Below are 113880 nucleotides of genomic sequence, written 5' to 3' on the forward strand. Positions count from 1 at the left end.
GCCGCGGTTGAAATCCGCGGTTTCCGGAATGCCGGCTTCTCTGGCCGCCTGCTGGAAGGCATCGAGCACCGCCCAGCGCACACGCGCTTTCTCGATGCGCCATTCGCCGCCGGCACCATGCATCTCGTCTTCGCCGCGATAAAAGTCCTCCGACTTGCGGAAGTGGGGCAGAACATCGTCCCAGCCCCAGCCGCTGCAGCCCATCTGCCGCCAGAGGTCGTAATCGCGCGCCTGGCCGCGCATGTAGATCATGCCGTTGATCGACGAACAGCCGCCGAGCACCTTGCCGCGCGGATAGCTCAGCGCCCGGCCGTTCAATCCCGCTTCCGGCGCCGTGGTGAAGCACCAGTCGGTACGCGGATTGTTGATGCAATAGAGATAACCAACCGGAATATGGATCCAGTGATAGTTGTCGCTGCCGCCGGCTTCGAGCAGCAGCACCCGGCTCCGGCCATCGGCAGACAGCCGGTTGGCGAGCACGCAGCCGGCGCTGCCTGCCCCGATGATGATGTAGTCGTAACGATCCATGCCCCGCACGAGACTCCAGATGCTTGCCGCTTCCCCCTCCCCGCAGCACGGGGAGAGGAAGAGTCGCAGCGCCGCCGCCCGTCTCTTTTCCCGGAAAAGAGGGTTCCTTCCGGGGAGAGAGGTCCGCCCGTTCAGCGGCGATAGACGAAGCCCAGTTTCCGCCCCAGCCGCGAGGCGTAGAATTCGCCGATGATGCCGCGCCGGAAGATCAGCACGCAGACCATGAAGACGATGCCGGTGATGATCGTCACCGGGAATTCCGAGGTGGCGAGGTAATTTTCCAGCACCACCACCAGCCCGGCGCCGAAGAGCGGGCCGATCAGCGTGCCGATGCCGCCGAGCAGCGTCATCAGGATCACCTCGCCCGACATCTGCCAGGCGACATCGGTCAGCGTCGCGAACTGGAAGACGATCGATTTCACCGCGCCCGCGAGCCCTGCAAGCGCCGCCGACATGACGAAGGCGCCGAGCTTGTAGCGCGCCACCGAATAACCGAGCGAGATCGCCCGTTGTTCGTTCTCGCGGATCGATTTCAGGATCATGCCGAAGGGCGAATTGATAAAGCGCCAAATGATCAGGATGCCGACGAGAAAGACAGCCAGCACGAAATAATACATGTTGGTCGAGCTGTTCAGATCGATGAAGCCGAAGAGGTGGCCGCGCGGCACCGACTGGATGCCGTCCTCGCCTTCGGTGAACTCCGCCTGCAGGCAGAAGAAGAAGAACATCTGCGACAGCGCCAGTGTGATCATCGCGAAATAGATGCCCTGGCGACGGATGGCGAAGAAGCCCATGACGAGGCCGAGAAAGGCTGCCCCCGCCACGCCAATCAGGATGCCGAGCTCCGGCGGCAGGCCCCATGCCTTCACCGTATAGGCGGTGAAATAGGCAGCACCGCCGAAGAAGGTGGCGTGGCCGAAGGACAGCAGGCCGGTATAACCGAGCAGCAGATTGAAGGCGCAGGCAAAGAGCGCGAAGCAGAGCAGCTTCATCAGGAAGATCGGATAGAAAAAGAACGGCGCCAGCAGCAGGAGCAGCAGTCCCGCAAGCAGGAAACCCGCCTGCACCGAAAGGGCGGTCCGGCTTTTTTCCGTTTGGATGGTTTCGGTCATGTCAGCCATGTCAGGCATCCCGTCCGAAGAGGCCCGCGGGCCTGATGAGAAGCACGATCGCCATAATGACGAATATCACGATGTTGGAAGCCTCGGCATAAAAGACCTTGGTCAGGCCTTCGGCGATGCCGAGCATATAACCGGTGATGATCGCGCCCATGATCGATCCCATGCCGCCGACGACGACGACGGCGAAGACGACGATGATCATGTTCGAGCCCATCAGCGGCGAGACCTGGTAGATCGGCGCCGCCAGCACGCCGGCAAAGGCGGCGAGACCGGCGCCGAGCGCGTAAGTGAGCGTCAAGAGCACCGGCACGTTGACGCCGAAGACCTGCACCAGTACGGCATTTTCGGTGGCGGCACGAAGATAGGCGCCGAGCTTGGTCTTCTCGATCAGCAGCCAGGTGCCGAGGCAGACGACGAGCGAGGCGACCACCACCCAGCCGCGATAGATCGGCAGGAACATGAAGCCGAGGTTGGCCGCGCCGGCAAGGGCGGTGGGCGCCTTATAAGGCTGGCCGGAGGAGCCATAGAGATAACGGAAGGTGCCCTCGACCGCCAGCGCCAGCCCAAAGGTGAAGAGCAGGCCGTAAAGCGGATCGAGATCGTAGAGCCGGCGCAGGAACAGCCGCTCGATGATAGCGCCGGCAAGGCCGACGATAACCGGCGCCAGGATCAGCGATGGCCAGTAGCCGATGCCGGCATAGGTCAGCAGCAGATAGGCGACGAAGGCGCCGAGCATATATTGCGCGCCATGGGCGAAGTTGATCACCCTGAGCAGGCCGAAGATGATGGCGAGGCCGAGGCTGAGCAGCGCATAGAACGAGCCGTTGATCAGGCCGACCAGCAGCTGGCTGAGCAGCGAGTTTAGGGGAATGTCGAAGATCATCGTCATCTGGTCACACTCCCAGAACCTTGTGCAGCGTATCCATGCGCTGCGGCAGTTCACCAATCGGGAATTCCGACACCATCTGCCCATGATCCATCAGATAGAAGCGATCGGCAATACGGCTGGCGAAACGGAAATTCTGCTCGACGAGCAGGATCGTCATGCCGCGCTCCTTCAACGTCTTCAGCACCTCGCCGATACGCTGGACGATAACGGGGGCAAGCCCTTCCGTCGGTTCGTCGAGAATGAGCAGCCTGACGCCGGTGCGGAGGATTCGGGCGATCGCCAGCATCTGCTGCTCGCCGCCTGACAGTTTGGTGCCCGGGCTGCCGCGGCGCTCGTAGAGATTGGGGAAAAGTTCGTAGATCTCGTCGAGCGTCATGCCGCCCTCTGCCACGACAGGCGGCAGCAGCAGGTTTTCAGAAACGGTCAGTGTCGAGAAGATGCCGCGCTCCTCCGGCACGAAGCCGATGCCCCGATGCGCCGTCTTGTGCAGCGGCACTTGCATCATATCGCTGCCGTCAAAGCTGATCTTGCCCTTGCGGGCCCGCACGATGCCGGTGATGGTGCGCAGCGTCGTCGTCTTGCCGACGCCGTTGCGGCCGAGAATGGTGATCGTCTCGCCTTCGGCCACGCGCATGTCGACGCCGTGCAGGACGTGGCTTTCGCCGTACCAGGCATTGAGCCCCTGGACTTCGAGGAGAGTGGGCATCAATGCTCCTCCGTGCCCATATAGGCTACACGCACACGCTCGTCGTGGCTGACGGTCGCATAGTCGCCCTCGGCGAGGATCTCGCCGCGCTGCAGCACGGTGACATGCTGGCAGATATTGGCGACGACGGAGAGATTGTGCTCGACCATCAATACAGCGCGGTCGCGGGCGACCTCGCGGATGATCGAGGAGACGACGCCGACATCCTCCTGCCCCATGCCGGCCATCGGTTCGTCGAGTAGCAGCACCTTCGGATCCAATGCCAATGTGGTGGCGATCTCCAGCACGCGCTTGCGGCCATAGGAAAGATCAGCAGCGATGTGGTCGCGCTCCTTGGAAAGCCCGACGCTGGCGAGCAGTTGCTCGGCGCGCTCGTTCAGCCGGTCGAGTGCCGAAAGCGGCCGCCAGAACTGTGTGGAAAGATTGTTCGGCCGCTGCAGCGCCACACGCACATTGTCGAGAACGGTCAGATGCGGGAAGACCGCCGAGATCTGGAAGGAGCGGACCAGCCCCATGCGCGCCACCTTGTCGGGCGGCGTTTTCGTGATGTCTACGCCCATCAGGGTGATCGTGCCTGAGGTCGGCTGCAGGAATTTGGTCAGCAGGTTGAAGACCGTGGTCTTGCCGGCGCCGTTCGGGCCGATCAGTGCATGCACGCTTGCGTCATGCACATCCAGATCGACGTTCTTGACGGCCGTGAAGCCGCCGAAATCGCGGCGCAGGCCGCGGGCGGATAGCACCACCCGCGGCTTTTCCTGAGTTTCAATTGCGGAAACCGCCATCGTGCTTACTTCACCAGATTGCAGCCGCTCTTGGCGGGATCGATATAGGCTTCCTTGCCGGGAATGGTGGCGAGCACGTTGAAGTAATCCCACGGCTCCTTGCTCTCGGAAGGCTTCTTGACCTGCAGCAGATACATGTCGTGGATCATGCGGCCATTGGCGCCAACCGTGCCGCCGCGGCCGAAGACGTCATCGACAGGCATTTCATGCAGCTGCTTGGCGACGGCTTCCGTTTCGTCGGTGCCGGCCTTCTGCACGGCTTTCAGATATTGCGTCACCGCCGAATAGGTGCCGGTATGGACCATGTTCGGCATCTTGCCGGTACGGGTGAAGAACTTCTTGGCGAAGGCGCGGCTCTCGTCGTCGCGGTTCCAGTAATAACCTTCCGTCAGCGTCAGCCCCTGCGCCGCCTCGAGGCCGAGACCATGCACTTCGGCGAGCGTGAAGAGCAGCGCCGCCAGATGCTGGCCGCCCTGGGTGATGCCGAATTCGGCCGCCTGCTTGATGGCGTTCGAGGTGTCGAGGCCGGCATTGGCAAGACCGATCACCTTGGCGCCTGATGATTGCGCCTGCAGCAGGAAGGACGAGAAGTCCTGGCTCGACAGCGGATGGCGGACGGCGCCGACGACCGTACCGCCACTCGACTTGACGTAATCGCTGGTCTGCTGCTCCAGCGAGTAGCCGAAGGCATAGTCGGCGGTCAGGAAGAACCAGCTGTCGCCGCCCTGCTTGACGAGCGCGCCGCCAGTGCCGACGGCCAGTGCATGCGTATCGTAGGCCCAATGGAAGCCATAAGGCGAGCAGGCCTTGCCGGTGAGATCCGTCGTCGCCGCGCCGGTGACAATGTCGATCTTCTTCTTCTCCTTGCCGATCGCCTGCACGGCGAGCGCCACCGACGAGGTCGTCAACTCCATGATCGCATCCACCTGCTCGGTATCGTACCACTGGCGGGCGATGTTGGAGGCGATATCCGCCTTGTTCTGATGGTCGGCATTGACGATCTCGACCGGCACATCAAGCACCTTGCCGCCGAAATCCTCAACCGCCATCTGGGCGGCTTCGACGGAGGACTTGCCGCCGAAATCGGCATAGACGCCCGACTGATCGTTCAGGATACCGATCTTGACCTTGCCGTCGGTCGCGCTCTGCGCGAGCACCGCAGTGCTGCTCGCAAGCAGAAATGCAACTGATGCAATGAGATTCTTACGCATATTCTCTCCTCCCAGAGATTGGTCAGATTGCGGATCTGTTCAAATTTGGCCAGTCGTCCTCCTCAGAACGACGGACCCTCACCTTACGATCACGGAAATTCCGCCCTGAGGCAACGGGTGATTTACAACTAATTCCAAACAGTATCTGTTCGTTTTTGAACAGAGAGGATCGTGATGAACAATCCACCGCAGTTTACTTGGGACGATCTGCAGTTTTTTCTAGCCGTCGCCCGCACTGGACAGCTGTCGACGGCCGCCCGCCAGCTGCGCTCCAGCCATGCCACCGTCTCGCGCCGCATCGATCGGCTGGAGTTCACCCTCAAGGTCAAGCTGTTCGAGCGCAATCCGCGCGGCTATGTGCTGACCGCCATGGGCACGCGCTTTGTCGAAACGGCGGAGAGGATGGAGCAGGAAACCGAGCGGCTGCGCGCCGATCTTGCCGCCGGCTCGATGGCGCAGCGCGGCCTCGTGCGCCTCAGCGCGCCGGAAGGGTTTGCCAATTTCTTTTTCGCGACCGTGCTGCCGCAATTTGCCGCCCAGCATCCGCATCTGGCGCTCGAGCTGGTGACGATCCAGCAGATCATGTCGCTGTCGCGCAAGGAAGCCGATCTTTCCGTCGTGCTCGACGAGCCGAAAGGCGGGGCCTATTTTGCCGAAAAGCTGACCGACTACCACCTGCAGGTCTACGGCTCGCGCGACTATCTCGCGAAGGCCGCGCCGATCACCTGCCGGGAAGACCTGCTTGAGCATCCCTTCGTCAGCTATATCGAGGAGATGATTTTCGCGCCGGGCCTCGATTACCTCGGCGACGTGCACCCGCGCATCAAGCCGCAGTTCCAGAGCTCCAGCATCTTCGCGCAGCTGACCGCCACGAGAAACGGTCTCGGCCTTTGCATCCTGCCCTATTTCTTCGCCAGCCGTTATCCCGAACTCGTGCGCGTGCTGCCAGACGAGATCGACCTCAAGCGCCACTACTGGATCACCTGCCACCGCGACCTGAAACAGGCGCCGCGCGTGCGCGCCGTCATCGATTTTCTGCGCGAGGCGGTTCGCGGCGAGGATGCCCGCTTCGTGCCACCCTACGTCACCGCCGCCGGCCCGACGCGCCGGGCAAAGGTGGAAACCTGACTACTTCAGGAATTCGGCCCGGTGCGGAGTGAAAGCATCGATCAGCCGGCCCTTTTCCAGCGCCTTGACGCCGTGGACCAGATTGGGGGGTACGATGAAGCTGCCGCCCTGTTTCAGCACCTCGGTCCGGCCATCGATCGTCACTTCGAAACTGCCTTCGGCGACGTAACTGGCCTGGATGTGCGGATGCGAATGAGCCGCACCCACCGCGCCGCTTTCGAAGGCCACTTCCACCATCATCATCTCGGGCAGATAGGTCATGATGCGCCTGACGACGCCGGGCTCGGGATTGACCCATTCGGCGCCTTCGGCCGATACGAACAGATCGCTTGACGACATTTCCGCCTCCTCGTTCCAGAATCGATCGCTGGCAAAGTGGATCATGCCGACGCTTTTGAAAAGATGGCGCGGCCCGTCTTTTCGACGCGGCCGCAATCTGTTGACGCGGTCGGCTGGCGGGTTTATGGCCAATTTGAGCCAGGCAAGCTGAGGAGACGCCACCATGCAGCATACGCGCGAGGTTTTCGACTGGGCCGATCCGTTCCGCCTGGTGGAGCAGCTGACCAATGAAGAGCGCATGGTGCAGGATACCGCCCACGCCTATGCGCAGGAAAAGCTCGCGCCCCGCGTTCTCGACGCATTCCGCAATGAAAAGACCGATCCCGAGATCTTTCGCGAAATGGGCGAACTCGGCCTGCTCGGCCCGACGATCTCGCCGGAATATGGCGGCGCCGGCCTCGGTTACGTCGCCTACGGCCTGATCGCCCGCGAGGTCGAAAAGGTCGACAGCGGTTACCGCTCGATGATGAGCGTCCAGTCCTCACTGGTGATGGTGCCGATCGAAACCTTCGGGTCTGAGGCGCAGAAGCTGAAATACCTGCCGAAACTCGCCACCGGCGAATGGATCGGCTGCTTCGGCCTGACCGAACCGGATCACGGCTCCGACCCCGGCTCGATGGCGACACGCGCTAAAAAGGTCGACGGCGGCTACAGCCTCACCGGCTCGAAGACCTGGATCTCCAACGCGCCGATCGCCGATGTCTTCGTCGTCTGGGCAAAGACCGAGGACGGCCTTATCCGCGGCTTCATCCTCGAAAAGGGCTGGAAAGGACTTTCGGCGCCTGCTATCCACGGCAAGGTCGGCCTGCGTGCCTCGATCACCGGCGAGGTGGTGATGGATGGGGTCTTCGTACCTGAGGAAAACCTTCTGCCTGATGTGACCGGCCTCAAGGGACCGTTCACCTGCCTCAACTCGGCCCGTTTCGGCATCGCCTGGGGCGCACTCGGTGCTGCCGAGGATTGTTATGCGAGAGCCCGGCAATACACGCTCGAGCGCAAGCAGTTCGGCCGGCCGCTTGCCGCCAACCAGCTGATCCAGAAGAAGCTCACCGACATGGCGGCGGAGATCTCGCTCGGCCTTCAGGGCTGCCTGCGGCTTGGCCGCATGAAGGAGGAAGGCCATCCGCCGGTGGAGCTGACCTCGATCCTCAAGCGCAACAGCTGCGGCAAGGCGCTGGAGATCGCGCGCGCGGCCCGCGACATGCTCGGCGGCAACGGCATCTCCGACGAATTCGGCATCGCCCGTCATCTCGTCAACCTCGAAGTGGTCAACACCTATGAGGGGACGCACGACATCCACGCGCTGATCATCGGCCGGGCGATCACCGGCATTGCCGCTTTTGCGAACTAGCGCATCGGCCCGAAAATCGAAATCGATTTTCGGAAAGCACGATGCGTAGATTCAAGGATGTTAGAGCGTCCTTTGTGCGTCCGAAAGGACGCACGGCGCTCTAATGCATGCCGCCCAAAAGTGTGCAGCGGTTTTGGGACAACGGCATGCATAAAACAAAGACCTAAAGCGCGTCACATGATTCCGATTCGACGCGACGCGCTTTAGCACATTGGCGCGAAAGGGCGAATTGCCACGCGCCTGACAATGTGCAACCTTCCCTGACGGCGGCACGAGCCGGCAAAAAGGGGATCATGCATGTTTCTGCTTCTTGCATTGCTGATTGGTGTCATTGCCGGGCTTCGCGCCATGACGGCGCCCGCCGCCGTCGCCTGGGGCGCGGCGCTTGGCTGGTTCGATGTCTCGCAGACTCCGCTTGCCTTCATGGGCTACCAATGGACGCCGTGGATCCTCACGCTTCTCGCCGTCGTCGAACTGATCACCGACCAGCTGCCATCGACGCCGTCGCGTAAGGTGCCGGTGCAATTCGGCGCCCGCATCGTCACGGGCGCGCTCGCAGGGGCGACGATCGGAGCCGCCAGCAGCCTGCTCTTCGGCGGGCTGATCGCCGGCGTGATCGGCGCCGTCATCGGAACATATGGTGGCGCCGCCGTCCGCGGCAGGCTTGCTGCCTCCTTCGGCAAGGATCTGCCAGCTGCTCTCATCGAGGATGCCGTCGCCGTCATCGCCGCGGTGCTGATCGTGGGGGCCGTCGCATGAAAAGCTTCGACGCCATCGTTATCGGCGCCGGCCAGGCCGGCCCGTTTCTTGCCGCCAGGATGGTCGAAAAAGGCATGAAGGTCGCCCTGATCGAGCGCAAGTTCCTCGGCGGCACCTGCGTCAATGCCGGCTGCATGCCGACGAAGACGCTGGTCGCCAGCGCCCGCGCCGCCCATGTCGCAAGAAACAGTGCTGCTTACGGCGTCAATATTCCAGGCGAGATCGCCATCGACATGAAGGTGGTCAGGGCGCGCGCCGAAACCGTGACTATGAACGCCCGCAACGGCCTGATCGGCTGGTTCGCCGGCATGGACGGCATGACCGTGATCTCCGGCCACGCCCGTTTCGAGGACCCGAAGACCGTCAGCGTCAACGGCGAGACGCTGACCGCACCGCGCATCTTCCTCAATGTCGGCGCGCGCCCCGTCATCCCCGACCTGCCAGGCATCAACGATATCGATTACCTCACCAGCACCTCGATCATCCATCTCGACAGGCTGCCCCGGCATCTGGCGGTCATCGGCGGCAGTTATATCGGGCTGGAATTCGCACAGATGTATCGCCGCTTCGGCGCCGAAGTCAGCATCATCGAGCACGGCCCGAAGCTCGCATCGCGCGAGGACGAGGATATATCGGACGCCATCGCCGATGTCCTGCGCTCGGAGGGCATCGACATTCATACCGGCGCCAGCGACATCGCCTTCGCCAGAAGCCGCGACGGAATAACGGTCGCCACCGATTCAGCGAGGATCGATGCGAGCCATGTGCTGATTGCCACCGGCCGCAAGCCGAACACCGACGATCTCGGCCTCGATGCCGCCGGCGTCATCACCGACAAGCACGGCTATATCACCGTCGACGATAGCCTTGCCACCAATGTCGACGGCATCTGGGCGCTCGGCGATTGCAACGGCCGGGGCGCCTTCACCCACACCTCCTATAATGATTTCGAGATCGCCGCGGCCAATCTGCTCGACGGCGATGATCGCAAGGTCTCGAGCCGCATCCTGGCCTATGCGCTTTATATCGACCCGCCACTTGGCCGCGTCGGCATGACGGAGAAGCAGGCGCGTGCCTCGGGACGCAAGATCATGATTTCGACCCGGCCGATGAGCCGCGTCGGCCGCGCCAACGAGCGCGGCGAGACCAAGGGCTTCATGAAGGTGATTGCCGACGCCGAGACCAAAAAAATCCTCGGTGCGGCGATCCTCGGCATCGAGGGCGACGAGGTGATCCACGGCATCATAGACGCGATGAATGCAGGAACGACCTATCCCGCGTTGCAATGGTCGGTGCCGATCCATCCGACGGTGTCGGAGCTGATCCCGACGCTGCTTGGGGATTTGAAGCCAGTTTAGCTGTAGAAACCCCGGGCCGAGGACAGCTGCGTGTCTATCGAACTGCTGATCGAGCACTACGGCCTGTTGGCGATATTTCTGGGCGCAGCCTTCGAAGGCGAAACAGCCGCCTTCCTTGGCGGCGTGATTTCCCACCGCGGGCTGCTGACCTATTGGTCGGCGTCGCTTGCGGCAACGGCAGGATCCTTCGCCGGCGATCAGTTCTGGTTCTTCGCCGGCCGTTATGCCACTCGATGGGGTCTCGTCCGCCGGCTGATGGAAACACCGACGCTGGCGCGCGCAACCCGGCTTCTGGAACGATACCCCACAGGCTTCATCCTCGCGTTTCGTTTCCTGGTCGGGTTGCGGACGATCAGCCCGATCGTCATCGGGACAACGCGAATTGCGACCGTTAAATTCATTATCCTGAATGCCGCGGCCGCGTTGGTATGGGGGCAGCTGTTCACAGGGCTCGGTTACGTGTTCGGGAATGGCATCGAACAGACATTGGGCCACCTTCCCCTTCACCGCCACCTGCTGATCGCAGTCGGAGCCGCAGCTGTCGTTGCAGGCGCGGCTCTTGCCTTTCGCAAGATGAAACTGAGCGCCAGGCACTCATAGAAGCGCTGTAGCGCCCTATTCCATCACGATCTGCAGCTTCACGTCGCTTGGCCGGGCCTCGACGGCGCGATCAAACGCCTTGATCGAATCTTCGAATTTGAAGGTGTCTGATATCAGCGGCTTGAGATCCACGCGTCCCGAGCCGAGCAGCGCGATCGAGCGCTCATACTGATGCGCGTAGCGGAACACCGTCTCGATGCGGATTTCCTTGGTGGATGCCGTCGAGACGTCGAAGCCGATCGGGTTAACCGGCAGGCCGACGACGACGATGACGCCACCCGGGCGCGGCAGCGCCATGATCGTCTCCCACGCCTTCGGCGAGCCGGAGCATTCGAAGACGACATCGGCGCCCCAGCCGTCGGTCAGCCGGGCAACCTCTTCGGCCAGGTTCTTCTCGCGGATATTCACCGGAATGACGCCCTGGTACTGTGCGGCGATATCGAGCTTCGGCTGGGCAAGATCGGCGACGATCGCGCGGGCGCAGCCGCCGGCAAGGGCCGCGATCGCCACCATCGTGCCGATCGGCCCGGCGCCGAGGACGACGGCGGTATCACCAGGCGTAATCTTCGCCTTGGTGGCCGCCTGCATGCCGACGGCGAAGGGCTCGACCATGGCGCCTTCGGCGAAACTGACATTGTCAGGCAGCTTGAAGGTATAATTGGCGGGATGCACGACCTCTGGCGTCAGCACGCCGTGGATCGGCGGGGTCGCCCAGAAGGTGACGGCCGGGTCGATATTGTACATGCCGAGCCGGCTTGCCTTGGAATTCGGATCGGGAATGCCGGGCTCCATGCAGACGCGGTCGCCGACTGTTAGATGCGTGACGCCGGCTCCGACCTCGACCACCGTGCCCGCCGCCTCATGGCCGAGCACCATCGGCGCGTTGACGACGAAGGGGCCGATCTTGCCGTGGGTGTAATAATGCACATCCGAACCGCAGACGCCGACTGTGTGGATCCTGATCTTCACCTCGCCGGGGCCGGTTTCGAGCGGCAGATCGATATCGCGGAGCGCAAGCTCATGCTGGCGCTCGAGGACAAGCGCGCGGACTTTGGTCATCGTCGGTTTCCTTCCCTAGTGGCTTGCCCATGACTCCATCGGGCAGCGTTGAAGCCGACTATAAAGCCCGAAGCCTTGCCAATTCAACCAGATTGAAGAGGCTTTTGCTCAACAAATGGTAAAATGCTCACGCAGATTTGCCGGAAGGTACAACACCGGCAGCGACCCGCCCGAAAACTCCGCCAGCCTGGTCCGACGACGAGCGGCCCCGTAAGGGCATTTATAAGATTTTTATATAGATGGCCCGTCGTCCGTCTCGAACCTTTATGCCCTTCGGCTCCATATTGATGTCCGAGAGATCGAAAGATCATCTCCACGCCAGAAAGCATGAAAGGCGGCCTCCCAACGCCCTTTGTCTTGTCTGACTCCAAGAAGAACAACAGGAGTCACGATCTTGATGGATATCATTCTACTCGCCACGGCGATCATATTCTTCGCGCTGTGCTTTGCCTACGCTCGAGCCTGCGACAGGCTTTGACAGGAGAACCACGATGACCCTCGATTATGTCTTGAGCGGTGCCGTGACCGTGTTTCTCACCGCTTACCTCACCTACGCTCTCCTTCGCCCAGAACGCTTTTGAAGAGAACTGGCGCTTCTGAGGTCGCCCATGCGCAGCCGAGAAGCAGCCGGGTATTGAAAGTTTACCTCCATGACCCTCAACGGATGGCTTCAGATCCTGCTTTACTGCGGGATCGTCCTCGTGCTCGTCAAACCGCTCGGCGGTTACATGACGCGTGTCTACAATGGCGAGCGCACATTCCTCTCCCCAGTCCTCGTTCCGATCGAACGGGGGCTTTACCGTATTGCCGGCACCAGCGAGCGCGAGGAGCAGCACTGGACCTCCTATGCCTTCGCGATGCTGATGTTCAACCTGCTCGGCGTCCTCGTCCTCTACGCGCTCCTGCGCCTGCAGGACATCCTGCCCTATAATCCGGCCGGCATGGCCGCCGTCCCGCCGGAGCTTTCGTTCAACACCGCCGTCAGCTTTCCCACAAACACCAACTGGCAGAACTACGGCGGCGAAAGCACCCTGTCCTACCTGACCCAGATGGCCGGTTTGACGGCGCAGAACTTCCTGTCGGCCGCGACCGGCATGGCGATCGCTGTCGCCTTCATTCGTGCCTTCTCGCGCGCGTCGGGCAAGGCGATCGGCAATTTCTGGGTCGATATGATCCGCGGCACGTTCTACATCCTGCTGCCGATCTGCATCGTGCTCACCATCGTCTACGTCTATCTCGGCGTGCCGCAGACGCTTGGGCCCTATGTCAATGCGACCACGCTCGAAGGCGCGCAGCAGACGATTGCCGTCGGCCCCGTCGCCTCGCAGCTTGCAATCAAGATGCTCGGCACCAATGGCGGTGGCTTCTTCAACGCCAATTCGGCCCATCCATTCGAAAACCCGAATGCGATCTCGAACCTCATCCAGATGGTCTCGATCTTCGCAATCGGTGCGGCTTTGACCAACGTCTTCGGCCGCATGGTCGGCAACCAGCGCCAGGGCTGGGCGATCCTTGCCACGATGGGCGTCCTGTTCATCGTAGGCGTCGGCATCACCTATTGGGCGGAGGCTGCCGGCAACCCGCTGATGCACGCCTTTGGTCTTGGCGGCGGCAACATGGAGGGCAAGGAAGTCCGCTTCGGCGTGGCCCTATCCTCGCTCTTTGCGGTCATCACCACGGCCGCCTCCTGCGGCGCTGTCAATGCGATGCACGGCAGCTTCACGGCACTTGGCGGCCTCATCCCGCTGATCAACATGCAGCTCGGCGAAATCATCGTCGGCGGTGTCGGCGCTGGCTTCTACGGCATCCTGCTGTTCATCATCGTCGCCGTCTTCGTCGCCGGCCTGATGGTCGGCCGCACGCCGGAATATCTCGGCAAGAAGATCGAGGCGAAGGAAATGAAGATGGCCGTTCTCGCCATCCTCTGCCTGCCGCTCGCCATGCTGGTCTTCACCGCGATCGCCACGGCGCTGCCTTCCGCCGTCGCCTCGATCGGCACCGCGGGTCCGCACGGCTTCTCTGAAATCCTCTATGCCTATACCTCGGCTGCGGCCAACAACGGCTCGGCTTTCGGCGGCCTGACCGGCAATACGCCCTGGTACAACGTGACACTCGGCATCGCCATGCTCGCCGGGCGCTTCCTGGTCATCATCCCGGCGCTTGCCATCGCCGGCTCGCTGATCGCCAAGAAGACGGTTCCGGCCTCGGCAGGCACCTTCCCGACCGACGGTCCGCTCTTCGTCGGCCTGCTTGTCGGTACGATCCTGATCGTCGGCGGCCTGACCTTCTTCCCGGCCTTGGCGCTCGGCCCCGTCGTCGAGCACCTGGTCATGATCGCCGGCCAGACCTTCTGAGGTGATGCCATGATCCTCCGTCACAGGCTTCGCAACGCCTTCCACCCTCGTCCCGGTGCGCCGGGACGAGGGAATGGCCCGAGACCCCAAGCCTCCGACATCATCCTGGTGATGATGGCAGGCCTCCTCGTCATCGCCGCCATCTTCAAAATCCTACAGGGCTGACCGGCTTCCGGTTCGCCATCCTCATTTCAAAGCTGGAGTCTCTTATGAGCCAGGCAAAATCCGCGAGCGCCATGGATTCTCGCATCCTCATTCCGGCCGTGGGGGCCGCTTTCAAGAAGCTCAACCCCCGCGCACTCGCCAGAAACCCGGTCATGTTCGTCGTGGCCACCGTCTCGGTGCTGACCACCGTTCTCTTCCTGCGCGATCTGGTGGCGGGCAACGGCAATCTCGGCTTCTCGTTCCAGATCAATCTCTGGCTCTGGTTCACCGTGCTGTTTGCCAATTTCGCCGAAGCCGTCGCCGAAGGCCGCGGCAAGGCGCAGGCCGACTCGCTGCGCAAGGCGCGCACCGAAACCCAGGCCAAACTGTTTACCGCCAACAATGGCAGCGGCTACCGCATGGTGCCGGGCACCAGCCTCAAGGTCGGTGATCTCGTGCTCGTCGAGGCCGGCGACATCATCCCGTCGGATGGCGAAGTCATCGAAGGTGTGGCCTCCGTCAACGAAGCGGCGATAACAGGCGAATCCGCCCCTGTCATCCGCGAATCCGGCGGCGACCGCTCGGCCGTCACCGGCGGCACGCAGGTGCTGTCCGACTGGATCCGCGTCCGCATCACCGCGGCTGCCGGCTCGACCTTCATCGACCGGATGATCGCGCTCGTCGAAGGTGCGGAGCGCCAGAAGACGCCGAACGAGATCGCCCTTAACATCCTGCTCGCCGGTATGACGCTGATCTTCGTACTCGCCACCGCGACGATCCCGAGCTTTGCCATCTATGCCGGCGGCTCGATCCCGATCATCGTGCTCGTCGCCCTCTTCGTCACCCTGATCCCGACGACGATCGGCGCGCTGCTCTCGGCGATCGGCATTGCCGGCATGGACCGCCTCGTCCGCTTCAACGTGCTCGCCATGTCCGGCCGCGCGGTCGAAGCCGCCGGCGACGTCGACACGCTGCTGCTCGACAAGACGGGCACGATTACGCTCGGCAATCGCCAGGCGACGACCTTCCGCCCGGTTCGCGGCGTGTCCGAGCAGGATCTCGCCGATGCCGCCCAGCTCGCCTCGCTTGCCGACGAGACGCCGGAAGGCCGCTCCATCGTCGTGCTCGCCAAGGAGAAATACGCGATCCGCGGCCGCGACATGGCAAGCCTCAGGGCAACCTTCGTGCCCTTCACCGCCCAGACCCGCATGAGCGGCGTCGATCTCCAAGGAGCCTCGATCCGCAAGGGTGCGGTCGATGCCGTGCTGACCTATGTCAACGGCGATTCATCCTCGAAAAACGGCAGCGAGGTCGTGCGCGAACTGCAGTCGATCGCCGACGAAGTCGCCAAATCAGGCGGCACGCCGCTGGCCGTCGCCCGCGACGGCAGGCTGCTCGGCGTCATCCAGCTGAAGGACATCGTCAAGGGCGGTATCCGCGAGCGCTTCACCGAACTTCGCCGCATGGGCATCCGCACGGTGATGATCACAGGTGACAACCCGCTGACGGCAGCCGCCATCGCAGCCGAAGCCGGCGTCGACGACTTCCTCGCCCAGGCAACACCGGAGATGAAGCTGGCGCTGATGCGCGAGGAACAGGCGAAGGGCAAGCTCGTCGCCATGTGCGGCGACGGCACCAATGATGCGCCCGCACTTGCCCAGGCCGATGTCGGCGTCGCCATGAACACCGGCACGGTCGCCGCCCGCGAGGCCGGCAACATGGTCGATCTCGACTCGGACCCGACAAAGCTCATCGAGATCGTCGAGATCGGCAAGCAGCTCCTGATGACGCGCGGCGCGCTGACGACGTTTTCGATCGCCAACGACATCGCCAAGTACTTCGCCATCATCCCGGCGATGTTCCTGACCTTCTACCCGCAACTCGGCGTCCTGAACATCATGGGATTATCGACGCCGCAAAGCGCCATCCTCTCGGCGATCATCTTCAATGCGCTGATCATCATCGCGCTGATCCCGCTGTCGTTGAAGGGTGTGCGCTACCGTCCGATCGGCGCCGGCGCGCTGCTGTCGCGCAACCTGCTGATCTATGGTGCCGGCGGCATCATCGTCCCCTTCATCGGCATCAAGGCGATCGACATGGCTGTCGCAGCCCTCGGCCTCGCCTAGCGCATCGGCCCGAAAATCGGAATCGATTTTCGGAAAGCACGATGCGTAGATTCAAAGAGTTAGAGCGTCCTTTGTGCGTCCGAAAGGACGCACGGCGCTCTAAGGCCTGGAGCCATCCCGGTTCCGAGAGGATCGGAACCGGAGCTCTTCGCAAAAGAACACTCCAAGGAGTAAGATAATGTTGAAAGAACTTCGTCCGGCAATCGTCATGATCGTCGCCACCACCGCCATCACCGGCCTGCTTTATCCGCTCGCCATGACGGGTGCTGCCCAGGCCCTCTTCCCGACCCAGGCGAACGGCAGCCTGATCGAGAAGAACGGCCAGGTGATCGGCTCGACGCTGATCGGCCAGGCCTTCACCAGCGACAAGTATTTCCACGGCCGCCCCTCGGCCGCCGGCGACGGCTACAATGCGGCTGCCTCCAGCGGCTCTAACCTCGGCCCGACCAGCCAGAAGCTGATCGATCGCGTCAAGGGTGACTACGAGGCAGCCAAGGCGGCGAACCCGACGGCCGATGTCCCCGCCGACCTCGTCACGGCTTCAGGCAGCGGCCTCGATCCCCATATCTCGCCGGAAGCGGCCTATTTCCAGGTACCGCGCGTCGCCAAGGCACGCAGCATGAATGAAGCCAAGGTCAAGGCACTGGTCGACGGCGCCGTTCAAACCCGCGAACTCGGCATTCTCGGCGAACCTACGGTCAATGTTCTGGCGTTGAATCAGACCCTTGATGCTTCTATGACTCAGTGACCCTGCCAGGCTGGGCGCACCCGTTCCTTCCTATCCGCGGTAGCGCCACCCGGGCAGCGCTCTGCAGAAAGACCGAACCACATGCCAGACGACAATCGCGACCAGGCCGGCAGGCCCTCGCCCGATGCGCTTCTCGAAAAAGCCCGGGCTGAGACGCGCGGCCGTCTGAAGATCTTTCTCGGAGCGGCCCCCGGCGTCGGCAAGACCTATGAGATGCTCGTCTCCGGCCGCGCCAAGATCGCCGACGGTCTCGATGTCGTCATCGGCGTCGTCGAGACCCATAGCCGCAAGGAGACCGAAGCGCTCGTCACCGGCTTCGAGATCATCCCTCGCGTTGAAATCAGCTACAAGGGCCGGCCACTCGAGGAAATGGACCTCGACGGCATCCTCGCCCGCCGGCCTGATCTCGTGCTGGTCGACGAACTCGCCCATACGAATGCCGAGGGCAGCCGCCATCCGAAGCGCTATCTCGACGTCAAGGAATTGCTCGATCGCGGCATCGATGTCTATACGACGCTGAATATCCAGCATGTCGAAAGCCTGAACGACGTCGTCTCGCAGATCACCCGCATCCGCGTGCGCGAGACGGTGCCGGACTCGATCATCGACCTTGCCGACGACGTCGAGATCATCGACCTGACGCCGGATGATCTGATCAAGCGCCTGCATGACGGCAAGGTTTACATGCCGCGCACCGCCGAGCGGGCCCTGACCAATTATTTCACGCCCGGCAACCTGACGGCGCTCAGAGAACTCGCGTTGCGCAAGACCGCACAGCGCGTCGATGACCAGCTGCTCACCCATATGCAGGCCCATGCCATATCAGGCCCCTGGGCGGCGGGCGAACGCGTTCTCGTCTCGGTCGACCATCATCCGCGCTCCGCTTCGCTGGTGCGTTATGCCGCCCGCATGGCCTCGCGCCTGCGCGCGCCCTGGGCTGCCGTCTATATCGAGACCAACCGCTCGATCAATCTGTCGGAAGCTGAGCGCGATATCGTCGCCGCCACGCTGCGCCTTGCCGAGCAGCTCGGCGGCGAGGCGATCACCCTTCCCGGCCGCGAAGTCGCCGAAGAGCTCGTCCGCCACGCCACCGCCAACAACGTCACCCATATCGTCATCGGCGCTCCGAAGAAGCCGACATGGCGCGACTGGTGGAGCCGCTCGGTCACCGACGAGCTGATCCGTAAGACCGGCGAGATCAGCGTGCATGTCATTTCAGGCAACGAGAAGGACGGCACTACCGCGCGTGGCGTCAGGGCTGCGGCGGTTGCGCCTGAGCTGGATTTCAGGGCCTACCTGCTGGCAACCGGTTATGTCGCCATCGCGCTCGGCGTCAGCGTCGTGCTCGACCAAGTGCTCGACGTGCGCAACCTCGCCCTCGTCTTCCTGATGGCGGTGCTGACCTCCGCCGTCCTCCACGGCCTGCGACCGGCCCTTTACAGCTGCATCCTCAGCGCGCTGTCCTTCAACTTCTTCTTCCTACCGCCGCGTTACACGCTGACGATCAGCGATCCGGAAAGCGTGCTCGCGCTGTTCTTCTTCCTGGGTGTCGCCATCATCGCCAGTAACCTGACCGCGACCGTGCAGCGCCAGGCGGCCGCCGCCCGCCAGCGGGCGCGCACGACTGAAGACCTCTATCTCTTCTCGAAAAAGCTCGCCGGCACCGGCACGCTCGACGACGTTCTCTGGGCGACGGCCTTCCAGCTCGCCTCGATGCTGAAGGTCCGCGTCGTGCTGCTGCTGCCGGAAGAGGGTAGCATTGCCGTCAAGGCCGGTTATCCCCCTGATGACACGCTGGACGATGCCGATATCGCCGCCGCCCGCTGGGCCTGGGAACACAATCATGCCGCCGGCCGCGGCGCCGATACCCTGCCCGGCGCCAAACGCCTCTATGTGCCGCTCCGAACCGGGCGCACCGCTGTCGGTGTCATCGGCCTCGACAGCGACCGCCGCGACGGACCACTGCTGACGCCAGAGCAACAGCGGCTGCTCGATGCGCTGGCCGACCAGGCGGCCCTTGCCATCGAACGCATTCAGCTCGTCGCCGATGTCGACCGGGCAAGACTTGCGGCCGAAGCGGACCGGTTGCGCTCGGCCCTGCTGACATCGATTTCGCATGACCTGAAGACGCCGCTGGCCGCCATCCTCGGCGCCGCCGGCACGCTGCGCGACTATTTCGCCTCGATGCCGGAGGAGGACCGCAGCGACCTGCTGTCGACCGTCGTCGACGAATCCGAACGCCTCAACCGCTTCATCGCCAACCTGCTCGACATGACCAAGATCGAATCCGGCGCGATGGAGCCGAACCACGCGCTGCATTATGCCGGAGACATCGTCGGCAGCGCGCTGCGCCGTGCCGCAAAGATCCTCGATCACCACAAGACCGAGATGAGCATCCCTGCCGACCTGCCGATGGTGCGCGTCGATCCTGTCCTGTTCGAGCAGGTGATCTTCAACCTGCTCGACAATGCCGCGAAATACGCGCCCGAGGGATCGGTGATCCATATCGGCGGCTGGGCCGATGCCGACAACGTCGTCATGCAGATTTCGGACGAAGGTCCGGGCATCCCGCCGGCCGATCTCACCCGCGTCTTCGACACCTTCTACCGCGTACGCAAGGGCGATCAGGTGCGCGCCGGCACCGGGCTTGGCCTTTCCATCTGCCGCGGCTTCATCGAGGCGATGGGCGGCACGATCACCGTCGGCAACCGGACGGGCCGTCCGGGCGCCGTCTTCACCATCCGCCTGCCGAAACCCACCGACATTCCGAAACTGGATGAACTCCGATGACCGGTTCAGCCGTCAAAATCCTCGTCGTCGACGACGAGCCTCCGATCCGCAAGCTGCTTCGCGTCGGCCTGACCGCGCAGGGCTACGAGGTGCAGGAGGCGCCGAGCGCCAGCGCCGCCCGTCAGTCGGTCGCCGACGACATGCCCGACCTCATCGTGCTCGACCTCGGTCTGCCCGACAAATCAGGCTACGACCTGCTGCAGGAGTGGCGCGACGAAGGGCTCTCCATGCCCGTCGTCATTCTCTCCAGCCGCACCGACGAGGCCGGCATCGTCAAGGCGCTGGAAAGCGGCGCCGACGATTACGTCACCAAGCCCTTCGGCATCAACGAACTCGGCGCCCGCATCCGTGTGGCGCTGCGCCACCGCCTGCAGCAGCAGGGCGAAAAGGCGATCTTCCAGACCGGCGGGCTGTCGATCGATCTCGTCAAGCGCATCGTCAAGGTCGACGGTAACGAAATAAAATTGTCGCCGAAGGAATACGACATCCTGCGCGTGCTCGCCCAGCATGCCGGCAAGGTGCTGACACACCAGTTTCTTCTAAAGCAGATATGGGGGCCGGCGGCTGACGTGCAGTATCTGCGCGTCTATGTCCGGCAACTGCGGCAAAAGATCGAGCAGATTCCGGACCAGCCGCACTATATCACCACGGAGACCGGCGTCGGCTACCGGCTCAGGGAACCGGACTGACCGCCCCTCCCTCCCGCTGCCCGAACAGTATCGAGCCGAACAGTATCGAGAATGACATGAACCTTCCCAACATCATCCGGCCGGAACACACCTTCATCGGCGTGTCGGCGCCGACCAAATGGCGCGCGCTGCAGACCATAGCCGACAAGGCCGCCAAGGCTTTCTCCGTCGACGGCCAGACCATCCTGAAGGCGCTCGAAGCGCGTGAGAAGCTCGGCTCGACGGGGATCGGCAACGGCGTCGCCATCCCGCATGCGGCGATCGACGGCATGACCAGCCCGCGCGGCCTGCTCCTCCGCTTCGCCCGGCCGCTGGATTTCGAGGCGATCGACGATATCCCGACCGACATCGCCGTCGTGCTGCTCTTCGGGGAAACCAATCGCGGCGAATATCTGAACGTGCTGTCCGCCATCGCCAGGCGGCTGCAATCGGACGGCGTGCTTGCCGCCATGCGCAAGGCAAGAACGGTCGACGAATTCTATTCCGATTTCATCGCCGATTCACGGGTATGACGCCCCAAAACGGCTCACACTTCTCGGCATCATAAAAAAGGCGCGGCCCGAAGGCCGCGCCCGCTTGTCTGCAATCAGACTATCTTAGAAATCGCGCTGGAAGCGCAGGAAGCCGAACACTTCGTCGTCGCCTTCGTCCTCATCGTGATATTGCACGCTGAGCTTCGAACGCAGGTCTTCGACGATCTGGTAGTCGATGGTGACACCGGTCGTGTAGGCGCTGCCGCCGGTAAAGCCGTTGCCGTCAGCCTCGAGAGCGATGTTCTCGAAGTACTGGAAGCCCGGGGTGACCGACCACTTGTCGTTGACCTTCAAGGCATATTCTGCTGCGATCGTCCATTCGGACTCTTCGTAGTAGTAGTTGGCGCCGCTTGCCCATATGCCGGCAATGCCGAGCGTGCCCGGGCCGATGTCGGCATAGACGATACCGCGGACAGCGACTTCGCTGGTGTCGGTGTCATAACCGGCAAGCAGGTAAGCGCTGATGGCGCCGGCCTTGTAGGAGACCTGACCTGCGACACCGAAGTTGTTCGGGCCTTCGCCCGGCTTGGTGGCGTAGTCTTCTTCCAGTTCGTCGACCGAGATGCCGGCCGCGAAAGCGCCATTCTCGTACTGATAACGGATCGAGTTGTGGGTCGTCTCGTTGCTGGCTAGCGTATCGGTCTCGCCGCTCATGTCGTCATCCCACCAGCTGTACAGTTTACCGGCGCGGAAACCGGCAATGTCGAGATAGCCTTCATCGAGCAAAGCTTCCTGATCGGAGGCATTGTCGACATTGTAACGCAGCGTAATGACGCCGGTGAGCGTACCGTACTCGGTGTCGTTCTTGGTCTGGAAGGTGACCTGACCACGAGTCCAGAAGTTTACGTCGGAATCGCCGGATATCTGCTCACCGAAGCGCACTTCGGTACGGATGTAACCGCCGATCGAAAGGCATGTTTCCGTTCCCGGAATATAAAAATAGCCGGTGCCGTAGGCGTCGCAAACGCGAACATATTCCACGGGCTCGGGTTCCGCCGCCACGATGGCGTCGGCTGCGCGGGCTCCGGAGGCCGCGGCAAGGGCGGCAACGGAGGCAAAAAGGATAGTTCTGATATTCATTTTGAATGGCCCTAACAGGTTTGGAATGCGAGGCGCACTTCAAGGGGTGCCCCCGCGTAGCGGCCGGCGAATAAGGCCGCACGGGAGCCATATAGGAATCCGCAAGTGTCATCGCGGCAAAATCCTGGCAAAAATCTGCATCACCATGTCGCTTTCGTGGAGGAACTGTGGCCAAAAAAACACGACCTTGCGGCAGGGTCGCGGCGGACGATCGATTGGCCGCGGCCAACTTCGGCACGTCCATTTCCAAATTGCTTCTTAAATGGAATGGCATTCTAACAACACCGGCCGGAACCGGAAGAACCTTCGTTTCATTATACGACTGAGTTGATAGAGTTAGGAAAGAAAACAGGAGGGTTCCCATGCAGACACAACGGCTCACCCGGCTGATCGCAGCGGCGGTCCTGGCAGGCAGCTTCGCGATCGGAAGTATCGCTCCGGCATTCGCGGATCAGACGCTTCTCAACGTTTCCTACGATCCGACCCGCGAATTGTACAAGGATTTCAATGCCGCCTTTGCCGCCAAGTGGCAAAAGGACAGTGGTGAAACCGTGACGATCCAGGCATCGCATGGCGGTTCCGGCGCCCAGGCCCGCTCGGTCATCGACGGTCTCGACGCTGACGTCGTGACGCTTGCCCTCGAAGGCGATATCGATGCCATCGCCAAGGCGACCGGCAAGATCCCGGCCGACTGGAAGACCAAATTCCCCAACAATTCGACGCCCTATACGTCGACGATCGTCTTCCTCGTCCGCAAGGGCAACCCGAAGGGCATCAGGGATTGGGGCGACCTGGTCAAGGACGACGTGCAGGTTATCACCCCGAACCCGAAGACATCGGGCGGCGCTCGCTGGAACTTCCTGGCCGCCTGGGCATGGGCCAAGCAGGCGAATGGCGGCGACGAAGCCAAGGCGCAGGAATACGTTGCGAAACTGCTGCAGCATGTTCCGGTTCTCGACACCGGTGCTCGCGGCGCCACGACCACCTTTGTCCAGCGCGGCCTCGGCGACGTGCTGCTTGCCTGGGAAAACGAAGCCTATCTTTCGCTCGAGGAACTCGGTCCCGACCAGTTCGAGATCGTGACGCCGACCTTCTCCATCCGCGCTGACCCGCCGGTCGCCATCGTTGACGGCAATGTCGACAAGAAGGGTACGCGCAAGGTCGCCGAAGCCTATCTCAACTATCTCTATTCGGACGAAGGCCAGAAGATTGCTGCCAAGCACTACTATCGGCCGACCAAGCCGGAAGCCGCCGATCCGGCTGACATCGCCCGTTTCCCGAAGCTGACGCTCGCGACCATCGACGACTTCGGCGGCTGGAAAGAGGCGCAGCCGAAATTCTTCGGCGACGGCGGGGTATTTGACCAAATCTACAAGCCGGCCCAATAATAGACTTCATGAAAGCACATAGCCCCACGCGGTGGCGGTTCAAACGGCCGAGCGTCATTCCGGGTTTCGGAATGGCGCTCGGCTTTACCTTGACCTGGCTCACCCTTCTGATCCTCATCCCGCTCTCGGGCCTTGCCGTCCGGTCGAGCGCGCTTGGCTGGGAGAAATTCTGGTCGATCGCGCTCGATCCGCGCACGCTGAACGCGCTGCGCATCAGCTTCGGCAGCGCCTTCATCGCCGCGATCGTCAATGCCGTCTTCGGTATCATCCTCGCCTGGGTGCTGGTGCGTTACCGCTTTCCCGGCAAGCGGATCATCGATGCCATGGTCGACCTGCCCTTCGCGCTGCCGACCGCCGTTGCCGGCATCGCACTGACGACGCTCTACGCGCCGAATGGCTGGATCGGCCAGTTCCTGACGCCGCTCGGCATCAAAATCGCCTTCACGCCTGCCGGCATCGTCGTGGCGCTGATCTTCGTCGGCCTGCCCTTCGTCGTGCGCACCGTGCAGCCGGTCATGGAGGAGATCGACAAGGAAGTGGAGGAAGCTGCAGCAACGCTCGGCGCCAATCGCTTCCAGACGATTTTCCGCGTGCTGCTGCCGGGGCTGGCGCCCGCCGTGCTCACCGGCTTTGCGCTCGCCTTCGCCCGCGGCGTCGGCGAATACGGCTCGGTCATTTTCATCGCCGGCAACCTGCCGTTCAAATCGGAGATCGCACCGCTGCTGATCATCATCAAGCTCGAAGAGTATAATTACGCCGCAGCGACCGGCATTGCGGCGATCATGCTGATCATCTCGTTCGCCATGCTGCTCGTCATCAATCTCATCCAGAGCTGGAGCAGGCGGAGGTACGGCTATGGCGCTTGATGCGACCGCTCAACCGGCAAAGCTGCGGTCGGTAACGACCGAAAACAGGATCGCGCGCTACAGCCTCATCATCCTCTCGCTCGTCTTCCTGCTGCTGATCCTGCTTCTGCCGCTCGCGGCCGTCTTCGTGGAAGCCTTTCGCAAGGGAGCCGGGCCGTTCTTCGAGGCGCTCGCAGACACGGAGACCTTCTCGGCTATCCGCCTGACGCTGATCGTTGCGGGCGTCAGCGTACCGCTCAACCTCATCTTCGGGGTTGCCGCCGCCTGGGCGATCGCCAAGTTCGAGTTCAAGGGCAAGGCCTTCCTGACGACGCTGATCGACTTGCCCTTCTCGGTCTCACCCGTCATATCGGGCCTGGTCTTCGTTCTGCTGTTCGGCGCCAATACCTGGCTCGGCCAGTGGTTCAGCGCTCACGACATCAAGATCCTGTTCGCCGTGCCGGGGCTGATCCTCGCCACCATGTTCGTCACCTTCCCCTTCGTCGCCCGCGAGTTGATCCCGCTGATGCAGGAACAGGGAACGGCCGACGAGGAGGCAGCCCTTTCGCTCGGCGCCAGTGGCTGGCAGACCTTCTGGCACGTGACGTTGCCGAATATCAAATGGGGCCTGCTTTACGGGGTACTGCTCTGCAACGCTCGCGCCATGGGCGAATTTGGCGCAGTTTCTGTGGTATCAGGCCACATTCGCGGCCAGACGAACACCATGCCGCTGCAGGTGGAAATTCTCTATAACGAGTATAATTTCACCGGCGCTTTTGCGGTCGCCACGCTTTTGGCATTGCTCGCGCTCGTAACTCTTGTTTTGAAGACGCTGCTGGAAATGCGCTATAGCGCCGAAATCGCCGCCAGCCGGCGGCACTGAAGGATTTGGAATGGAAGTACGCGTTCAAAACATTCGCAAGGAATTCGATCGTTTTCCGGCGCTGCACGATGTCTCGCTCGACATTCGCTCCGGCGAGCTGATCGCACTGCTCGGTCCTTCGGGCTCCGGCAAGACGACATTGCTGCGGCTGATCGCCGGCCTCGAAAGCCCGACGGAGGGGCTGATCTTCTTCGGTGATGAGGATGCCTCGAAGAAATCAGTGCAGCAGCGCAATATCGGCTTCGTCTTCCAGCACTATGCTCTGTTCCGCTACATGACGGTGCTCGAAAACGTCTCATTCGGCCTGAAGGTCAGAAACAGTGCGCGGCGGCCGCCGAAGGCCGATATCCGCAGGCGGGCGCTGGAACTGCTCGACCTCGTCCAGCTTTCCGGTCTGGAAAAACGCTACCCGGCCCAGCTTTCCGGCGGCCAGCGCCAGCGTGTCGCGCTCGCCCGCGCCATGGCCGTCGAGCCGAACGTGCTGCTGCTCGACGAACCCTTCGGCGCGCTCGACGCCCAGGTGCGCAAGGACCTGCGCAAGTGGCTGCGCGATATTCACGACCGCACCGGACACACCACCGTCTTCGTCACCCACGACCAGGATGAGGCGCTGGAGCTTGCCGACCGCGTCGTCGTCATGAGTCAGGGCGCGATCGAACAGGTAGGCACGCCGGACCAGGTCTACGACAATCCGAATTCTCCCTTCGTCTTCGGCTTCATCGGCCAGTCGAACTGCCTTGAGGTCGAGATATCAGACAGCGACATTCGCTTCGAAGGCCGCTCGCTCGGCCTCAATGCCGAAGGCGAGCCGGATGGCACGGCGCAGCTCTACTTCCGCCCGCATGACGTCAGGCTCTGCGAATCAGCTGAAAACTGTATCGCCGGCCAGCCGGTTTCCAGCCGCCGCGTGGCCGGCACCCGCCATATCGAACTCAATATCGGCAACGATCGACCGCATATCGAGATCGAATTGCCGCCGAGCGAGGCCGACAGGCTCGACCGCAACCGGGTGGCTTTCAAGCCGACCCGCTGGAAACTGTTCCGCAGTTGATGGACATGGGCGGCGGTCGACTGCGCCGCGCGTCTTATCGAGAGCCGCAAAGGGCTCTAACGCTTTGAAATGCTGCATGATTTTTTCGTTTGCTCGATTCCAGTGCAGTGCCTCGTCGCCGGAATCGTTTTCGGCGAGAGTCCCTTAGGCTTTTTGTTATCTAAGGTTGTTTGTATTTCAGTCATATGACGAGTAAAACGTTTTCACTTAATCAAAAAGGGCTGAACTAATCCCATAGGAGGCACCTGGCGTTGAGGGCGGAGATTTCCTTTGGAAAATCCCTGATCGGGATTTTGTTCGTAGGACTGGCAGCTGCAAGCTGCACGACGACATCGAAACCGGCGGCAACGGCGGCGAACACCAAGACGAAGCAGGGTCAACCGGCAAAAGTCACGTTCAATTATACGGCCAAGGATCGCGACTGCCTGCAGCGCGCGATGTATTTCGAATCGCAGCATTCGGACGAGGATGGCTACATGGCTGTCGGGACCGTTGTCATGAACAGGCTCACTTCCGGCGCCTATCCCCCTTCCATCTGCGGCGTCGTGGCTCAGAAAAGGCAGTTCGCGCCCGGCGTGATGACGCGCGAAGTCAAGCCGCAGGCGAAAACCGAGCTTGCGAGCGCGGCCGATGCGATCCTCGTCAAGGGCGCCCGCCATCCCGCTGTGAAGGATGCGATGTTCTTCCACACCAATGGGCTGAAATTCCCCTACGACAACATGCACTACGTGACGGTCGCCGGCGGCAACGCCTTCTACGAGAAGCGCGACTCCAACGGCATGCTTCAAACACCGCCACCGCTGCCCTCCTACGAGGTGGCGATGAACTATGTGCCCGGCGAGAGCATGCTGCCGCCGCAATTCGAAGCGCTGATACCCTCGGCGGTTCCCGTTCCTCTGCCGGCTCCGGACCCCATGGCCACCGCGAGCACGGCGCAGATGCGGATCACAGCGCCGGTGACCGCGCCGGAAACATCGCCGGTAACATCGGTCGAGCCCGAGCCGGGAATGCCCATTGCGATCCCTATTCCCCGCCCCGCCTATGACAGCGTGATGCTGCGTGAAAGCCTTCCGGCGAACGGCGGTTAAACCAACCGCCGCTTCCGGTATATGAGTTAGATGCAAGCGCGTTTTTGTTTCTGCGCAATTCCGGACGTAAAACCGCTGCGCACTTTTGCTGGAATTGCTTTAGGCGCGCTCTTCCCAGACCCTCACCAATTCCACGATCGTTTTGACGGCCTTTTCCATATCCTGGCGGCTGACCCATTCGAGCGGCGAGTGGAATGCATGGCCGCCGGCGAAAATATTCGGGCACGGCAATCCCTTGAAGGAAAGACGCGAGCCATCCGTGCCGCCGCGGATGCTGCCGCGCACCGGCGTCATGCCGGCCCGGCGCACCGCCTCGATCGCGTTCTCGACGATCTCGGGGTGACGATCGAGCACCACCTTCATGTTGCGATACTGCTCCTTCACCTCGAAGCGATAGGTCGAGCCGGGATAGCCAGCCATCACGTCCTTGACGATAGCTTCGAGCGTCGTTTCCTTTTCCGTCAGCCCCTTGTCGGTGAAGTCACGGATGATGAGGCTCAGCGACGCCTTCTCCATCGAGCCGGTCACGCCGGTGGGATGGATGAAACCCTGCCTGCCTTCAGTGGTCTCCGGCGCAAGATCCCTCGGCAGCCGGTCGATGATGGCGCCGGCGATCTTGATGGCGTTTTCCATGCGGTCCTTGGCAAAACCGGGATGGATCGCCACACCTGATATGCTGATCTCGACGCCGTCGGCCGAGAAGGTCTCATCCTCGATATGGCCGGCCGTCTCGCCGTCCATCGTATAGGCGAAGTCGGCTCCGAGTTTCGCTAGATCCACCTTGTTGACGCCGCGCCCGACCTCCTCGTCCGGCGTGAACAGGATCTTGATCGTCCCATGCCTGATCTCGGGATTGTCGACGAGGAACTGGGCGGCGGTCATGATCTCCGCCAGTCCCGCCTTGTCGTCGGCGCCGAGCAATGTCGTTCCATCGGTCGTGATAATGTCGTTGCCGATCTGGTTTTTCAGCTCAGGGTGCTCGCTGACGCGGATCACCCGGCTCGGATCGCCGGCAAGCTTAATATCCCCGCCGGCATAATTCCCGATGATCTGCGGCTTGACATCGGTGCCGCTGAAATCGGGTGCCGTATCCATGTGCGAGCAGAAACAGATGACCGGCACCGTCTTGTCGCTATTGGCCGGAATGGTCGCATAGACATAGCCGTGTTCATCGAGATGCGCGTCGGCAAGACCGATCTTCAGCAGTTCATCGACCAGAACCCGGCCGAGATCCTTCTGCTTGCCGGTGGTCGGCTGCGTCGACGAGGCAGGGTCGGATTGGGTGTCGATAACGACATAACGGAGAAAGCGGTCGAGAACAGTGTCGGTCATGGCATCCAGTCCAGCAAGATCACACGGACGATATAGCCCTCCTGGGCGATGCGGCAAAAGATTTTTCCACCCGCAGCACGTGGAGGGTTTCCCCAGTCAATCCATTTCATGCGCTGCCATCGGATGCCGGAATCGATACCACATGGGAAACAAGCCCGCCGTCGCTGACCTCATGCACGAGGAAGGACGGAGCGTCGATCACCGGAAGATCGGCACGGCCTTCCAGCAGAAGCGGATTCGGCAGGCAAAGGGAGCCGCAGGTCTGGACAGGGATTGATCCCAGCCGGCCAAATGCGGGTCGGTGAACATGGCCACAAAGAATCGCCAGCGGTAGCCTGTCCGTCGCCACCAGGGTGCTGAGAAGCGCACTGTCGTTCCTGCATCCGACCCGGTCCAGCACCTCGATGCCGATCCTCAATGGCGGCTGATGCATGAAGAGAAGTGAGGGCGTCGTCACGTCCGCAAGCGCGCTCATCAGCCATGGCAGATGCGGCAGGACATCGCCGTAACTTTGCCCGGCGACGGTCACATCGACCCCGAGCAAGGTCAGACCATTGACGGCTGTCCGGAAATGCATCGGTCCCGTCGCATTGATCCACGTGCCGACGGCGGCCAGTTCGGAGCGCATCAATTGCAGATCGTCACCGTTGCCCGGCAACAGGTGGACAGGGCAGTCCAGCGACCGCAGGTTTTCGGCGACAAGGCGATAGCCGTGCCGCCATCCGTCATCTACCAGATCTCCGGTGACAACAAGCACATCCGGGCGGAACGTCTTCAGCCACGCTATCGCTCGCTCCAGCGTCCGCAGCGACGAAAGGTCCGGCCTCGCATGGATATCGGACATCTGCGCAACAAGCATGTTCTGCCTCCCCGCTCCTGCCGGAGACACTATGCCAAAATCGACAGCAACGAGCCACCAGCCCAGCGGCTCAATCGACGCGTTTTCCCTCGACATCGAACACGTGCAGATATTGGGCGGGGAAGGCCACATTGACCTTCGGCCCCGCCTTCAGCGCGTCGCGGTTCAGCGTGAAGATCTTGAACGGCAGACCATGCAGGGCAAGATGCAAGATGATGCCGAAACCCGTGGGCTCGACGAGTTCCACATCCGCGGCAAGCCCCGCCCCACCGTCGCTCATCAGCACATGCTCCGGCCGGATGCCGAGCGTCACCTTTGCGCCATCTGAAAGCGGCAGAGGCTTTGCAAGCGGCACGATCGTGCCTTCCTTCAGCTTCACGCCGCCGGCATCATAGGTGGCCTCGAGGAAATTCATCCCCGGCGAGCCGATGAAGCCAGCAACAAAAAGATTGGCGGGGCGGTCGTAGAGTTCCAGGGGACTGCCAACCTGCTGGACCACCCCACCATGCATGGCGACGATCCGGTCCGCCAGCGTCATTGCCTCGATCTGGTCGTGGGTCACGTAGATTGAGGTCGCCTTCAGGTCGCCATGCAGTTTCTTGATTTCGGCGCGCATCTGTTCGCGCAGGCGCGCATCGAGGTTCGACAGCGGTTCGTCGAACAGGAAGGCTTTTGGCTGGCGCACGATGGCGCGGCCCATGGCGACGCGCTGGCGCTGGCCGCCGGAAAGCGCCTTCGGCCTGCGTTCGAGCAGCGGATCGAGGCCAAGCTTGGCGGCAGCCGCGGCCACCGCGCCTGCAATCTTCTCCTTCGCCACCTTCCGCAGCCTGAGGCTGTAGCTCATATTGCCGGCGACATTCATATGCGGATAAAGCGCGTAGGACTGGAACACCATGGCGATGTCGCGATCCCTCGGATGCAGCTCGTTGACCCTATTGCCGGCGATGCGGATCTCACCCCCGGTGACCTCCTCCAGCCCGGCGATCATCCGCAGCAGCGTGGACTTGCCGCAGCCGGACGGACCGACGAGCACGACGAATTCGCCGTCCTGGATTTCCAGGTTGACGCCATGCAGCACCTGCACATGGCCATAGGCTTTGTGGATATTCCGGATATCGATCGATGCCATTTGTTTAACCCTTGACCGCGCCGGCCGTCAGGCCCTGGACGAGATAGCGCTGGATGAGGAGGAAGAAGAGGCCGGCCGGAATGAGCGCCATGACGCCCGCCGCCATCATCTGCCCGAAATCCACCGAGAATTTCGAAACGAAGGTGAGAAGTCCGACCGGGAAGGTCGCCGCGTCATTGCCGTTGATCAGCATCAGCGCGAAGAGCAGCTCGCTCCAGGCGGCAGTGAAGACGAAACCGAGTGTGGCGGCGATCCCCGGCAGCGTCAGCGGCAGGATGATCTGGCGAAACGCCGTGAACTGCGTCGCCCCGTCGATCTTCGCCGCCTCTTCGAGATCCCTCGGAATGCCGTCGAAGAAGGACTGCATCAGGAAGGTGGCGAAAGGCACGTTGAAGGCGGTGTAGACGATGACGAGCCCGGTCAGACTGTTGGTCAGATGCAGCGGCGACAGAATCTTGAAGATCGGCGCCACCAGCATCACCAGCGGAAACATTTGGGTCAGCAGCATCAGGGCGACGATCCAGTATTTTGCCCGGAAATTGAAGCGCGACAATGCGTAGCCGGACAGCGAAGCGCAGATGGTCACGGTGACGGCCGTCGAGGCCGAGACGATCAGGCTGTTCTTGAAAAAGGTCGGAAAGGCGCTGTGGCGCAGCACGAAGGCATAGTGATCCCATGTCGTGCGCGACGGCCACATGCGAACGCCCTCGCTATAGAGCAGGTCGTTCGGCGTTACCGAGACCTTGAGCAGCCAGAACAGTGGAAAGAGCGAAAAGGCGATGTAGCAGAGGATCGCCAGGCGGTGTGCGATGGTCGGAATGACGGATCGTCTCATGATCTCAATCCTTGTTCAGCAGCGTCTGCCGGAGCAGGATGATCAGCATCGAATAGGCAAGCAGCAGCACGAGCAGCACCAGCGCGATCGCCGAGGCATAACCGAAATCGAGCCGCCGGAAGGCCGTCGTGAAGATGTAGCTGGCGACAATCTGCGTCCGGTCCGCCGGCCCGCCACTGGTCATGACGACAATCAGATCGGCGAAGTTGGAAATCCACACGGTGCGTAGCAGCACGGTAATGGCAATCGTTGGCGCCAGAAACGGCAGGGTGATCGAGCGGAAGCGCTGGAACCAGCCGGCGCCGTCGATCGATGCCGCCTCATAGAGATCACGCGGGATCGCCTGCAGCGCCGCAAGCAGGGTGATGGCGAAAAATGGAATGCCCCACCAGACATTGGCGACGATCGGCCCCCACATCGCATAGTTGGGATCGGAGAGGATATTGCCCGGCTCATGCATCAGCCCGAGGGCGAAGAGCCAGTGCGGGATCGGTCCGATGACGGGATTGAACAGCCAGGCCCAGTTGAGGCCGGCGAGAAAAGACGGCACGGCCCACGGCAGGAAGACCAGCGCCTGCGCGATTGCCCGGCCCTTAAACGGCTTGTCGAGCAGCAACGCCAGGATCAGCCCGAAGACGAACTGCAGGACGACGGAAGCGCCCGTCCACCAGAGCGTATTCCTCAGCGCCCCGTAAAAGGCGGCATCGCCGGCAAGCTCGCGGAAATGATCGAGCCCGATGAAGCCGCCGGAAAACGGATTGAGCAGCTGGATATCGCGGAAGGCGTAGGAGATGCCGACCGTCAGCGGCACCAGCATCACCGCAATGATCAGGATCAGCGACGGCGCGCTGTAGAGATAGGGCTCCGAAACATCGGCAACGCGACGCAGCCACGGCCTGCGGTCGCGACGCATGTCGAGCGTATCGACGGAAATGGTCATCGGTCTGCAATTTCCATTGTCTTACCCGGCTGGGAATTTGTGGTACTTTTGAACGGAGAGACCGGGGGCCCCCTCATCCGACCCTTCGGGCGACCTTCTCCCCGAGGGGAGAAGGGGAACGGAAAGGTTGCGGCATATTCCCTTCTCCCCAACGGGGGTCCGAAGGACGGGTCGAGACCAGCGGCTCGACCAGGCAAAGGTGCCGGCAGGCGGATGAGGGGGCTTCTGGCTCAAAGCCCGCTATCTGCTACTTCTTCGCCAAGAACTTTTGCTGCGCCTTGGTGAGGTATTCGGCCCACTGGTCGGCCAGATCCTTCGCCGAGATATCGCCGAGCAATGCTTGCTGCGAGGTCTTGATCGCCAGCGAATCCTTGAAGAAGGCGAATTCCTCGAGGTAGGTCGGCATGACTGTTGGTACCGTGTTCGGGTCCGCTAGTTCCTCGAACCAGCCCTTGAACTGGTCACCGGCGTAGAAGGGATCCTTCTCGGCCGCCGTGTAGGCCGGCAGGGCGCCGATGCGCTTATTCCATTCGAGATTACCTTCAGGCCCTTCGAGGGTGGCGATCAGCTTCCAGGAGAGGTCCTTGTTGCCGCTGGTCGTGAACATCGACCAGCCGCCATAACCGATCGTCGGGAACGACTTGCCATCCGGACCCTTCGGCAACGGTGCAACACCGAAATCTTCCTTCTTCATGCGCTCGGCGATGGCGATCAGCGCGTCCGGGTCCTGGTCGAGGAAGGCGCAGGTGCCGGAATAGAAGCCGGCGACGACTTCGTTGAAGCCCCAGTTGACGCTGTCCTTCGGCGCATAGCCCTTCTTGTAGAGATCGACCATCCATTCGATGCCCTTGGCCCAGCCGGGGCTGTTCATTGTCGAGGTGCCGTCGTCGTTGAAGTACTTGTTCGAGCCGGCCATCGAGGCGGCGAAGATCATCCAGCCGTTGAGGCCGCCCGGTCCGCCGCGCATGCAGTAGCCGTATTTGCCGGGCAGTTTGGAAACCTTTTCCGAAGCGGCAGTAAATTCTTCCATCGTCTTCGGCGGCGCGGCGACTCCGGCTTCGGCAAGCAGCTTCTTGTTGTAGAACATCGCCCTGAGGTAGAAGCCGTAGGGCAGCATATAGGCGGTGTTCTTGACGTCACGGCCGAGTTCGAGCGCGCGCGGCGTCAGTTCCTTGGTGTGCTCCCACTTTTCGAGGTAGGGCTCCAGGCTCTCGAGCATGCCGTTATTGGCATAGAGCGACAGCCAGGTATCGGGCATCTCCATCACATCGGGCACGTCGCCGGCAGACACCATGGTCGCGAACTTCTGGAACGCTTCATTCCAGGGCAGCGAGATGATGTCGACCTTGGTGCCGGGATTGGCGGCTTCGAATTTGCCGACGATCGATTTCAGCGTTTCGGTGCGCTCCGGGCTGGTGATGACTTCGACAAGCTTGAGCGTCGTATCGGCAAAGGCCGTACCCGCCATCATCGAAGCAAAGAGCGTCGAGATTATTAGTTTTTTCATGGCTCAGTTCCCCCTTGTTAGGTCTCTCTCGGGTTTCAGGATTGTGAGGCGGCGGCGAGCGCCTCCTCGATATCTCTCCACAAAGCCTCGGTTCCTTCGAGGCCGACATGGAGACGTACGGATCGCGCATGAATGCCGAAGGCATGTGCGGAATTTGGCTGTGCCTTCTGCTGAAGCACCACCTCGCCCGGTACGATCAGGCTTTCATGTCCACCCCAGCTTACACCCAGTTTGAAGAGCTTGAGGTGATCGGCAAAGGCGCGGATATCGACGCCTTCGCGGAATATGAAGGAAAACAGGCCCGAGGTGCCGTTGAGGCCGGTGGGCAGACGGTTGGCGAGCCCCGGATGGCAGACCGTCTCGACCACGTCGAGCTTCTGCAGGCGCCTGGCGATTTCAAGCGCCGATGCCTCGTGGGCTCTCATGCGGAGCGGCAGCGTGCGCAGGCCGCGGATCAGCAGCCAGGCGTCGAACGGCGAAAGCTTGCCGCCAAGATAGGGATAGGCCTCCGCCTTGACGCGAGCGATCATCGCCTTCGAGCCGGCGATGATGCCCGCCACCACATCGCTGTGGCCGCCGAGATATTTCGAGGCCGAATGGATGACGAGATCGACGCCGAGTGTCAGCGGCCGCTGGAAGAAAGGGCTCGCCCAGCTGTTGTCGATCATCGAGACGGCGCCATGTTGTCTGGCGAGTGCGGCGAGTGCGGCGACATCATGTGCCTCCATCACCCAGCTCGTCGGGCTTTCCATGTAGAAGAGCTTGGCGCCGGGCAGCGCCCTGGCGACCGCTTCCTCGTCGCGGCCGTCGACATAAGTCACCTCGATCTTCATCCGCTTCAGGATGGTGCCGAACAGGCGGAAGGCATCGGGATAGACATGTTTGACGGCAACGATACGGTCGCCCGGCTCGACGAAGCTTAAGACCGCCGACGAGATCGCCGCCATGCCGCTGGCAAAACCCAGCGCATCCTCGGCACCTTCGAGCCTGGCGAGCATTTCCTCGAAGGCACGCACCGTCGGGTTCAGGCCGCGTGTATAGATCGGCCGCACCTTCTCGCCGCGATAGGAGGCGATCATGTCGTCGTAATCGGAAAAGGTGAAAAGCGAAGTCTGGAAAATCGGCGGCACGACGGCGTCTGCGAAGTTGCCTTCGTCATGCGCGGTGATGAGGGAAGCAAGATCGAACGGTTCTGCGCCGCTGCTCATTTGGACATTTCCTTGATGTCTTCCTCGACGATATCGAGAATTTTCAATGTTTCTGTGCGCGCCGCCTCGGGATCCCCGGCAGCGATCGCGTCGAAAAGGGTGCGGTGAAAGGGAAAGGACCGGCGCGCGAAATCCTGCCGGTCGAACGGATGCTCCCAGAAGCGCTCGAAGGTCTCGCGCATCTGCTCGAGAAGCTGTCGAAACAGCGGATTGTGGGTAGCGTCGTAGACGGCGAGATGGAAGGCCAGATCCTCCGGCCCGGAAGTGCCCTTCTCCAGGTGCACCCGCTCCATGGCGTTCAGCTTTTCCTCGATGATGACGAGGTCCGTGCTCGTGCGCCGTCGCGCCGCCACCATGCCCGCCTCGCATTCAATTCCACGGCGTACCTCCAGCGTTTGCAGCAGCACGTCGCGAAGGTGTGCGGTATCGAACGAGAGTGGCATGTGGATCGTCGCCCTTGACACGGGCTTCAGCAGATAAGTGCCGCTTCCCTTGCGCGTCTCGATGACACCGAGCGCCTGGAAATGCCGGATCGCCTCGCGAATGGTCGAGCGGCCGACGGCAAGAGCGGTCATCAGCTCGCGCTCAGCCGGCAAACGGTCGCCCGCCTTCAATCTGGCTTCCTCGACATAATCCGCCAGCGCATCGGTCACCTGACGCGCGCGATCCATGACCGGAAGCGGCCGGATCACCGGCCTGTCGCTGCGATTTGCCTTCATGGTTCCCCATTTTTCTTATCAGGCAGCCAGACCTTGGAATTGGTCTGACATCTTAGCATTTCGCATACATAGGAAAACGTCAAGACGGCAACGTCCATTCCGGAGAATTCGGGGTGATTTTCGGGATATTCGGCGTAAGACCCTCCCGCTGAACGCGCCGTTGATCGCCAGCATTGGCGCTCCTAGCCCAACTCGTCTCGACTGCTCGAACAGCTTGGAACATCAGCGGTCGACGTTCCGTTTCGCAACGGAAGGGAGACCTGCATGCCCGGCACGTTCACCACTGTCTACATCGTCGCATTTGACCTTGATGACCGAGATCAGGCCATCCGAGCGTTCGAGCCACGGGTGGCGGCGAACGAAGAGGCCGCGATCGAGGAGGCCGAGGTCCTGATAACTAAACACGCTGGGGTCGTGGTATGGCGGCGGCAGAATGACCCTGTTGTCGGCGAGGAAGGCGAGCCCGAGGTTGTTTTCAGCGTAGGCAGGGTTGGGGACTTCGGATAATGCCAATGTCGTATGAGATCGTGTCGCTGCCGCGGCGCACGCGGTGCATGGCGGCGATCCTTTCGGCCACGCCGACTGTCGGGCAACTGAAGTGCTCCGCGTTCTTGGGCCAGCCAGAGCTGGATTTTCCAGGATTGAAGCCTGCCTCGGTGGGGCCGGACCTCCGCTCAAAGGTAAGCTCGCGAAAAGAATACTGCTGTCGTCAACAAGGCGACAGTGAGGGTTAGCACCCGCACGACCGATGCTGGAAGCCTACGTCCGATGTGGGCTCCGATCCATCCGCCGATAACGGCTCCAATCGTCATGGCAATGCATTCCTGCCATACGATTGCCCCGGCAAGTACGAAGACGACGACGGCGACCGCGTTGGCGGCAGTGACCATCACCATTCTTGTCGGATTCAGGCTCTTGATGTCCCCGCCCCCGAGCGCGCTCCACGCCGCAAGCATCATGAGACCCACCGCGCCGCCAAAATAGCCGCCATAAAGACCGAGAAAGAACTGAATCGTTGCAAACGCCAGAACACTCGGACGTGCCTGCGTCTGCAACTGGGCGCTGAGCCTCGGACCTGCAGCGAGCATCAATGTCGCCACCAGCAAAAGCCATGGCAGGATACCATCGAAAATCCTCGATGGGGTTAGCAGTAATAGAATGCTTCCGGCCACACCACCCATCACCGTCACGATGGCGATGGGCACGACATCGACGCCGCACACACTCCTAACCCCGTCACGATAGACCCACGAGCTCGCCATACCGCCGGGAAACAAGGCCAACGTGCTTGACGCGTTCGCGGCTACCGACGGCACTCCGACCGATATCAGCGCAGGCAGGGATACGAACGACCCGCCGCCCGCCAACGCATTCATGCTGCCTGCTAACAGGCCAGCAAGGAAAAGAAGCATGATATCGTCCATGTTCAGGTCGCCTTGGCACCCAAGCCTGATTCCGGCGGAGCCGCAATACCGCCGTCAAATCGCCGCATGACGTTTTGCATCCATGAGAGTCCGCCCCACGACTGCCATCCGCCGTAGTCAAGGAAACGCAATTGAGAGCCATTCATCCGATCACCATGAGCGTAACCGATGCTATCCCGAGGACTACGCCAACCGCCTGATGCCAGCCGAGCCGCTCGTCGAAAACCAAAACGGCGATCGCGTTGATGGCGATGAGCTGCGCGACCGACGACAACGAAATAGCAAGGGAAAGCCCGCTCGTCCGCATGAGAGCGATCATCGAAAGATTGCCTAATGTGTAGAGGATAAGGGCAGTGGCGAGCAGCCAAAGGTTCGAGTTGCTCACATATGCGCGCGAAGCGGTCGCCCCGGCCAGAAATAGGCACACTGCTATAAAGGGGATGGCGGCAACACGCATCGATAAACTCCTGCTGACGCGTTTTGTCTAACGCCGCGCGGCCCGTCAATCCATCAGAGACTCCCGTCCCTATCCTATCCTAGTAGTCCCAGCAGGTAGAACGGGTCGCGTGCGTGAGCAACACGTCTTTGAGCGACATCAATCCCGGTTTGGTATCGGCTTACCCTCATAGCGCACGCGAAAATTCCTCCTGTGAAAATCCTGCTCGAAGCAGACGAAGACGAGCTCCAGGTCATTGGCGCTGTCGCGCTTCCCAAGGAGGCTTAGTGTGACAACGATAACGCCGCTGTACCCGCGCGTCAGGCGGAAAGCCGCGTTACGGATCTCAGTCCCTTCTGCATCCTCCCGGTCTTCGCGGCGCTCATAGATGACCCAGAAGCGGGCAGCATCCCAAGTCTGCCGCAGGATTTGGCTGACCTCTGCCTTGAACTCTTCGGCATGCATTGCCGGACTCCAAGACAATGCCGTCTCGCCCGCATCGCTAACGACATTGAGGTAACCGTCATATTGGTAAGCGCCGGACAGTGACCGTTCGATCATCTCGAAAGCCGAGTTTTCGCTGATTGTTGTTTTGAACAGAATGGCCATCGAATCGCTGCGTTTCACTAAGAACCTGTCGGTGAGACGGCGAGACTACTGGGTGCCGCCTGGGCGAGCAACGGAGACCTGGGTCATTGGTCATCGTCCTAACGGTTGAAACGCATAGAGATCATTGTCCGGCCGTGCTCATTGTAGTCTCTTGACCACCCTTTCAAGAACACGTTCGCGGCGTCTCCAAGCGACCGCGTTTTCTTCAAACCTCGCAACATTGTGAACCATGAGTAACTTGAAACATAACTAGCAAAACGCTTTATCCGACCGATGAATCTGAAGCACTTTACCTCGGCAATGAGCATCGCGGCTTTGGCGGCATGCTCACATATCGACCCGCTTGAGACGCCCCTCGCCCAGTCAGCAATCCAGCACCAGACGCCTTTGACCGATCAAGCGGTGATCGCAGATACTGTAGGTCGCGGTGCTGTCGGTGCAACGGCGCTTGCTTGGGCCAACCCATCGACGGGTAGCGCGGGTGTTATCGAGCAGATCGATGCCAGTAACGATGGGCCGGACGGATGTCGTGGTTTTGTTACCAGTCGGCAATCTCTCGACGGCCTGACGCGCTTCAACGGCGTAGCCTGCCCGTCTGGGGACAGCTGGAAACTGGGCGGACAATAGGGTAGCGCTCGACGTCCTCAAACGACACAAAGGCATCACCCACACCGATGCTCGTGGCTGCATTCAGAGGTCAAGCAGCCATTTGGCCACGATATTGCCCACGGCGACCGGTTTGTGGCTTTGCGTTGTTTAGTGGAGGTCGCAGAGCCGGCATACCCATCGGCATGCCGGCTAGCGGATACGTCCGATCCGCGATAGCAAAATAGCGGGCAGGATGCCGATCAGCACGATGGCGAGCGCTGCAATCGAGGCTTCCTCGTAAGTGCCTCTGGCAGCCTCTCCATAAAGATGAGTTGCGAATGTCTCGACATTGAGTGGCCGCAGGAGGAGCGTCGCCGGCAGCTCCTTTACACAATCGACGAAGACCAGTAGCGCGACAGCTGAGATTGCCGCCTTCGAAAGCGGCAAATGCACGTAGCGCAGGGTGCCTGCGGTGGACTGCCCCAGCGAACGTGACGCATGATCAAGCGACAGGGAAATGCGCGATAGACCGGCTTCTATGCCGCCGGCGGAGATCGCCAGAAAGCGCACGATGAGCGCATATATGACGGCAGCACCCGATCCCATCAGGAGCAGACCAGTGGACACATCAAACAAGGAAAGCGCGGTGCGGTCGATAAACTGATCGAACCCGCCAAGGATGATCAGCACGCCAATGGCGACCACGGTGCCGGGAGCCGCATAGCCAATCGTGGAACAGCGCAGGAGCCAGGAGGACGGTTGGCCCGGCCGCAGGCGGGTCGCGTAGACGGCAAGAAGGCCAAGGATGACGGTCGTGATTGTCGCCAGGGTGGCGATAGCGATCGTATTCACGGCCTCATCGATGATCCGTGGGGATATGCCGGCGAACCGATAGCGTTTTACCGCTTCGATCAACAAATAGAGCGCGGGCGCGCCAAAGCCCAGGATGACAGGCAGAAGACCGCCGAGAAACAGCAGTACGCCTTTTCCCAAGGATACCCGCCGCGGTTGGAAACTTCGCATCCGGCGCACATCGATCGAGTAGCCCTGCTTGCGTCGCGCCCATCGCTCAACCGCAACAATTGCGACGACGATGAGAAGAAGGGCAAGGGCGATCTGCGACGCTCCCGATAAATCGGAGCGGGTGACCCAGGTGGTGTAGATGGAAACGGTGATCGTCCGGACACCGAGGAATTCGGCGGCGCCTATATCGTTCAACGTTTCCATGAGTGCAAGGCTGATACCCACGGCAACAGCGGGGCGCGCGAGCGGCAGAGCGACCCGCCAGAAGACCGCGCGGCGAGATGTACCGAGCGTACGTGCAGCATCGACGAGATTGCCGGATTGCGTGAGGAACATCGCGCGCGTGGGGATGTAGACATAGGGGTAGAGCACGATCCCGAGAAGCAGGATGCAGCCAGTCATGGAACGGACGTCCGGAAGGCGAAACTGGCGCGGGGTCTCGTAGCCTAGCAACCAGCGCACGGCATCCTGCACCGGACCGATCGGATGCATTATATCCAGATAGGCATAGGCGACGATGTAGGTCGGAACGGCAAGCGGCAGAAGCAGCATCCACTCCAGAGCATGCCTGCCGGGAAAATCATAGGCGGTCACCAGCCATGCCGTCGTCGTGCCAACAACTGCAGTGATGACGCCGACCCCCACAAGGAGAATGACGGTGTCGAGAAGCGCGACGGGAAGGATGGTCGAGAAAAGATGTCCCCAAAGACCCGCCGAACCCTTCGAGGCTTCGATGAGCAATCCCCCGATCGGCAGCATGGCAATGAGAGCGATAGTGGCGGCAATCGTCAGCCATGCGCTGCCGGGGCGCTTTGCAGAGCGGGCGGGCGCCGGGCTCGGAAACATCACTTGGTCCGTTCTCGGGGGGAAGGCGCCAGTCAGCGGCGCCTTCACTGTCCTTAGTTGTCGAAGCCGACCTTGTCCACGAGTTCACTCGCCTGCTTGCGATGGCTGACGATCTCGGACAAGGGCTTGCTGTCGATCTTTAGTTCGCCAAAGGATGCGATGATCGGATCGGCCGCGACGGCTGCCTTCACGGGATATTCGTAATTGGCCTCAGCATAGATCTTCTGCGCTTCGTCAGAGACAAGATATTCGAGAAGTTTGACGGCTTCAGCCTTGTTCGGTGAGTGCTTGGCGATTGCCGCGCCGCTGATATTCACCTGCGTCCCGCCGTTCTTGAAGGTCGGCAGGATGACCTTGATGGCGTCGCCCCATTTGACCTGCTCTTGGCCACCCTTGCCGGACCGCATCAGGCCGACATAATAGGAGTTGGCGATACCGATATCGCAAATGCCGCCGAGGATATCCTTGGCCGAATCGCGATCGCCGCCGGCTGCCTTACGGGCGAGATTGGCCTTGACACCTGTCAGCCATTTCTCGGTTTCTTCCGCGCCGTAATGAGCGATGTAGTCAGCAAACAGTGCCATATTATAAGGATGTTGACCCGAGCGTATGCAGATCTTGCCCTTCCATTTGGGATCGGCAAGCTCCTCGTAGTTGAATGTGCTAATGTCAATGTCCTTGGCCGCGTAGAGCACGCGCGCGCGCATCGAAAGTGCAAACCAGTTGCCCTTGGGATCAAGCAGCTGTTCCGGGATTGCCGAGTTCAGAACAGGCGATTCGACCGGTTGCGTTACGCCTTTATCGACCAGATCGACAAGGTTGCCGGCATCGACGGCCATCAGGATGTCAGCCGGCGAGCTGGCGCCCTCGGAGGCGACACGCTCTGCCAGGCCATCCTTCAGGAAAACCGTATTGATCTTCGTCCCGGTCGATTTGGTGAACGCCTCCAGAAGAGGTGCGATCAGAGCTGGCTCTCTCGTCGTGTAGAGGTTGATTTCTGCGGCCGCTGCGATGCAAGGCGACATCAGCGCCGAAGCAGCAAGCAGCATGGATGCCAGGATAGAACGCGAATTCATTATGTCCCTCCGAATGAATGCGCGTCCCTTGCAGCAGTTCATGACCCTGAAAGTCAAGTTTTCCCTGAAGTTTGATGCCGAATATCACGGAAACTTGATGAGGAGGTCAGCGAAATGCGTCGCGCAGGTCAGCTGTCAAAAAGCCAGCAGCCGCTCGGGGAGGATTGATATCTGAATATTCTCGGCGTCGGCCGGCAGCCGCTCCAAAGCTCTCGCCTTAAGCGGGACATCGAGGCCATCAACCTTCAACGTTATCTGCTCGAATTCGCCATGCAAAACACGGTCCTCGATACGAGCGGCAATTCCCGAGCCGGGGGACAGCGCAATCGCGTGCGGGCGGATATAGACGGTCACGGAGCTTGCGGGCGGACGATCAAGCCCATAGGCGAAGTTGCCGATCGCGGTTTCGATCCATCCGCCACGGTAAACGCCGGGAACTTTGCTGGACGGGCAAAAGAACTCTGCCGCATAAGGATTCGTTGGACGGTCGTGCAGATCATAGGCGGAACCGGACTGGACGATTTCGCCTGCCCGCATCAGAACCACCTGATCACCGACGGAAAGTGCTTCCTGGGGATCATGCGTCACGATGATCACGGTCGTGCCGAGTGCCCTCAAGAGGCTCAAGGTGTCGCTGCGAACCTTTCCACGCAGGCCCTGATCCAGATTGGAAAAAGGTTCGTCCATCAGGACGACACTCGGCCGGGGCGCCAAGGCGCGAGCTAGTGCGACACGCTGCTGTTCACCGCCGGAAAGAGTGTTCGGATAGCGATGCGTTAGATGTTCGATTCCGACCTTGTTGATCATCTCCTCTGCTCGCGCGGTTGCTTCGCCCTTCGAATGTCGCTTGAGACCAAAGAGGATATTGTCTCGTACAGTCAGGTGCGGGAAGAGAGCATAGTCCTGGAAGACGAATCCGACGCCACGCGCCTCCGGTTCGACGAAAGTGGTCGAACTGGCAACCTCGCGGCCTTCGAGGAGGATGCGGCCGGATTCCGGTATCTCGACACCGGCAATCATGCGCAGGAGCGTAGACTTGCCGCAGCCGGAATGGCCCACGAGCGAAACCGCATCTCCGCGCCGAATATGAAGAGAAAGATCCTGCACGGCTGCAGTGATGCCAAAGCGACGGGTAACATTTTCCAGCCGTACTGCGATTGCGTTCATTTCAGCTTTCATGCTCGCCGGTGGCTTCCAGTGCAAGTCCTGAAACACCCCTAGAACATACCGAGGCCGGTCGGGACAAGCGCAATCTGTTCCGCAAGCACGGCAAGCTATTTGCCGTTTCAAAGTTGCAGCAAAAACTTCTCGCCGGCATCTTTCCACCTATCGCCACAGATGACCGTCCCGGAATCGCGCCAATCGCAACGGCCGCGATCACGTTAAGTGCCGTCACTCCGGAGATTGCACCTTGTCTCGCTTTCCCGAGACACGCACTGGAACCTGCTCCCTATTCAAGTGTTCCTTCCGATCAGCAGGGAGCTTCCAAATGACCTACGTCGCATCGCCAAGCTACGACCGTAACGACGCCAGCCGCGCTTCAAACCTCCGTCAGTGTCTCGAGACCGCCAGGCGCCACCTCGATGAGACTTCGCACAGCTCGGAGACCGAGAAAATCGAAACGCTCGTGGCTTCCGCCATCGAGGCGGGTTGGGAAGAGGATGAAGTGCGCGAGGCGCTGAGCGCCGGCGACGAGCAAGGAAACAAGATGCCGGAGCAGAAACCACCCGTCCCAACGATCGGCGTGGTCCCTTCGTCATCCTTCTGACAGGTGGCGGACGCTGGCGCAGTCCGGGCAAGCGGCGAGATTTCCATGTATCTCGCCGTGTAACCACCTGTGCGGATAGTGTTGCCCAATCGCCACCACTTAGGCGCCGATGGTGTTCCGTCAGGCGTGCCCAAGAAGGTCGACGTCCGCCACGACCAAAGCGCGCGGGAGTTGCCGCGCGGAGTCGGATCTCCTGGTTCATTGTAGGCCGGTCGGCAAGAAGACCCGTCCAACCCTCCGGCGTGATCCTCTCTCCGGCAAACCATCTGACTGTGGCCTGAAAAAGCGTCGGCGCCGACCTAGTTAGTCACCGACGGCCGGGGATGGCAGGAGCCGCGACGAGCAAAAGCAGAAAAGCTGCCAAGGGCAAGCCGAGCGCCTTGTGCATGCGGCTGCCGAGGATCTCCGCGGCAACGGCTGCGAACAGGAGGATGACTATGGCCATTCCCACTGGCATCGCGCCGCCCATACTTCCCGAAAGGCCATAGCCGGCAGCGGGAATATAGAAGGTGGGTGCGCCAAGCGACGTATGGAAATCCACGTTCGGTACTTGTCCCGCCAGATGCGATGCGCACCGTCGAGGAAAACAAATAGATCGTTGACGTATTTGCTGGTGATCGTCTGGTTGGGCAGAGCGAGAAGAGCTGAAAGCACCAGAGCAAATGAGGCGATGGGGGTCCACCAGAGGTATTGGCGGCCCCCCGTGGCGATGCGCCTTCCTGCTCCGGCATCGACCTCACTGCCTGCGTCATCGCGCCTCGCTTTTCAACGCGGTCTGTGGTCGCTGGTAAATTGTCCATTCCGGCGTTTTCTGCACCATGTCGAAATTCTTCGAAATGAATGGGCCATACAGCTCCTGTAACGGCAGGCTATTGATGCCGGTCTTCGGCACCATCACAATCTTCACGTCGGCGAACAGTGCTTCTGGTGGGATGTAAGCCTTCTCATTGATGTTGCGGTTCCAGTGGAACCACGCAGTGTCACCTGTGGGAGGACGTATTCCGAGCCCCGCGGAAAAGGGGTTGACGAAATCGAGCACGAATACCCGTTCGAGCGGAATCGGCAGGGCCTGAAGTAGAGCACCCCCACTTTCGATACTATCGAGGTAGCGCTGAATGAAATCAGGCTCGCCACCGGGCGGGTCGATTTCCCGGACGTCTTCAAAAAGCGGAGGGCCAAGGGGCTTGCCCACATTCTCCGCCGCAAGTGCCGTGTGGAGAGCGATCGCCTCTCCGTGGTGGACGATGGACGGCAACAGAAAGAAGATTAGAAGCAGCGGCAGTGCAGCTGCAAGACGAGCAGGCCTCTCCATTTGCGCGCTTTGGTCGCCAGATTGAAAACGCCGTGCCTTTTCCGCCAGGACGGCCGCTCCGCAATAGAGAGTGATGATACCCCAGCTGTGGGCGTTCTGGTTGATGATTGCCAATCCTGCACCCACGCAGAAGCCACTGTAGAGGAGGTCTCGAAGGCTGCGGATGTGCCAGAAGGCAACCAACGCAAACACCGTGAAAACCACCAGATCCGACAAATTCTCACGGACATTTTTCAGTATGCTGCGGACGTCATGATCACCGCTAACCCGTGCGGCGGCCCGCAGGTCCTCTATATGCTGAAGCGTGCCGCGCCAGAAGAACTCGATGACGATCATTGCCAGTGCGGTCAGGAGCAGACTGACCAGGATCCAGGAACGTTGCTGCCGGTCCAACAACAGGAAGATCAGAAAGGCCACGCCGCAGAGTCCGTAGGTCGCCTTCGTGTAGAATTGGACAAGTAGAAGAAAGGCCGTCGCGAGACTGTCTGCAACGTCGTTGCGCGCGGCTTCGGATCTCGGCGTCAGGTACATCACCAGGATGAGCCCGAGAGCGACCCAGCCGATGCGATTGTAGAACATCGCAAAAGAAAGAAGCCGGACCGGACTTCCGAGATTGATCGGGACAGCGAGAATAAGAATCAGGAATATGCCCAAGGCGATGGCTGAGGGTGAGCTGAGGCGCGAAAGAAGGATACGGATCATCGCAGGCATGAACGCGACGGTCAGGAGCGCCATTCCCATCGGTATCGCGGCGCCGAAATTTCCGGACAGGAGGTATCCCAAGGCAGGGATATAGAAGACCAACGGTCCGAGCGCCGTATGAAAATCACGGTTTGGCACCTGCCCGACAGCGATACGATGCGCTCCATCAATGAATATCAAAACATCGTTGATGAAAGCGGTGTTGATGGTCCGTCCAGGAAGGGCAAGCATGGCGGCACAAATTGCCGCGACCACCAGGAGCGCAACTTGTGCGGAAAAAAGGCGGCGCATCATCTAGACCCCGTCCTTCCCGAGGGCAGGCCTTGATCCGCATCGGCGCCCGGAAAAAGCGGATCAAGAAAAAGCGGATCAACAAGATGGAACATGTGGACGACGAAGCGGCCAGGGCAATCTCTATCTTCTATTCCCCAGGGTTCGATCACAGCCGCAACCTCTTGAAGATCGGTTCCGGGATGCCTCGGATTATCGCCATGAGCGGATACCAAATCCGCCGGACATAGACGACGTCCCCTCCCTTGCTGCCATCGGCAACGCCGAAGATCCTTTGAGCGACCTCTGCAGGCTCGGCCGTAAGCATGGGTGGAAGCTTCATTCCATCAGTCATCCGCGTTCGCACAAAACCGGGTTTAATGGTGAGGACGCGTACCCCGGCTGTGGATAGTCTGTTCCTGAGACCGGACAAGAACGCCGTCAGGCCAGCTTTCGCGGCGCCATACACATAGTTTGATCCTCTCCCGCGGTCGCCGGCGACCGAACTTATGCCGACGATGGTGCCGGACCCGCGCGCGGCAAAGCGGCTAGCCAGGAGGCCGAGCATCAAAGCCGGTCCTTCGAAGTTTGTCCGCATAACCATGGCGGCGTGTTCGAGTTCCCTTTCGGCGCGGGCCTGCTCGCCGAGTTCGCCGACGACGCAAATGGCCGTGTCAGGCAATGGCGACACGGTGCTCAGGAACTCTTCGAAGCGGCCGGTATCAAGAATATCCAGTTCATGGGCGGCGACGACGGCGCCGGTGCGCGTGACGATGTCATCGGCTTCACGTTGGACAAGCTCACGCCTGCGTCCGACCAAATGAATGTCCCAGCCCGCCTCGGCATAGACCAGGGCAGTCGCACGACCAATATCCGACGTCGCCCCAATCAGGAGCAGTGTCTTGCCGATAGCTTTCATATGCCAAGCCTTTTTCCCAGCTGGGAACTAAAGTGACGGTCGGCCCCCGTTGTTCGTCGCAGCTCTTTGAACGCCTGCAGTTGGGGGTAACCGGCTTCGAATGTGTGACGGGATTGCCTCGCATCCTTGGCGAGATAGAGCCGCCCTCCCGCCGCGACAACCAGCTTGTCAATTTCGTCTAAAAGCTGGAACACGTCGGGCGCGACCGGCAGGTCGAGTGCGAGGGTATAACCTGGCGCCGGAAATGACAGAAGGCCTGCGCCACCCCTCAGCCTTTTCAGCACGGCCAGGAATGAGGCTCTCCCAGAAAGGGCGAAACGATCGAGCATACTGCTCAGAACCGCAAGTGCGTTTTCGTCAGGCACCACGCATTGATGCTGCAGGAAGCCGCCCTTGCCGTAGAGGCGATTCCATTCGCGAAGACCGTCAAGCGGGAAGAAGTAGCTGTCCCAGTGGACCAACGAGGCACGGGCTGTTTTGCGGGCACCCGCCCGATAATAAAGATCGTTGAATGCGGAAACACTCGTTCTGTTGAGCGCCCAACCAGGCAGGTCGACCGGCAGTGAAAAACGGGCTGCCTTGAAGGGAGGCAATAGCGCTGCTTTTGGCATTTGAGCGATGTCGCTCGGGCTGGCGTGCTCGCCGACAAAGATCAGCGAGCGGCCGAGCGAAGCGCCCCGCGAAAGGCAATCAATCCAGGCGACGGAATAGGTCGCGTCGTCTGTTTGCTTCAAGGCTTTCAGCGTATCGCCGAGATTTTCTGTCGCGACCGTCTTTTGAACAATCCAGCCGGTACTGATGGGCCTCAGCGTAAAGGTCGCTTCAGCGATGATGCCCGTCAGGCCCATACCCCCGAGCGTTGCGAAAAAAAGCTCTGAATTCTGGGTTCTGCTGCAGGTAATGATCTCACCGCTGGCGATAACCAGCTTGATTTCGCGAACGTGTTCGCCGAACCCACCGTCGCGATGATGGTTCTTCCCGTGCACATCGGATGCGATCATTCCTCCAACTGTGACGAACTTCGTTCCTGGGACTACCGGGGGGAAATAGCCCCGGGGGATGAACGACCTGAGAATGTCCGACAGCATGACGCCACCTTCGACGGTCAGCGACGCGTTCACCTCGTCGAAGCTTTTCATCCGGTTCAATGCACCGCAGGTCAAAGTGAGATGCTCACCGATCGCGGCATCGCCATACGAGCGGCCGTTGCCGCGAGCAATCAGACCCGCGCGCGATGACACCGTTCCAGGCAGCGCTTCCGGCAGCCTACAATCAAGCACTTCACTATCATGGCGTGGATAACGTCCCCATCCCTCCATCAGTCTGTCACGCCCCTTCCAACTTGAACACGAATTTTCGGTCGAGCGCGAATTTTGAGATGTAGCCGATCGCCAGACCGATCGCCCCGCCCGCATACTTCGCTAGATCCGTTCTCCAGACTGTCCAGAAGACAATTTCGAATCCCCAGAATATGATTGTCGTCACGACGCTGAACAGGCCGTAAAGGACGATCTTGAGCAATTCGTCGCCGTGCGACTCGTATCGGTCAAAGAAGATCCACCTTTTGTCGAGGAAGTACTTAAGCCCGAACCCGGCGGCAGTGCCCGCGAGCATTGACGGCACGAGGCTTTGCGACGGGTAGATCTTCACGACAGCCGCCTGAACCGCAAAATTTGCTAAAGTCGAGAGGATCGCGAACACGACATAGCGAACTGCGATGCGGGTCGGGATCCCTTCACCCCCATAATGGGAACGCATTTCGCTCACCTCACAGTGCGGCGACAACAAAGGCGCTGGCAACGCCCAGAGTCGCAAGGCTCACCTTGTCCTTGATCGCAAATACGACCGGATCGTCATGCATCAGTCCCCTATGGGCGAGCAACAGGATGCGGGCAATCCAGCAAGCCAGGATTGGTCCCGCCAGCCATAAAATTCCCGGCCGGGTGTAGAGATCCTGCACGCTGTCGCTTGCAGCGTAGAGCGCATACAATGTGAGCGCGTTCATTCCGGCCCCGGCCGCCAATGCGCCGATCATGCCGACGTCTCCATTCTTGTAATCGCGGCTCTTCGAGTCGGGTAGGTTCGCGGCTCGGCGCGAAATGAGCTCCGTGTATCGCTTGACGAGCGCAAGCGAGAGGAACCAACTCATCATGAAGGCAAGCAGCCAAGGAGAAGGCCAAACCGAGATCGCCGCCGACCCTCCTACCAAGCGTGTGGTGTAAAGAGCTGCAAGGGTCACGACATCGAGGATCATCTTCCGCTTCAGAAAGAACGAATAGGCGGTGGTTAACGCAAAGTATCCGGCGAGCACCAAAATGAAGGCGGGTGTAATCGTCAGGGCGACCATAAACGACAGCAGAAGGAGAACGGGGATTGCCATGAGCGCGTGTGAGAGCGGGATATCGCCGCACCCCAGCGGCCTGCGGCATTTGCTGCGATGACCGCGATCGTCTTGAAGGTCGACCAGGTCATTCAGCACATAGACGCTCGACGCGCAAAGCGAGAAGGCGACCAAAGCCAGAGCGGAATTGGCAAGACTATGGACGTCGAAGAGTTGATTTGTCAGCAACGGGATAAAGACGAGCCCGTTCTTGACGTATTGATGCACCCGCAGCAACCGCGCCCAAGTCCGCCAGCTCGGTTTGTCGTGCGCAAGATGTTCAACATTGTCGCATTGGCGCGACAGTTGCCTCGCTACCCTGGCCGGCGTCCGAATAGCGTATGATTTTCCGGCGTGGCGCCATACAGGCAGATCTGCGGCGTTGTTGCCGGCATAGTCGAAACCGCCATGGCCAAAGGCCGAAACGAGCTTTTCCGCCTTCACCTCGGCGGCGCAGTTTGTCGTCTCGTCCGTTGCAAACCAGCCGTTGAAGACCCCTAGATGGTCGGAAATGCGCGAGACAAGGCGCTCGTGAGTCGCGGATGCGAGATAGACCTGACGTCCCTCTTCCCGCGCCGTATGGATCAAGTTCAGAACCTCGGGATCAAAGGGCAGGATAGCCGGATCGAAATCCGCGGGTGTGGAAAGACGGTGCTTGAGGCATGCCTTTCCCCTGCACGTTGCGAGGACAAGGTCAACGATGGAAAAGGGGCGGCGCCTGAGTTCAGAAAAGGCGGTCTCAATCAGCAGGTCGGATCGAACCAAGGTGCCATCGAGATCGATGACCAGCGGCCGCGACGAATCCGAACTTTGTGGTGTCGACGAGCCACCGAGCGTTGATATCGTTCGACGAGGTGAAATCCACTCGTCCTCCTGACCCGTCGGTAGAAAATCTCTTCGAAGCTCAAACTCCTGGCGCAATTCGCTCAAAGGATTTCCCTTTATACTTGAGGTATGTGGAAATCGCCGAACAACGGCCAAGCCGCTTAGTTCCATAGCCCAGTCGCTTGTGTCTGACTCTTTGCTCGACCTTCACCTCTAAGTTTAGACAGGCAGCGGATACCCTTGCGCACGGAACGAATGATCAGTGATCTATCCGGCACCTCCTCGTTGCCGGGGCGTAGGCTGGTTGCACTGAGCGATGTACCCCACCGGACGGAGTTTCGACGGCCGGAACAAACCGCTGATGTATCGGTTGGGTGCCCCATACGCAAAGACCGGTTGAACGAAGCGATGAACTTGGCACTTGTTTTTGGGACATTGACACTGACTTGCTGGATGGTCGGCGGGGCTATTGCCGTCATAGGAAATGCAGAGCATTGCCATCCCCACCGTCAGCAGATCAGCGGGTTCGTCTCGCTCGGCTTGAACATCCTTGGACTCGTCTGCGCAATCCTGATGGGAGCCGTTCTGGTCGCGCAGTAATGCCGACAAGGTTGAACGGTCTTTAGTTATTAGAAGCTCCGCTTGGCGCGGCTTGCTTTGCCTATCGCCTCTGTCGTCGTGGCGCTCCCATGCAGAATTTGTCCCATAGCGAATCCCTCCTAGCCTGTGAGAAGATTGCACCATCAAAATCCGGGATCAAACGTCTAGCTTGTCAGCTGTAAATCCAGCTGGCGATCGCCACTGCCAGCGCAACAAGAGCCAGTGTGGCGATGAAGATGCGTAAAGGGTTAGAGCGCGTCGTCTGGGGCATGGTCCCTGCACTCCCGGGTTCACGCATGGCGACATCGTAGTTGCGTTGGCGATCGGCCACTCCCCTGCTCTGGGTATGCAGCGCCGTCTCGATCTCTTCGTGGCTCATCGGCTGACCTGCGGCCTCAGCATCTGTTTCCAGTGGCGCGGCTGCAGGGTCAAATCCCGATCTGATGTCTCCGCTGTCTCCTGATTGGATTCGACCGCGCACTTCGGCAGCGGTCTTGCCATCCTTCTTGATCATCGCGGTTCTCCTATTTCGCTTGGAGATGATGCCGCACCGTCGCCCCCGCTCAACCACCACATTGAGATCGAGCCCGCGGTGATGATGAGGCCGATGATGATGACGGCACCCACGTAGGACGAAAGCAACCACGGGGATGAGCCTTGGTCCATTGTCGATCCTCCTCCTGCCTTGTAAGCCTTCAAAAGCTTCCGCACCGCACTGCCGCCCGGCTGCCAACCCTGAGGGACAGAGATAACAGCACTCCCATTGATGACGGGCACCGTTGGTTCATGTAACGCTGGGTCCTCAGCCGTTCCTATGCTTTTCCACCAGCATCTGGGCCGGTTGCCTCGGGATAGACCAGCGGCAATACGGCCTTTGCCGTGCAGATGCCGCTAACATTCAAGCTCAGCAAAGGTTCCACGGTATCGGGTCGCCGAAGGCCAAATCGGCTGTTGCAGGCCACCGTCGGGTCGACTCCGCGACGGGGCGAGGCACATCGATTCCAATTCGGAGCTCGCATGCGTTGGTTTCTCGGCGCTCCTTCGGGTGGTATCACCGTTCCTCATGCGCGAAGATTGCCCCTTCGCCTCGGGCAACTAGCGCCTCATCAGTCGTTCTTGCGTTCGCGCAGCCGATTGTGAATGGCGACGGCCGCGATTTCGCCTTGCGCCATCGACACACCGAGTTGGTTCAGACCTGTGACAACATCGCCAACCGCGTAGATCCCCTGGATGTTTGTTTCCTGATGTGAACCAACTTTGATCCGCCGATCCCTATCGAGTGCAACAGCCAGTCGCTCAGCGAGCTGCGAGTGGGGCCGAACCCCCAACGCGGAATAGAGCACGACCTTTTCGAGCACAGTCGATGCTTCAAGGACGAGGTCGACCGTTCCGTGCTCCGAACGCAAGCATCGCACCAAGCGCTCGGACCGTACGGTGACTCGGTCGTCGATAAGCCGATCCATCGTTTCGGCTGTGACGTCCAAGGTATTCCCGAGGGTCGCAATGGCGATGTCGGTTGTGAATGATTTTAAGAAGCGCGCTTCGGAAGCGGCCCGCTCCGTTGCGCCGATCACCACTGCCGGTCGTCCCGCAATTTCATAACCGTCACAGATCGGGCAGAAGCGGAGGTGGCCAGAGCGGACGAGATCATAGGCTCCATCTATGGGTGGGAATATGTCCCTAAGACCCGTTGCCAGCACGATGTTTTCCGCCCAGATCCGACCGCCGGTGAATTCAACCAAAAAGCAACGAGCTTCACATCGCCTCAGCCGCCTAACGGTGCCAATCACAGTGTCGACGGCGAAGTTCTGCAACTGCATGCTCATGCGCCGCAATAATTCGGTTCCCTCGATGCCTTCAGGGAAGGCTGGATGGTTGCGTGAGCGAGGGATGAGCAGTGCGCGGCTGTGGCCAGAGTCGACCACAGCGATCTTGCGGTTCAGCCGCGCCAGATAGATAGCAGCCGTCATGCCTCCAGGGCCCGCGCCTACCACTACGGCGTCGAGAATCCGCAATTCCGTCGTCATCGCTTCGGTCCCTCGATCCAATGGGGCTTCCCACGCTCGCGACGTTCGATCTTGTCGAATTTCCGCGGAACCGATCATCGCTAACCCTGATCACGCTCTTACAGCATGCGACCACTTGGTCTCTCGGGTTTGTCTGCGTCTTTGAGATGGATTAGTTCGGACCGGGCCCGCCTCTTCCACTCTTCCTTGGTTCCGCCATGCTGTCGACGCCGGATGCCGGCCCACCTCCTGGCGAGGTTCCGCCCCCTTGCAGGCCAGTCGCCGACCCCGTCGAGCCGGTTTTTCCATCGTCGCCTTCACCAGCTGCCGCGTTCTCTGCATCAATCTCGCGGGTAGCCTGCTCCCAATGACGTTCCTGATTACCCTCGCCTCCTCCTTCGCGCTCCCAGATCTGATGGGCGCGTTCGCGGATTCTGTTTTCTCGATCCCGATCTTCCATAACGCTTCTCCTTTGCACCGGCGGAAGCCGATGGCCTCGCCGCTAACTCGTCGTCCTCAGCGAAGTTCCCGGCATCCAGGCGCCGTAGACACGCAGGAGAAGCCGAGCGGCGGGCTCGATGCCGAAAAGGCCAGTAAAGACGAGTCGCAACGACCGTTTCGGTGTTCGTTGAAGCTGAAGGTGGATCGCGCGGAAGGCGCTTGGCATGGGCGTGATCTTTACCCCACAGTTCCGATCCTGAGGCCCTATCAAGCTCAAGGGAACATTCGGCCGCTTAAGCCCGCGCGTCGGCTCCGTACTTCAAACTGCTGCTGGTTTCAGATCCACAAGCGCCTTGATCGGCAGATGGTCGGACGCGACGCGGGCGAGCGGCGTATCATGCGCTTCCACTTCGGATATGATGCCTTTGCGGTTGGCGATGATGCGATCCAGCGCCAGAATGGGCAGGCCGGCGGGAAAGCTTGGCACGGCGCGCGGCAGCTCGCCGAAGGCGGATTGGAAGGTGTTGAGCGAGGAGCGGTCGCCGAGCCGCCATTCGTTGAGGTCGCCGAGCAGGATGGTCGGCATCTCGTGCCTGTCGTTGATGAGCTCGACCAGGGTGCGGGCCTGCTGGGCTCTGTTATGGCGCAGCAGGCCGAAATGCGCGGCGATGATGCGCAGCACCCCGCCCTCTTCGAGCTCGATCTCGGCGACAAGCGCGCCGCGCGGCTCGAGACCCGGCAGTTTGACCTGATGCACGTCATGCACCAGCCCTCTCTTGAAGAGCACGACATTGCCATGCCAGCCATGCGCCTTCGCCATACCGGCAATTGGCACCGGAATGAGGCCCGTCTCCCGCTCCAGCCGGCCGAGGTCGAGAATGCCGGTGCGCTCGCCGAAACGCGTATCGGCCTCCTGCAGCGCAATCAGGTCGGCGCCGATTTCGTGAATCACCCGGCTGGTGCGCTCCGGATCGAAACGCCGGTCGGTGCCGACGCACTTGTGCACGTTGTAGGAGGCGATCAGCGTGCCGGCGCTACGCGGCCTTGCCTCCATATGCGCCGCGTCGAGCCGCTTTTTCCTGCTCCTGATCGAGGCGAGAATACTGGCGGGAAGACTGTCTTTCCTGGCGTGCATAGGGCGGCGCACTTGTTCCGTTGATCAAAAGGGCTACTCATTCGGCAGTATAGGCAGCCGGGCAGAACTTGCCATGTCAGAATGCAAAAAATTCGTCAGAGATAGGGCGAGCCCAGCCACAGCACCTTCTCGAGCAGGCGCACCGCGAAGGGCCGCGCGCGCAGCCCGTCGAGCGTCACCGGCGTCGCTGATTTCAGGGTTTCCTCGATATGCTCGTCGATCTCGGCGGCAAAGCCCTCATTCAGCACTTCGAGGTCGACCTCGAAATTCAGCCTCAGCGAACGCGGATCGAGATTGGAAGAGCCGACATAGGCCCAGGTGCCGTCGATCGTCAGCAGCTTCGAATGGCTGAAGCTGCCGGTGGAGCGCCAGATGCGGCAGTAGTTCTTGAGGATTTGGTCGAATTGCGCCGTCATCGCCCGGTCGACCAGCACGAGGTTGTTGACCGCGGGCACGACGATATCGACTTCGACGCCGCGCCGCGCCGCCGTCACCAGGGCGCTGATCAGTTCACGGTCCGGCAGGAAATAGGGCGACATGATGCGGATCGATTGGCGCGCCACGGAAAAGGCGCCCATCAGCATTTTGTGGTTGGTCTCGACGCTGCGGTCCGGGCCGGAGGCGACGACGCGCATCAGGATGGGGTCGCCGGGGCTGCGCTCTGGCAGTTCGATGCGCCAGGGCTCGTCGTTCAACAACTCCTGCGTTGAGAAGCGCCAGTCCTCGGCGGCGAGGTCGAAAAGATCGGCCACGACAGGGCCGGTGACGCTGAAATGCGTGTCGTGGGCAAAGCTCTCGCCCGTCGCCTCCTCGCTGAAGCCCGCCCTGATGTTCATTCCGCCCGTCAGCGCGATTTTCCCATCGACGATCAGGATCTTGCGGTGGGTGCGCAGATTGGCATAGGGCAGCCGCAGCCCCATGATGACGTTGCCGTTGAAGACGGCGACGGTGACGCCGCTCTCACGGAGATGGCCAAGAATGCTCGGCACCGAATAACGCGCGCCAACCGCGTCGATCAGCACCCGGACCTCCACACCACGCCTGACCGCAGCAATCAGCGCATCGGCGATGCGAAGGCCGACCGCATCGCGGTCGAAGATATAGGTTTCGAGCAGGATGCTGCGCGTCGCCTCGTCGATGCTTGATTTCATCGCAGCATAGGCCTCGTCGCCGGTCTCCAGCATGTCGATCGTATTGCCTGAAGTCAGCGGATTGCGCGTTACCCGGTCGCCGAGTGTCTGCAGCGCCGCAAAGCGGCGACCGAACTGGCTGATCACCGTCTCCTCCTCGGCGTCGAAGGTCTCCAACTCGTCGAATTCCGCCGCAAGCAGTAGCGCGTCACGGCGGACGCTTAGCGACTTGCGGCGGATACGGTTGATGCCGGCAATCGCATAGAGCACCGCGCCGATGATCGGAGACAGGATGATGACGCCGACCCAGCCGATCGCGGCACGCACCTCCTCCTTGGTCATGGCGGCATGGATCGCCGCCGCGGCCCCCATGGCGATCGAGACGACAAAGAGGATATGCGGCCAGTAGGTCGACAGGAGATAGAACATCGCTGGCGAATATAGCCGCGAAACGGCTGCGTTCAATCGCGCCGTCGCTCTCCCATGACGCGAAATTTTTCACCGTGATCATTTTGCCGGCCCAGCGCCGTCCGTTTCAGCAGGGAACAATCCCTGCGCGGATCGATTGATCCCGAGGAGGTGAGGATCGCCATCATGAACATCGCCGCAAACATCGGTCCCGCATTGGCGCTCGAAGTCGCGGATGCCGACAGCATTGCCGAACTCCGGCATCAGGCCGAAGGCTGCACTCGTTGTGATCTTTACAGGAATGCCACGCAAGTCGTCTTCGGCGAAGGCCCTGTGAAATCCGAGATCGTCCTTGTCGGCGAGCAGCCGGGCGACCAGGAGGATCTGACCGGCAGGCCTTTTGTCGGTCCCGCCGGTCGGCTGCTCGATCGATGCTTGGAAGAGGCCGGTCTCGACCGCCAGCGCTGCTATGTCACCAATGCCGTTAAGCACTTCAAGTTCACGCCGCGCGGCAAACGGCGGCTGCATGCAAAACCGAATGCCGGCGAGATCAGGCGGTGCGCCTGGTGGCTCGGCGCCGAGCTCAACATCCTGCAGCCGAAGCTCGTCGTGACGCTCGGCGCAAGCGCGCTTTATGCGCTGCTCGGTCCGAAGGTGAAGCTGACGCCGGAGCGCGGCCATATCCTGCATCCGGAAAACCGTCCGCCTGTCCTGGTCACCATCCACCCTTCCTATCTCTTGCGCATCCGCGACGAGGCGGAGCAGCGCCGGCAGCGCCGGGATTTCGTCTCAGATCTGCACAAGGCGGTGGAGTTTCGGTCCCTGTGAAGGCCGATTCTCAACCCTAATATGCTGCGATGCGAAATATTTCCGGTTGCGGCGCGATTTCGCTTGAAAGAGCTCCCCTCCTCTGGAACCATCCAAGCAGTATCGCGTTCGAACGACGGCATCATGTGACTGGAGATCAGCGATGGCAGAAACTCGGGAAGAGTGGATCAAAAAACGTGCATATACCCTCTGGGAAGAAGAGGGTTATCCGACAGGGCGAGAGTCCATCCATTGGGAACAGGCACGACACGAGCGCGACGCGCTCGAGGGCTCGGCTGCGTCTTCCAACGGCAAAGAGGTCAAGCCCAAGACCAAGCGCACTGCGACAGGCGGCAAGACGAATGGCGTGGTCACGCCGGCGCCGAAGCGCACCGCGAGCCGCAAGACCGCGTCCTGAACACTAGAATACTGAGCATCTCAATTAAAAAGGGCGTCGCCTCGACGCCCTTGACCCTTTTTTGTCATATGCCTGAATTGGTTGTGCGATATTGAATTGCAGGGGTGGGGGCTTCCATGCGGGGGTGAACAGAGGCCGGATGACGCTGCAAGCTTTGAGGCTTCCCAAAAAAGTTGAGCCCTGCCCGGATAACCGGGAACAAGAGCATCCCATGGCTGTTTATGGCGAAACCGGGGAAGTTGCCATGAACGACGGCCGTATCGAAATCCTCTCAATCCCGCTCTTCGCCGCCAGCGGTCGCTTCTCGACCGCGATCGTGTGAGGGATGGACATGTCGCTCCTCGTCATCGCCGCGCTGCTCTACCTCGGTCTCGCGCTCGGGTTCATCCTTGTCGTCGACAACCTCGTCGGACTGGTTTTTCGCGATCCGCGCGCGCCGGTTCAGCTGGTCTCCGTCTATATCGGCCGCGCCTTTGCCGCCTCGCAGAAACTCTACCGAAAATAACACCTCGCAGGCGATGTCCGCAGACTGCTAAAACTGTTGAACACCCGGCAGCTAAGGATATTTCGACCGCGCCCTTTCCCTCCCATCGGAAGCCTCTATGTTGACGGTTTGGAAGGGTTGAACCCCGAGGTGACAGATCACCCCGGCGCGGCTGACGACGAGAAAGCGATTTTGAATGGGAAGCGTCGGGAACGGCTGGCCGAGAGGCGGCGGCGAAATCGGCGAATTGTTACGGCATCCGGCTTTCCACGCCGTCAGTCTCGGTCCGGTCGAAAGCTGGCCTGCATCTCTCAAGCATATCGCCGAAATGGTGTTGAATTCCCGCCAGCCCAAATTCGTTGCTTGGGGTCCGGACCTCGCTTTTCTCTATAACGACGCCTATGTGCCTGTTTTCCAGGAGCGGCATCCCGATGCCCTCGGAAGACCCTTCCGCGAGGTCTGGGCGGATATCTGGGAACAGTTCTCGCCGATCGTCGCCAGCACGCTCGAAGGCAGTTCGCAGCTCTTCAAAGAGCTGCTCATCCCGATGCGCCGCGACGGCCGTACCGAGGACACTTGGTTCACCTTTTCATACACGCCTTTGCGCGACGATGACGGCAAGGTCGCCGGCATCCTCTGCGCGGCCCTCGATGTCACCGATCAGGTGTCGGCCAAGCGCGGCGAACAGCGCGCGCTGGAAGAGCTGCGCGCGAAATCGGAAGCGCTTGCAGTCGTCAACCAGGCGGGTGCGGCGATCACCGCCGAGCCCAGTGTCGAACGCCTCACCCAGATTGTCGTCGATGCCGGCGTGACGCTGACCGGCGCGGAATTCGGTGCCTTCTTCTACAATGTCGATGATGGCGAGGGCGGCAGCTACATGCTCTATGCGCTTGCCGGTGTCGATCGGAAGAACTTCGAGAAATTCCCGATGCCGCGCAATACCGAGGTCTTCGCACCGACCTTCAACGGCGAAGGCATCGTGCGCTCCGACGACATCCTGCTCGACCCGCGCTACGGGCAGAATGCGCCGCATGCAGGCATGCCGAAGGGGCATCTTCCGGTCAGGAGCTATATTGCCGTGCCGGTGAAATCACGCGACGGCAGCGTCATCGGCGGCTTGTTCTTCGGTCACGGCCAGCCCGGCCGTTTTTCCCAAGCGGCCGAGGCAAGCCTCGTCAGCCTCGCCGGCCAATCGGCCGTCGCGATCGACAATATCCGGCTCTTTCGTGCCGCCAAAGTCGAAATCGACCAGCGCCGCGACATGGAAGATCAGCTGCGGAAACTCAATGAAATGCTCGAGGTCCGCGTCGCGGCCGAGATTGCCGAACGCCAGCAGGCTGAAGCAGCACTTCAGCAGTCGCAGAAGATGGAATCGATCGGCAAGCTTACCGGCGGTGTCGCCCATGACTTCAACAATCTGCTGCAGGTGATCTCCGGCAACCTGCAGCTTCTCGGCAAGGATGTGGCAGATGGCGGCCGAGGCAAGGAACGCATTTCCAACGCGCTTGCCGCGGTCGAACGCGGCTCGCGGCTGGCAAGCCAGCTGCTCGCCTTCGGTCGCCGCCAGCCGCTGGAACCGAAGGTCATCAACATCGGCCGTCTCGTCACCGGCATGGACGACATGCTGCGCCGCGCACTCGGCGAGGAGATCGAAGTCGAGACCATGGTCTCCGGCGGACTCTGGAACACCTTCGCCGATCCGATCCAGATCGAGAACGCACTGCTCAACCTTGCGATCAACTCCCGCGACGCGATGGATGGCGCCGGCAAGCTGACGATCGAGGTTGGCAACGCCTTCCTCGACGATTCCTACAGCCGCATCCATCCTGAAGTCACCGCTGGCCAATATGTGGTGCTCGCCGTGACCGATACCGGCGCCGGTATGACGCAGGAGGTGATGGATCAGGCCTTCGAGCCCTTCTTCTCGACGAAACCGGAAGGCAAGGGCACCGGTCTCGGCCTGTCGATGGTCTACGGCTTCGTCAAGCAATCCGGCGGCCACGTGAAGATCTACAGCGAGATCGGCGAAGGCACGACCGTCAAGCTCTACCTGACCCGCTCGTTCCGAAGCGAGGATCGGGTCACGGCCGCCGACAGCGTACCGGCCGCCGGGGGCACGGAAACCATCCTTGTCGCCGAGGACGATGAGGGCGTGCGCGTCACCGTCGTCGAGATGCTGTCGGATCTCGGCTACTACGTTTTGAAGGCCAAGGATGCGCAAAGCGCGCTCACCGTGATCGAAAGCGGCGCCCATATCGACCTGCTCTTTACCGATGTCGTCATGCCCGGGCCATTGAGGAGCCCGGAGCTTGCGCGCATGGCACGCGAGCGTCTGCCTGATATCGCCGTGCTCTATACATCGGGCTATACCGAAAATTCGATCGTCCATGGCGGACGGCTCGATCCCGGCCTCGAACTGCTCTCCAAGCCCTATACGCGCGAGGAACTCGCCCGCAAGATCCGCCACGTGCTTACTATCAGGACACAACGCCGCCAAGGGGCGAGCGATGCCGCGGTGACCGTTCCCAAACACCCCGAGATCGCCCGCGAAAAGCTGAAGCTGCTGCTCGTGGAAGACGACGCCTTCATCCGCATGGATACTGCCGAGATTCTGCAGGATCTCGGCTATGACGTGATCGAAGCTGACAGCGGCGAAAGGGGCGTGGAAATCCTCGGACACACCATTGTCGACATCATCGTCGCCGATGTCGGCCTGCCCGGTATGTCGGGCCCGGTCTTTGCCGCCAAGGCGCGCGAGGCCTTTCCGTCGGTCGGCCTGGTCTTTGCCACCGGCAACAGCAGCCTGCCGGATCCGGATGCAAACCGTCTCCCCGGTTCAGTGCTGCTGTCGAAACCTTTCAGCAGCACGGCGCTCGACCAGGCGGTCAAGAACGCCGTCCAGCAGCGGCCTGGCGCCTAGAGTATCTCTGTTTCTCTGCTGCCACCTCTGCTTTTATGCGTCGGCGCCGTCGAACTCGGGATATTTGCGCATCAGATCCACTTCGCTGGTGCAGCTGTCGTCGCGCGCCGTCAGTTCGATCGAGATCGTGTCGGCAGGACCCAGACGGCCATCGTCGTGATGATTGCCATCGTCGTGATGGCTGCCGCCATCGTGATAGACGGGAATGCGCGCACCGCTCTGACTGACCAGCACGGCATCCCGCTCGAAGCCCCTCTGCAGCAGCCAGTCACGCGGCGCCATCAGGCGGATGTCGACCTCGTAGGAACGTCCTATCCCTTGCTTGAGGCCGACGGTATAGGTGACCGGCGATACCTGGCCGTTCACGTCGATCGCGCCGTTTCCATCGGCTTTGACGATGTGTTTTTCCAAGTTCTCGGCTCCTTCTTCTGTGCAGGCCTTCCCATCGGAAACCTGATAAAACCGGCTTTTGTTCCGAATCCGGGCCTTGCGGGCCACGACCGCGGCCGGAACTTTTGGGCTCCTGATCGGTTCGGTCCCTTTGCAAACCAGAGGAGGCCGAGATGCCGAAAGGTGACAAATCCGACTATACCGACAAGCAGAAGCGCAAGGCCGAGCACATCGAGGAGGGCTACGAGGATCGCGGCGTCTCCGAGAAGGAAGCTGAACGGCGTGCCTGGGCGACCGTCAACAAGGAAAGCGGCGGCGGCAACAAATCCGGTTCCGGCCGCGGCAAGAAGGATACGCATGAATCCTCCGAAAAGGGCGGCCGCATCGGCGGCACGGCATCCGCCGCACGCTCGAAGGAGGAACGGTCCGCTTCCGCGAAGAAGGCCGCCGCGACGCGCAAGCGCAACGAACACCACAGCCACCATTAACAACTGATGCGGCAAGCGGAGGCTTTCCGTCAACCGCATAGGGAGTTTAACCCATGGCCAAATCGAAAAAGAAATGGTCGCAGGACGTCACCGAACACAGCGATGCGATGGACCTGAAGGAAGGCGTGTTCAAATCGGACGATCCGAAGAAGATTGCCCGCTCCGTCAAGCACTCCGCCGAGGAGAGCGATCGCCGCAAGTCGAGCCCCTTCCGCGCCGCCATGTCGATGCTGACCTTCTACATCAACCGCGCCGGCGACCAGCTGACGAAAAAGCGGCGCGGCACCCTTGAAAAGGCCAAGGATGAACTGCGAAAAGACTTCGGTCGTCGACCGAAGGATTGAGCGCTCATGGCATACGAACTTTATTATTGGGACGGCATTCAAGGCCGCGGCGAATTCGTGCGGTTGGCGCTGGAAGAAGCCGGCGCCGACTATATCGACATCACCCGCCAGCCCGGGCGCGGTACCGGCGCCATGTTCGACATCATGAGGAGCGACAGCGAACCGCACATTCCCTTTGCGCCGCCCTTCCTGAAGGACGGCGATCTCATTGTCCCGCATGTCGCCAACATCCTGTTTTACCTCGGCCCGAAGCTCGGCCTTGCGCCTAAGGATGAAGGCCTTCGCCATGTCGTCAACGGCCTGCAGCTGACCGTCACCGATTTCGTCGCCGAAGTGCACGATACGCACCACCCGATCGACATGTCGCTCTATTACGAGGATCAGAAGCAGGAAGCGAAAGCCCGCTCCACTGCCTTCATCCGCGACCGCGTTCCGAAATTCCTCGGTTATTTCGAGCGTGTGCTGCGGCAGAACCCGAAAGGCCCCAACCATCTGGTCGGCGATGCGCTGACCTATGTCGACCTCTCGCTCTTCCAGGTGATCGAGGGCCTGAGCTACGCCTTCCCGAGAGCCATGACAAACCGCAAGGGGGAATATCCCGCCCTGCAGGCTCTGCATGATGCTGTGGCTAAGCGTCCAAACATTGCCCGTTATCTCGCCTCCCCCCGCCGCCTGGCCTTCAACGAGGAAGGAATATTCAGGCATTATCCTGAGCTGGACAGTGCGGGCTGAGTTAAGAGCCGTTCATTCGAGCGGCACCGCCGCATCGAAGAAATTTCCCCACGGGTCTCTCGGCTGGGTCTCCAATCGCCCCGGCACGTTGCCGAGCGTAAAAGCGGCGGGACCGCTCACCTCGTTCAATTCTGACCAATCCAGTGGCATGGAAACTGGCGCACCCGATCGTGCCCGCGTCGAATAGGCCGCGACTGCCGTGTTGCCGCGGCCGTTGCGCAGATAGTCGATGTAAATGTGTCCACCGCGTTTTGCCTTCGTCGCCGTTGCCAGATATTTCTCCGGCGTGTCGGCCGACATGCTTTCGGCCAGCGAATGGGCGAAATCCTTCACCTCCGCCCAGCCGGCCTTCGGCGCGAGCGGCGTTACCACATGCAGCCCCTTGCCGCCTGAGGTCTTGACGAAGGCGGCCAGCCCACGGGCTTCCAGCCGCGTCTTCAATTCAAGCGCTGCCGAAATCACCGCGCTCCAGGCCACGTCCTCGCCAGGATCGAGGTCCATGGTGATCATGTCGGGTGTTTCCCAATTGTCGGCCGTCGTGCCCCAGGGATGAATTTCGAGCGCGGCCGACTGCACCAGCGCCACGAGCCCGTTGAAATCGGCGATGCGCAGCAGCTTTTCGCCGTCCGCCTCCTGCGGGTCGGCGATCTCTTCGATATGCGGATTCATGCCTTTCCACGCGTGTTTCTGGAAAAACCGCTGGTGGCTTTTTATCCCGTCCGGCAGGCGCAGCAGTGCTAAGGGCCGGTTGACGACATAAGGCGCCATGAATGGCCACATCGCGGCGTAGTAATCCGCCAGCGCCTGTTTGGTCACGCCCTCATCCGGCCAGTAGAGCCGGTCGGGATGGGTCAGCGATACATCAGATACCGGCGGATGTCTGGGGCTCATTCTTCGATCTCGCTTGTGAGGAAATCAAGTAGCCTGTTTTCCTCGGCCCGCAAGCCCCGCAGCGGCTCATTGCCGCTCTCGATCAGCGGGTGATCGTTGCCGGCGAGCGCGATGATCGCGGGATGGATGTAGCTCGAGCGCGAGATCGCCGGTGTGTTGTGCAGCGCCTCGGCCGCGGCCTCCGACATCTGCTTTACCGTCGGCCGGCCGCCACGGAGGATCGTCTCACGCGCCACACCGAAGGCCGCCAGCGATCCGGCCCAGGTGCGGAAGGTTTTCGCCGAAATGGGAATGCCCGATATTTCGGCCAGATAGGCGTTCAACCGGCCGGAATCGATTGGTTTCAGCGCCCCGCTTTCGTCCTTCCAGACGAAGAGCTGGCGGCCGGGCAGGTCGGCTATCTCCTCCAGGATCTTCTGCAGCCTGGGATGCTTGAGGCTGCGCTGGACGCGCTTACCACCCTTGGCGCGAAATTTCAGCTCTATCTGACCGTCGACGATCTTCAGGTGGCGCTTCAGCAGCGTCGTTGCGCCATAGGTGCCGTTCTCCCTGACATAGGCCTGGTTGCCGACGCGCAAGTGCGCCTCGTCGAGCAGCGTCGTCAAAGCCGCAAGCACGCCGTTGACATCCTCCGCACCGGTGTCGAGATGGCGCAGCACGGTCCGGCGGATCCGAGGCAGCGCCCGGCCGAACTCAATCAGCTGATGGAATTTTCCCGCACTTCGGAAGGATTGCCATTCCTTGTGGTAGCGATATTGCTTGCGCCCGCGAGCGTCGAAGCCTGTCGCCTGCAGATGGCCGTTTTCGTAGAGGCAGATCCAGACGTTCTCATAGGCCGGCGGCAGTCCCAGCGTCCTGATGCGCGCCCGCTGCGATTCATCAGTAAGCGTGGTGCCGTCCGGCATGACGTAGCTGAAGCCCTTGCCCTTCCTTCGTCTGCGGATGCCAGGTTCGGTATCGCTGACATAGACGAGACCAAGTTCGGTGATGACTTCGGCATTCATGTTTTCTGAGACCTACTTGCTCCAGCGGCCGAACTGGAACCAGCGACGACGCTCGGCCTTTGTCGCGCCTTGCGGCGGTTCGGTCTGCCCCTTCGGTGCGAAGACTGCGACGCTCTGGGCATAAACCATCACCGGATTGTCCTCATCGTGCACTTTGAAGGAATCCGTCTCCGATCCCGTGTCGAGAACCCTCGACCACTCTTTCAGCCCATTCACAACAGGAAGATGGAGCTCGCAATCGCCACCTGCATTGAAGACGAGGAAGAGGTCGTCCATCTTCTCGGTATCCGGAGCATGCACGCTCCTCGAGACATAGACGCTAATCACCTGCAATCCGTCGTCATTCCAGGCGCCGTCATCCATGAAACTGCCGTCGGGCTTGTACCAGGCGATCTCGATGCGCCCGTCCTCGGCTGTCTCCCCGGTCAGGAACCGCTCCTGCCGCAACACGGGATGGGCCTTGCGGAAGGCGACGGCCTGCCGGCAGAAATCGAGGAAAGGATCGTCGAGCCCCGCCCAATCCGTCCAGCCGATCTCGTTGTCCTGGCAATAGGCGTTGTTGTTGCCGCCCTGGCTGTTGCCCACCTCATCGCCGGCAAGGATCATCGGAACGCCCTGGGAGAGCATCAGCGTCGCCATCATGTTACGGCGCCGCCGCGCCCGAAGCCTATTGATGTCTTCGTTATCAGTCACTCCTTCGGCACCCATATTGTCCGAATGATTGTCCGAATGTCCGTCCCTGTTTTCTTCGCCGTTCGCGTCATTGTGCTTGTCGTCGAAGGAAACCGTGTCCATCAACGTGAAGCCGTCATGGGCCGACAGCAGATTGATCGATGACGTCGCGCCGCGATCCGAGTGGTTGAACTGTACCGACGAGCCGGTGATGCGTTGCGAGATCTCCGAGACCATGCCGCCATCGCCCTTCCAAAAGCGACGCACGTCGTCACGAAACTTGTCGTTCCACTCGCGGAAGGGATGTGGAAAGCCGCCAACCTGATAACCGCCATCGCCCACGTCCCAGGGCTCGGCGATCAGCTTGACACCGGCAAGGATCGGATCCTGGCGAATGGCGCCGAAGAACAGGCCCTGCCGATCGAATTCCATATCTTGGCGGCCGAGCGTGCTGGCAAGGTCGAAACGGAAGCCGTCGATATGCATGACGCCGACCCAGTAGCGCAGGCTGTCGAGCACCATGCGCATCACCATGGGATTGGCGGCATTCAGCGTGTTTCCGGTCCCCGTGGTATCAAAGGTGTGGCGCGGATCGTCGGGAGAGAGAATGTAATAGCTCGCATTGTCGAGCCCGCGGAAGGACAGCGTCGGTCCTTTTTCGCTGCCTTCGGCGGTGTGGTTATAGACCACGTCCATGATGACTTCGATGCCGGCGGCATGGAACTTTTTCACCATGGTCTTGATTTCGGTGATCTTGTCGCCGGACATGTAACGCGATTGCGGTGCGAAGAAACCGAGTGTCTGATAGCCCCAATAGTTGCTGAGGTTGTTTTCCAGGAGATACCGATCATCGAGGAAATACTGGATCGGCAGCAGCTCGATCGCCGAGATGCCGAGCTTGACGAGATGGTCGATGATCGGATCGCTGCACATGCCGAGAAAAGTGCCGCGCAGCCGGTCAGGCACCTTCGGATGGGTCATCGTCAGGCCGCGCACATGTGCCTCGTAGATGATGGTGTCGGGCCAGGGGCGGCGGATCGCCTCTTCACCCGCCCAGTCGAAGTCCGGGTCCTGCACCACGCCCTTGACCGTGAAGGGCGCGCTGTCGCGCTCATCGAAGGTTAGATCGTCCTCGCCGATCTGATAACCGAACAGCGCATCATGCCATTTCAGTTCGCCCGTCACCTGCTTGGCGTAGGGATCGAGCAGAAGCTTATTCGGATTGAAGCGATGGCCGGCGTTGGGATCGTAGGGACCGTGCGCCCGATAACCATAAACAGTGCCCGGTCCGATGCCGGCAATATAGCCCGACCAGATGTCTCCTTCGCGTTTCGGCAGGGGCAGGCGGGCGATCTCATTCTTTCCGTCAGGCGAGAAGAGGCAGAGCTCCATCTGTTCCGCATGTGCGGAAAATACCGCGAAATGGGTGCCAGAACCCGTATACTCCGCCCCCAGCTCCGGCTTGAGGAAGTCGAGTTCCGAAAATGAAAAGCTCATGGTGCCCCGCTATGTCAAAAGACCAAGCGGGAAACGTGAGGGCGGTGCGAAAGTTCCGTCCTTGAGGGGAAAAGCAACCGATGTGGCTCGCCAAAAGGCGTCTTTAAGGCATCAGCTGCCCGCCATTGACCTCAATGATCTGGCCGGTGATGTAGCCCGATAAGGTTGGTGAAGCGAGAAAGAGATAGGCGCCGACGCAGTCCTCCGACGTGCCGACGAAACCCATCGGGATCGACTTGCGCTGCAGCTCCATCTGCTCGTCATTGGTATAACGCTCGTGGAAGGGTGTGGCGATAACACCCGGCGCCACCGCGTTGACGCGGATCCTGTCGGCGACGAATTCCTTGGCGTGACCGCGGGTGATCGTCGAGACGAAGCCCTTGGACGCCGCATAAAGGATCGCACCATTGCCGCCGCCATTGCGCGCGGCGATCGAGGTGGTGTTGATGATGAAGCCACCCTGCTTCTTCAGCCAGGGATGGGCCGCACGTGTTGCCGCCAGCACCGAGCGGGCGTTGAGGTCCATGACCGCGGCATAATGCGCGTCGGTATATTCCGAGGTGGGCTTGCGCCCCAGCATGCCGCCAGCATTGTTGATGAGGCCGTCGAGATGGCCGAAGGTCTTTGCCGTCTCGTCGACGACACGCTCGGTCTCGCCTTCCCTCGACACGTCGCCCTGAATCAGATGCACGGTGCCGCCAGCAGCCCGGATTTCCTCAGCAAGTTTTTCCGCCGGTTCGCGGCTGGCATTGTAGTGCACGCCGACCTTGGCCCCTTGAGCCGCGAAGGCGCGGGCGAGCGCCGCACCGATGCCGGTCGAGGCGCCGGTGATCAGCACGGCCTTGCCGGACAGGTCCGGCAACTTGATGGATGCGAGCGATTGCGCAAGTTCGACCATGGCGACGATTGCCTCCCGAAAAACCAAGGACATAGGTGATGAAACGAATAGGAGAAGTCTTATCAGGGTAAATCGACGAAGGGCAATGCACGAAAGAGCGAGATTCGCATGGTGTTTAATCCCGGCCAGCAGGATTGAGTTCCCGAGAGAGCTCGACAAGTGTCACGCCCCGGCCTGGCAATGTTTCCTTGTTATTGTCGATGTAAGCACCATAAACCTCAAGGAAAGACTGCACAGTATCATTGAAGAAGACTGCCGTTGTTTCCTTGGAGCAGAGTGACGCATTCACGCAAAGAGCAAGCCGGTTGAAGAAATAGACGACTTCCCTGACTTGCTCCTGGCGCGCAGGCTCCTGCGCAATCTGACGGTTTAAGGACTGCAACAGATTATCCATGGCATGCCCGCCTGTGTCAGCCCTCCTCTTGTCGCCGACCGGGATCGTCTCAAGGAACGTTGAATAAAACTGGCGAAGTTCGCCGTAGGCTTGCCGATAGCCTTGCGTTTCCCAGGTCTCGATGAGAGTGAGCGTATATTTCGTGCGATCCATCTCCTTCTTCTCGATGTACTCGAAAACCGCCCAGAAGATACCGCCTATCGCGCTGACGAAGGTCAAAACGGCAACGATGCTGCTCAGAAACGACCAGCCGGCTTCCGAAACATTTAAGAAAGAGAGCCCGACCCGCCGCTTGGATGATGGCTGGCTCATGGCTTGCAATTCTCCACCAGATCGAACCGCACCGACGGATCAATCGTACCTTCGTGCCCATCCAGCAATCGCTTGAGGCAAACAAGGCTTGCCTCATCGAAGATGTAGACCGATCGTAGCTCGCGCTGGTTCCGCGCGCTGGATTCGCTTCCGAGTGATAAAAGCCCAGGCATCCGATCCAGACCGCGACGTTCGCGCCCGTCATCGCCAGCACAGGCGGAGAGATCGACCTCCGTATTGCTCGTTTCCGAGCTTCGAGCAGTTGAAAGAAACTTTTCATAGTCCTGACGGAAGCAATTTGCCCGCACTCCATCCAGCTCGACGACCTCGTCACAGATGAGGCACGCAGCACCGGAGGCGGCAGGTGCGAGAAGCAGCATGGCAGCTGCTAGGATCGCAACCGTTCTATAGGCGTTGCGAAATCTAAAAAAGGGCATAGTCCCCCACCAGTCGGCTGTTGATGATCCAGGGTGTCTGCTTGCCGCCGCTCGCAGCGAAAACCAGCGTCTTGACGCCGCGATACAGTTCGGAGGCCTCGATGCGACCATTGTGGTTGTGGTCATAACGATCACGTTCTTTCCCGAGGACGGTAACGATCGCGTTGGTGAACAGGCCCCCCACCTCGCGGCGCCCGAGCGACTCCTGTCGCCCCTTCGCAGCGGCGAGAACGGTGAGATTGGATCTAAGGGCGGCGAGGCTGTTGGCGAGATCGTCGTTGGTGGTGAAAGACCCGGTCCCCGCGGCGCCGGAGTGGCAGGCGTCAAGAAGGATGGTGATGCGCGCTTCGGTCCTTTCGAACAGCGCCGCCAGCCGGTCGAAAGGCAAGGCTGTGTGTTCGAGATCCGTTGGATCGGTGGCCGAGGTCGCGAAAAAGAAACGCCCATTGCGGTCCTGCATGCCATGGCCGGCCAGAAACAGGACCGCGTGGTCCCCACGCGCCAGCCCGTCCAGCAGTCGCGCAGTCGCCTCCAGTATGGCCTCGGGTGTGGCACGCCTGTCCTTCGGCCCTACCTCGCCGCGGAACGGTGGCTCTTTGCCAAGCGGCTCGGTCAGCGTTCCGAGCACCGCGCCTGCATCGCGCAGAGGGTAGTTGAGCGAGCGCAGTCGCTCGTCCTCGTAAGTATTCACGCCGATGACGAGCGCGCGGGTGATCGCGCGGCGCGCAAGAGGCTCGCCGAGATCAGCGGATACCGGGAGGCTCGCCAGACCCGCAGAATTGAATCCGATGACGGACACCCAACGCGCGTCCTTAAGCCTCTCGAACGACACTGCATTTCCGACGGTGGCAGCATCAACCGTTTCGGTCAGGACACCGTCCTGAAAAACGGACATATGCACCGTCTCAGCCGGATCGAAGTGCAATACCGCTCTTACGCGACTGCCGTTTTCCTCGAGCGCGATCTCGCCTGTCAACGACGGCGGTACGCCCACCTCGGCGGCAGCCTCCGGCGTCTGCCCGCGATCAAGAACGGCGCGCGCCAGATCTGGGACCAGGCGCGCTGTGCCAAACCGGTCGAGACTATACTGTCCAACCCTACCGGGAAACTTCAGATCGATGAGGGTGGCGGCCTCGGCTGTCGCGTCGTAGTAATAGTCCTTGGTCCAGACCGCGATCTCGTCGTCGGCGATGCGCCCGGACAGGAGCGATTGCCTATCGTCCAGAATGGCGTGAATGTAGAAGTTGCCGTCAGAATTAAGTTGCACCGCATGGCGACGGTCTTTGGTCAACCAGGCATCGACGAGGAGGTCGCCATTCGGAAGATTCTCGCCGATCCAGAGGAATTTCTGTGTTGCGCGGTCACGCACAGTCATGACGCCGTTGCCGGGCGCATAGGTCAGCAGAAGGTCGTCATTGGCTTTGATACGAAAAGGGTGCTCGTACCACAGACGATGGGCATTGTTTTCGAAGAAAAATGCGCCTTCCGCCTGAAGTGACGCACTCGCCGCCGGCGCGGGGCGCGCGATATCCATGACGTAAAGGGCAGCATAGGGCCTGAGGCTCCCGAACGTCGCGCCCGCAACACACTCCGCACGTGCCACCCATACCGCCCCGCGAGACGTGCGGACCGTCGAGACCTCGACAACATCGCGAGGCGCTAACAGCGAACCCGTGCCCCCCGTGCTTGAGGATTCTCCGAGTAGAAGATGTTCACAGTCGGAGATGGGACCCTCGTCCCCGACGGGCAGAGCCCAGTCGAAGCGCCAGCCCGCACGCTCCGCCTCGCGGCGGAAGCGCCCCATCGCCTCTGCGGATCGTTTCAGCCGCTGGTCACGATCAAGCGCGTGAAGGGCGTTATTCTCACCTGCGGCGTAGGACTCGACGAGGCGCTCACCGTCGACCATTGGATCGAGCGCGACGCCGAGGCGCAAGAGTTGTTCGGGCAAGGCAGCGGCGAGAGGTGTGTCGTTGCCGGCTCTGGTGGAGCCTTGGTCGTTCGATGCCACGGCCGCATCGATCATGACTGCCTGAAGCTCAATTTTGCCCAGTGTGCGCGACAGGCTTTCCGTAAAATCGCGTGGGCGGCGGCTATCGGCGTCCGCGACCTCCCAGTCTTCCCAGGTACTGGTCGTCCTGAAGCCGCCGGCAACATCGAATTCCCGAGCGACACTGACGGGCGACACCATGCCAAGCGACCAGAACATATGAAAATGAAGGGGAACCGTCTCGCCACCTTGAGAACTATAAGCGCCGGAAGAATTCGCGATCGAGGCGTAATCAGGGTTCTGGAGCGCACCAACGCGGTAGCCGGCGCCACCCCAAATGGCGTAGGCGGCATTCTCCAGATCGATCGCCACGCGCGTTTGACCGCGTTCCGCCGTGCAGCAAGACGGCCCGGTAATCTGTTCACGTATGCGCAAATGGTCGCCGAAGGTGGAGGAAAAATTCACCTCTGCCCAAGGCGCGAGCGTGGTGAAGACGACACTGTCACCGAGCGCCCAGCGAAGGTCGCCGGCATCCGCCGTCGCGGCCGTATGCCCATCGACCATGTCGACGATGTCGAGCCGGCCATTATGCTCAACGCCGATGAAGCGGTGGGTCGGCGAGATCTGCAGGTGTGTGCCTGCCCGCTCGACGATCTCCGTCCCGCTTGCCGCATCCAGCAGAAGAAAGCGGGTATCGTTGAGGAGGATGCGACGGGAGAATTTAGGGATGTCGATGCTATGTGTGAACGCCGCGCGGCCCTCGGCGGTGTTGAGGACGATCTCGGCGGGGGCCGGTGCGATTTCGAGCCGCTCTGACGCTTCCTTCAGAACGATCTCCTCCTCGCAGGCGCGCAGATAAGCCACCAATGAGACGGATAGATTCAAAGGCCCCGCTTGCAGCGGAATGGTTGAAACTGAACCACTCGCCGCGGCGCCACGCGTCGCCAGAGCGACCATGGCGCGTGTCCTGCCGAGACCGGTTTTGATCGCGAACGGATTGGGCGCGGCAGGACCCAACGCTACATGCCCCTTACCTTTAAAACGGACGGGCTGTTCTGCTTTGACCACGAACCAAACCGGTATGCGATCTTCGAGCGTGTTGCCCGACCACTCGATCGCAAAGCTGTTTCCGGCGCGCAGCGGTCCCTGCTTTGGGAGTGCCCATTGGAATTTTTCGGCCAGACGCCGGAGCGTCTCCTTCTCCTCGTCGCATGACCCGCCGAGCCTGCGAGCGGCTTGTTTCACGCGGGCCTGGAAGCCCTCCAGTGTCTCGCCCTCGTGCCACCCGACCGCTCCATCGACGATCGGTCCCGGTCCACGGGTGGGTGGAGGTGCTAAACTCGCCTTCCGGCCATCGAAAACGCCGCTCCTTGCGGCTGCGTGGGGTTTGGGCGAGCCCTTTTCGGACTTCAGGAAACATGCCCCGCCGCTCGGGTTGAACGTATAGGCCTGGCACATGTCGGTTTCCGAGCAGATCGCGATACAGCCGCCTTCCGTCAGGCCACGCAGAAGCGGATCGGCCAGCCCATGTCGAATGTCATTGCCGGCAAGATCCGTGTTCGGCTGCGAGGTCCACGTTCCTTCGGACATCGTGACCTCGGCCAGCTCGTCGGCAAGGCGGGAGAACCGTCCAGGGAAGGGATCCTGGCCGCTACGGAGTCTGGCGAGGAGGGTAGCACATGCCTTTCCAACCCGGTCGTATTCGGGGCCGAATTGCGCGAGACCGAAGGACATCGACCATGTCCCCAACTTGAGGTTCAACGATCGCCCGGAGGAAAGGCGGGCGATGAGCGCTGCATCACGACCGGCATCGAGGACCGGTCTTTTGCGGATGCCATCGAGAGGAAGCATTGCCTCAGGGCCTCGATCCACCGTCAGACCCGCGCTAGAGACCGACGGTGTCGAGTAGCCCGCCACCTCTTCTAAATCAAGGACCACACCGACTTCGGCATCGCAGGCAAGACGAAGGCAGACTTTGCTGTAGCCGGTGGACGCGCAGATTTTGCTGCCGATCCCCGTGTCGTCCGGCTGCCACGGCGGCAAGGCCGCATTGCCGACAACCGGGCCTGTCCCATGGGAGAGCTCCTCCTCCATGTTGACGGCATGTGCCTCGCGGATCGATGCCGGCGCTTCCCAGCTCCGATCCGCCGCCCAGGCCGCCATCGCAGCCATGGTCGCTTGGTCTGCCTGCCCATTCACCGGCTCCGAATAGTAGCCGAGCCGTGAGAGGGCCGTTTGAACGCGACGAACAGTCCCATCTTCTGGACCAGAGCCTGGACGATCCTGTTCTGCAACCTGTCCCTGCGCGCGTTCAGCTTCCAGGGAATTGAGATGCGCGACACGGAGGGTTGTTGGAGCCTCCCATCCCCGATCGCGTGCCCACGCTGCTACCGAACTCCACGTGTCAGGCCCGGCATCTCCGTCGATCGGACCGTGATAGTAACCGAGTGCTTCCAGAGCACGCTGCAGGCGTTGCACTTGCGTTCCTGTCAGCTGTGACCGAAAAGTCGGCATCGGTTTAGACGTTAGGCGACCAGCCTCGGGCGGCGCAGCATCACGTGTGACGCCGTCGGTCAAGCTCCTGATGATGTCGAGTGGAGACTGCGACAGAGCCGGCTGCGACAGCAACATGATACATGCCAGAGCAATCCCCATTACCCTCATTGCTGCAGCATGGCCCCCAGCCAAAAGTTAATAAAGAGTATACTGCCGAAGAACTGAGGGTTCCTCAAGTGAATATTTCAGGACTGGTGCGTCTTACCCGTTACCGCCCTAGCAGAGCGCGTCGCCGCAGCGTCCACTACTACACGAATACGAGCTCGGCTTTCGCCGGCATCAAGTTATTCCTTGCCTTTGAACACTTTGTTCTTTCGGCATCCAGAATGGCGCTCGATGCCAGCGGATGTGAATGATCGCAGTCCGGCTGGTCCTCGTCCATTTGTTACGGTGGAGGCGAATGTGCCGCCTGCGGTGTTGGCGATTTGGCGGCAAGAATCGCGACGATGCGAAAACCTTGAGTGGGCGTTCGCCGACGTCCACTCTCGATATCGCCTGTGAGGATTGGCAAGGCGCTCGTTATGGCGCCACGCCGAAGGCCGGCTGTGGTTTCTGGCGGGCGAGAGGCGGGAATGCCAGCGCTATCGCCGCGGCCCCCAGCCCGACCATCGCGGAGCCGATGAACAGCCAGGAATAATTGGCGAAAGTGTCGAATATCCAGCCGCCGATCAGAGGGCCGAACGCCATGCCGAGGCTGGAGAGCATCGTCGCTGCGCCCAAGACGGTACCGATGATGCGCTGGCCGAAATATTCCCGCGCCAGCACCGCATAAAGCGGCATCACGCCGCCATAGGCGCTGCCGAAGACGATGGCGAGCGCGTAGAATTCGCCGAGCCGGCTGACGAAGAGATAGGTCGCGAGCGCTGCCGCTTGCACCAGCAGGCCGGCGACCAGCACCGGCTTCACGCCGATCCTGTCGGCAAGGCTGCCATAGAGCAGCCGGCCGCCCAACCCCGCCAGACCCTCGACGCTGTAGATGCTGACGGCCGCCATAGGTGCCACGCCGCAGATCGTCGCATAGCTCACCATGTGGAAGATCGGACCGGAATGCGCCGCACAGCAGGCAAAGAAGGTCAGGCCAAGCACGATGAATTGCGGCGATCGGAAGACTTTCGACAGTTGCGGCCGGGCGCCGTCGGCCGCGAACGCGGTTCCGGTATCGGTGGTCTCGGCAGGTGGGCGCCTGACCAGCAGCGCGGCCGGCACCAGCAGCACCCAGGCGGCAACACCGATGATCAGCATTGCCGGCCGCCATTCATAGGCCGAGATCAGCCAACGCGCGAAGGGTGAGATGGTCATCGGCGCAACGCCCATGCCGGCGGAGACGAGCGACACCGCAAGGCCGCGGTTTTCGTCGAACCAGGCGGTCGTCGCCGCGATCATCGGCGCGAAGAACGTGCTGGCCGCGAGTCCGACAAGGATGCCGTAGGTCAGCTGGAACTGCAGCAGGGTTTCGGCCCGGCTCGCCAGCACCAGCGCCAGGCCGAGCAGAACGGAGCCTATCAGCACGACCACGCGCGGGCCGAAGCGGTCGCTTGCCGCCCCCCAGAAGAAGCCGCCGAAACCCATGACGATGAAGTTCAGCGTCATCGCGCTCGCGATACCGACACGCGACCAGCCGGTCGCCGTTGCAATCGGCTCCTGAAAGATCGCCAACGAGAACATCGCGCCGAGCGCAACGCATGTCATCAATGCGCCCGCAGCGACGATGACCCAACGATAGGAAACACCCATGGCTTCATAACCTCCATGCCGACAGAGTGACCGCGACGCATGCGGCAAACCTACCGCACTTTACGCCTGCGATCTCAAGACGTTTGGGCCGCGGCGGATTCGACAGCGCATTCACATCTTTTTTAAGTGTCAAACCGGCAATGGCCCTATCGGCGCAGCGGCCCTCATCTGCAGCTAGTCCAACCCCAGTCTCTGAAACAGCTCGGCCGGCGCGCCGTACTGCTCGATGACTTGCCGCATCAGATGCGACATTCGTCCCCGCTCTTCGGGCCGGTCGTGCCAGAGGTCGCGCTTTTGCCTTGGATCATTGCGTCGATCGTATAGCAGCGGCTGGCTGTCCAGGTTCCGCCGGTCTCCGGGGCGGTCGGGGGTGATGGGAATTTTCCATTGCGGCATGTCGATACCGGGAATGTAGTGTCCATGATCGACCGGCTTGTCCTGCGGCTCGATGGTGGTGGGCACCATGGTCGAGTAGGCGTAAAGCGGTTTCTCGCGATCTGGCGGCTGGATCAGCGTCCATTCGCCATCGGTGCAGCAGATGCCTTGCCCGAATGTCCCGTAAATGACGGCGTTCCGCGCGTTGCTGGTATCTCCCTTGAGAAGCGGCAGAAATGAATGCGAGTGCGTCTGTCGCGGCGGCTCGACGCCGGCGATCGCCAGGATCGACGCGAAGAGGTCGACGGTCGACGTCAGATTTTGAATCGCGCCGCCATTGGCTTGGAAGCCGGGGTGCCAGACGAGCAGCGGAATGTTCGCGTGGCTGTCGAAATGCGGGAATTGCTTGCCATAGCCGCCGCGTTCGCCGAGATCATGTCCGTGATCGGTAGTGACGATAATGGCCGTGTCGTCCCAGAGCTGGAGTTCGTCCAGGGTGGTGAACAGCTTGCCCAGCCACCGGTCCGTCATCGTCAGCTTGGCGCCATATTGGGAGCGAACGAAAGCCAGTTCCTCGGGGCTCGCCTGGCTCATGAACTCCGCCTGGCGTGCCGCATCCTGATAGGGCGGCCACAGCGTGAAGCGGTCGCGTGCCGCGCCGTCGCCGTACATCGATGCATAGGGCTCCGGCACATCGAAGGGCTCATGCACGTCGAAGGACTCGACCTGCAGGAAGAACGGCTTTCCGGTCTTCGGCTTGGCGAGCCATTCGCTGGCCGATGTCATCACCTTGGCGGGAAAGAAATCGGCCTCGTCGTTGAAGTTCGCGACATTGGAGAAGTAGCGGTGACCATAGCCCGGTCGCCACTTCTCGATATTGTGCGCCCATTGCGGCAGATCCGCCTCCGGCACGAGCGGTTGCCAGAAATCCAACTCGTGCCCTCGAATGAATTCCGCACCCTGGAAGCTCTGGATGTAGCCGTTCGCCGACTCCTCCCAGTAGTGATAGTGATCGGTGACGATCGCGGTTGTGTAACCCGCACTCTCCAGAAGTTTCGGCAGACGAAGGTCGAAGGGTTCGAGCGGTCCCCAAGGACGCCATTGCATGCCGCTGAAGCCGGCAAAAATCTCACGCCGCGCCGGCATGCAGGGCAGGCTGCCAACGAAGTGATTGTCGAAACGCCAGGCCTTTTGGGCGAAAGACTGGAGGTTCGGCGTCGCGAACTCGGTTCCGCCATAGGCCGAAAGAGCATTGCGGTTAACGCTGTCGATAAGCACGAGGATGATGTTCATGGGAGGACCTTCGATGTTCGTTCGAGGCGTTCACACCGCTACAGCTTCACTGCACCGGCCGCGAGATCGGAGACGAGCTTTCGCTGAAGCAGCATGAAAAGGACAAGCGTGGGCAGCGTCGAAATCACCGATGCCGTCATCACCAGATTCCATTGGGTGGTGTATTCGCCGAAAAAGCCGGCAAGCCCGACCGGCACGGTTTTGTTTTCGTCCGCTGTCATCAGTGTCAGGGCAAACAGAAATTCATCCCACGCCGACACGAAGGCGTTGACCGCGACCGTCACCACACCCGGCCAAGCGATCGGCAGAATGACCTTGAAGATGATCTGGATCGTCGAAGCGCCGTCGAGCTTGGCTGCCTCATCGAGATCCTGGGGAATTGTGTCGAGATAGCCGAGAAGCAGATAGATGGCGAATGGCAGGTTCATCGCCGTATAGGACAGAACCAGGCTCAGCGGATTGTTGATCAAGCCCACGGCGAAAAACATCGAGTAAAGCGGTGTGATCAGGATCACGTAGGGAAACAGCTGCGTGCAGATCACCAGGATCAGCAGTAGGCCGCGGCCGCGGAAATCGCGGTTGCGCGAAAAGCCATAGGCGGTGATCAGCGAGATGGTAACGGCCGCAACAGTCGAGATCGTGCAGACGACGAGGCTGTTTCTGAGGTAGTTCGGGAACGGCGAATTCTGAAGGAGGGTGTAGTAGTTTTCCAGGGTGACGCTGGTGAACAGCTGAAAGGTCCGGGTGAAGATTTCCTTGTCCGGGCGGAAGGAAATCAGCACCACCCAAATGAAGGGGAACGCCAAAATCAGCAGCAGGCCGAGACCCAGAATGACGGTGATCAGGTCCCTGGCGAACCTGATATGACGCGCTCGATGCGTCATTGAAACATTCATGGCGACGCTCCCCGTTTCCTGCGGGAGAGAACCCCGAGGTAGATGAGCGCGAAGGCGAACATCATCAGGCTCATGAGAACGCCGATGGCGGCACCCTCGCCGACGCGATAGTCGACAAACGAGACCGTATACATCTTCGTTGCCAGAACCTGTGTGTAGTCGCCCGGCCCTCCTCGGGTGGCGAGCCAGACATAGACGAAATTGTTGAAGGTCCAGATCGTCGTCAGCAGCGCGACGACCGCGATCACCGGCTTCAGCATCGGCAGGATGATGCGCAAATGGATCTGAAACTCCGACGCGCCGTCGATGCGGGCGGCCTCCCTGAGTTCCCTCGGAATCGACTGCAGCGCCGCGAGGAAGGTGATGATGACGAAAGGGAGCTCGCGCCAGATCAACATGGTTTCGACCGCGCCCCAGACCGTCGACGTCCTGGAAAGGAACGGAATTCCCCTGTCGATGAGCCCAGTCGACAGGAGAAACTGGTTGACCGCGCCATAGCGCGGGTCAAGCAGCCACTTCCATGCGGCGACGGCGACGACCGGCGGCGTTACGAATGGAACAAGGACCAGCGACCGGACGAGCCAGCCGATGCGCCACCTGGCGAAGACCTCGGCGTTGAGAAGGATCGCCAGCGCAAGTCCGAGTGCCAATCGAATGACGACCGTCACGAATGTCAGCAGGAAAGCCGTGTTGAACAACGCGCCGGCAATTCCTTCATCCTTGAGGACGGTGGCGAAGTTGGCAAAACCGACCCACCGACCCTCCTTTCCCAGATCGAAAAGGCTGAGGTCCTGAAAGCTGAGCGCGATATTGTAGAATGCCGGGCCGGCGAAAAAGATTGCCAGGATGAGCATCGCCGGCATGACCAGGCCGTAAGGCTCGAAATGCCAACTCCGGAATGATCCTCGTCTTTCGGCGCGCTTGGCCAGCGCGCCGTCCGGGTTTGCGGAAACAGACATGGTCAGCCCTTGCCGCGGGCGAGCAAGTCGTTGAGCTCCTTGATGATGACATCCGCAGCCTCATCGGGATTGCGCTGCCCGGAGAACACGGCGCCAAACTCACGATTGATGAGGGCTGTCATGCTCGACACCTTGATCGGGGACGAGATGTAGCGCTCGAAGGTCTGCGCCAACGGAAGCATCGTCACATAGCCCTGCTCGGCCGGTGGAAACTGGAGCTGTGAAAGCAGCGACTTCTGCGAGGGATACTGGTTATAGGTTTTGAAGGTCTCGGGGCCGACCAGATATTTGACGAACTCCCAGGCCTCCTTCTGATGCTTGGTGTTGGGATTGATGCCCAGCGCACGTCCGCCAAGATGGGAGATGCGCTTTTCCGTCCCTTTCGGGATCGGTGCCGTCAGCAGCGGCTTGTCCGATTGTTTCTGGGCGGCCCTGAAGGTTTGCGGCGGAAAGAAAGTGATTGCACAATCGCCTCGTCCGAGCCCGCCGATCAGCTCCGGATCGCCCCACGCATTCACGGTGATGAGGTTTTCGGGCGCGGTTCCGTCCACGAAAAACTGGTTGAAATAGTTCATCGCCGCCGCCAGTTGCTCCGGCGTCACCGACACCTTCCATTTCCCCGGGCTCTCCTCCGTGACCAGGGTCGAGCCGTTGCTCCAGAGGTAATAATTCACAAGCGTCCACATGCCGCTGTCGGGTGCGCTGCCTGCGGGGAAGCAGAAACCGTATTGTTCAGTTTCGCCACCTTCGGTGGTCAATCTCTTGGCAGCTGCCGCAAGATCGTCCCAGCTATCCGGAAAGCTTGAGACACCTGTTGCCTGCAGGAGATCCGGGCGATAGGCCATTGAGAATGTATCTGCCGTCCATGGCAGGCCGAAGATTTTGCCGTCGAGGGTGGCGAGGTCGAGAGCCAGAAAATCGTCGGTGCCGGCTCCCGGCGCATTCGATTGGATGAGAGGACTAAGATCGAGAAGCAGCTTCGATCGCGCCAGATCACGCGTCCACACGAAAGCCAGCTGCTGAACATCCGGTCCCGCACCGGCGGGAATTTCGCGCGCCAACTGGGCAAGCGTATCGCCGCCCGACATCGTCTCCAATTTGACCTGCACATCAGGATGACCGGAGTTCCAGGCGTCGACGGCGGCAATCAGGCCTTGAATTTCGGTCGGGGGATCGAATTGACGGAACGTCAGCTGGACCTTTTCCTGCGCTGCCGATGGAACGATCGCAAAGATCATCGACACCGCCGTCGTCGCGGCGAAAATCAACGGCCGGCCTATGCCATTTTTAAACATCGGTTCCTCCTCCTTCTATCCCCATCCCGCGCCCCGATTTCCTTGTCGAAGGCTTATTCTTGTGTAGAGCGCCCGTCGAGAACGTGCTCATGAGCGCGAAATTCCCTTCCATTGGGGGCTTTCGCAGCACTTGGCACGCTCGAATTAATCTACTATTGTTGTGTACAATGTGGCGCAGATGGCGCTGAGGTCAAATGCAAACATGCTATATGTTATGCGTATTTCGCATAGGGAGAGAGACGAATGCGGGAGCTACGCCAATTCGTCGAAGTGGCAAACCAGCGATCGATCTCGCGTGCCGCCAAGAAGCTGAATATTTCGCAGCCGGCGCTTTCCCGCGCCATCCGCCAACTCGAAGACAGCTACGGTGTTCCGCTGTTCAACAGGACCGGAGCCGGCGTCGAATTGAGCGTTTACGGTTCAGCCCTTTACAGCCGGGCGGTGCGGATACTGCCGGCGCTCGATGAAGCGAAAGAAGAGATCGAACATCTTCAGGGCCGCGCCAAGGCCGTTATTCGCATAGCCACCGGCGACCTTTGGGGGCTCGTCATATTGCCGGGGATCATAAGAGCCTTCAGCCGGACGCATCCGGGTGTCGTCGTCCACGTCGAGATAGCCGATGACGGCACACGTTTCGAAGGGATGCGGCACGGCGTCTACGATCTCGTCTTCGGAACGCTGTCCTACAAATATGAAGCCGTCATGCAGGTCGAGTTCGAAACGCTGGCAAGACAGGCGACCTACATCTATTGCAACAAGGATCACCATTTGGCCAAAGCGGCGACGGTCACCCTCGATGATCTTCTGCGTCAGCGCTGGATCAGCCCCGGCTACGGAGACGATGAAGGACCTGGTCAACTCGAGCGTCAGACCCGGGACTTTGCCGTACGTGTGGACTCCATGCTGCAGGCTCTCTTGATCATGCAGGGTTCGCCGCTGGTAATGGCCGCCTCCAGCGGTTTCGAGAAATTATTCGATGGGTTCGGGATCAGACCCGTGATGTTCCAGGACCACGGCCGGGTACAGGAATCGGGTGCGATCTATTTTCCGCGCGCACTCGAAAAATCTCCGGTCCGCGATTTCCTGCGCTTGGTGCGTGGTTCGATGCCGTTGTTGGCGTTGCCTGAATTCTCGCTCACCGAAACTGCATGATCAAAGCGTGCGAAACATCACCAATGCGTCGACGTAACCCTCGGTGGGATGAAGGAAAACACCAGGAAGCCGGCCGACGGTATCGAAGCCCAGAGATTGCCACAGCGCCACCGCGCGTTCGTTGCTGCTGACGACGAAATTGAACTGCATCGCCCGAAAGCCCCGCGAGCGGGCATGCTCCAGGGAATGCTCATGCATCAGCCGGGCGACGCCACGGCCGCTGGCCGCGGCATCGGTCATGTAGCCGCAATTGCAGACATGCCGTCCGCCGCCTGCCTGATTGGCCTTGATGTAATAGGTGCCGAGGATCACGCCGTCCTCTTCGGCGACGAAGGTCTCGCGGTCCGGTCCCATCCAGTAGGCCAGCGCATCGGCTTCGCTCAGATCGCGATCAAGCGCATAGGTTTCACCGGCGCGGATCGTCGGACCGATGATCCTCCAGATGGCGCTTCGATGGTTCTTGTCTGCGGGTCGGATCAGCATGCCCGATCTCTAACCAAACCGGGCGCCCCGCGCAACGGGTCGGCAGCGTCCGGCAATAGCTGGAAGCGTCCCGACCTCAAATTCTTTCAAGAGCTATCGCAATCCCCTGCCCGACGCCGATGCACATGGTCGACAGCGAGTGTTTCCCGCCGGTCTCCAGAAGCTCGAGTGCCGCCGTGCCGGTGATGCGTGCACCCGACATGCCAAGCGGATGGCCGAGCGCGATCGCGCCGCCATTGCGGTTTACGCGTGCGTCATCATCGGCAATCCCGAGCGCGCGCAGCACCGCCAGCCCTTGGCTGGCAAAGGCCTCGTTGAGTTCGATCACGTCGAACTGCTCGGCGGTCATGCCGAGCCGTGCCATCAGCTTGCGCGAGGCCGGGATCGGCCCGACACCCATCACCCTTGGCGGAACCGCGGCAGCCGCGCCGCCGAGAATGCGGGCGATCGGCGTCAGGCCGTATTTCCGCGCCGCCGCTTCGGAAGCGACGATCAGTGCGGCCGCCCCGTCATTGACGCCGGAGGCATTGCCTGCTGTCACCGTGCCGCCTTCCTTCTTGAAAGGTGTGGCGAGTTTCGCCAGTGTTTCGATCGTCGTCGCGCGCGGATGCTCGTCCTTGTCGACGATAACAGCATCGCCCTTGCGCTGCGGGATGATCACCGCAGTGATCTCCTTCGCCAGGCGTCCGTTTGCCTGGGCGGCGGCGGCCTTCGCCTGGCTTCGCACGGCAAACGCATCCTGGTCTTCGCGGCTGACATGATAGTCTTCGGCAACATTCTCGCCGGTCTCCGGCATGGAATCGACGCCGTATTGCTTCTTCATCAGCGGGTTGACGAAGCGCCAGCCGATCGTCGTGTCGTGGATTTCAGCGGCGCGTGAAAAGGCCGTCTCGGCCTTCGGCATGACGAAGGGCGCGCGCGACATGCTTTCGACGCCACCCGCGACCATCAGCTCGGCCTCGCCGGAGCGGATGGCGCGTGCGGCCGTGATCACCGCATCCATGCCCGAGCCGCAGAGCCGGTTGATCGTCGTGCCGGGTACCGCGATCGGCAGGCCGGCCAGCAGCGCCGACATGCGCGCGACATTGCGGTTGTCCTCGCCCGCCTGGTTGGCGCAGCCGAAGATGACGTCATCGACAGCGTCCCAATCGACGGCGGCATTTCGTTGCATCAGCGCCTTCAGCGGAATTGCGCCGAGATCGTCGGCCCGCACCTGGGATAGCGAGCCGGCGAAGCGGCCGATCGGCGTTCTGACATAGTCGCAGATAAAGGCTTCGGTCATGGCTTTTCCTCAGAGTTTGGGGACAACAAGGTCGGCAACCGGGCCCTCGACATGCAGCGGCGCGCCGGTCATCGCCTGCAATTCCTCCTGCGACATCGCGGCCAGCTTCTCGCGCAGGACGAAACGTCCCTTGACGATGTCGATGACGGCATGGCTGGTATAAACGCGGGTGATGCAGGCGACGCCGGTCAGCGGGAAGGTGCATTTCTCCACCAGCTTGGGCTCGCCTGTCTTGGTGACGTGCTCGGTGATGACGCAGACCTGCTTGGCGCCGTGCACCAGGTCCATGGCGCCGCCGACGGCCGGCACGCCCTTGCTGCCAACCCGCCAGTTCGCAAGGTCGCCGCTCTGGGCAACCTGATAGGCGCCGAGGATCGCGACGTCGAGATGGCCGCCGCGCACCATGGCGAAGCTGTCGGCGTGATGGAAGAAGGCAGCACCCGGCTTCAGCGTCACCGCTTTCTTGCCGGCGTTGATCAGGTCCCAGTCCTCTTCCCCTGCCGCCGGCGGCTCGCCGAAATTCAGGATGCCGTTTTCGGTGTGGAAGATCGCCTGACGGCCGGGCGGCTGATAGCGGGCGACCATTTCGGGAAAACCGATTCCGAGGTTCACATAGGCGCCGTCGGCAATGTCCTGCGCGGCGCGCCAGGCGATCTGCGCATTGGAAAGCTTGATGTCTTCCCGGGTGTTGATGGGGCTGATATCGATGGTCATACGTAGGCCACTCCGGCTCGAATGAGCTCTTCTTCCTGCTGGGGATTGGGGACAGCGACGACGCGGTCGACGAAGATGCCTGGCGTCACCACCTGCTCGGGATCGATGCCGCCGGCCGGTACGATGGATGAGACCTGGACGATGGTCTTCGCCGCCGCCATGCACATCAGCGGATTGAAGTTGCGGCCGGCCTTGTTGTAGGTGAGATTGCCCTGAATATCGCCGATCGCAGCCTTCACGATCGCGAAGTCGGCCTTCAGCCAGCGCTCCTGCACATAATGGCGGCCGTCGAATTCGGCAATGACCTTGCCCTCGGCAAGCTCGGTGCCATAGGCGGTCGGCGTGTAGAAAGCCGGGATGCCGGCCCCGCCGGCGCGGATGCGCTCGGCCAGCGTTCCCTGCGGCACCAGTTCGAGCTCGATTTCGCCGGCCAGATATTTATCCGTGAAGGCGCGAGGGTCCGACGAACGCGGGAAAGAGCAGATCATCTTTCTGACCATGCCGGCATCGATCATCGCAGCGATGCCGATGCGCCCGTTGCCGGCATTGTTGTTGATCACGGTGAGGTTTTTGGAGCCCTTGTCGATCAAGGCGTGAATAAGCTCGATCGGCGCGCCCGAGCCACCAAAACCACCGATCATGACGGTCGCGCCATCCCCGATCTCAGAGACGGCTTCCGCCGTGCTCCCGACTGTCTTGTCCATGCGGGATCTCTCCTTGGCTAGATGCGGCCGGGAAGCTGATCCCGTCCTCCAGCGTCAGGCATAAGGCGCGGCGGACTGGACGGCAAGAAATTTGTGCGTTATTTGATTTTTGTTCATATATCGCACACAGAATAGACTGGCCTTTAAGTCCCAGATCAAGATTGACAGATATGCTGTTTGTTGTGCCGCTAGGATCGGAAAGGATTGAGGCTCATCTCGGCCTCAATCCGAGCATTGCTATCGATTCAATCACGAAGCCGTTGCGGCGCCAGCGATTGCGTCTGCGCATAGGCAAGCGGCGAACGGTTGCCAGGCAGGTTTTCGTCAAGGATCAGCGTTTTGATGTCGTCGGAGCGGACGTCGAGCGCGATCACTCGTTCGAGCTTGTCCAATGACCAGACGGAATAGCCGAGCGCCCGCGAATAGCCGCAATCGCATCCGCAGTCGTCGCGGGATATCTCTGTGGCCTTGACCGGGAGATACATGATCCGCGGCTTCGGCAGCTTGTAGCAATGACCCTCATAAGCATAACCATAGATCACGCCGATGCTGACCATCTGGACCTTGCCAGGATCGATCAGAATGTAACAGTTGCCCACCTTGAGCTTGATTTTGTCCGAACCGCTATCCTCGGTTGGCTTTACTTGAGCCCCTTGAGACGGATGAGCGTCTGTGCCGGGCTGACAAAATTCATTTCGCCCATAGAGACGGACCTCGCTGGGATTGAATGGCACTTTACCTGTTCCAATGAACGGAGTCTCAGAGCAGCAACTCATTTCCCCTCTCCTTTTCTGGCTCACCTCGAGCCGATAATTTCACGCCATGCAAAGTTTTCCTCTAATTGTGCGGCAGTCGATACATCCGCCGCCGAGATGATAGCCCGCGCGGCGTCCCTAAGCCGCATCGTGTCTGGATCCAAGCTATGAAGTGCTCCGCCGATCGCCCTTCCCACTGAATCCCTTGCCTTGGTCAGGGCCAGCTTGAAGAAGAGCGGTCGGTCCCGAAAGGCCGCCGCCGTCGATTGCCGGAACCAATCTAACTCATCCAGCGTCAGATCGCGAAGATCGACGGAGAGAAGACGGTGATCGGCGCAGCCGCTGGCAATCAACTCCCGGTGGTAGAGTTCAACGATCGCATCGAAGATCGCACCGAGGAAGGGCAAGGATCGGTCATGAACCTCGCTTGTGACTTCCGACATGCGCCGGAAGTTGGTCGCAAGGCGGATCTGCGTCTCCGGGCTTGTCTCGGCAAAGCGGTTGAGCTCGTTATAGAGAAGGAGGTTCCCCTTTGTCCTGCGCAGCAGGCGGTCGATGGCAGAATCGAAATGCAGGAACGAGATCAAGGATATGCTGTCCGACATGGCTTCGGAGAATGGAAAGAAATCTGCCTCACGAGAAAGAGTATTGGGAAGCCCCGTTTGCGAGAGCGTGATGAGATGACCGATCTCATGAGCGATCGTGTCGAAATTCAGCGCATAGGGAGATTGCTCGTCACCCACTTCCGAGTAACCGAGTTCGATGAAACCAAAGCCCGCTTGCGCGTTCTTCCACCGAACAAGGGGGACAATTTCAAGCCGCGGATAGAAATCAGAGAAGAACCAATGCATTGGTCGTGCGAGATAATTGCGCCAGACATCAAGAACGAAATGAATGCAAGCAAAGGCATGGGCGCCCAGGTAATCCCGCGATCTCGGGTCGAGGCTATCAAAGTGGCGATCCGGGCCTGACCGAACCGGCCGTCGTTGGGGACCACGGTATGGAGGTAAACCACCAAAACGATAAGGCTCCTTGTCGAACAGCGGATCCGCGACATACATCGACATGTCGCTAGGTCCATCACCGATCTCGTCAGGCAATATCGACAGCAAGACGCGATCTGGCTGCTCATATCCAAAGATAAAGGGCGGCTGAGGAAATATCCAGAATCGAGTCCCAAGACTGGGCTCAGACTTTCTAAGTGATATGTCAGGAGACAATTCCATAGCTCAACTACTCAGTTAGATGAGTTATATGGCAACAACTTAAATTAGTACTTGCTAATTAAATTGATGTCAATAGATCCAGCTTCAAGATCGCGCAGGAAGGTATTGGTTGCCGTAAAAGACAACCTCGCAGGCTTGTACTTCGACAAGCCTGGCGCCAACCGTAGGGCAAGGCGCGCATCGTCTTTCTTCTGTGCGATCAAATGGCTGCGTAGCAAGACCGATCTTTCCGCTGGCAATTGCGCTGCGGCGAGCACCTTTCGAACGGACCGCTCACGAAAATTAAGCCGTCGAGCTGCGGCGATACCTGCATCCATTTCGGATTTCGCAATCAGGCCACGTCGAAAGAGCGCGGTAAAACTGCGCTGCAGGTCCACCAGTGCTTCGGTCAAAGCAGTGAAGCCGAGTTCCGCGGGGCCGCATTCGACCGCGACTGCATCTTCCGCTGTCAGCGGCCAACGCCTGTACCATCGATAGATGAGACCGACACCGATCATTCCGAATGGATGCAGTTCGGCGGCCCGGAGCGCGCCCATGCTTGCAGCCCCGATCATCACGATACCCTGGGATAGCGCCCAGAGAATTTCCTTGTGACGCACAGCCGGCCTGTCCTCGAAAAGACCATCGATCAAGACCATCGCTTTCGGGCGAAATGCGTGAGCGGCAAGAATGATGTCTCCCTGCGAAACGGGCTGCAGGTAGATGGCGTCAAGAGTGCGTTGCGCGTCCGGCAAGCGGAGGGTCGGACCGAGAAAAACGAGTATTGGACCGTCCGCTTTCTGATCCATCCCGGACCCTCACCGCTCGACTGTAAAAGGGCGCATGCCCGCAAGTACCGTTCGCACGCAATGAATGTGCGGATTGTTCTCGGACGCGACTGGAACGGCGAGAACGGGGCCTAGACCGGCAGAAATGATCCTTTCCACGAGATCGGCAAGGCCGGCAACCGCGGGCAAAACGCCCACAAAATCGATCGATGGAGCACATTCACCAAGAATGAGATCGCGGGCATCGGCAAGCATAGCGCTGCTTGGTCTCGCATAGTGTTTCCGCGTCTGGTCGTCTCGCGCGCCGGATATTGCTCCGGCTCGGGCGGCCAGCGCTTCAAGTAACGCACCGAACGCCGCTTTATGAAGATCGAGACCGGCACAATAACCCTCCGTCGGGAGAGCCAATACGGGTTCGCCTTTGCCGGCTTCAATCGTCTGGCACCAGACGACCGGAATACGTGTCGGCGAAAGGGCGTACCAGAAGGCAGCCGATATTCCGAGTTTGGCCACGTGCGAGAGAACATCCTGAACTGCTGTGCCCAATTCCGATAAGGGCAGTCTCATCCGATCCATGAAGCCGTGGGTTTTGAATGCCCGGGCAATCGCATCCCGCTCTATGCATTCCAGCAACCCATGCCGCAACGCGCCAAAATCTGACCGATGGCATGCGAGGCCAGCTGTGGTGCACAGAAAAACGCCATCATGGCGTGGGGGCGGATCGGTATAAATCGTGTGCACAAGTTCAAACGGGATGGGCGCAGTAGCGCCGGTTGCCATATCAACACCCATGATCCAGTCGATCTCGCGTTCACGCCAATTCGTGCGGGAATCAGCAAGGCAGAAATCATCGAAGGAACCAGCGCCAACCTCTAGCCTTTCTGCAGTCGATAGGAAGACACGGGACGCGGGGATTGCCTCGGCGTAAAGGCGCTCGAACGATTCCATGACCGCTCCGATCGCGGCAGACGCTATGGACATCCCACGGCCGAGCGAGGTGACTTCCGACAATGCGGCCGGTCGTATGGCCTGAACGACCGGAAATCCGATTCGATCAAGGCCGGTCAGATCGGCGACGCGTGTGATCCCGGCTCGGCGGCTAAACGGCAGCAGGGAGCGGAAATAGGCCTCGGCGTCCCCAGGGTCCGGTTCCGGCGATACGAGAGACATGTTTCCGTTCATGATGTCGGCATAAAATGCCGAGAGCATTTCCCTCCCGTCTTCGGAATAAATTTCAGAGCTCGCCAGCAAGGCCAAGCTCCTTCGCCGATCGTTGCGACCGGTGCAGCAAGGCAACCGCACCTTGCTCTTGCGCAATGACGATCGCAGTCCTCAGATCCGGCAGGAGAGCCGGCTCTTCTACCTTGGCGCACGACAGCAGCAATGCGCGACGGCGGTGAAGCTCGGCCAACCAATAACCATGGCCTGTCGCATTCGCCTCCCGGATAGCTTCGGTGGCGACCTCGATCGCTGTTTGGTACTTCCGCGCCTGGCCGAGCATGGTCGCATGCATGTAGAGATAGATCGGCAGATCGGCGACGGTGCCGAGCTCTCTCAGAAGCGCCAAGCCTGCGCGGAAGATTTCGTGGCCGCGGGATAGGTTCTCAATGTGCGCAGTTGCCCATCCGCGAAAGAGCATCGCGAGTGCCGATAAGGATTGCAGTTCGTGCTTTTTCGCAAAATCGCCCATCCTGCCGGAAATTTCGATCAGGCGTGCATGGTCGTTGCGATAGAACGCCGATACCGCCTCGGTATCCAGCGAGTGCGACTTGCTCGGCATATGCGCAATCCGATCCACAAAAGCGACCATGTCTGCAAGTGCCTTGCTGGATTCTTCGGTCTGCCCCGTCAGCCAGAGCGACAGCGCTAGCTGTCCGAGACCACAAACCTTGGCATCATGGCCACCAAAGACATTACGGCTCGCCTTCGCTGCCTCATCGTCGTAGAGAGCAAGCCCCGCCCGTATCGCCTTTTGGGCCTCCCCCTGCCTTCCGACATTGAACTCGATTGCCCAGATCGAATGGTTGACCTGCAGTTCGATTTCGCGATCGGCGATTCCGGAGAGCATCGCCTGGACTTTACGGGCGCGGCTGTGCATCTCCATGAAGTTTTGCCCGGTCAACCACCAGCCCCAATAGAGTGGAAACCACTTGGGCTGATCTTCCTTCGGCTGACGGCGCGCGATCTCGACGCCTTTTTCGTAAAGGATTCGCGCCGGCGTCGAATTAGGTCCGACCGTTGCCGTCAGCAGCGGTCCGAGCACCGTCAACACCGAAAGGTGCAACTCATCGGAAACACCGTTGGGCATAGTCTCGCAAAGCGCTAGGGCTCGTTCGAGATGGTGGCGCGCCTCCACCATTGCCGATCGGCTGGCGTGCTCCATTCCGGCCCTCATGAACGACGAAACCGCATGCTCCGGAAGGCCGGCAGCCTCTGCATGCTCGGCAAGCGCACCCGCATCCAGCCAACCCGCGATGGCGCGATTGCCGTTCGCGGCCATGAACAGGCGTCGGTGGAGAAGCCGGCGTTGCGTTTTCAGCAGACCGTTGTAAATCGTCTCCTGGATCAAAGCGTGGCGAAAGCCGTAGGCGATGCCGCCATGGGCACGCACGCGGGTCAAAAATCCACTCTCGCATAAAGTTTCAGCAGCATGCAGGAGAGATTTCCTGCTTGCTTCCGGCAACAGTGGGCGGAGCAGCGAAACGGTAAAACGATCCCCTGCGACGGCCCCGGCGCGCGCCACATCCCTGGCGGAACCCAAATTCTCGAGCCGCGAATTCAAGATCCCCTCGAAGGCGGAAACATGGTTACGGGACGCATTTGCCGGCACGCTCATTGCATCTTCGGCAGCAGTCTCGAATGCCCATTGGCATATTTCCTCGATGAAAAGCGGTACGCCGCCGGATATGCGTTCGCTCACTTCAAGCAGCTGCGGCAACGCCTCCTGGCGATGGTTTGGCCATCGCGCGGCGATCGCCAGCCGCGTTTCGTCATGGTCGAGCGGGCCGAGCGAAATATGTCCTGGTTCGCCCTCGTCGAATAGGCTGGCATGGGGGTTCTCTCGGCTGGTGACGATCAGCAGTGCGGGAAGCGTCGGCACGAGCCGCGCCGCTTCGCGAAGCAGGTACTCGGACGTAGGATCGATCCAATGAATGTCCTCAACTGCAATGACCAGCGGTGTTTGTCCGCATATGACGCTCAACACTTTTGACAGCGCCTGCCGTGCGCTTTTCTGAATTGCCTTGGGAGAGCTGTCGGAGAAAGCTTCATTGCGCCCATCCGCGCCGAGCAAATGGGAAAATATGCCAATCACTTCCGGATCTTCGACACCATGGCGCGCGAACTGGGCGGCGACCGCGTCGACCGTCAGCCGCCCGCCATCCGCAGCATCGGAACGGCGCTGGGAAAAACTATTCACCAGCGGGTGAAGCGTCGAGCGAAACCCTCCCGGCAGGCATTGAAAGAACAGCGATCGGGCCGGCTGCGCATGGATCATGCGCCGGGCTTGCCGCAACAACCGCGACTTGCCGATGCCAGCCTGGCCTGTGATCGCAAGGACCTGGCCCTTGCCTCCGAGGGCCGCGCCCCAGGCCTTCTCTATTCGGTCAAGCTCCGTGACGCGGCCAACGAAGGTGCCGTCCAGCCTTCCGAATGCGTGGAAGCGGTCGAGCTCCCGTCTGTGGCCGATTGCTCTCCAGACATTTTCAGGCTCGGAGAAGCCTTTCAACATGCGTGTGCCTTCCGGAACGAAGGCGTGTGAGCGGCCGGCGAGGTTCCGGGTCTCTTCTGAAACCAGCACGCTGTCGGCTTCAGCGGCGGCCTCGAGCCGTGTCGCAAGCGCAAGTGCCGCGCCCGTGACCGGCTCATGTATCCAGTTCTGCAGCTGCGCATCCCGGATCAGGGCGACCGATGTCGCGACACCCACGCGCACGCGCAGATCGTCTCGATCAAGTTCACGGGCGAGGCGCTGACAGGCTTTCACGATTCCAACGCCGGCACGGATCGCAGCTGACGCGGCATCCCTCGGTCCAAGCTCGATCGGGAAAATCGCAACTCCACCGTCCCCGGCTTCGACGCGGACGACACCGGAATGTGTCGTAATCGCTTGCCGCGCCGCCTGCTGGAAGGCGGCGATCATATCCTGATAGTCCTCGATATCCATCAGATTGAAGAGATTGGTGGAGCCGATCAGGTCATAGCACAATGCAGTCACGACCCGCCGCTCGCCGCCATGTTGGGAAGAACGGCTATCGTCGCTCGAAACGTCTGTGGATCGCCCCTGCTTATCGATTGGCGTGTCGCGACTCATAAGCGGCTCCTGCCTTCCGAGTATCGATAATCACGCTATTTCGGGCGATCATATCACGGCTTATCCGGGTTGTCGGCTGGGAATGTGGGAGGTGTTTCCAACGAAATCGTCAACGCTGCAGCTGTAACCCCCGCTACGAACATTCAGCGCGCCGATATGACACCTGCGGTGTCTGGCTGACTGCGCCATCGCTCTGATGAGCACTGGATCTAGCTAGGCCAAATCTATTGGCGCAAAATGCCCAAATCAAATAAGGATCGGTTCCAAGTGACGCAGAGAAACTGTCGTTAGAAAACTGCGCAAGCGCCAAACCAAAAGAGCATCAATAACCCGACCCATGCGCGAAACGGATTTTGTCAGCGGCTTTGCCCGCGGCCTGAAGGTGATCGAAGCTTTCGGTGAAACGCGGCAGCGGCTTTCGATTGCCGAGGCCTCGAAGCTGACGGAGCTTGACCGCGCCACCGTGCGCCGCTCGCTGCTGACGCTCGCCGAGCTTGGATATGCCGATTATGACGGCAAGTTCTTCACGCTGACGCCAAAGATCCTGCGTCTTGGCCACGCCTACCTCGCGGCGACGCCGCTGCCGGCGCTGTTGCAGCCGCATCTCGATCATCTCTCGGAAAAGGCTGGCCAGAGCGCCTCGGCCTCGGTGCTCGACGGCACCGACATCGTCTATATCGCCCGCGCCTCGCAGCGCCGCGTCATGTCGATCAACCTCACCACCGGCAGCCGCCTGCCCGCCTACTGCGCCTCGATGGGCCGCGTGCTGCTCGCTGCCCTTAGCGAGAGCGAGGCGCGCGCGATCCTTGCTCGCAGCGAACTGAAGCAAAACACAGCGAATACGAAGACCAAGCCGGACGAGCTGATCGCCGAATTCCGCCGGGTCCGCACTGAGGGTTACGCCATCATCGACCAGGAGCTGGAGCTCGGCCTCTGCTCCATCGCCGTGCCTGTCGACAACGAGCGCGGCGAAACGGTCGCGGCGATCAATATCGGCGCGCCGGCCGCCCTCGTCCCGGCCGCGGAGATGAAGGACCGCTATCTGCCGCTGCTGAAGGAAACACAGGCCGCCCTGCGGCCGCTGTTGCGGCGCTGACAGCAAAATTGGGACAGAACGGCCCGATCAGCGCCAGGGCCGCTCGTGATCGGTCAATGCGTCAGGTCCAGCGCGGCGGTCAAGTCGTCCATCGGTGGTCGGTCGTTATTGCCAAGCGGCTTGTCGCGGGCGATGACGCCCGGCAGCACCGGCAGACCGTAGCGCGCGGTGATGAAGCGGATGATCCACGTCGTGTCATACTGGGTATGATCGACCATGCCGCCCCCGGCAAAGGGTGAGATGATGAAGGTCGGAATGCGGTTGCTGAGGACGGAGACGCATCTCGCGACCGCTGCTTGAGAATATGCAATCAATGATTTATATGCTATCATTGATGAATGGAGGCAATGATGGCCAGCATGACGATCCGCAATCTCGATGATGGATTGAAGCAACGGCTGCGCGTTCGCGCCGCCACGCATGGCCGGTCAATGGAAGACGAAGCACGCGATATTCTGCGTACGGCACTTGCGACCACCGAACCGGCGGCGCGCAATCTCGCCGATACCATTCGCGCTCGCTTGCAATCGGTCGGAGGGGTTGAGCTCGAAATTCCGCCCCGGCAGCCGATCCGGGACGCACCGGACTTTGACGCGTGATCGTTCTCGATACCAACGTCATTTCGGAACTGCTCACGCCGGCGCCGAATGTGGGTGTAATCGAATGGCTCGGGGCACAACATCCACTATCGGTATTCACGACCGCGATTACCGAAGCGGAAATTCTATATGGCTTGCGCCTCCTTCCTCACGGGCGGCGTCGGAATGATCTCGAGGCGGCAGTCCTGCCGATATTCAATGAAGACATGAGTGGCCGTGTCCTGCCATTCGATCGTGACGCGGCAGACGTCTATGCCATCATTGCCACCGATCGCCGCAAAGCTGGCAGGCCGATCAGCCAGTTCGATGCGCAGATCGCAGCCATCGCCATTTCGCGCGGCGCTTCACTCGCAACGCGCAATGTGTCCGATTTCGAGGGAATAGGCTTGCAGATCATCAATCCGTGGACGGACCACTAACACCCTCGCATCGCAGAACTCTAAACCATCCAGGTCAGGCACGCTCGACCCAATCATTCCCACTTGATGTATCAGAATTTCCGATATACATCATTTCATCGGAAATACTGGGGGAATGATGGAACGCTCGTTTTTGACGATTGCCGCCGGCGAGAATAATGATGCGATACGCGCGCTTTCGGCGCCGGCGCGGCTCGAGATGCTCAAGCTGCTCTGCGCCAAAGGACCGATGAATATCAACGATATCGCGCGTGCTCTTTCTCTTCCTCAATCGACTGTCGCCACCGGGATCCAGATTTTGGAAGACGCCCGGCTTGTCGATTCCCAGCTGACGAAGGCGCGCAAGGGAAACCAGAAGATCTGCTCGGCGATCTACAGCGAAATTCTGATCAGCTTTGAGGAAAGTGCCGCCCAAAGGGCCAATAATATCATCGAAGTCGAGATGCCGGTTGGGCTCTACACCAGCTGTGACGTCCATGCGCCCTGTGGTCTTTGCTCCACCGAGAGTGTCATCGGCCCCCTCGATGTTCCCGACTATTTCCTCGATCCTCAGCGCATGCAGGCCGGGCTTGTCTGGTTCGGCAGGGGCTATGTGGAATATAAATTCCCCAACAATGCCAAGGTGTTGAACAAGGACATCCGGGCGATCGAGTTTTCGCTGGAGCTGTCGTCGGAAGTGCCGGGCACCAATCCGGACTGGCCGTCTGATATAACCCTCTGGGTCAATGGAATGGCGATCGGAACCTGGACGTCGCCCGGCGATTACGGCGACAAGCGCGGCGCCTTTACGCCGGCCTGGTGGAAGCTCGAGGGCTCGCAATATGGGATGATGAAGACCTGGCGGATCTCGACGCGCGGAACCTTCATCGACGGTATCGCCGCATCGAATGTTACGCTCAGCGACCTCGCCCTTGCCCAGCACTCCTCCATCCGGCTCCGGGTCGGCATCGCCGAGAATGCCGGCCATACCGGCGGCGTGAATATTTTCGGCCGCGGCTTCGGAAATCACGGGCGCGACATCATCATGCGACTTCACGTCTGAAAAATCAAAATCGGAAATCTTGATTTAAATATCACGATTCTTTCCAGTTTCGACTGCCGATAAAGTCTCCCAAGCAACTGAAACAAAACAATTTTCTCTGAAATCCATATTAGTATGATTAAATTCGCAACTTGGTTGACAGAACAACATTCCTGATATCAAGTTAGAGGCAAGAAAACAAAATACCTGATATATAAACGGGAGGATCCGTTGAAGACGAATGTTGTGGTTCACCGCGATTTCCGCATCGCGACCATCGATTCCAGGCTCTACAGTTCATTTCTCGAGCATCTCGGCAGGGCGATCTACGGGGGCATTTATGAGCCGGGACACCCGACGGCCGACGAGGACGGATTCCGGCAGGATGTCCTCGATCTGGTCCGTGAACTCGACACCCCATATTGCCGTTATCCCGGCGGCAACTTCGTCTCAGCCTATAATTGGGAAGACGGCGTCGGTCCGCGTGCCGAGCGCCCGGTGCGCCTCGACCTTGCCTGGCGCACCCGCGAAGCCAATCAGATCGGCGTCAACGAATTCGTCGACTGGTGCAAGAAGGCGAATACCAAGCCGATGCTTGCCGTCAATCTCGGGTCACGCGGCCTGGATGCCGCCCGCAATTTCCTCGAATATTGCAATCATCCGGGCGGCACCTACTGGTCGGATCTGCGCCGCAAGCACGGCTGGTCCAATCCGCACGATGTCAAATTGTGGTGCCTCGGCAACGAGATGGATGGCCCCTGGCAGGTCGGCCACAAGTCGGCCTATGAATATGGCCGGCTGGCGGATGAGACGGCAAAGGCCATGCGCGGCTTCGACAAGTCGCTCGAGCTCGTGGTCTGCGGCTCGTCCAATTCCGACATGAAGACCTATCCCGAATGGGAAGCGCAAGTCCTCGAGCAGTGCTATGACAGCGCCGACCATATCTCGCTGCATATGTATTTCGCCAACCGCGAGAAAAATACCCTCAATTATCTCGCCCGCGCGACGAAGCTCGACCGCTACATCACCACGATCGGCGGCGTGATCGACTACATCAAGGCGAAAAAACGCTCGAAGAAGACGATCGGCATTTCCTTCGACGAATGGAATGTCTGGTATCATTCCAACCAGCAGGACAAGGAGATCCTGGCGCGTGACGAATGGCCGGATGCGCCGCATCTCTTGGAAGACATCTATAATTTCGAGGACGTGCTGCAGGTCGGCGGCATCCTCAACACCTTCATCCGCCGCTCCGACCGGGTGCGCATCGCCTGCATCGCGCAGCTCGTCAACGTCATCGCCCCGATCATGACCGAGGACGGCGGTGCGGCGTGGCGCCAGACCATTTATTACCCGCTCTATTACGCCTCCAGATATGGCCGTGGAACGGCGCTGCAGCTGGTCGTCGATGGCCCGACCTATGACAGCGACGAGGAGAACGACGTCCCCTATCTCGACGTATCGGCAGTCCATTCCGAGGACGGCAAGACCCTGACCTTCTTTGCCGTCAACCGCCATCCGAGCACGGCGCTCGATCTCGATGTGCGGCTGGAAGGCTTCGCAAATGCCCGGGTGGTCGAGCAGGTGGAAATGACCCACGGCGACCTGGAAGCCGTCAACACGGCAGCGCGGCCACAGACGGTCGCCCCCGTCAATGTCGAGAGTGGAAAGATCGAGGATGGACGGTTGCGGGCGGCGCTGAAACCGTTCTCCTACAACGTCATTCGGCTGTCGGTGTGACAGCCACCGCCGGGTAAGCCCCCGGTTGAAGATATTCGGCTCGCTGCGAGGAGGCAGGGAGCCGAAGGGATGGTTCACCGAGGTTCTGGACTTTCAAGCCCTGATGCCTCTGCGAACCGACAACCGCGACGTGCCCATGCGTGCCTTTGCGGCCGCGGCATGATCGCTTTCAAGGGAGGAGTTCATGCAAAAGTGGAAGAGGTTTGCATTCGGCTTCGTGCTGGCCACGTTCGGCCTGACCGCAGTGGCCGGAGCCCAAGAATATACCTCCTTGCCGCGCAAGGAGACGCTCATCGTCGAAAATCCGGAAGGGACGATCAAAAATCCCGGCTGGTTCAATATCTGGGTCAATGGCGGCGGCGGCGTATCGACCGGCCTGCAGCAGCTGACCATGGATACGCTCTGGTATATCGACCCCGAACAAGGACTTGGCGGCGCGACCTGGGATAATTCGCTCGCCGCCGACAAGCCGCAATATAATGCCGACTTCACCGAGATGACCGTGAAACTGCGCAAGGGGCTCTTCTGGAGCGACGGCGTGGAGTTCACGGCAGACGACGTGGTCTATACCGTCAAGACGCAGATGGATCACCCCGGCATGGTCTGGAGTGCTGCCTTCTCGGTGCAGGTGGCAAGCGTCGAGGCGACCGACCCCCAGACGGTGGTGTTCAAGCTGAAGAAGCCTAACTCGCGCTTCCATGCCATCTTCACCGTTCGCTGGAACGGCGCCTGGATCATGCCCAAGCATGTCTTCGAGAAAGTCGAAGATCCGCTTCGTTATGATTTCGCCAATCCCGTCTCGCTCGGCGCCTACAAGCTCAAGTCCTACGACCCCCAGGGCAAATGGTATACCTGGGAGAAGCGTGACGACTGGCAGCGCACCTCGCTTGCCCGCTTCGGCGAGCCGGCCCCGAAATACGTAACCTACACCGATCCCGGCCCGCCGGATAAACGCACCATCGCGCAGCTCGAGCACAATCTCGATATCATCCACGACAACACGCCTGAGGGCATGTTCACGTTGAAGGAAAAATCCAAGACGATCGAAACCTGGTTCCCGGGCTTCCCCTTCGCCCATCCGGACCCGACGCTTCCGGCCGTGATCTTCAACACCCAGAATCCGCCCTTCGACAACGCCGATGTACGCTGGGCGCTTGCCCTGCTGATCGACATCAAGGCGGTGGATATGGCGAGCTATCGCGGGGCGGCGACGCTTTCGGCGCTCGGCGTGCCGCCGACGGCGGCCACGATGAAGGACTATCAGGCGCCGATGCAGGATTGGCTGAAGAATTTCGAGATCGATACCGGCAAGAGCAAGATCAAGCCTTATGACCCGACGGTCGGGCAACAGATCGCCGATATCCTGCGCAAGCAGCCGAAGTTCAAGGACCAGATCCCGAGCGATCCTGAGGCAATCAGCGGTGCGTTCGGCTATGGCTGGTGGAAACCGGATCCGAAGGCTGCCGGCGAACTGCTGGAAAAGGCAGGCTTCAAGAAATCCGGCGGCAAATGGCTGACCCCGGACGGACAGCCCTTCAAGATCCGGATGACGGTGGAAGGCGACACACGCTCGGTCTTCACCCGCGCCGGAACGCTGATCGCACAGCAATGGGCCGCATTCGGCATCGACGCCAAAGCCGTGCCGGCCGCGAAACTGTGGCAGACGGCGCTACAGCCCGGCGATTTCCAGGTGGCGATTGCCTGGAGCGTCGAAACCTGGGGCGGCGATCCCGACCTGTCGTTCTTCCTGGATAGTTGGCATTCGCAGTTCGTGGCCAAGAAGGGTGAGAACCAGCCGCCGCGCAACTGGCAGCGCTGGAGCAATCCGGAGCTCGACAAGATCATCGAGAGCATCCGCGGCATCAGCGCCGACGATCCCAAGGGCATGGAGCTCGGCAAGGATTATCTGAAGCTGGTTGCCCGCGAAATGCCGACGATCCCGCTGATGTCGTATAACGTCTTCACCTCGATGGATACGACCTATTGGACCGGTTATCCGACGATATCCGATCCCTATACCGATCCGGTGCCGAATTGGGCCAACTCCAGGCTGATGATGGTCAAGCTCAAGCCGGCACAACCGAAATAATCCTCCCAACGCCGGCGCGAGTGTTGCGCGCCGGCCCCCTAATCGGCGGGCATGTGGCATGTCCGCCGATCCTTTCCACTTGATGAAGGGAACCAGAGAGGAACCACTGCCCTATGACGTCCTATCTGATCTTTGTGCTGAAGCGGTTCGGTCAGTTTCTGCTCGTTGTATTTCTTGGCGTGACCATCACATTCTTCGTCACCCACCTGACCCCGATCGATCCGGTCGAAGAAAGCATAGGCGCCATCACCCAGATGGGGCAGTCCGATCCCAACGCGATCGAGCTGATGCGTCAGTCGCTTCGCGAGCTTTACGGCATGGAGGGCTCGATCTGGCAGCAATATCTGAATTTCTGGCTGCGGCTTGCGACCGGTGATCTCGGTCCCTCGCTATCGGCCTTTCCCACGCCCGTTTCCACCATCATCCTACGGTCCCTGCCCTGGACTATCGGGCTGATGACGGTGTCGACCCTCATCACCTTCGTGCTCGGCAATGCGCTCGGCGCACTCGCCGGCTATTATCGGAAGGACATGGTGCTGAAGGCCGTCAGCCTCGTCTTCATCGCCCTGCTTCCCATTCCCTATTACATTCTGGCCTTCGTGCTCCTGATTGTGTTCGGCTATCTCTGGCCGGTGCTGCCGATCAATGGCGGCTACGAGATGAACGCCAATCTGGACCTCTCCTTTGCCCTCGTCTTCGATATTCTGAAGCACTCCATCCTGCCGGCCTTGTCGCTGATCCTGGTCGGCGCCGGCAGCTGGCTGATCGGCATGCGCGCGCTCGTTTCCAACATCATCACCGAGGATTACGTCGTCTTCGCCGAGCTCGGCGGCGTTCCGAAGCGAAAGATCCTGCGTTCCTATATCGCCCGCAACGCCATGGTGCCGCAGTTCACCGGGCTTGCCATGTCGCTCGGCGCGATCTTCAACGGCACGGTCATCACCGAAATCGTCTTCGGCTATCCGGGCATCGGCAACCTGCTGATCGAAGCGGTCCATGCCGGCGATTACAGCCTGGTGCTCGGCCTCAGCGCATTGTCGATCGTCGGCGTTGCCGCCGCGGTGTTCATCATCGACATTCTGAGCCCGCTGATCGATCCGCGCATCAAGGTGGAATAGAGCATGTTTACGATTGTCCGCGACCTCGCGCGCCAGAATATGGAATTCCTCAGCGGCCTGCTGCTCTTTGCCGTGATCGTTGGATTGATAGTGGTGTCCTATTTCTCGCCTTACAGCGCGACCGACATCTACCTTCTGCCGCCCGATATGCCGCCCGATGGCGAGTATTGGCTCGGCACGACGTCGCGCGGCCAGGACGTTTTCTGGCAGTTGACGACCGCACTCAGAAACACCCTGTTTTTCGGCATCGGCGTCGCCGTCATTTCACGCATCATCTCGCTGGCCGTCGGCCTCGTCGCCGGTTATGCCGGCGGCGCCGTCGACCGGGTGCTGATGGCCATCAACGACAGCGTCATGGTCATCCCGCAATTTCCGCTCCTGATCCTCTTCTATTTCGTGCTGAAGGACAGCATGACCTGGACGGCGCTGATCCTCATCATGGCCTCGCTCGGCTGGTCCTATGACGCACGCCTCATCCGGTCGGTGGCAATCAGCCTGAAGACCAGATCCTTCACCACCCAGAGCGTCTACTCCGGCATGAGCATGCGCAAGATCCTCATCGAGGAGCACCTGCCCTATGTTCTGCCGATCGTCTTTGCCACTACGATGAACAACATGATCTGGTCGATCGGAATGGAGATCACCCTGTCGGTGCTCGGCTTCACCGATATCGAGACGCCGACCATGGGCATGATGATCTATTGGGCCAATGCGCATTCGGCGCTGATATCAGGCATATGGTGGTGGGTGGCCGCCCCCGTCGCCGTCATCGTCGTCCTCTTCCTGGCGCTCTTCCTGCTGTCCATGTCGATGAATGAATACAATGATCCGCGCAGCCGGCTGAACCGGATGGGAAGTTAGAATGGATCCTTTGGTCGAAATTGAGAACCTGAAAGCCTATTACCGTGCCTTCCTCTTCGGCGTCGATCGCGAGGTGCGCGCCGTCGACGATATCAGCCTGACCATCGCCCGCGGCGAGGTCTATGGCGTTGCCGGTGAATCGAGCAGCGGCAAGACCACCCTGATCAAGACCATCGCCGGCGCGATCCGGCCGCCGCTGCGGGTCGTGTCGGGAAAGGTGACATTCCATTTCGACGGCGGCACCCAGGATATCTACGCGATGAAGCCGGAGGATCGCCTGGCGCTGCGCTGGAAGCATCTCTCCTATATCATGCAGGGCTCGATGAATGTGCTCAATCCGGTGCGCCGGATCCGGCATTCCTTCACCGATTTCGCTTTTCGCCACATGAAGGTCGGCAAGAACGAGTTTCTCGAAAGGGTCGCCACCCATCTGCAGCGGCTGAAGCTGGACCCGCACCTGCTCGATGCCTATCCCCACGAACTCTCAGGCGGCATGCGCCAGCGCATGACCATTGCGCTGGCCACCATCCTGACGCCCGAGTTCATCATTGCCGACGAACCGACAACCGCGCTCGACGTCATCGTTCAGCGCGACGTGCTGTCGATGATCCGCGAAATCCAGCGCGAGATGGGCTCGTCCTTCCTGTTCGTCACTCATGACATGGGGGTTCACGCGACGGTCTCCGACCGCATCGGCATCGTCTATGCCGGTCGTCTTGTCGAGGAAGCGCCGACCCCCAAGCTCTTCAGCAAACCGCTCCACCCCTATACGCAGCACCTCGTCGGCAGCCTGCCGCGCATCGGCGATGCAACGGCCCGCCCTTCGCTGGAGGGGCGCCCGCCGAACCTCGCCATGCCGCCGGAAGGCTGCCGGTTTCACCCGCGCTGTCCAAAGCGCATGGACATCTGCTCGCAGAAGGTTCCGCCGCTCGTCACCGTCGAGCCGGGGCGGCGGGTGGCGTGTTTTGCCGTTACGGGAGATCAGGTTTGAGCGCTCTTCTTAGTCTCTCGCATGTCACCAAAGTCTACCGCCAGGGCGGCATGCTCGGCCGGCGGCTGATCACGGCGGTCAAGGACGTCAGCTTCGAACTGGGAGCGGAGCCGGAGATCCTCTCGATCGTCGGCGAATCCGGCTCGGGAAAATCGACGATCGCGGCGATGATCCTCGGTCAGACCGAACCAACGGAAGGCGAGCTTCAATTCAGCGGCAGGACCGTCGCCATCCATAGCCGATCCGAACGCACGGCTTTCATGAAAGAGGTTCAGCCGGTTCTTCAAAACCCCTTCGAAGCTTTCAATCCGCTGAAACGTGTCGATCGTTATCTCTTCGAGACGGCCCGCAATTTTTCGTTCTCGGGAAAACGGCCGGACCGGCAGCAGGCGGAGAAGATGGCGGATGCAGCCCTCGTCCATGTCGGCCTGACCCTTGAAGAAGTAAAAGGCCGGTTTCCCCACGAATTGTCGGGGGGCCAGCTTCAACGCGTCGCCATCGCCCGCGCGCTGATCCCGCAACCCCGCCTGCTGGTGGCCGACGAACCGGTCTCCATGGTCGACGCATCGCTGCGCATGGCGATCGTCAATCTCTTTGGCCGCCTGAAAAACGAGCTCGGTCTTTCGATCGTCTACATCACCCACGACCTCGCCACCGCCTATTACATCAGCGACAACATCATCATCATGCGCAAAGGCGAAATCGTCGAGCGAGGACAGGCACGGGCGGTGTTGGATGATCCGCAGCATCCATATTCGCGGGCGCTCAAGGATGCGGTGCTGGCGGCGGATTTTGGTGCGGCGACGTAAGTGATGCGGGAACGCCGGGGGGGTTCGTGGGTGGACGAAGAGAACACGTGGCCATTGCGGATCATGGCGAAGTGTTCACCTGGAATTCCGAACCGGATGTATTACCCTCGCCGATTTCGAGGTCGCTCGAACTCGACCTCAGCCATTTGCCCAGTAAGTCAGCCGTTGCTGCGACCTGATGCGGTTTCCGCAGCGCGCATGCCCAGATCGTTGCGATGCGCCAATCGGCATCGAGCAACGTTGTTCTGACGGCCGCATCTCGCGCAACATTGGCATTGAACTTGGCGTGCCAGAAGTCGGTTCGTGTAGCAGGCATGGTCGCATAGCGGCAGGCGAAATGACGATGCCAGAAACAGCCGTGCACCAGGATCACCGCTCTGAACTTCGGGAGGACGAGGTCCGGCATTCCTTTGATGACTCTGCTATGGAGCCGGTATCGGAAACCACGGGCATGCAGGGCACGGCGAAGCTCAACCTCGGGCTTTGTGTCCTTGCTCCTTACGCTTGCCATCATTCGTGATCGCGTCTCTGGATCGACGATATCTGCCACGAAAATCCTACCGTCGCTTTGGAGCGAACAATCATACTGAGTGCCGCCACGGGACAGTCAGATAGATGAATTAGTTGGAGAACTCGTCATCCCGACCAGTTTTCAGCGAGTTGCCGTAGCCATTCAAACTCGTCGAGTCCAATGCGCGACAGGTTTGAGGTTATGGATCCCACAACGCGCTGAGCCTGCATCGGTTTCATCTCGGCCACCCAACGGACATATTCTCCACCTTGGGCCAGCGGAATTGCGTAGTCGATGAAGACTCTCTTCCTTTCCACGCGCACGACCTCGTCAATCCCGGGTCTTAATTCAAATGTCTTCAGGAACAGGTCCTTGCGATCAATCAGAAGACGCTTGCGGTTGCCCTCGTCGTCGACGATGAAGTTGAACTTGTCTGGATCTTCGTCCAGCCTGCCAAATAAGAATTTGGCCTTGCCGCCCTTCAACCGGACGCTGTCACATACGGGCGTAAGGCAGAGAAAATAGTGGTCCCCGTCGTGAATGACGGTTCCGAGCCTTACCGTCGGGAGTTGCCGATACCTGAAATCGGAAGCGCCGTTCGCCAGGCGAACTCCAGACGCGATAGCGAACTGCTCGTGCTGCTTGATACCGTCAGCCATGTCGTCGCCAAGGACGGAATACAGCTTCTTCGCTATGGATTCTAGGGTGAATTGGTTTGTAATCTCGCTCTGCTTCTTCTCGAGAGCAACGGCAAATGCTTTGAGGTGTGGCTTCAGGGCAGCGACTGGTTCTTCTATCAGACCCCGCGCGGTCGCTTCGGGAATGTCGTGAACGACGGCGTTCTCCTCATCCAGAACAATCTTTGCCGTCTTTCCGTCAATGTAGGTCTGGGCTATCCGAGCCCTCACGCTAGCTGGACCCGCGAAACGAGCTACGATCTCGTCGAGAGGTAACTGAGCTTCGATTTCTTGTAGGATAAGGTCGGCAACATATTGCTGCGCATCCTGCGATGATCCCACAAGTGCGAAATGAGTGACGAGTGGTGCATCCAGAGAGCTGTTCAGGCGGGCCAGCAGCCGATGCGTGTTGCTCCGGAGATGTCCCATTGACGCAAGCGTGGCATTCCGAAGAATGCCGCCAGAGAACTTTGCAAACTCCGATATGAGCCGTTCGGCAAGATCACCTTCCTCGACACAGCGGCCTCCCTGCCCCGCCTCATGGTCGGCTCCAACGCCTTTCCCTAGGATGACCAATTTCGCGGTGTCAGTCTCGTTGGTAAACTCGAAAGGATTCTGTCCCTTTGCAAGGGACACAATATCATGTTCGATCCGATCGGCTACGGTCTTGAGATCCCTCACTCCCGTATAGATCGCGAAAAGCCTAAGTCGACCCCCGGATCGCTTGTCGATCTCCAACACTTTGTCAATGATATTTATGGCGATTTCGCCATTGTCGCCAATCTGCCAGTCAAGGACAATCATGTCGCTTCTCGGGGCAAGCCTGAGCACATCGGTCGTGATTGTGCCAATGTCGCCGGGCTTGAGAACGCTGCAGATTAGTCCCTTGTCGGCGAACCCTTTTGTGATCGCGCCGGCGTCGAGATCTTCTTTCGGCGCCGGGGCAGCCGCTACCGGTGCGGGAGCCTCGGCAGCAGCAAGCTCGCCCGGCTCTTCAAAATCATCACCGTCGTCGACGGCGGTCGCGGAACTCCTTATAGGCCGCATTTGCCTGGAAACCCTCGCGCCCCGCTTTCTCTACAAGCTGAGAATTCTCTTGTCTGGTGGTCTCGATCACTCCAAACATGCGTCGATATGAAAAGAAGTAGTAGCCAGCGCTCTTCGTCCTCCGACGTTCGATATCTAGGAAGTCGTAATCGGAGTCGCCGTAAGGCAGGATCCGGATGTTGTCCCGGTAGAGATAGAGGCCGCCAATCTTGTTGAGCTTCTCGATCATTTCGACCCAGTCCGCGCGTGGCAACCTGCTTTCATTTGCCTTGCCCTGGACGTAGGCAAACGAGAGACGGAATGGCCCACAACGGGTCTGCTGTCCACGGCTGTTCGGCCAGTGGATGCTGAAGGGTCGCTTCTCGCTGCCAAACACCTCGATGGTACCCGAGAACTGACCGAACTCGTCGAACGAACCCGACACCTGATGATCTGATTTCTCGAAATCCTCGGGCGAGAAGAAGTTGTTCGAACCAATGATGTCGTCCCAGATCCCTCCGCCTTTATGATCGCGGAAGGCAGTCGTCATCGGCGGAATGGTGTGGCCCGGCACCATCGTATTCGAGAAGCCCAGCAGCGCCTTTTGCATCGGCGTCGCCTTGTCCTCGTCGCCCGCCTCGTCCACATCGAGCGCAAGCGTTTCGGCGGTGGGCGAGATATAGAAATGCGTGCCATAGCCATCACCGCGCAGGTCGGGACCGGCCATGATCGCGTCCGCAAGCGCCGCCGGATCGACATTAAAAGCGCGAAGGTCGCCCAGGATGCTGTCGATTAGCGTGACATTCGTCTGCGGTCGCAGGGCTTCGAGATTGCCTGCGGCCTCCTCCACCATATCGGCGATGACAGAGTGATCCGGGAGAGTTCCTCCGGCGAGTTCTCTCAGTGGGATATCAAGCTCTCCAAGTTGGACGTTTGGAAGGCTGAAGATGTCCCAATGGAGCAATGCAGCTATGAGCGGTGCTGAGTTGCCCACCGTCTTCTTGCGGGTGAGCACAAGAACCTGCTTGCCGAGGACCGCAATCGCCAGGCGGCCGATCCCCTTCTCGCCCATGACCGGACGCGGCTCCTGGTCAGGATCTGTCTCAGGCGGCGGCAGGTATCCGCCGGCCCGCTTGCTGTCCGTTGCGGCCGTTAGCCACCGCGTCTCGAAGTCCTTGCGGGACATCCCTACGCCGTCATCTCGAAGGATAAGAAGGTTTCTAACGCGATAGAAGTCCACGACCATCGCCTTCGCGTATGCGTCGTGGGCATTCTTGAACAATTCCGAGATCGCCGTCGGAGTTCCAGCGACCTGCTGTCGTCCTAGAAGATCGACCGCCCGTGCTCCGATGCCAAACTTTGCCATCAGGCCATCCCTCGGTAATGATCGACGTGCGCGATCAGAGCCCGGCCGATTGCCTCCGCCAATCTCGGAGGAACAGCATTGCCGATTTGGCGCGCCATTGCGTTGATACTGCCGAGAAACTCGAACTCGTCGGGGAAAGACTGAATGCAGGCGGCCTCACGGATGCTGATCGCACGATCCTGCTCTGGATGTCCGAACCTGCCGTTCGACAGGCTCACGCATCTCGTCGTCAGCGACGGCGAAGGCTTGTCCCAGGTCATCCGACCGTAGACATCGGTATAGCCCTTGAGGCCCACATGGCAGTCGAGCTTGAGATGATCCGACCAACTTCTGCGGTCGCCGCCCTCCGACACCGCCCGAATTCGCTCGAGGTTCTTTGCCGACAGCGAACAGGCATAGTGATTGGCAACGCTGATGTCCGACATGCCCGCCTCGATGGATGGCAGATGACCGATCGCATTTCGGACGGTGAGCAGCGGCTCCATGCCTGCATCGGGCCCATGTGTCGGATCCGGAAATGTGAACAGCCCGTAGAGGCTGGCCACGACAACGAGCCGCCTGCGGTTCTGCGGTACCCCATAGGCCTGGGCTTCAACCGTCTGGCACGTATGCGAATAGCCGCAGGCGTCCAGAAGCTCGAAAAGCCTCGCCAGTGGCCCATCCTCTGCTTCCGAGAAGGCCTGCAGTCCAGGAACGTTTTCGATGAATATGAGCTCCGGCCGGAAGCGCCGCACGAACCGCCCAAGTTCTGCGAGCAGCGAGATCCTGCTGTCCTGTTCCTTGCGCTGGCGGTTCTGGCGTGAGAACGGCTGGCATGGAGCGCAGGCGCTAAAAAGAACCGGTGACGTTCGTTCGCGCTCGAAGAGATGCTCGAGATCAGAGGTCGCGAGATCGCAGACGTTCCGGTGAACCGCTTCGGCGCCTTTGAAGTTGCGGGCATACGTGGCCATCGCCTCGTGATCGATGTCCAGGCCCATCACGGGCTTCATGCCAGCTTTCCGAAGACCCTCGCTTGTTCCGCCGCAGCCCGAGAAGAAATCGTATACGAGGATAGGCGTATTTCGAGATTCGTTTCTCCATCTCCCGTCTTCGAAGCCCGAAACCGTTTCCGGCTTTTCGTACGGCAGGCCTTCAAGGAACATTCGGGATGCTTTCAATACTGCTGAAATTGTGGGAACGCTCGGCACGAATCCAGACGCCATTTCACGTTTCTACAACCGTGGTGTCAACAAATAATAAAGCGCTCAACCAGTCCTTCGCAAGCCGCGATGGATTTTCACCCAGGTATCGGGAAGCGCCGTGCGCCGGGAAACTTTAGTCCCGCAGTAGTTCTGGACCAGCCAATCTTTCGAATTCGGTCACCTCGCGGTGGAATTCGGTCGCACGATCGTTCAGCTTCTTGTTCGCGGCGCGAAGCGCCGGACCGTAGTTGCCATCATAATTGTCTGGCTTCGTCGTGCCCCAGTTTGGATTACCCGTGACGTGATGCACGTGGGTGGCCACAGCCTCGGCGAATAGTCGGGCACTCTGCTTCACCGCTTGGAAACGGGCCTCAAACTCCGCAATCGAGAATTCGTATCGCGCCCCTTGCCATTGCTCGCCCAATTCCAGAACACCCTTGATGTAGCGCATGTCAAACGAATTACCGAAGTCGTAGTCTTTGAGGAATGCTATCTCATTATCGGTGACAAGCGTACGAAACCGCTTGTAGAGCGAGATGTCATGAGGCCGGATAGTCCGTTGAAAGGGCTGTTGCCCCGGTCGCTGCCAGTGGGCCCCCAGGACGGCTGTGCCAAGCCCCGCGACAACGAGGAACACCCCGAACCAAAGTGGCGCATCGCTCGGACGCAGGTCCCAGCCGAGGTACTTGTGTGCGGCTGAATATACGATCCAGGGCAGAATACCTGTCGCCGACGAAGCTCCGACTGCAGCAACGGCGCCACCGACCTTGCCCAGTCCCGTGCCAAACAGGATTCGCGCCAGCGAGAGAATAAAGTCCTTGTCGAGAGAGAATCGCATTGCCTGCCTCCAGGGAAATCTTCTGGTGCTCTGCATGGCTCTTCCGGCGTTGTCGAGTCCGGCTTCAAGGGCGACAACGGACCGACCGCAAAAGTAGTGCCAATGAACGGCCCCCTGGCGAGGTCTTACAGCAGAGCTAGTCGGAAAAGTTCTTGGGATCCGACAGACGAGGGTTTCCACAAAGTTTCAATTGACCGTTTCCGATGGCGAGGCGACACTTGCAACCTGCAGCAAGGGCAGGAGGAAAAACGATGGACGACACAGACCGCTGGCGCGACATGGCAAGCGCACCGAGAGACGGTAGCCGGATCCTCGTCACGATTCGCCCGTCCGAACAGGGGCCGGCAGAAGTTGATCTCGCCTATTGGTCGAATGGCGATCAGTTCGCTGGTGAAGGCTGGCGCGCCTCTGATTCGTCGCCCGGGCACATCATCGAATATGCCGAGCCGGAGTTGAAGTGTTGGATGCCGATGCCCTCGGCCAATCGTACCTCGATGCCCTCCCCTTGGGAAGGCGACGATGACCAGGAGCTCTACGGCTCGGGAATTTGATAGATCGCGCGCAATGCCATGAGTTCTGCTTCAGCGAACGGGTCCAGATTGCCGTCGGCCACGACTGCGGCGCGACGAAGTCGCCTCATACCGAACCCTGTCTGATTGCCTTCGTATGAGATGGCGGAGAAAGTTTGTGAGAAAAGAGCCCGCCCGCAAGCAAAGGCGCCTCAAGTGATTACGCAAACGTCAACGAGCGCCGTTTTCAATCGTGATTGGACAACGGCTTCGACCTGAGCGACGCTGTTATCGGGAGGCGGACCATCTATTTTTCCGGAGATAGGAGGCCGAAATGGAACAGTACGCATTAGACCAGTTGAAAAGCATCGCAACGGTCAGCCCGACCTGCAAGCGCCTTGAAATGACTAGGCGCGAGCGCCTTGAACGATGGGCCGAAAGTCTCGAAAGCAGCCCCAGACCGTTCCTCAAGACCCTTCACGAAACCGAATATCAGCCGATTGCCGATCGGCTTGCTCTCAGGGATGACGGCACCCCGATCTCCGTTGCATTCGCTGATCCCATGCTGCGGGCGGCAGGAATGGAAAATGACAGCTATGGAGAAGCCAAGCGGTTCTTCGAACTCAGCGATGAGCAATTGCATGATCTTGTGTGCTTCTGCCATTTCGGTGAACGCGTCAGCGCGGCAGTCGTCGCTCGCCGTTTGCGGAAGATGTCAGGCTCCAAACCAGACGGGTTTTTCGCTCAGTTTCGTGCGTGGTTCGCCTGACCGAGGTTAAGGGCCACCATCTGACGTGCTGGTCGGGGATGCATCGATCCCCGTCGGGTCGTTGCTCCTGCGGCATCGACTATCGCTGACATTTTGAGGGGGCAGATTTCTGAAGCGGTTGGTTCCTGCTAGTCAGCAGGAACCAGGTTTTCTGCGCTGGCCTACCACGCCCCCTAAGGACTTGGGGTCAGGGCGTTCACCAGCAGCACCCACATCTATGTCAGCGTGCTGGGGAGGATGCCTCGCCGAGCGAATATCCAGTCAGGGAGAGGTCTGGAGAGGCCGTATCGCTACTTACCGCCAGCTAATCACGCGCTTGCCATTGTAGGTGATTTAACGGAAAATCCTCGGCGTGGCCCTTGAGGCCTGGGCAGCCTGCCATGATCGGAGAACGCCGTGCCTCTGAAGAACATTTTGGCCGCAGCAGCAATCGTCTTCATGACACTCTCAGGATGCGCAACTAGCGGATCGGACAACACAACCTATGCACAGCCGCAGGGGATAGGCCCAGTTCGCGGTGAAATAGGCGGTTACTAGCCCATCGAGAGTGTTTCTACCGCTTTAGAAACACAGCCTGGCTGTTTACGACGAACCAACCTCGGCGTTCGATCCGATGTCGGTCGCTGTCGCGGAGGAAGGCATGACGATGATGACCCACGAAATGGGCTTTGCCCGCAAGGTCGCGCAACGCGTGGTGTTCATGGATGCCGGCGGCGAGATCCTGCGCCACTAGTTCCGCCCATTACGTGACTCGGTCACGGCTCCGACGCGACCTCACCGCGTTTACCACCCACGGATCGCAGGTGCTGCATCGCGTTGGCAGATCGGGTGTTCATGCTGTCGTTGTGACATCGGGTCAGGCCAAAAGCATCACAGTCTCGATGAGGAATATCTGGAATGTCGATCTTGCTGAGAAGTTTGTCGTCCCTGTTGGTTGGACTAACATTGGCGGGGCCCGCCTCTGGCAATTGCTTGAGCGTTAAAGAAACCAAACAGGGCGTGCTGCTTACCAGAGAAGTGCCTTTCTTTTCCGCGTTCTACAAGCCGGACGGTCCGGGTCTCACCGAACAACGGCTGATGGAGCGTAACCGTTCACTGCAGCCGGTGTCGGCTGTATATTTGCACCCCTTGCTCGTCGAAAAGAGAGTTAGTGCCAGCGGGACGCATGAGCTGAAATACGCGAATGCGATTGCGTTAGACGATCTACCACAGAAGAAGAACTGGCAATCCGAGACTAAGCTTTTCATCAATGGCCAAAAATCCGTTTCGGGCGCTACTATTATTAGGTTCGACGGCTGGGGAGAAGAAGCTATCGCGTCTTGTTCCTACAAAGTTTGGGCCGTCAACAGCCGTCTCGAACTGACGGGATTGCCTCCGATTATTTTTGAACAATACTATTCCCCCGAGCTTCGTCTCGTTCTTCGTTCGGTAAGGTTAGGCCCCTCCAACCAGCCGTTGAGCGAGGTTCGATTTGATCGGTTCCAAATTGGCTGGGGCAACTGATTGATCGTGAGGTCAGACTGCCAGTACGAAGGCAGCTTCGCATCAATGATAGCCATGCTGGTTTCCCTGACGTCACCAGGCGTCTTTGCTGAGCACCGGCGGCAGCTCCTTTGGCAAGGAGTTGTCAGTTCAAAATCGAAGTCAGTATATCAAGTGAGATCGAACGCTATCGTTTTCAAGGACCGCTTGTGCATTAGCTGCCAAGCTTCGGCCTCAGATCCTGCGTCTGCAAACGATGAGACGAATGCGCTTATCGACCTGGTGAGAAAGATGAGCGGATCCTGATTATTCGCCTACGGCTGGAACATTCAGTTTGCGCTCCGATTGTCCCTCCTCGCCCTTTATGACCGAGGACTGCACTTCGAACGCAGGAAGGAGGAAACCGGGGACCGACTGCCCGGCAAGCTGTTCTCCTTGGGCGGCACACGCCCTGCCCTTCACCTGCCGGCCGTGCCAATAACGTGCGATATCGGTGATGGCATCGCGAGACGGTTGGATCGTCGTTGTTCCAGACAACGAACCCGCTAAAGTTGCTTCACGAGGGTCCGGCAGTTGCTAAGGTTTGTCGACAGGCTCGCCGTTTGGGTTGGGCACCGGTGCCTCCCTCGTATCTCGAGCCGGGGGTTTGTGATCGTCAGTCTCTGGTGGCGCTTCCTTACGGTCAGGGCGATTGACAGGCTGCTCTTTAAGATTGCCCCCCTGTGATGGGGCATTATTCTTTTTGGACATGGTCAGCTCCTCCATTCAACGGTACGAACAGACTGGCGAGATCAAAAGTTCCGAGGCAGCCAGACTGCCGTCGTCAGAGCATATATCCATCTGCAGCATAGCTATCGACCATTCGCAGGGATGACGCTTGATAAGCGGCGCCCGAGGCAAGGAGGATGCACGCGGGTCAGCGCCAGTGTGACGTCAGCGCCGGCGGCAAACGGCGGCCCTTACCGTAGATGCGCAGTGTGGAATCGGATTTCTATTCAGGTGTGGCTCTCGATCAGCAGGGAGCTTCTAAAGGAGCTGCGTCGCATCACCAAGCTACAACCGCAACGACGCTAGTCGCGCTTCGAACCTCCGTCAGTGCCTCGGAACCGCCAGACACCGCCTGAATGAGCGGACTAGCCGGACTGGATGGCAGCAAAGTCGAGCCGCCCATTTGAAGGTTCTGCCCGACGACGAACGGCGGCTTCGGAGCAGTGCCGCGTTTCTGCGCTGGAAGGTCGTCGTGAGAGGAATTGGAAGCCGGGTAGATCGACGGGTGATCATTATCCACCCGATGACGACCTGGACAAGCTGAGGCATTCTCATTTCCAGGTTTTCCGCTATCATCCACAAGTCACGGGAGTAGGCGTCATGATTGCAGCGAGTTTGGTTCCGGATGCATTTTACTGGGCGAAGTCCTCGAAATATTTCGACGGACGACCGACGATCGTTCGGGTCTCCACGGTCTTCGGGGAGGATTCTGACTATTGGACGCTGGCGCTCCTGGGAACCGATCAGCACGCTATGCCCGCAGACTTCGAGATCATCGCTCTGGTGGAGCTCCCAGAAGAATACCCTCTCCGGCAAGCGCCGAGTGAACCGTTCACCGGGCAAGCGAACGAGGGGCCTGACAGAGGGCACCCTTTTTGTCGGGCGTTCATACCGACAATCGCTTTTCCTTTAATCGAAACACAACGACCAACCCTTCGGGGTCCAGTCGTAACAGATCGAACCGTCTAACTGACCCACCCAGTTTGAGCCCTGAAGGCGCAGCCAATCTTGTTGGAGACGACACCGATGTCGTTTGAGGGGACACTTGCCGCCCTGGCTAACGGGCAAATAAAAAAGGCCGGGGCGAAATCGCACCGACCTTTCCAACATCGCTCTCACACCAGTGCCAGTACATCCGTGGTCAAAAGCAGATAAGCGACTTCGGCAGTCGCGAACGCTCGCGTGGAGCACTCACCAGCAACGCCGATGACCGTTAGATAGCGTCGGACTGTGTTTAATTCAAGTCGCCCGGCAAGAACTCCGCCAATCCGACGTATCGCCATCTCGCCTGCGCAACAGCCGATGGCCTGCCGGCAACTTAATCGAAAAAGCGCCCCACCCCACACGCGCAAAAAGCCCCGCGGTTGTTGCGACCGCGGGGCTTCTTGACGCCTCACCCGGGAGAGGGGATCAGGCGGCTTGTACTTTGCGGGTCGTGCGTGCCCATTCGGGCAGCCAGTCGCCGTGGGTGGCGAGCAGGTCGTCGACCAGCGACCAGATCTGGTCGAGGTCGAGTTCGGCTGCCGTATGCGGGTCCATCATCGCGGCGTGGTAGATGTGCTCGCGATTTTCCGTCATCAGCGCCTGCACCGTTAGCTCCTGGACGTTGATATTGGTGCGGATCAGCGCGGTCAGTTGCGGCGGCAGGTCGCCGATGAAGGTCGGCTGGATGCCGGAGGCGTCGACGAGGCAGGGCACTTCGGCGGCGCAATTGGCAGGCAGCGAGGTGATGCAGCCATTGTTGCGGACATTGCCGTAGATCACCGAGGGTTCGCCGGTCCAGACCGAGTTGATGATCGAGGAGGCATATTCCTTCGACGGCTGGACCTCAATCTTGTCGGCCGAACGATAGGCCTCCGCCTGGCCCTTCCAGCGCTCGATCTGCTCGATGCAGCGTTTCGGATATTCGTCGAGCGGAATGCCGAATTTCTCGATCAGGTCTTCGCGGCCCTCCTTGATGAAATAGGGCGTGTATTCAGCGAAATGCTCCGAGCTTTCGGTGACGAAATAGCCAAGCCGCGTCAGCATCTCGTAACGCACCTTGTTCGGGCAGCGCGGGTTCCAGCCGGGCTTCGGCGCCCTGCCCTCGCGGTAGCCGCGCACGAGATCGGGATAGAGGTCGCGGTAGGAACCGTCCGGCTGGCGATGCTCGAATTTGAGATAGAAGGCCATGTGGTTGATGCCGGCCGCGCGGTAACGGATTTCCTCGTAAGGGATGTCGAGGTCGTGGGCCAGTTCCATCGCCGTGCCCTGCACCGAATGGCAAAGGCCGACCTGGCGGATGGTCGGATATTTCTCCGATATCGCCCAGGTGTTGATCGCCATCGGGTTGACATATTGCAGCATGATCGCCTCGGGGCAGACGGCGAGCATGTCCTCGCAGACCTTCCAGAGATGCGGCACGGTGCGAAGCCCGCGCATGATGCCACCGACGCCCAGCGTGTCGGCGATCGTCTGGCGCAGCCCGTACTTCTTCGGCACCTCGAAATCGGTGACCGTGCAGGGCTCATAGCCGCCGATCTGGAAGGCGACGACGACGAAATCGGCGCCTGCAAGCGCCTTGCGCTGGTCGGAATAGGTCTCGGCCTTCGCTTTCACGCCGAGCGTCGAGATCAGCTTGTTGACGACGACGGCGCTTTCCTCCAGCCGCTGCGGATTGAGATCCATCAGCGCGATCGTCGCACCTGACAGCGCGGGCCGCTGCAGCACGTCGCCGACGATGTTCTTCATGAAGACGGTGGAGCCTGCTCCGATAAAAGTGATTTTGGGATTTCCTGCCATTATAGCCTCCGGCATTCGATAATCATGCTACCTCGAAAGCGGCCTTGACGAGCCGTTCGGTGTAGGCGGTCTTGGGA

106 protein-coding genes and 4 pseudogenes (2 of these 110 running past the window's edge) are annotated in these 113880 nt (G+C 60.3%); 46 read left to right on the forward strand and 64 right to left on the reverse strand.

Going from position 1 to position 113880, the window contains the following annotated elements; translation table 11 throughout:
• From RWJ89_RS06035 to RWJ89_RS06060, 6 genes are all read right to left on the reverse strand, one after another.
• Window positions 1-528, reverse strand: the 5' end (the start) of a protein-coding gene (locus tag RWJ89_RS06035) for a GMC family oxidoreductase (protein WP_316030697.1). 1068 nt of this gene lie to the left of the window's left edge; only the first 528 of its 1596 coding nucleotides appear in the window; it begins with the start codon at window positions 526-528; its stop codon lies off the left edge, out of view.
• Window positions 529-659: 131 nt separating this feature from the next.
• Window positions 660-1649, reverse strand: a complete 990-nt coding sequence (locus RWJ89_RS06040) for a branched-chain amino acid ABC transporter permease (RefSeq protein WP_168282186.1) — start codon at window positions 1647-1649, stop codon at window positions 660-662.
• A gap of 1 nt (window position 1650) precedes the next feature.
• Window positions 1651-2538 carry a branched-chain amino acid ABC transporter permease gene (locus RWJ89_RS06045; protein ID WP_168282184.1) on the reverse strand — a complete coding sequence of 296 codons (888 nt, stop codon included), beginning with the start codon at window positions 2536-2538 and terminating at the stop codon, window positions 1651-1653.
• 4 nt (window positions 2539-2542) lie between these two features.
• Window positions 2543-3244, reverse strand: a complete 702-nt coding sequence (locus RWJ89_RS06050) for an ABC transporter ATP-binding protein (RefSeq protein WP_168282182.1) — start codon at window positions 3242-3244, stop codon at window positions 2543-2545.
• Window positions 3244-4026 carry an ABC transporter ATP-binding protein gene (locus tag RWJ89_RS06055; protein WP_316030698.1) on the reverse strand — a complete coding sequence of 261 codons (783 nt, stop codon included), beginning with the start codon at window positions 4024-4026 and terminating at the stop codon, window positions 3244-3246. The genes RWJ89_RS06050 and RWJ89_RS06055 overlap by 1 nt, the downstream gene beginning before the upstream one ends.
• Before the next feature lie 5 nt (window positions 4027-4031).
• Entirely contained in the window at window positions 4032-5237 is a 1206-nt protein-coding gene (locus tag RWJ89_RS06060; RefSeq protein WP_077980144.1) for an ABC transporter substrate-binding protein, read from the reverse strand.
• 174 nt (window positions 5238-5411) lie between these two features.
• Between RWJ89_RS06060 and RWJ89_RS06065 the strand changes: the two genes are divergently transcribed.
• Window positions 5412-6365 carry a LysR family transcriptional regulator gene (locus RWJ89_RS06065; protein WP_077980145.1) on the forward strand — a complete coding sequence of 318 codons (954 nt, stop codon included), beginning with the start codon at window positions 5412-5414 and terminating at the stop codon, window positions 6363-6365.
• Here the strand turns inward: RWJ89_RS06065 and RWJ89_RS06070 are convergent, their stop codons facing one another.
• Window positions 6366-6704 (reverse strand): cupin domain-containing protein, encoded by a 339-nt coding sequence (locus RWJ89_RS06070; RefSeq protein WP_011655128.1) that lies wholly within the window; start codon window positions 6702-6704, stop codon window positions 6366-6368.
• 163 nt (window positions 6705-6867) lie between these two features.
• On the opposite strand from RWJ89_RS06070, the gene RWJ89_RS06075 reads away from it, so the two are divergent.
• The 4 genes from RWJ89_RS06075 to RWJ89_RS06090 all read left to right on the forward strand — a co-directional run bounded on the left by RWJ89_RS06075 (window position 6868) and on the right by RWJ89_RS06090 (window position 10772).
• Complete coding sequence (locus tag RWJ89_RS06075; RefSeq protein WP_168282180.1) at window positions 6868-8055, forward strand: acyl-CoA dehydrogenase; 1188 nt, start codon at window positions 6868-6870, stop codon at window positions 8053-8055.
• Window positions 8056-8352: 297 nt separating this feature from the next.
• Complete coding sequence (locus tag RWJ89_RS06080) at window positions 8353-8814, forward strand: DUF4126 domain-containing protein (RefSeq protein ID WP_168282178.1); 462 nt, start codon at window positions 8353-8355, stop codon at window positions 8812-8814.
• A complete protein-coding gene (locus RWJ89_RS06085) occupies window positions 8811-10172 on the forward strand; it encodes an FAD-containing oxidoreductase (protein WP_316030699.1) in 1362 nt (453 codons plus the stop codon). The genes RWJ89_RS06080 and RWJ89_RS06085 overlap by 4 nt, the downstream gene beginning before the upstream one ends.
• Window positions 10173-10202: 30 nt before the next feature.
• Window positions 10203-10772: a DedA family protein gene (locus RWJ89_RS06090; RefSeq protein WP_316030700.1), complete on the forward strand. Its 570-nt coding sequence runs from the start codon at window positions 10203-10205 to the stop codon at window positions 10770-10772.
• A 15-nt stretch (window positions 10773-10787) separates the two neighbouring features.
• Here RWJ89_RS06090 and RWJ89_RS06095 read toward each other — a convergent pair whose 3' ends face one another.
• The gene (locus RWJ89_RS06095; protein ID WP_316030701.1) at window positions 10788-11831 is read right to left on the reverse strand and encodes an NAD(P)-dependent alcohol dehydrogenase; all 1044 of its coding nucleotides are present in this window, start codon (window positions 11829-11831) and stop codon (window positions 10788-10790) included.
• Between the two features lie 491 nt (window positions 11832-12322).
• Here RWJ89_RS06095 and kdpF point away from each other — a divergent pair, with 491 nt between their 5' ends.
• From kdpF to RWJ89_RS06130, 7 genes are all read left to right on the forward strand, one after another.
• Entirely contained in the window at window positions 12323-12412 is a 90-nt protein-coding gene (gene kdpF / locus RWJ89_RS06100; RefSeq protein WP_077980151.1) for a K(+)-transporting ATPase subunit F, read from the forward strand.
• Window positions 12413-12481: 69 nt separating this feature from the next.
• The gene (gene kdpA, locus RWJ89_RS06105; protein ID WP_131662307.1) at window positions 12482-14185 is read left to right on the forward strand and encodes a potassium-transporting ATPase subunit KdpA; all 1704 of its coding nucleotides are present in this window, start codon (window positions 12482-12484) and stop codon (window positions 14183-14185) included.
• A gap of 209 nt (window positions 14186-14394) precedes the next feature.
• On the forward strand, window positions 14395-16455 hold the full coding sequence (gene kdpB, locus RWJ89_RS06110; protein WP_316030702.1) for a potassium-transporting ATPase subunit KdpB: 2061 nt from the start codon (window positions 14395-14397) through the stop codon (window positions 16453-16455).
• A gap of 178 nt (window positions 16456-16633) precedes the next feature.
• A complete protein-coding gene (kdpC, locus tag RWJ89_RS06115) occupies window positions 16634-17203 on the forward strand; it encodes a potassium-transporting ATPase subunit KdpC (RefSeq protein WP_131662309.1) in 570 nt (189 codons plus the stop codon).
• Between the two features lie 81 nt (window positions 17204-17284).
• Entirely contained in the window at window positions 17285-19993 is a 2709-nt protein-coding gene (locus RWJ89_RS06120; protein ID WP_316030703.1) for a sensor histidine kinase KdpD, read from the forward strand.
• Window positions 19990-20682: a response regulator transcription factor gene (locus RWJ89_RS06125; RefSeq protein WP_168282167.1), complete on the forward strand. Its 693-nt coding sequence runs from the start codon at window positions 19990-19992 to the stop codon at window positions 20680-20682. The genes RWJ89_RS06120 and RWJ89_RS06125 overlap by 4 nt, the downstream gene beginning before the upstream one ends.
• Window positions 20683-20738: 56 nt before the next feature.
• Window positions 20739-21194 (forward strand): PTS sugar transporter subunit IIA, encoded by a 456-nt coding sequence (locus tag RWJ89_RS06130; protein WP_131640500.1) that lies wholly within the window; start codon window positions 20739-20741, stop codon window positions 21192-21194.
• Between the two features lie 84 nt (window positions 21195-21278).
• Here RWJ89_RS06130 and RWJ89_RS06135 read toward each other — a convergent pair whose 3' ends face one another.
• Complete coding sequence (locus RWJ89_RS06135) at window positions 21279-22295, reverse strand: porin (protein ID WP_131640499.1); 1017 nt, start codon at window positions 22293-22295, stop codon at window positions 21279-21281.
• A gap of 362 nt (window positions 22296-22657) precedes the next feature.
• Here RWJ89_RS06135 and RWJ89_RS06140 point away from each other — a divergent pair, with 362 nt between their 5' ends.
• The 5 genes from RWJ89_RS06140 to RWJ89_RS06160 all read left to right on the forward strand — a co-directional run bounded on the left by RWJ89_RS06140 (window position 22658) and on the right by RWJ89_RS06160 (window position 27550).
• Window positions 22658-23683, forward strand: coding sequence for a sulfate ABC transporter substrate-binding protein (locus RWJ89_RS06140; protein ID WP_131662051.1), 1026 nt, complete (start codon window positions 22658-22660; stop codon window positions 23681-23683).
• 8 nt (window positions 23684-23691) lie between these two features.
• A complete protein-coding gene (gene cysT, locus RWJ89_RS06145; RefSeq protein ID WP_017957989.1) occupies window positions 23692-24549 on the forward strand; it encodes a sulfate ABC transporter permease subunit CysT in 858 nt (285 codons plus the stop codon).
• Complete coding sequence (gene cysW, locus RWJ89_RS06150; protein ID WP_131643678.1) at window positions 24539-25411, forward strand: sulfate ABC transporter permease subunit CysW; 873 nt, start codon at window positions 24539-24541, stop codon at window positions 25409-25411. Before cysT ends, cysW begins: the two co-directional genes overlap by 11 nt.
• Window positions 25412-25421: 10 nt before the next feature.
• Window positions 25422-26462: a sulfate/molybdate ABC transporter ATP-binding protein gene (locus RWJ89_RS06155; protein ID WP_077980160.1), complete on the forward strand. Its 1041-nt coding sequence runs from the start codon at window positions 25422-25424 to the stop codon at window positions 26460-26462.
• A 251-nt stretch (window positions 26463-26713) separates the two neighbouring features.
• Window positions 26714-27550 (forward strand): cell wall hydrolase, encoded by an 837-nt coding sequence (locus RWJ89_RS06160; RefSeq protein WP_131640495.1) that lies wholly within the window; start codon window positions 26714-26716, stop codon window positions 27548-27550.
• Window positions 27551-27649: 99 nt separating this feature from the next.
• Here the strand turns inward: RWJ89_RS06160 and pepT are convergent, their stop codons facing one another.
• The 8 genes from pepT to RWJ89_RS06200 all read right to left on the reverse strand — a co-directional run bounded on the left by pepT (window position 27650) and on the right by RWJ89_RS06200 (window position 36079).
• Window positions 27650-28882 carry a peptidase T gene (gene pepT, locus RWJ89_RS06165; RefSeq protein WP_222061357.1) on the reverse strand — a complete coding sequence of 411 codons (1233 nt, stop codon included), beginning with the start codon at window positions 28880-28882 and terminating at the stop codon, window positions 27650-27652.
• A 106-nt stretch (window positions 28883-28988) separates the two neighbouring features.
• Complete coding sequence (locus tag RWJ89_RS06170) at window positions 28989-29741, reverse strand: metallophosphoesterase (protein WP_222061355.1); 753 nt, start codon at window positions 29739-29741, stop codon at window positions 28989-28991.
• A gap of 70 nt (window positions 29742-29811) precedes the next feature.
• Window positions 29812-30870, reverse strand: coding sequence for an ABC transporter ATP-binding protein (locus RWJ89_RS06175; RefSeq protein ID WP_168345770.1), 1059 nt, complete (start codon window positions 30868-30870; stop codon window positions 29812-29814).
• A 4-nt stretch (window positions 30871-30874) separates the two neighbouring features.
• Window positions 30875-31705, reverse strand: a complete 831-nt coding sequence (locus RWJ89_RS06180) for a carbohydrate ABC transporter permease (RefSeq protein WP_131640493.1) — start codon at window positions 31703-31705, stop codon at window positions 30875-30877.
• Between the two features lie 4 nt (window positions 31706-31709).
• Entirely contained in the window at window positions 31710-32645 is a 936-nt protein-coding gene (locus RWJ89_RS06185; protein ID WP_316030704.1) for a carbohydrate ABC transporter permease, read from the reverse strand.
• A gap of 247 nt (window positions 32646-32892) precedes the next feature.
• Window positions 32893-34152: an ABC transporter substrate-binding protein gene (locus tag RWJ89_RS06190; RefSeq protein WP_025397444.1), complete on the reverse strand. Its 1260-nt coding sequence runs from the start codon at window positions 34150-34152 to the stop codon at window positions 32893-32895.
• A 35-nt stretch (window positions 34153-34187) separates the two neighbouring features.
• A complete protein-coding gene (locus RWJ89_RS06195) occupies window positions 34188-35360 on the reverse strand; it encodes a PLP-dependent transferase (RefSeq protein ID WP_222013426.1) in 1173 nt (390 codons plus the stop codon).
• Window positions 35357-36079: a FadR/GntR family transcriptional regulator gene (locus RWJ89_RS06200; RefSeq protein ID WP_316030705.1), complete on the reverse strand. Its 723-nt coding sequence runs from the start codon at window positions 36077-36079 to the stop codon at window positions 35357-35359. Before RWJ89_RS06200 ends, RWJ89_RS06195 begins: the two co-directional genes overlap by 4 nt.
• Before the next feature lie 264 nt (window positions 36080-36343).
• Here RWJ89_RS06200 and RWJ89_RS06205 point away from each other — a divergent pair, with 264 nt between their 5' ends.
• The gene (locus RWJ89_RS06205) at window positions 36344-36586 is read left to right on the forward strand and encodes a hypothetical protein (RefSeq protein ID WP_222013424.1); all 243 of its coding nucleotides are present in this window, start codon (window positions 36344-36346) and stop codon (window positions 36584-36586) included.
• Window positions 36587-36753: 167 nt separating this feature from the next.
• Here RWJ89_RS06205 and RWJ89_RS06210 read toward each other — a convergent pair whose 3' ends face one another.
• The 3 genes from RWJ89_RS06210 to RWJ89_RS06220 all read right to left on the reverse strand — a co-directional run bounded on the left by RWJ89_RS06210 (window position 36754) and on the right by RWJ89_RS06220 (window position 38548).
• Entirely contained in the window at window positions 36754-37503 is a 750-nt protein-coding gene (locus tag RWJ89_RS06210; RefSeq protein ID WP_316030706.1) for a sulfite exporter TauE/SafE family protein, read from the reverse strand.
• Between the two features lie 142 nt (window positions 37504-37645).
• A complete protein-coding gene (locus RWJ89_RS06215; RefSeq protein ID WP_316030707.1) occupies window positions 37646-37960 on the reverse strand; it encodes an EamA family transporter in 315 nt (104 codons plus the stop codon).
• Between the two features lie 138 nt (window positions 37961-38098).
• Window positions 38099-38548 (reverse strand): hypothetical protein, encoded by a 450-nt coding sequence (locus RWJ89_RS06220; protein ID WP_316030708.1) that lies wholly within the window; start codon window positions 38546-38548, stop codon window positions 38099-38101.
• A 273-nt stretch (window positions 38549-38821) separates the two neighbouring features.
• On the opposite strand from RWJ89_RS06220, the gene RWJ89_RS06225 reads away from it, so the two are divergent.
• Window positions 38822-39175, forward strand: a complete 354-nt coding sequence (locus RWJ89_RS06225; protein ID WP_316030709.1) for an RT0821/Lpp0805 family surface protein — start codon at window positions 38822-38824, stop codon at window positions 39173-39175.
• Between the two features lie 171 nt (window positions 39176-39346).
• Here RWJ89_RS06225 and RWJ89_RS06230 read toward each other — a convergent pair whose 3' ends face one another.
• From RWJ89_RS06230 to RWJ89_RS06240, 3 genes are all read right to left on the reverse strand, one after another.
• Complete coding sequence (locus RWJ89_RS06230; RefSeq protein WP_316030710.1) at window positions 39347-41005, reverse strand: ABC transporter permease; 1659 nt, start codon at window positions 41003-41005, stop codon at window positions 39347-39349.
• A 53-nt stretch (window positions 41006-41058) separates the two neighbouring features.
• A complete protein-coding gene (locus tag RWJ89_RS06235; RefSeq protein WP_316030813.1) occupies window positions 41059-42054 on the reverse strand; it encodes a Fe(3+) ABC transporter substrate-binding protein in 996 nt (331 codons plus the stop codon).
• A gap of 162 nt (window positions 42055-42216) precedes the next feature.
• Window positions 42217-43248, reverse strand: a complete 1032-nt coding sequence (locus RWJ89_RS06240; RefSeq protein ID WP_168282145.1) for an ABC transporter ATP-binding protein — start codon at window positions 43246-43248, stop codon at window positions 42217-42219.
• Window positions 43249-43570: 322 nt separating this feature from the next.
• Here RWJ89_RS06240 and RWJ89_RS06245 point away from each other — a divergent pair, with 322 nt between their 5' ends.
• Window positions 43571-43849, forward strand: coding sequence for a hypothetical protein (locus RWJ89_RS06245; protein WP_168282143.1), 279 nt, complete (start codon window positions 43571-43573; stop codon window positions 43847-43849).
• A 307-nt stretch (window positions 43850-44156) separates the two neighbouring features.
• Here the strand turns inward: RWJ89_RS06245 and RWJ89_RS06250 are convergent, their stop codons facing one another.
• The 6 genes from RWJ89_RS06250 to RWJ89_RS06275 all read right to left on the reverse strand — a co-directional run bounded on the left by RWJ89_RS06250 (window position 44157) and on the right by RWJ89_RS06275 (window position 50275).
• The gene (locus RWJ89_RS06250) at window positions 44157-44390 is read right to left on the reverse strand and encodes a hypothetical protein (RefSeq protein ID WP_246621861.1); all 234 of its coding nucleotides are present in this window, start codon (window positions 44388-44390) and stop codon (window positions 44157-44159) included.
• A 207-nt stretch (window positions 44391-44597) separates the two neighbouring features.
• Window positions 44598-46157 (reverse strand): hypothetical protein, encoded by a 1560-nt coding sequence (locus tag RWJ89_RS06255; protein WP_316030711.1) that lies wholly within the window; start codon window positions 46155-46157, stop codon window positions 44598-44600.
• A gap of 145 nt (window positions 46158-46302) precedes the next feature.
• Window positions 46303-47052, reverse strand: coding sequence for an SDR family oxidoreductase (locus tag RWJ89_RS06260; RefSeq protein ID WP_077980181.1), 750 nt, complete (start codon window positions 47050-47052; stop codon window positions 46303-46305).
• Complete coding sequence (locus RWJ89_RS06265) at window positions 47049-48371, reverse strand: FAD-binding oxidoreductase (protein WP_316030712.1); 1323 nt, start codon at window positions 48369-48371, stop codon at window positions 47049-47051. The genes RWJ89_RS06260 and RWJ89_RS06265 overlap by 4 nt, the downstream gene beginning before the upstream one ends.
• 7 nt (window positions 48372-48378) lie before the next feature.
• Window positions 48379-48810 (reverse strand): GtrA family protein, encoded by a 432-nt coding sequence (locus RWJ89_RS06270; RefSeq protein WP_025397419.1) that lies wholly within the window; start codon window positions 48808-48810, stop codon window positions 48379-48381.
• 10 nt (window positions 48811-48820) lie between these two features.
• Entirely contained in the window at window positions 48821-50275 is a 1455-nt protein-coding gene (locus RWJ89_RS06275; RefSeq protein WP_410056106.1) for a UbiA family prenyltransferase, read from the reverse strand.
• A 378-nt stretch (window positions 50276-50653) separates the two neighbouring features.
• Between RWJ89_RS06275 and RWJ89_RS06280 the strand changes: the two genes are divergently transcribed.
• On the forward strand, window positions 50654-50857 hold the full coding sequence (locus tag RWJ89_RS06280; RefSeq protein WP_246622090.1) for a hypothetical protein: 204 nt from the start codon (window positions 50654-50656) through the stop codon (window positions 50855-50857).
• A gap of 172 nt (window positions 50858-51029) precedes the next feature.
• Here RWJ89_RS06280 and RWJ89_RS06285 read toward each other — a convergent pair whose 3' ends face one another.
• From RWJ89_RS06285 to RWJ89_RS06305, 5 genes are all read right to left on the reverse strand, one after another.
• Window positions 51030-51371 (reverse strand): hypothetical protein, encoded by a 342-nt coding sequence (locus RWJ89_RS06285; protein ID WP_131661928.1) that lies wholly within the window; start codon window positions 51369-51371, stop codon window positions 51030-51032.
• 592 nt (window positions 51372-51963) lie between these two features.
• Window positions 51964-52884, reverse strand: a complete 921-nt coding sequence (locus RWJ89_RS06290; RefSeq protein ID WP_168282133.1) for an NAD(P)/FAD-dependent oxidoreductase — start codon at window positions 52882-52884, stop codon at window positions 51964-51966.
• A 151-nt stretch (window positions 52885-53035) separates the two neighbouring features.
• Entirely contained in the window at window positions 53036-53323 is a 288-nt protein-coding gene (locus RWJ89_RS06295) for a DUF2934 domain-containing protein (RefSeq protein WP_131661930.1), read from the reverse strand.
• 300 nt (window positions 53324-53623) lie between these two features.
• Window positions 53624-54439 carry an endonuclease/exonuclease/phosphatase family protein gene (locus tag RWJ89_RS06300; protein ID WP_131640778.1) on the reverse strand — a complete coding sequence of 272 codons (816 nt, stop codon included), beginning with the start codon at window positions 54437-54439 and terminating at the stop codon, window positions 53624-53626.
• Window positions 54440-54534: 95 nt separating this feature from the next.
• A complete protein-coding gene (locus RWJ89_RS06305; RefSeq protein WP_222061436.1) occupies window positions 54535-55998 on the reverse strand; it encodes a phospholipase D-like domain-containing protein in 1464 nt (487 codons plus the stop codon).
• A gap of 165 nt (window positions 55999-56163) precedes the next feature.
• On the opposite strand from RWJ89_RS06305, the gene RWJ89_RS06310 reads away from it, so the two are divergent.
• The 5 genes from RWJ89_RS06310 (at window position 56164) to RWJ89_RS06330 (ending at window position 60606) form a co-directional block, all read left to right on the forward strand.
• Window positions 56164-56805, forward strand: coding sequence for a UdgX family uracil-DNA binding protein (locus RWJ89_RS06310; RefSeq protein WP_222061352.1), 642 nt, complete (start codon window positions 56164-56166; stop codon window positions 56803-56805).
• A 142-nt stretch (window positions 56806-56947) separates the two neighbouring features.
• The gene (locus RWJ89_RS06315) at window positions 56948-57202 is read left to right on the forward strand and encodes a DUF2934 domain-containing protein (RefSeq protein WP_131640776.1); all 255 of its coding nucleotides are present in this window, start codon (window positions 56948-56950) and stop codon (window positions 57200-57202) included.
• 139 nt (window positions 57203-57341) lie between these two features.
• Window positions 57342-57524 carry a hypothetical protein gene (locus tag RWJ89_RS06320; protein ID WP_131640775.1) on the forward strand — a complete coding sequence of 61 codons (183 nt, stop codon included), beginning with the start codon at window positions 57342-57344 and terminating at the stop codon, window positions 57522-57524.
• 9 nt (window positions 57525-57533) lie between these two features.
• Window positions 57534-57707 carry a hypothetical protein gene (locus tag RWJ89_RS06325; protein ID WP_003548963.1) on the forward strand — a complete coding sequence of 58 codons (174 nt, stop codon included), beginning with the start codon at window positions 57534-57536 and terminating at the stop codon, window positions 57705-57707.
• A gap of 175 nt (window positions 57708-57882) precedes the next feature.
• Window positions 57883-60606 (forward strand): hybrid sensor histidine kinase/response regulator, encoded by a 2724-nt coding sequence (locus RWJ89_RS06330; RefSeq protein ID WP_131662329.1) that lies wholly within the window; start codon window positions 57883-57885, stop codon window positions 60604-60606.
• Between the two features lie 33 nt (window positions 60607-60639).
• Here the strand turns inward: RWJ89_RS06330 and RWJ89_RS06335 are convergent, their stop codons facing one another.
• Window positions 60640-61017 carry a hypothetical protein gene (locus RWJ89_RS06335; RefSeq protein WP_168282123.1) on the reverse strand — a complete coding sequence of 126 codons (378 nt, stop codon included), beginning with the start codon at window positions 61015-61017 and terminating at the stop codon, window positions 60640-60642.
• 152 nt (window positions 61018-61169) lie between these two features.
• Between RWJ89_RS06335 and RWJ89_RS06340 the strand changes: the two genes are divergently transcribed.
• From RWJ89_RS06340 to RWJ89_RS06350, 3 genes are read left to right on the forward strand one after another with little or no spacing between them, the layout of a single operon-like run.
• Complete coding sequence (locus RWJ89_RS06340; RefSeq protein ID WP_168282121.1) at window positions 61170-61484, forward strand: plasmid stabilization protein; 315 nt, start codon at window positions 61170-61172, stop codon at window positions 61482-61484.
• A 53-nt stretch (window positions 61485-61537) separates the two neighbouring features.
• Entirely contained in the window at window positions 61538-61828 is a 291-nt protein-coding gene (locus tag RWJ89_RS06345) for a DUF3175 domain-containing protein (RefSeq protein ID WP_017957949.1), read from the forward strand.
• A gap of 6 nt (window positions 61829-61834) precedes the next feature.
• Window positions 61835-62560: a glutathione S-transferase gene (locus RWJ89_RS06350; protein WP_168282119.1), complete on the forward strand. Its 726-nt coding sequence runs from the start codon at window positions 61835-61837 to the stop codon at window positions 62558-62560.
• 12 nt (window positions 62561-62572) lie between these two features.
• Here RWJ89_RS06350 and ligD read toward each other — a convergent pair whose 3' ends face one another.
• The 7 genes from ligD to RWJ89_RS06385 form a co-directional block, all read right to left on the reverse strand.
• Complete coding sequence (gene ligD, locus RWJ89_RS06355; protein WP_168282117.1) at window positions 62573-63451, reverse strand: non-homologous end-joining DNA ligase; 879 nt, start codon at window positions 63449-63451, stop codon at window positions 62573-62575.
• Entirely contained in the window at window positions 63448-64455 is a 1008-nt protein-coding gene (locus tag RWJ89_RS06360) for a DNA topoisomerase IB (RefSeq protein WP_168282115.1), read from the reverse strand. The genes ligD and RWJ89_RS06360 overlap by 4 nt, the downstream gene beginning before the upstream one ends.
• A gap of 12 nt (window positions 64456-64467) precedes the next feature.
• Window positions 64468-66624 (reverse strand): glycogen debranching protein GlgX, encoded by a 2157-nt coding sequence (glgX, locus tag RWJ89_RS06365; protein WP_316030714.1) that lies wholly within the window; start codon window positions 66622-66624, stop codon window positions 64468-64470.
• 103 nt (window positions 66625-66727) lie between these two features.
• Complete coding sequence (locus RWJ89_RS06370; protein WP_026265610.1) at window positions 66728-67522, reverse strand: SDR family NAD(P)-dependent oxidoreductase; 795 nt, start codon at window positions 67520-67522, stop codon at window positions 66728-66730.
• Between the two features lie 115 nt (window positions 67523-67637).
• Window positions 67638-68228, reverse strand: a complete 591-nt coding sequence (locus RWJ89_RS06375) for a DUF4760 domain-containing protein (protein ID WP_316030715.1) — start codon at window positions 68226-68228, stop codon at window positions 67638-67640.
• Entirely contained in the window at window positions 68225-68665 is a 441-nt protein-coding gene (locus tag RWJ89_RS06380) for a hypothetical protein (RefSeq protein WP_168282111.1), read from the reverse strand. The genes RWJ89_RS06375 and RWJ89_RS06380 overlap by 4 nt, the downstream gene beginning before the upstream one ends.
• Window positions 68652-73316, reverse strand: a complete 4665-nt coding sequence (locus RWJ89_RS06385; RefSeq protein WP_316030716.1) for a caspase family protein — start codon at window positions 73314-73316, stop codon at window positions 68652-68654. Before RWJ89_RS06385 ends, RWJ89_RS06380 begins: the two co-directional genes overlap by 14 nt.
• Here RWJ89_RS06385 and RWJ89_RS06390 point away from each other — a divergent pair.
• Complete coding sequence (locus RWJ89_RS06390) at window positions 73289-73564, forward strand: hypothetical protein (RefSeq protein WP_316030819.1); 276 nt, start codon at window positions 73289-73291, stop codon at window positions 73562-73564. The two genes, RWJ89_RS06385 and RWJ89_RS06390, sit on opposite strands and share 28 nt — an antisense overlap.
• A gap of 163 nt (window positions 73565-73727) precedes the next feature.
• Here the strand turns inward: RWJ89_RS06390 and RWJ89_RS06395 are convergent, their stop codons facing one another.
• The 5 genes from RWJ89_RS06395 to RWJ89_RS06415 form a co-directional block, all read right to left on the reverse strand.
• Window positions 73728-74942 (reverse strand): MFS transporter, encoded by a 1215-nt coding sequence (locus RWJ89_RS06395; RefSeq protein WP_221945190.1) that lies wholly within the window; start codon window positions 74940-74942, stop codon window positions 73728-73730.
• Window positions 74943-75116: 174 nt separating this feature from the next.
• The gene (locus RWJ89_RS06400; RefSeq protein WP_316030717.1) at window positions 75117-76610 is read right to left on the reverse strand and encodes a sulfatase; all 1494 of its coding nucleotides are present in this window, start codon (window positions 76608-76610) and stop codon (window positions 75117-75119) included.
• A 38-nt stretch (window positions 76611-76648) separates the two neighbouring features.
• A complete protein-coding gene (locus tag RWJ89_RS06405) occupies window positions 76649-77506 on the reverse strand; it encodes a carbohydrate ABC transporter permease (protein WP_131662338.1) in 858 nt (285 codons plus the stop codon).
• Window positions 77503-78465, reverse strand: coding sequence for a carbohydrate ABC transporter permease (locus tag RWJ89_RS06410; protein WP_316030718.1), 963 nt, complete (start codon window positions 78463-78465; stop codon window positions 77503-77505). Before RWJ89_RS06410 ends, RWJ89_RS06405 begins: the two co-directional genes overlap by 4 nt.
• A gap of 2 nt (window positions 78466-78467) precedes the next feature.
• Window positions 78468-79760 (reverse strand): ABC transporter substrate-binding protein, encoded by a 1293-nt coding sequence (locus tag RWJ89_RS06415; RefSeq protein WP_316030719.1) that lies wholly within the window; start codon window positions 79758-79760, stop codon window positions 78468-78470.
• Window positions 79761-80003: 243 nt separating this feature from the next.
• Between RWJ89_RS06415 and RWJ89_RS06420 the strand changes: the two genes are divergently transcribed.
• The gene (locus RWJ89_RS06420; RefSeq protein ID WP_316030720.1) at window positions 80004-80912 is read left to right on the forward strand and encodes a LysR family transcriptional regulator; all 909 of its coding nucleotides are present in this window, start codon (window positions 80004-80006) and stop codon (window positions 80910-80912) included.
• Here RWJ89_RS06420 and RWJ89_RS06425 read toward each other — a convergent pair whose 3' ends face one another.
• The 9 genes and pseudogenes from RWJ89_RS06425 to RWJ89_RS06465 form a co-directional block, all read right to left on the reverse strand.
• Entirely contained in the window at window positions 80913-81395 is a 483-nt protein-coding gene (locus RWJ89_RS06425) for a GNAT family N-acetyltransferase (RefSeq protein ID WP_316030721.1), read from the reverse strand.
• A gap of 76 nt (window positions 81396-81471) precedes the next feature.
• Window positions 81472-82677 (reverse strand): 3-oxoadipyl-CoA thiolase, encoded by a 1206-nt coding sequence (pcaF, locus tag RWJ89_RS06430; protein ID WP_316030722.1) that lies wholly within the window; start codon window positions 82675-82677, stop codon window positions 81472-81474.
• A gap of 9 nt (window positions 82678-82686) precedes the next feature.
• Complete coding sequence (locus tag RWJ89_RS06435; protein ID WP_168286826.1) at window positions 82687-83391, reverse strand: CoA transferase subunit B; 705 nt, start codon at window positions 83389-83391, stop codon at window positions 82687-82689.
• Window positions 83388-84095 (reverse strand): 3-oxoacid CoA-transferase subunit A, encoded by a 708-nt coding sequence (locus RWJ89_RS06440; RefSeq protein ID WP_131662345.1) that lies wholly within the window; start codon window positions 84093-84095, stop codon window positions 83388-83390. The genes RWJ89_RS06435 and RWJ89_RS06440 overlap by 4 nt, the downstream gene beginning before the upstream one ends.
• A gap of 245 nt (window positions 84096-84340) precedes the next feature.
• A pseudogene (locus RWJ89_RS06445) lies at window positions 84341-84649 on the reverse strand (hypothetical protein); the annotation flags it as partial.
• A 242-nt stretch (window positions 84650-84891) separates the two neighbouring features.
• On the reverse strand, window positions 84892-86076 hold the full coding sequence (locus RWJ89_RS06450; RefSeq protein ID WP_131662346.1) for a hypothetical protein: 1185 nt from the start codon (window positions 86074-86076) through the stop codon (window positions 84892-84894).
• A 44-nt stretch (window positions 86077-86120) separates the two neighbouring features.
• Complete coding sequence (locus RWJ89_RS06455) at window positions 86121-86864, reverse strand: TfuA-like protein (RefSeq protein WP_025397826.1); 744 nt, start codon at window positions 86862-86864, stop codon at window positions 86121-86123.
• Window positions 86865-86873: 9 nt separating this feature from the next.
• Entirely contained in the window at window positions 86874-88052 is a 1179-nt protein-coding gene (locus RWJ89_RS06460; RefSeq protein ID WP_316030814.1) for a YcaO-like family protein, read from the reverse strand.
• Between the two features lie 25 nt (window positions 88053-88077).
• Window positions 88078-91152: an ATP-binding protein gene (locus tag RWJ89_RS06465; protein ID WP_025397824.1), complete on the reverse strand. Its 3075-nt coding sequence runs from the start codon at window positions 91150-91152 to the stop codon at window positions 88078-88080.
• A 337-nt stretch (window positions 91153-91489) separates the two neighbouring features.
• Between RWJ89_RS06465 and RWJ89_RS06470 the strand changes: the two genes are divergently transcribed.
• Complete coding sequence (locus tag RWJ89_RS06470) at window positions 91490-92248, forward strand: IclR family transcriptional regulator domain-containing protein (protein ID WP_025397823.1); 759 nt, start codon at window positions 91490-91492, stop codon at window positions 92246-92248.
• Window positions 92249-92301: 53 nt separating this feature from the next.
• On the opposite strand, the pseudogene RWJ89_RS06475 reads toward RWJ89_RS06470, so the two are convergent.
• Window positions 92302-92511 (reverse strand): annotated as a pseudogene (locus RWJ89_RS06475) (alkaline phosphatase family protein); the annotation flags it as partial.
• An 87-nt stretch (window positions 92512-92598) separates the two neighbouring features.
• Between RWJ89_RS06475 and RWJ89_RS06480 the strand changes: the two are divergent.
• The 9 genes from RWJ89_RS06480 (at window position 92599) to RWJ89_RS06520 (ending at window position 101895) form a co-directional block, all read left to right on the forward strand.
• The gene (locus RWJ89_RS06480) at window positions 92599-92847 is read left to right on the forward strand and encodes a FitA-like ribbon-helix-helix domain-containing protein (RefSeq protein ID WP_025397821.1); all 249 of its coding nucleotides are present in this window, start codon (window positions 92599-92601) and stop codon (window positions 92845-92847) included.
• The gene (locus tag RWJ89_RS06485; protein WP_025397820.1) at window positions 92844-93266 is read left to right on the forward strand and encodes a type II toxin-antitoxin system VapC family toxin; all 423 of its coding nucleotides are present in this window, start codon (window positions 92844-92846) and stop codon (window positions 93264-93266) included. The genes RWJ89_RS06480 and RWJ89_RS06485 overlap by 4 nt, the downstream gene beginning before the upstream one ends.
• 115 nt (window positions 93267-93381) lie before the next feature.
• On the forward strand, window positions 93382-94308 hold the full coding sequence (locus tag RWJ89_RS06490) for an ArsR/SmtB family transcription factor (protein ID WP_011655028.1): 927 nt from the start codon (window positions 93382-93384) through the stop codon (window positions 94306-94308).
• A gap of 210 nt (window positions 94309-94518) precedes the next feature.
• On the forward strand, window positions 94519-96027 hold the full coding sequence (gene arfA / locus RWJ89_RS06495) for an arabinosylfuranosidase ArfA (protein ID WP_316030723.1): 1509 nt from the start codon (window positions 94519-94521) through the stop codon (window positions 96025-96027).
• 184 nt (window positions 96028-96211) lie between these two features.
• Complete coding sequence (locus tag RWJ89_RS06500) at window positions 96212-98116, forward strand: ABC transporter substrate-binding protein (protein ID WP_316030724.1); 1905 nt, start codon at window positions 96212-96214, stop codon at window positions 98114-98116.
• Between the two features lie 113 nt (window positions 98117-98229).
• On the forward strand, window positions 98230-99234 hold the full coding sequence (locus RWJ89_RS06505) for an ABC transporter permease (protein ID WP_025397817.1): 1005 nt from the start codon (window positions 98230-98232) through the stop codon (window positions 99232-99234).
• 3 nt (window positions 99235-99237) lie between these two features.
• Window positions 99238-100095: an ABC transporter permease gene (locus tag RWJ89_RS06510; RefSeq protein ID WP_316030725.1), complete on the forward strand. Its 858-nt coding sequence runs from the start codon at window positions 99238-99240 to the stop codon at window positions 100093-100095.
• Between the two features lies 1 nt (window position 100096).
• Entirely contained in the window at window positions 100097-101086 is a 990-nt protein-coding gene (locus RWJ89_RS06515; protein WP_316030726.1) for an ABC transporter ATP-binding protein, read from the forward strand.
• Window positions 101083-101895 carry an ABC transporter ATP-binding protein gene (locus tag RWJ89_RS06520; protein WP_316030727.1) on the forward strand — a complete coding sequence of 271 codons (813 nt, stop codon included), beginning with the start codon at window positions 101083-101085 and terminating at the stop codon, window positions 101893-101895. Before RWJ89_RS06515 ends, RWJ89_RS06520 begins: the two co-directional genes overlap by 4 nt.
• Before the next feature lie 61 nt (window positions 101896-101956).
• Here RWJ89_RS06520 and RWJ89_RS06525 read toward each other — a convergent pair whose 3' ends face one another.
• From RWJ89_RS06525 to RWJ89_RS06545, 5 genes are all read right to left on the reverse strand, one after another.
• Window positions 101957-102445, reverse strand: a complete 489-nt coding sequence (locus tag RWJ89_RS06525) for a very short patch repair endonuclease (protein ID WP_316030728.1) — start codon at window positions 102443-102445, stop codon at window positions 101957-101959.
• Window positions 102446-102531: 86 nt separating this feature from the next.
• On the reverse strand, window positions 102532-104130 hold the full coding sequence (locus tag RWJ89_RS06530) for a response regulator receiver domain (RefSeq protein WP_316030729.1): 1599 nt from the start codon (window positions 104128-104130) through the stop codon (window positions 102532-102534).
• Window positions 104087-105475 carry an ATP-binding protein gene (locus RWJ89_RS06535; protein WP_316030730.1) on the reverse strand — a complete coding sequence of 463 codons (1389 nt, stop codon included), beginning with the start codon at window positions 105473-105475 and terminating at the stop codon, window positions 104087-104089. The genes RWJ89_RS06530 and RWJ89_RS06535 overlap by 44 nt, the downstream gene beginning before the upstream one ends.
• On the reverse strand, window positions 105475-106677 hold the full coding sequence (locus RWJ89_RS06540) for a DNA cytosine methyltransferase (protein ID WP_316030731.1): 1203 nt from the start codon (window positions 106675-106677) through the stop codon (window positions 105475-105477). Before RWJ89_RS06540 ends, RWJ89_RS06535 begins: the two co-directional genes overlap by 1 nt.
• A gap of 112 nt (window positions 106678-106789) precedes the next feature.
• Window positions 106790-107494, reverse strand: a complete 705-nt coding sequence (locus RWJ89_RS06545; RefSeq protein ID WP_316030732.1) for a hypothetical protein — start codon at window positions 107492-107494, stop codon at window positions 106790-106792.
• Window positions 107495-107745: 251 nt separating this feature from the next.
• Here RWJ89_RS06545 and RWJ89_RS06550 point away from each other — a divergent pair, with 251 nt between their 5' ends.
• From RWJ89_RS06550 to RWJ89_RS06570, 5 genes and pseudogenes are all read left to right on the forward strand, one after another.
• Entirely contained in the window at window positions 107746-108045 is a 300-nt protein-coding gene (locus RWJ89_RS06550) for a hypothetical protein (protein WP_025397805.1), read from the forward strand.
• A 292-nt stretch (window positions 108046-108337) separates the two neighbouring features.
• Window positions 108338-108772, forward strand: a complete 435-nt coding sequence (locus tag RWJ89_RS06555) for a hypothetical protein (RefSeq protein ID WP_168278903.1) — start codon at window positions 108338-108340, stop codon at window positions 108770-108772.
• Between the two features lie 574 nt (window positions 108773-109346).
• Window positions 109347-109484, forward strand: a pseudogene (locus RWJ89_RS33220) (polar amino acid ABC transporter ATP-binding protein); the annotation flags it as partial.
• A gap of 185 nt (window positions 109485-109669) precedes the next feature.
• On the forward strand, window positions 109670-110275 hold the full coding sequence (locus RWJ89_RS06565; RefSeq protein ID WP_316030733.1) for a hypothetical protein: 606 nt from the start codon (window positions 109670-109672) through the stop codon (window positions 110273-110275).
• A gap of 1347 nt (window positions 110276-111622) precedes the next feature.
• Window positions 111623-111841, forward strand: a pseudogene (locus RWJ89_RS06570) (hypothetical protein); the annotation flags it as partial.
• Window positions 111842-112432: 591 nt separating this feature from the next.
• Here RWJ89_RS06570 and RWJ89_RS06575 read toward each other — a convergent pair.
• Both RWJ89_RS06575 and RWJ89_RS06580 read right to left on the reverse strand, forming a co-directional pair.
• Window positions 112433-113803: an alpha-glucosidase/alpha-galactosidase gene (locus RWJ89_RS06575; RefSeq protein ID WP_316030734.1), complete on the reverse strand. Its 1371-nt coding sequence runs from the start codon at window positions 113801-113803 to the stop codon at window positions 112433-112435.
• Between the two features lie 22 nt (window positions 113804-113825).
• On the reverse strand, window positions 113826-113880 hold the 3' portion of the coding sequence (locus tag RWJ89_RS06580) for an ABC transporter ATP-binding protein (RefSeq protein WP_316030735.1). Its footprint extends 1613 nt past the window's final position; 55 of the gene's 1668 nt are visible here — the last part of the coding sequence; the start codon falls outside the window, past its right edge; it ends in the stop codon at window positions 113826-113828.

The organism is Rhizobium sp. 10PS4 (genome assembly GCF_032464805.1).
Lineage (GTDB): Bacteria > Pseudomonadota > Alphaproteobacteria > Rhizobiales > Rhizobiaceae > Rhizobium > Rhizobium laguerreae.

Bases quoted from the DNA above. Each gene is read 5' to 3' on its own strand.
- RWJ89_RS06040 (WP_168282186.1), bottom strand. From the start codon at position 1,649: ATGGCTGACATGACCGAAACCATCCAAACGGAAAAAAGCCGGACCGCC.
- RWJ89_RS06045 (WP_168282184.1), bottom strand. From the start codon at position 2,538: ATGACGATGATCTTCGACATTCCCCTAAACTCGCTGCTCAGCCAGCTG.
- RWJ89_RS06050 (WP_168282182.1), bottom strand. From the start codon at position 3,244: ATGCCCACTCTCCTCGAAGTCCAGGGGCTCAATGCCTGGTACGGCGAA.
- RWJ89_RS06055 (WP_316030698.1), bottom strand. From the start codon at position 4,026: ATGGCGGTTTCCGCAATTGAAACTCAGGAAAAGCCGCGGGTGGTGCTA.
- RWJ89_RS06060 (WP_077980144.1), bottom strand. From the start codon at position 5,237: ATGCGTAAGAATCTCATTGCATCAGTTGCATTTCTGCTTGCGAGCAGC.
- RWJ89_RS06065 (WP_077980145.1), top strand. From the start codon at position 5,412: ATGAACAATCCACCGCAGTTTACTTGGGACGATCTGCAGTTTTTTCTA.
- RWJ89_RS06070 (WP_011655128.1), bottom strand. From the start codon at position 6,704: ATGTCGTCAAGCGATCTGTTCGTATCGGCCGAAGGCGCCGAATGGGTC.
- RWJ89_RS06075 (WP_168282180.1), top strand. From the start codon at position 6,868: ATGCAGCATACGCGCGAGGTTTTCGACTGGGCCGATCCGTTCCGCCTG.
- RWJ89_RS06080 (WP_168282178.1), top strand. From the start codon at position 8,353: ATGTTTCTGCTTCTTGCATTGCTGATTGGTGTCATTGCCGGGCTTCGC.
- RWJ89_RS06085 (WP_316030699.1), top strand. From the start codon at position 8,811: ATGAAAAGCTTCGACGCCATCGTTATCGGCGCCGGCCAGGCCGGCCCG.
- RWJ89_RS06095 (WP_316030701.1), bottom strand. From the start codon at position 11,831: ATGACCAAAGTCCGCGCGCTTGTCCTCGAGCGCCAGCATGAGCTTGCG.
- kdpF (WP_077980151.1), top strand. From the start codon at position 12,323: ATGACCCTCGATTATGTCTTGAGCGGTGCCGTGACCGTGTTTCTCACC.
- kdpA (WP_131662307.1), top strand. From the start codon at position 12,482: ATGACCCTCAACGGATGGCTTCAGATCCTGCTTTACTGCGGGATCGTC.
- kdpB (WP_316030702.1), top strand. From the start codon at position 14,395: ATGAGCCAGGCAAAATCCGCGAGCGCCATGGATTCTCGCATCCTCATT.
- kdpC (WP_131662309.1), top strand. From the start codon at position 16,634: ATGTTGAAAGAACTTCGTCCGGCAATCGTCATGATCGTCGCCACCACC.
- RWJ89_RS06120 (WP_316030703.1), top strand. From the start codon at position 17,285: ATGCCAGACGACAATCGCGACCAGGCCGGCAGGCCCTCGCCCGATGCG.
- RWJ89_RS06125 (WP_168282167.1), top strand. From the start codon at position 19,990: ATGACCGGTTCAGCCGTCAAAATCCTCGTCGTCGACGACGAGCCTCCG.
- RWJ89_RS06130 (WP_131640500.1), top strand. From the start codon at position 20,739: ATGAACCTTCCCAACATCATCCGGCCGGAACACACCTTCATCGGCGTG.
- RWJ89_RS06135 (WP_131640499.1), bottom strand. From the start codon at position 22,295: ATGAATATCAGAACTATCCTTTTTGCCTCCGTTGCCGCCCTTGCCGCG.
- RWJ89_RS06140 (WP_131662051.1), top strand. From the start codon at position 22,658: ATGCAGACACAACGGCTCACCCGGCTGATCGCAGCGGCGGTCCTGGCA.
- cysT (WP_017957989.1), top strand. From the start codon at position 23,692: ATGAAAGCACATAGCCCCACGCGGTGGCGGTTCAAACGGCCGAGCGTC.
- cysW (WP_131643678.1), top strand. From the start codon at position 24,539: ATGGCGCTTGATGCGACCGCTCAACCGGCAAAGCTGCGGTCGGTAACG.
- RWJ89_RS06155 (WP_077980160.1), top strand. From the start codon at position 25,422: ATGGAAGTACGCGTTCAAAACATTCGCAAGGAATTCGATCGTTTTCCG.
- pepT (WP_222061357.1), bottom strand. From the start codon at position 28,882: ATGACCGACACTGTTCTCGACCGCTTTCTCCGTTATGTCGTTATCGAC.
- RWJ89_RS06170 (WP_222061355.1), bottom strand. From the start codon at position 29,741: ATGCTTGTTGCGCAGATGTCCGATATCCATGCGAGGCCGGACCTTTCG.
- RWJ89_RS06175 (WP_168345770.1), bottom strand. From the start codon at position 30,870: ATGGCATCGATCGATATCCGGAATATCCACAAAGCCTATGGCCATGTG.
- RWJ89_RS06180 (WP_131640493.1), bottom strand. From the start codon at position 31,705: ATGAGACGATCCGTCATTCCGACCATCGCACACCGCCTGGCGATCCTC.
- RWJ89_RS06185 (WP_316030704.1), bottom strand. From the start codon at position 32,645: ATGACCATTTCCGTCGATACGCTCGACATGCGTCGCGACCGCAGGCCG.
- RWJ89_RS06190 (WP_025397444.1), bottom strand. From the start codon at position 34,152: ATGAAAAAACTAATAATCTCGACGCTCTTTGCTTCGATGATGGCGGGT.
- RWJ89_RS06195 (WP_222013426.1), bottom strand. From the start codon at position 35,360: ATGAGCAGCGGCGCAGAACCGTTCGATCTTGCTTCCCTCATCACCGCG.
- RWJ89_RS06200 (WP_316030705.1), bottom strand. From the start codon at position 36,079: ATGAAGGCAAATCGCAGCGACAGGCCGGTGATCCGGCCGCTTCCGGTC.
- RWJ89_RS06205 (WP_222013424.1), top strand. From the start codon at position 36,344: ATGCCCGGCACGTTCACCACTGTCTACATCGTCGCATTTGACCTTGAT.
- RWJ89_RS06210 (WP_316030706.1), bottom strand. From the start codon at position 37,503: ATGGACGATATCATGCTTCTTTTCCTTGCTGGCCTGTTAGCAGGCAGC.
- RWJ89_RS06215 (WP_316030707.1), bottom strand. From the start codon at position 37,960: ATGCGTGTTGCCGCCATCCCCTTTATAGCAGTGTGCCTATTTCTGGCC.
- RWJ89_RS06220 (WP_316030708.1), bottom strand. From the start codon at position 38,548: ATGGCCATTCTGTTCAAAACAACAATCAGCGAAAACTCGGCTTTCGAG.
- RWJ89_RS06225 (WP_316030709.1), top strand. From the start codon at position 38,822: ATGAATCTGAAGCACTTTACCTCGGCAATGAGCATCGCGGCTTTGGCG.
- RWJ89_RS06230 (WP_316030710.1), bottom strand. From the start codon at position 41,005: ATGTTTCCGAGCCCGGCGCCCGCCCGCTCTGCAAAGCGCCCCGGCAGC.
- RWJ89_RS06235 (WP_316030813.1), bottom strand. From the start codon at position 42,054: ATGCTGCTTGCTGCTTCGGCGCTGATGTCGCCTTGCATCGCAGCGGCC.
- RWJ89_RS06240 (WP_168282145.1), bottom strand. From the start codon at position 43,248: ATGAACGCAATCGCAGTACGGCTGGAAAATGTTACCCGTCGCTTTGGC.
- RWJ89_RS06245 (WP_168282143.1), top strand. From the start codon at position 43,571: ATGACCTACGTCGCATCGCCAAGCTACGACCGTAACGACGCCAGCCGC.
- RWJ89_RS06255 (WP_316030711.1), bottom strand. From the start codon at position 46,157: ATGATGCGCCGCCTTTTTTCCGCACAAGTTGCGCTCCTGGTGGTCGCG.
- RWJ89_RS06260 (WP_077980181.1), bottom strand. From the start codon at position 47,052: ATGAAAGCTATCGGCAAGACACTGCTCCTGATTGGGGCGACGTCGGAT.
- RWJ89_RS06265 (WP_316030712.1), bottom strand. From the start codon at position 48,371: ATGGAGGGATGGGGACGTTATCCACGCCATGATAGTGAAGTGCTTGAT.
- RWJ89_RS06270 (WP_025397419.1), bottom strand. From the start codon at position 48,810: ATGCGTTCCCATTATGGGGGTGAAGGGATCCCGACCCGCATCGCAGTT.
- RWJ89_RS06285 (WP_131661928.1), bottom strand. From the start codon at position 51,371: ATGATCAAGAAGGATGGCAAGACCGCTGCCGAAGTGCGCGGTCGAATC.
- RWJ89_RS06290 (WP_168282133.1), bottom strand. From the start codon at position 52,884: ATGACGACGGAATTGCGGATTCTCGACGCCGTAGTGGTAGGCGCGGGC.
- RWJ89_RS06295 (WP_131661930.1), bottom strand. From the start codon at position 53,323: ATGGAAGATCGGGATCGAGAAAACAGAATCCGCGAACGCGCCCATCAG.
- RWJ89_RS06300 (WP_131640778.1), bottom strand. From the start codon at position 54,439: ATGCACGCCAGGAAAGACAGTCTTCCCGCCAGTATTCTCGCCTCGATC.
- RWJ89_RS06305 (WP_222061436.1), bottom strand. From the start codon at position 55,998: ATGTTCTATCTCCTGTCGACCTACTGGCCGCATATCCTCTTTGTCGTC.
- RWJ89_RS06310 (WP_222061352.1), top strand. From the start codon at position 56,164: ATGAACATCGCCGCAAACATCGGTCCCGCATTGGCGCTCGAAGTCGCG.
- RWJ89_RS06315 (WP_131640776.1), top strand. From the start codon at position 56,948: ATGGCAGAAACTCGGGAAGAGTGGATCAAAAAACGTGCATATACCCTC.
- RWJ89_RS06320 (WP_131640775.1), top strand. From the start codon at position 57,342: ATGACGCTGCAAGCTTTGAGGCTTCCCAAAAAAGTTGAGCCCTGCCCG.
- RWJ89_RS06325 (WP_003548963.1), top strand. From the start codon at position 57,534: ATGTCGCTCCTCGTCATCGCCGCGCTGCTCTACCTCGGTCTCGCGCTC.
- RWJ89_RS06330 (WP_131662329.1), top strand. From the start codon at position 57,883: ATGGGAAGCGTCGGGAACGGCTGGCCGAGAGGCGGCGGCGAAATCGGC.
- RWJ89_RS06340 (WP_168282121.1), top strand. From the start codon at position 61,170: ATGCCGAAAGGTGACAAATCCGACTATACCGACAAGCAGAAGCGCAAG.
- RWJ89_RS06345 (WP_017957949.1), top strand. From the start codon at position 61,538: ATGGCCAAATCGAAAAAGAAATGGTCGCAGGACGTCACCGAACACAGC.
- RWJ89_RS06350 (WP_168282119.1), top strand. From the start codon at position 61,835: ATGGCATACGAACTTTATTATTGGGACGGCATTCAAGGCCGCGGCGAA.
- ligD (WP_168282117.1), bottom strand. From the start codon at position 63,451: ATGAGCCCCAGACATCCGCCGGTATCTGATGTATCGCTGACCCATCCC.
- RWJ89_RS06360 (WP_168282115.1), bottom strand. From the start codon at position 64,455: ATGAATGCCGAAGTCATCACCGAACTTGGTCTCGTCTATGTCAGCGAT.
- glgX (WP_316030714.1), bottom strand. From the start codon at position 66,624: ATGAGCTTTTCATTTTCGGAACTCGACTTCCTCAAGCCGGAGCTGGGG.
- RWJ89_RS06370 (WP_026265610.1), bottom strand. From the start codon at position 67,522: ATGGTCGAACTTGCGCAATCGCTCGCATCCATCAAGTTGCCGGACCTG.
- RWJ89_RS06375 (WP_316030715.1), bottom strand. From the start codon at position 68,228: ATGAGCCAGCCATCATCCAAGCGGCGGGTCGGGCTCTCTTTCTTAAAT.
- RWJ89_RS06380 (WP_168282111.1), bottom strand. From the start codon at position 68,665: ATGCCCTTTTTTAGATTTCGCAACGCCTATAGAACGGTTGCGATCCTA.
- RWJ89_RS06390 (WP_316030819.1), top strand. From the start codon at position 73,289: ATGCCAGAGCAATCCCCATTACCCTCATTGCTGCAGCATGGCCCCCAG.
- RWJ89_RS06385 (WP_316030716.1), bottom strand. From the start codon at position 73,316: ATGAGGGTAATGGGGATTGCTCTGGCATGTATCATGTTGCTGTCGCAG.
- RWJ89_RS06395 (WP_221945190.1), bottom strand. From the start codon at position 74,942: ATGGGTGTTTCCTATCGTTGGGTCATCGTCGCTGCGGGCGCATTGATG.
- RWJ89_RS06400 (WP_316030717.1), bottom strand. From the start codon at position 76,610: ATGAACATCATCCTCGTGCTTATCGACAGCGTTAACCGCAATGCTCTT.
- RWJ89_RS06405 (WP_131662338.1), bottom strand. From the start codon at position 77,506: ATGAATGTTTCAATGACGCATCGAGCGCGTCATATCAGGTTCGCCAGG.
- RWJ89_RS06410 (WP_316030718.1), bottom strand. From the start codon at position 78,465: ATGTCTGTTTCCGCAAACCCGGACGGCGCGCTGGCCAAGCGCGCCGAA.
- RWJ89_RS06415 (WP_316030719.1), bottom strand. From the start codon at position 79,760: ATGTTTAAAAATGGCATAGGCCGGCCGTTGATTTTCGCCGCGACGACG.
- RWJ89_RS06420 (WP_316030720.1), top strand. From the start codon at position 80,004: ATGCGGGAGCTACGCCAATTCGTCGAAGTGGCAAACCAGCGATCGATC.
- RWJ89_RS06425 (WP_316030721.1), bottom strand. From the start codon at position 81,395: ATGCTGATCCGACCCGCAGACAAGAACCATCGAAGCGCCATCTGGAGG.
- pcaF (WP_316030722.1), bottom strand. From the start codon at position 82,677: ATGACCGAAGCCTTTATCTGCGACTATGTCAGAACGCCGATCGGCCGC.
- RWJ89_RS06435 (WP_168286826.1), bottom strand. From the start codon at position 83,391: ATGACCATCGATATCAGCCCCATCAACACCCGGGAAGACATCAAGCTT.
- RWJ89_RS06440 (WP_131662345.1), bottom strand. From the start codon at position 84,095: ATGGACAAGACAGTCGGGAGCACGGCGGAAGCCGTCTCTGAGATCGGG.
- RWJ89_RS06450 (WP_131662346.1), bottom strand. From the start codon at position 86,076: ATGGAATTGTCTCCTGACATATCACTTAGAAAGTCTGAGCCCAGTCTT.
- RWJ89_RS06455 (WP_025397826.1), bottom strand. From the start codon at position 86,864: ATGGATCAGAAAGCGGACGGTCCAATACTCGTTTTTCTCGGTCCGACC.
- RWJ89_RS06460 (WP_316030814.1), bottom strand. From the start codon at position 88,052: ATGCTCTCGGCATTTTATGCCGACATCATGAACGGAAACATGTCTCTC.
- RWJ89_RS06465 (WP_025397824.1), bottom strand. From the start codon at position 91,152: ATGAGTCGCGACACGCCAATCGATAAGCAGGGGCGATCCACAGACGTT.
- RWJ89_RS06470 (WP_025397823.1), top strand. From the start codon at position 91,490: ATGCGCGAAACGGATTTTGTCAGCGGCTTTGCCCGCGGCCTGAAGGTG.
- RWJ89_RS06480 (WP_025397821.1), top strand. From the start codon at position 92,599: ATGGCCAGCATGACGATCCGCAATCTCGATGATGGATTGAAGCAACGG.
- RWJ89_RS06490 (WP_011655028.1), top strand. From the start codon at position 93,382: ATGATGGAACGCTCGTTTTTGACGATTGCCGCCGGCGAGAATAATGAT.
- RWJ89_RS06500 (WP_316030724.1), top strand. From the start codon at position 96,212: ATGCAAAAGTGGAAGAGGTTTGCATTCGGCTTCGTGCTGGCCACGTTC.
- RWJ89_RS06505 (WP_025397817.1), top strand. From the start codon at position 98,230: ATGACGTCCTATCTGATCTTTGTGCTGAAGCGGTTCGGTCAGTTTCTG.
- RWJ89_RS06510 (WP_316030725.1), top strand. From the start codon at position 99,238: ATGTTTACGATTGTCCGCGACCTCGCGCGCCAGAATATGGAATTCCTC.
- RWJ89_RS06515 (WP_316030726.1), top strand. From the start codon at position 100,097: ATGGATCCTTTGGTCGAAATTGAGAACCTGAAAGCCTATTACCGTGCC.
- RWJ89_RS06530 (WP_316030729.1), bottom strand. From the start codon at position 104,130: ATGCGGCCTATAAGGAGTTCCGCGACCGCCGTCGACGACGGTGATGAT.
- RWJ89_RS06535 (WP_316030730.1), bottom strand. From the start codon at position 105,475: ATGGCAAAGTTTGGCATCGGAGCACGGGCGGTCGATCTTCTAGGACGA.
- RWJ89_RS06540 (WP_316030731.1), bottom strand. From the start codon at position 106,677: ATGGCGTCTGGATTCGTGCCGAGCGTTCCCACAATTTCAGCAGTATTG.
- RWJ89_RS06545 (WP_316030732.1), bottom strand. From the start codon at position 107,494: ATGCGATTCTCTCTCGACAAGGACTTTATTCTCTCGCTGGCGCGAATC.
- RWJ89_RS06550 (WP_025397805.1), top strand. From the start codon at position 107,746: ATGGACGACACAGACCGCTGGCGCGACATGGCAAGCGCACCGAGAGAC.
- RWJ89_RS06555 (WP_168278903.1), top strand. From the start codon at position 108,338: ATGGAACAGTACGCATTAGACCAGTTGAAAAGCATCGCAACGGTCAGC.
- RWJ89_RS06565 (WP_316030733.1), top strand. From the start codon at position 109,670: ATGTCGATCTTGCTGAGAAGTTTGTCGTCCCTGTTGGTTGGACTAACA.
- RWJ89_RS06575 (WP_316030734.1), bottom strand. From the start codon at position 113,803: ATGGCAGGAAATCCCAAAATCACTTTTATCGGAGCAGGCTCCACCGTC.